General features: G+C 52.5%; 106 protein-coding genes and 2 tRNA genes (2 of these 108 cut by a window edge). 61 read left to right on the top strand and 47 right to left on the bottom strand.

Annotated features, from left to right (window positions below; translation table 11 throughout):
- The 12 genes from mutL to ACM615_RS14105 all read left to right on the top strand — a co-directional run.
- Positions 1-875, top strand: partial view of a DNA mismatch repair endonuclease MutL gene (mutL, locus tag ACM615_RS14160; RefSeq protein WP_129639341.1) — the 3' end only. Its footprint begins 1,027 nt before the window's first position; only the last 875 of its 1,902 coding nucleotides appear in the window; the start codon falls outside the window, past its left edge; its stop codon occupies positions 873-875.
- A complete protein-coding gene (gene miaA / locus ACM615_RS14155) occupies positions 868-1,809 on the top strand; it encodes a tRNA (adenosine(37)-N6)-dimethylallyltransferase MiaA (RefSeq protein ID WP_217173659.1) in 942 nt (313 codons plus the stop codon). Before mutL ends, miaA begins: the two co-directional genes overlap by 8 nt.
- A gap of 114 nt (positions 1,810-1,923) precedes the next feature.
- Complete coding sequence (hfq, locus tag ACM615_RS14150; RefSeq protein WP_013573763.1) at positions 1,924-2,232, top strand: RNA chaperone Hfq; 309 nt, start codon at positions 1,924-1,926, stop codon at positions 2,230-2,232.
- A 98-nt stretch (positions 2,233-2,330) separates the two neighbouring features.
- On the top strand, positions 2,331-3,635 hold the full coding sequence (gene hflX, locus ACM615_RS14145; protein ID WP_431012060.1) for a ribosome rescue GTPase HflX: 1,305 nt from the start codon (positions 2,331-2,333) through the stop codon (positions 3,633-3,635).
- 33 nt (positions 3,636-3,668) lie between these two features.
- A complete protein-coding gene (hflK, locus tag ACM615_RS14140) occupies positions 3,669-4,973 on the top strand; it encodes an FtsH protease activity modulator HflK (protein ID WP_113877087.1) in 1,305 nt (434 codons plus the stop codon).
- A gap of 2 nt (positions 4,974-4,975) precedes the next feature.
- Complete coding sequence (gene hflC / locus ACM615_RS14135; protein WP_112286828.1) at positions 4,976-5,977, top strand: protease modulator HflC; 1,002 nt, start codon at positions 4,976-4,978, stop codon at positions 5,975-5,977.
- 94 nt (positions 5,978-6,071) lie between these two features.
- On the top strand, positions 6,072-6,272 hold the full coding sequence (locus ACM615_RS14130) for a DUF2065 domain-containing protein (RefSeq protein WP_112286827.1): 201 nt from the start codon (positions 6,072-6,074) through the stop codon (positions 6,270-6,272).
- Positions 6,273-6,416: 144 nt separating this feature from the next.
- A complete protein-coding gene (locus tag ACM615_RS14125; RefSeq protein ID WP_113877088.1) occupies positions 6,417-7,715 on the top strand; it encodes an adenylosuccinate synthase in 1,299 nt (432 codons plus the stop codon).
- Positions 7,716-7,943: 228 nt separating this feature from the next.
- Positions 7,944-8,369, top strand: a complete 426-nt coding sequence (gene nsrR / locus ACM615_RS14120) for a nitric oxide-sensing transcriptional repressor NsrR (RefSeq protein ID WP_013573769.1) — start codon at positions 7,944-7,946, stop codon at positions 8,367-8,369.
- Between the two features lie 41 nt (positions 8,370-8,410).
- Complete coding sequence (gene rnr / locus ACM615_RS14115) at positions 8,411-10,909, top strand: ribonuclease R (protein ID WP_431012059.1); 2,499 nt, start codon at positions 8,411-8,413, stop codon at positions 10,907-10,909.
- Positions 10,910-11,123: 214 nt separating this feature from the next.
- On the top strand, positions 11,124-11,867 hold the full coding sequence (gene rlmB, locus ACM615_RS14110; protein WP_095923693.1) for a 23S rRNA (guanosine(2251)-2'-O)-methyltransferase RlmB: 744 nt from the start codon (positions 11,124-11,126) through the stop codon (positions 11,865-11,867).
- Between the two features lie 136 nt (positions 11,868-12,003).
- Positions 12,004-13,635, top strand: a complete 1,632-nt coding sequence (locus tag ACM615_RS14105) for an isovaleryl-CoA dehydrogenase (protein ID WP_132965702.1) — start codon at positions 12,004-12,006, stop codon at positions 13,633-13,635.
- Here the strand turns inward: ACM615_RS14105 and bsmA are convergent, their stop codons facing one another.
- Together bsmA and ACM615_RS14095 are read right to left on the bottom strand one after the other, a co-directional pair.
- Positions 13,636-13,947 (bottom strand): biofilm peroxide resistance protein BsmA, encoded by a 312-nt coding sequence (gene bsmA / locus ACM615_RS14100; protein ID WP_132965704.1) that lies wholly within the window; start codon positions 13,945-13,947, stop codon positions 13,636-13,638.
- A gap of 96 nt (positions 13,948-14,043) precedes the next feature.
- Entirely contained in the window at positions 14,044-15,993 is a 1,950-nt protein-coding gene (locus ACM615_RS14095; RefSeq protein ID WP_431012058.1) for a methyl-accepting chemotaxis protein, read from the bottom strand.
- Positions 15,994-16,272: 279 nt separating this feature from the next.
- On the opposite strand from ACM615_RS14095, the gene yjfP reads away from it, so the two are divergent.
- The 5 genes from yjfP to rplI all read left to right on the top strand — a co-directional run bounded on the left by yjfP (position 16,273) and on the right by rplI (position 18,612).
- Positions 16,273-17,022 carry an esterase gene (gene yjfP, locus ACM615_RS14090; RefSeq protein WP_431012057.1) on the top strand — a complete coding sequence of 250 codons (750 nt, stop codon included), beginning with the start codon at positions 16,273-16,275 and terminating at the stop codon, positions 17,020-17,022.
- Between the two features lie 150 nt (positions 17,023-17,172).
- Positions 17,173-17,565, top strand: coding sequence for a 30S ribosomal protein S6 (gene rpsF, locus ACM615_RS14085; RefSeq protein ID WP_013573776.1), 393 nt, complete (start codon positions 17,173-17,175; stop codon positions 17,563-17,565).
- Between the two features lie 5 nt (positions 17,566-17,570).
- Complete coding sequence (gene priB, locus ACM615_RS14080) at positions 17,571-17,888, top strand: primosomal replication protein N (protein WP_095923688.1); 318 nt, start codon at positions 17,571-17,573, stop codon at positions 17,886-17,888.
- Between the two features lie 4 nt (positions 17,889-17,892).
- Positions 17,893-18,120 carry a 30S ribosomal protein S18 gene (gene rpsR / locus ACM615_RS14075; protein WP_002210155.1) on the top strand — a complete coding sequence of 76 codons (228 nt, stop codon included), beginning with the start codon at positions 17,893-17,895 and terminating at the stop codon, positions 18,118-18,120.
- A gap of 39 nt (positions 18,121-18,159) precedes the next feature.
- Positions 18,160-18,612 carry a 50S ribosomal protein L9 gene (gene rplI, locus ACM615_RS14070; RefSeq protein WP_013573778.1) on the top strand — a complete coding sequence of 151 codons (453 nt, stop codon included), beginning with the start codon at positions 18,160-18,162 and terminating at the stop codon, positions 18,610-18,612.
- Positions 18,613-18,712: 100 nt separating this feature from the next.
- Here rplI and ACM615_RS14065 read toward each other — a convergent pair whose 3' ends face one another.
- A complete protein-coding gene (locus ACM615_RS14065) occupies positions 18,713-19,423 on the bottom strand; it encodes a LysM-like peptidoglycan-binding domain-containing protein (RefSeq protein WP_113877093.1) in 711 nt (236 codons plus the stop codon).
- 255 nt (positions 19,424-19,678) lie between these two features.
- On the opposite strand from ACM615_RS14065, the gene fklB reads away from it, so the two are divergent.
- Positions 19,679-20,299 carry an FKBP-type peptidyl-prolyl cis-trans isomerase gene (fklB, locus tag ACM615_RS14060; protein WP_037034256.1) on the top strand — a complete coding sequence of 207 codons (621 nt, stop codon included), beginning with the start codon at positions 19,679-19,681 and terminating at the stop codon, positions 20,297-20,299.
- A gap of 65 nt (positions 20,300-20,364) precedes the next feature.
- Here the strand turns inward: fklB and ACM615_RS14055 are convergent, their stop codons facing one another.
- Positions 20,365-22,314: a bifunctional 2',3'-cyclic-nucleotide 2'-phosphodiesterase/3'-nucleotidase gene (locus ACM615_RS14055; protein WP_113877094.1), complete on the bottom strand. Its 1,950-nt coding sequence runs from the start codon at positions 22,312-22,314 to the stop codon at positions 20,365-20,367.
- Between the two features lie 199 nt (positions 22,315-22,513).
- Between ACM615_RS14055 and cysQ the strand changes: the two genes are divergently transcribed.
- Positions 22,514-23,260, top strand: a complete 747-nt coding sequence (cysQ, locus tag ACM615_RS14050; RefSeq protein WP_132965712.1) for a 3'(2'),5'-bisphosphate nucleotidase CysQ — start codon at positions 22,514-22,516, stop codon at positions 23,258-23,260.
- Positions 23,261-23,296: 36 nt separating this feature from the next.
- On the opposite strand, the gene ACM615_RS14045 is transcribed toward cysQ, so the two are convergent.
- Positions 23,297-23,854 carry a YtfJ family protein gene (locus ACM615_RS14045; RefSeq protein WP_159282456.1) on the bottom strand — a complete coding sequence of 186 codons (558 nt, stop codon included), beginning with the start codon at positions 23,852-23,854 and terminating at the stop codon, positions 23,297-23,299.
- Positions 23,855-24,163: 309 nt separating this feature from the next.
- Here ACM615_RS14045 and ACM615_RS14040 point away from each other — a divergent pair, with 309 nt between their 5' ends.
- A complete protein-coding gene (locus tag ACM615_RS14040; protein ID WP_013573785.1) occupies positions 24,164-24,370 on the top strand; it encodes a DUF1107 domain-containing protein in 207 nt (68 codons plus the stop codon).
- A 161-nt stretch (positions 24,371-24,531) separates the two neighbouring features.
- Here the strand turns inward: ACM615_RS14040 and ACM615_RS14035 are convergent, their stop codons facing one another.
- Both ACM615_RS14035 and msrA read right to left on the bottom strand, forming a co-directional pair.
- Positions 24,532-25,884 (bottom strand): hemolysin family protein, encoded by a 1,353-nt coding sequence (locus ACM615_RS14035; protein ID WP_112286816.1) that lies wholly within the window; start codon positions 25,882-25,884, stop codon positions 24,532-24,534.
- A gap of 229 nt (positions 25,885-26,113) precedes the next feature.
- The gene (msrA, locus tag ACM615_RS14030) at positions 26,114-26,749 is read right to left on the bottom strand and encodes a peptide-methionine (S)-S-oxide reductase MsrA (RefSeq protein WP_153062839.1); all 636 of its coding nucleotides are present in this window, start codon (positions 26,747-26,749) and stop codon (positions 26,114-26,116) included.
- 328 nt (positions 26,750-27,077) lie between these two features.
- Here msrA and tamA point away from each other — a divergent pair, with 328 nt between their 5' ends.
- Genes tamA through ACM615_RS14015 form a run of 3 tightly spaced genes read left to right on the top strand, consistent with a single transcriptional unit; the run spans position 27,078 to position 32,954 of the window.
- Positions 27,078-28,757 carry an autotransporter assembly complex protein TamA gene (gene tamA, locus ACM615_RS14025; RefSeq protein WP_276320313.1) on the top strand — a complete coding sequence of 560 codons (1,680 nt, stop codon included), beginning with the start codon at positions 27,078-27,080 and terminating at the stop codon, positions 28,755-28,757.
- The gene (gene tamB, locus ACM615_RS14020) at positions 28,754-32,569 is read left to right on the top strand and encodes an autotransporter assembly complex protein TamB (protein ID WP_431012056.1); all 3,816 of its coding nucleotides are present in this window, start codon (positions 28,754-28,756) and stop codon (positions 32,567-32,569) included. The genes tamA and tamB overlap by 4 nt, the downstream gene beginning before the upstream one ends.
- 31 nt (positions 32,570-32,600) lie before the next feature.
- The gene (locus ACM615_RS14015; RefSeq protein WP_113877099.1) at positions 32,601-32,954 is read left to right on the top strand and encodes a gamma-glutamylcyclotransferase family protein; all 354 of its coding nucleotides are present in this window, start codon (positions 32,601-32,603) and stop codon (positions 32,952-32,954) included.
- 118 nt (positions 32,955-33,072) lie between these two features.
- On the opposite strand, the gene ppa is transcribed toward ACM615_RS14015, so the two are convergent.
- The gene (gene ppa, locus ACM615_RS14010) at positions 33,073-33,603 is read right to left on the bottom strand and encodes an inorganic diphosphatase (protein ID WP_013573791.1); all 531 of its coding nucleotides are present in this window, start codon (positions 33,601-33,603) and stop codon (positions 33,073-33,075) included.
- A 316-nt stretch (positions 33,604-33,919) separates the two neighbouring features.
- Here ppa and ACM615_RS14005 point away from each other — a divergent pair, with 316 nt between their 5' ends.
- Positions 33,920-35,491: a methyl-accepting chemotaxis protein gene (locus ACM615_RS14005; protein ID WP_112286812.1), complete on the top strand. Its 1,572-nt coding sequence runs from the start codon at positions 33,920-33,922 to the stop codon at positions 35,489-35,491.
- 124 nt (positions 35,492-35,615) lie between these two features.
- On the opposite strand, the gene fbp is transcribed toward ACM615_RS14005, so the two are convergent.
- Positions 35,616-36,620, bottom strand: coding sequence for a class 1 fructose-bisphosphatase (gene fbp, locus ACM615_RS14000; protein WP_112286811.1), 1,005 nt, complete (start codon positions 36,618-36,620; stop codon positions 35,616-35,618).
- 167 nt (positions 36,621-36,787) lie between these two features.
- Here fbp and mpl point away from each other — a divergent pair, with 167 nt between their 5' ends.
- Complete coding sequence (mpl, locus tag ACM615_RS13995; protein WP_431012055.1) at positions 36,788-38,173, top strand: UDP-N-acetylmuramate:L-alanyl-gamma-D-glutamyl-meso-diaminopimelate ligase; 1,386 nt, start codon at positions 36,788-36,790, stop codon at positions 38,171-38,173.
- 316 nt (positions 38,174-38,489) lie between these two features.
- Here mpl and yhcN (ACM615_RS13990) read toward each other — a convergent pair whose 3' ends face one another.
- From yhcN (ACM615_RS13990) to argR, 3 genes are all read right to left on the bottom strand, one after another.
- Positions 38,490-38,753, bottom strand: a complete 264-nt coding sequence (gene yhcN, locus ACM615_RS13990; protein WP_112286809.1) for a peroxide/acid stress response protein YhcN — start codon at positions 38,751-38,753, stop codon at positions 38,490-38,492.
- 200 nt (positions 38,754-38,953) lie between these two features.
- The gene (gene yhcN, locus ACM615_RS13985; RefSeq protein WP_112286808.1) at positions 38,954-39,217 is read right to left on the bottom strand and encodes a peroxide/acid stress response protein YhcN; all 264 of its coding nucleotides are present in this window, start codon (positions 39,215-39,217) and stop codon (positions 38,954-38,956) included.
- Positions 39,218-39,657: 440 nt separating this feature from the next.
- Positions 39,658-40,128 carry a transcriptional regulator ArgR gene (gene argR, locus ACM615_RS13980; RefSeq protein WP_112286807.1) on the bottom strand — a complete coding sequence of 157 codons (471 nt, stop codon included), beginning with the start codon at positions 40,126-40,128 and terminating at the stop codon, positions 39,658-39,660.
- A gap of 467 nt (positions 40,129-40,595) precedes the next feature.
- On the opposite strand from argR, the gene mdh reads away from it, so the two are divergent.
- Positions 40,596-41,534, top strand: coding sequence for a malate dehydrogenase (mdh, locus tag ACM615_RS13975; RefSeq protein ID WP_113877103.1), 939 nt, complete (start codon positions 40,596-40,598; stop codon positions 41,532-41,534).
- A gap of 87 nt (positions 41,535-41,621) precedes the next feature.
- Here mdh and ACM615_RS13970 read toward each other — a convergent pair whose 3' ends face one another.
- Entirely contained in the window at positions 41,622-41,894 is a 273-nt protein-coding gene (locus ACM615_RS13970; protein WP_113877104.1) for a helix-turn-helix domain-containing protein, read from the bottom strand.
- A 688-nt stretch (positions 41,895-42,582) separates the two neighbouring features.
- On the opposite strand from ACM615_RS13970, the gene ACM615_RS13965 reads away from it, so the two are divergent.
- Positions 42,583-42,942 (top strand): DNA-binding protein, encoded by a 360-nt coding sequence (locus ACM615_RS13965; protein WP_112286804.1) that lies wholly within the window; start codon positions 42,583-42,585, stop codon positions 42,940-42,942.
- 49 nt (positions 42,943-42,991) lie between these two features.
- On the opposite strand, the gene ispB is transcribed toward ACM615_RS13965, so the two are convergent.
- Complete coding sequence (gene ispB, locus ACM615_RS13960; RefSeq protein WP_112286803.1) at positions 42,992-43,963, bottom strand: octaprenyl diphosphate synthase; 972 nt, start codon at positions 43,961-43,963, stop codon at positions 42,992-42,994.
- A gap of 259 nt (positions 43,964-44,222) precedes the next feature.
- On the opposite strand from ispB, the gene rplU reads away from it, so the two are divergent.
- The 4 genes from rplU to cgtA all read left to right on the top strand — a co-directional run bounded on the left by rplU (position 44,223) and on the right by cgtA (position 47,058).
- Complete coding sequence (gene rplU, locus ACM615_RS13955; protein ID WP_013573804.1) at positions 44,223-44,534, top strand: 50S ribosomal protein L21; 312 nt, start codon at positions 44,223-44,225, stop codon at positions 44,532-44,534.
- Between the two features lie 18 nt (positions 44,535-44,552).
- A complete protein-coding gene (rpmA, locus tag ACM615_RS13950; protein ID WP_013573805.1) occupies positions 44,553-44,810 on the top strand; it encodes a 50S ribosomal protein L27 in 258 nt (85 codons plus the stop codon).
- 85 nt (positions 44,811-44,895) lie between these two features.
- Positions 44,896-45,852 carry a DMT family transporter gene (locus ACM615_RS13945; RefSeq protein ID WP_431012054.1) on the top strand — a complete coding sequence of 319 codons (957 nt, stop codon included), beginning with the start codon at positions 44,896-44,898 and terminating at the stop codon, positions 45,850-45,852.
- 33 nt (positions 45,853-45,885) lie between these two features.
- Positions 45,886-47,058 carry an Obg family GTPase CgtA gene (cgtA, locus tag ACM615_RS13940; RefSeq protein ID WP_129639330.1) on the top strand — a complete coding sequence of 391 codons (1,173 nt, stop codon included), beginning with the start codon at positions 45,886-45,888 and terminating at the stop codon, positions 47,056-47,058.
- Between the two features lie 85 nt (positions 47,059-47,143).
- On the opposite strand, the gene pmrB is transcribed toward cgtA, so the two are convergent.
- The 3 genes from pmrB to dacB are packed head-to-tail and all read right to left on the bottom strand — an operon-like array spanning position 47,144 to position 50,348.
- Positions 47,144-48,235 carry a two-component system sensor histidine kinase PmrB gene (gene pmrB / locus ACM615_RS13935; protein WP_113877106.1) on the bottom strand — a complete coding sequence of 364 codons (1,092 nt, stop codon included), beginning with the start codon at positions 48,233-48,235 and terminating at the stop codon, positions 47,144-47,146.
- Entirely contained in the window at positions 48,232-48,894 is a 663-nt protein-coding gene (gene pmrA, locus ACM615_RS13930; RefSeq protein WP_129639328.1) for a two-component system response regulator PmrA, read from the bottom strand. Before pmrA ends, pmrB begins: the two co-directional genes overlap by 4 nt.
- A gap of 20 nt (positions 48,895-48,914) precedes the next feature.
- The gene (gene dacB / locus ACM615_RS13925) at positions 48,915-50,348 is read right to left on the bottom strand and encodes a serine-type D-Ala-D-Ala carboxypeptidase (RefSeq protein WP_113877108.1); all 1,434 of its coding nucleotides are present in this window, start codon (positions 50,346-50,348) and stop codon (positions 48,915-48,917) included.
- Between the two features lie 281 nt (positions 50,349-50,629).
- Between dacB and greA the strand changes: the two genes are divergently transcribed.
- Positions 50,630-51,106 (top strand): transcription elongation factor GreA, encoded by a 477-nt coding sequence (greA, locus tag ACM615_RS13920; protein WP_112286797.1) that lies wholly within the window; start codon positions 50,630-50,632, stop codon positions 51,104-51,106.
- A 180-nt stretch (positions 51,107-51,286) separates the two neighbouring features.
- On the opposite strand, the gene yhbY is transcribed toward greA, so the two are convergent.
- Positions 51,287-51,583, bottom strand: coding sequence for a ribosome assembly RNA-binding protein YhbY (gene yhbY, locus ACM615_RS13915; protein ID WP_095923662.1), 297 nt, complete (start codon positions 51,581-51,583; stop codon positions 51,287-51,289).
- 182 nt (positions 51,584-51,765) lie between these two features.
- Between yhbY and rlmE the strand changes: the two genes are divergently transcribed.
- From rlmE to ACM615_RS13830, 17 genes are all read left to right on the top strand, one after another.
- Positions 51,766-52,395 carry a 23S rRNA (uridine(2552)-2'-O)-methyltransferase RlmE gene (gene rlmE, locus ACM615_RS13910; RefSeq protein ID WP_112286796.1) on the top strand — a complete coding sequence of 210 codons (630 nt, stop codon included), beginning with the start codon at positions 51,766-51,768 and terminating at the stop codon, positions 52,393-52,395.
- 56 nt (positions 52,396-52,451) lie between these two features.
- Positions 52,452-54,395: an ATP-dependent zinc metalloprotease FtsH gene (ftsH, locus tag ACM615_RS13905; protein WP_112286795.1), complete on the top strand. Its 1,944-nt coding sequence runs from the start codon at positions 52,452-52,454 to the stop codon at positions 54,393-54,395.
- A gap of 124 nt (positions 54,396-54,519) precedes the next feature.
- Entirely contained in the window at positions 54,520-55,359 is an 840-nt protein-coding gene (gene folP / locus ACM615_RS13900) for a dihydropteroate synthase (protein ID WP_159282452.1), read from the top strand.
- Between the two features lie 2 nt (positions 55,360-55,361).
- Positions 55,362-56,738 (top strand): phosphoglucosamine mutase, encoded by a 1,377-nt coding sequence (gene glmM, locus ACM615_RS13895; protein ID WP_431012053.1) that lies wholly within the window; start codon positions 55,362-55,364, stop codon positions 56,736-56,738.
- 64 nt (positions 56,739-56,802) lie between these two features.
- A complete protein-coding gene (gene secG, locus ACM615_RS13890) occupies positions 56,803-57,138 on the top strand; it encodes a preprotein translocase subunit SecG (RefSeq protein WP_113877110.1) in 336 nt (111 codons plus the stop codon).
- 86 nt (positions 57,139-57,224) lie between these two features.
- Positions 57,225-57,311 (top strand) — tRNA-Leu (locus ACM615_RS13885).
- Between the two features lie 59 nt (positions 57,312-57,370).
- A tRNA-Met gene (locus tag ACM615_RS13880) sits at positions 57,371-57,447 on the top strand.
- 229 nt (positions 57,448-57,676) lie between these two features.
- Positions 57,677-58,129, top strand: coding sequence for a ribosome maturation factor RimP (rimP, locus tag ACM615_RS13875; protein WP_147243271.1), 453 nt, complete (start codon positions 57,677-57,679; stop codon positions 58,127-58,129).
- Between the two features lie 23 nt (positions 58,130-58,152).
- Positions 58,153-59,661, top strand: coding sequence for a transcription termination factor NusA (nusA, locus tag ACM615_RS13870; RefSeq protein ID WP_112286790.1), 1,509 nt, complete (start codon positions 58,153-58,155; stop codon positions 59,659-59,661).
- Between the two features lie 24 nt (positions 59,662-59,685).
- Positions 59,686-62,379, top strand: a complete 2,694-nt coding sequence (gene infB / locus ACM615_RS13865) for a translation initiation factor IF-2 (RefSeq protein ID WP_112286789.1) — start codon at positions 59,686-59,688, stop codon at positions 62,377-62,379.
- Positions 62,380-62,458: 79 nt separating this feature from the next.
- A complete protein-coding gene (rbfA, locus tag ACM615_RS13860) occupies positions 62,459-62,872 on the top strand; it encodes a 30S ribosome-binding factor RbfA (RefSeq protein ID WP_101078324.1) in 414 nt (137 codons plus the stop codon).
- Positions 62,872-63,816: a tRNA pseudouridine(55) synthase TruB gene (truB, locus tag ACM615_RS13855; RefSeq protein WP_132965724.1), complete on the top strand. Its 945-nt coding sequence runs from the start codon at positions 62,872-62,874 to the stop codon at positions 63,814-63,816. Before rbfA ends, truB begins: the two co-directional genes overlap by 1 nt.
- Positions 63,817-63,938: 122 nt before the next feature.
- On the top strand, positions 63,939-64,208 hold the full coding sequence (gene rpsO, locus ACM615_RS13850; RefSeq protein ID WP_014333706.1) for a 30S ribosomal protein S15: 270 nt from the start codon (positions 63,939-63,941) through the stop codon (positions 64,206-64,208).
- A 273-nt stretch (positions 64,209-64,481) separates the two neighbouring features.
- Positions 64,482-66,605 (top strand): polyribonucleotide nucleotidyltransferase, encoded by a 2,124-nt coding sequence (pnp, locus tag ACM615_RS13845; protein ID WP_113877112.1) that lies wholly within the window; start codon positions 64,482-64,484, stop codon positions 66,603-66,605.
- Between the two features lie 129 nt (positions 66,606-66,734).
- Positions 66,735-67,619 (top strand): lipoprotein NlpI, encoded by an 885-nt coding sequence (nlpI, locus tag ACM615_RS13840; RefSeq protein WP_112286786.1) that lies wholly within the window; start codon positions 66,735-66,737, stop codon positions 67,617-67,619.
- Positions 67,620-67,734: 115 nt separating this feature from the next.
- Positions 67,735-67,815, top strand: coding sequence for a protein YrbN (gene yrbN, locus ACM615_RS13835; protein WP_096335046.1), 81 nt, complete (start codon positions 67,735-67,737; stop codon positions 67,813-67,815).
- Positions 67,805-69,727 carry a DEAD/DEAH family ATP-dependent RNA helicase gene (locus ACM615_RS13830; RefSeq protein WP_113877113.1) on the top strand — a complete coding sequence of 641 codons (1,923 nt, stop codon included), beginning with the start codon at positions 67,805-67,807 and terminating at the stop codon, positions 69,725-69,727. Before yrbN ends, ACM615_RS13830 begins: the two co-directional genes overlap by 11 nt.
- A 107-nt stretch (positions 69,728-69,834) precedes the next feature.
- Here ACM615_RS13830 and ACM615_RS13825 read toward each other — a convergent pair whose 3' ends face one another.
- Complete coding sequence (locus ACM615_RS13825) at positions 69,835-70,860, bottom strand: luciferase-like monooxygenase (RefSeq protein WP_431012052.1); 1,026 nt, start codon at positions 70,858-70,860, stop codon at positions 69,835-69,837.
- A gap of 328 nt (positions 70,861-71,188) precedes the next feature.
- On the opposite strand from ACM615_RS13825, the gene ACM615_RS13820 reads away from it, so the two are divergent.
- The 3 genes from ACM615_RS13820 (at position 71,189) to ACM615_RS13810 (ending at position 74,492) form a co-directional block, all read left to right on the top strand.
- Positions 71,189-72,163, top strand: a complete 975-nt coding sequence (locus ACM615_RS13820) for an HlyD family secretion protein (protein WP_112286783.1) — start codon at positions 71,189-71,191, stop codon at positions 72,161-72,163.
- A complete protein-coding gene (locus ACM615_RS13815; protein WP_181955577.1) occupies positions 72,148-73,332 on the top strand; it encodes an ABC transporter permease in 1,185 nt (394 codons plus the stop codon). Before ACM615_RS13820 ends, ACM615_RS13815 begins: the two co-directional genes overlap by 16 nt.
- Before the next feature lie 71 nt (positions 73,333-73,403).
- Positions 73,404-74,492 (top strand): ABC transporter permease, encoded by a 1,089-nt coding sequence (locus ACM615_RS13810; RefSeq protein WP_192878641.1) that lies wholly within the window; start codon positions 73,404-73,406, stop codon positions 74,490-74,492.
- A 55-nt stretch (positions 74,493-74,547) separates the two neighbouring features.
- Here ACM615_RS13810 and ACM615_RS13805 read toward each other — a convergent pair whose 3' ends face one another.
- Together ACM615_RS13805 and ubiU are read right to left on the bottom strand one after the other, a co-directional pair.
- Positions 74,548-75,426: a U32 family peptidase gene (locus ACM615_RS13805; RefSeq protein WP_431012051.1), complete on the bottom strand. Its 879-nt coding sequence runs from the start codon at positions 75,424-75,426 to the stop codon at positions 74,548-74,550.
- 14 nt (positions 75,427-75,440) lie between these two features.
- Positions 75,441-76,436, bottom strand: coding sequence for a ubiquinone anaerobic biosynthesis protein UbiU (gene ubiU / locus ACM615_RS13800; protein ID WP_112286781.1), 996 nt, complete (start codon positions 76,434-76,436; stop codon positions 75,441-75,443).
- Between the two features lie 314 nt (positions 76,437-76,750).
- On the opposite strand from ubiU, the gene ubiT reads away from it, so the two are divergent.
- Together ubiT and ACM615_RS13790 are read left to right on the top strand one after the other, a co-directional pair.
- Complete coding sequence (gene ubiT / locus ACM615_RS13795) at positions 76,751-77,272, top strand: ubiquinone anaerobic biosynthesis accessory factor UbiT (RefSeq protein ID WP_112286780.1); 522 nt, start codon at positions 76,751-76,753, stop codon at positions 77,270-77,272.
- Entirely contained in the window at positions 77,266-77,769 is a 504-nt protein-coding gene (locus ACM615_RS13790; RefSeq protein WP_113877118.1) for a GNAT family N-acetyltransferase, read from the top strand. Before ubiT ends, ACM615_RS13790 begins: the two co-directional genes overlap by 7 nt.
- 40 nt (positions 77,770-77,809) lie before the next feature.
- On the opposite strand, the gene ACM615_RS13785 is transcribed toward ACM615_RS13790, so the two are convergent.
- Complete coding sequence (locus ACM615_RS13785; RefSeq protein ID WP_113877119.1) at positions 77,810-78,112, bottom strand: GIY-YIG nuclease family protein; 303 nt, start codon at positions 78,110-78,112, stop codon at positions 77,810-77,812.
- Between the two features lie 133 nt (positions 78,113-78,245).
- Between ACM615_RS13785 and ACM615_RS13780 the strand changes: the two genes are divergently transcribed.
- Positions 78,246-78,683 (top strand): YhbP family protein, encoded by a 438-nt coding sequence (locus ACM615_RS13780; RefSeq protein ID WP_431012050.1) that lies wholly within the window; start codon positions 78,246-78,248, stop codon positions 78,681-78,683.
- Between the two features lie 36 nt (positions 78,684-78,719).
- Here the strand turns inward: ACM615_RS13780 and ACM615_RS13775 are convergent, their stop codons facing one another.
- Positions 78,720-79,238 carry a type 1 glutamine amidotransferase domain-containing protein gene (locus ACM615_RS13775; RefSeq protein ID WP_112286776.1) on the bottom strand — a complete coding sequence of 173 codons (519 nt, stop codon included), beginning with the start codon at positions 79,236-79,238 and terminating at the stop codon, positions 78,720-78,722.
- Positions 79,239-79,478: 240 nt separating this feature from the next.
- On the opposite strand from ACM615_RS13775, the gene ACM615_RS13770 reads away from it, so the two are divergent.
- Entirely contained in the window at positions 79,479-80,120 is a 642-nt protein-coding gene (locus ACM615_RS13770; RefSeq protein WP_129639322.1) for a hypothetical protein, read from the top strand.
- 98 nt (positions 80,121-80,218) lie between these two features.
- Here the strand turns inward: ACM615_RS13770 and ACM615_RS13765 are convergent, their stop codons facing one another.
- The 10 genes from ACM615_RS13765 to phnF are packed head-to-tail and all read right to left on the bottom strand — an operon-like array spanning position 80,219 to position 87,813.
- A complete protein-coding gene (locus ACM615_RS13765; RefSeq protein WP_431012049.1) occupies positions 80,219-80,857 on the bottom strand; it encodes an acetyltransferase in 639 nt (212 codons plus the stop codon).
- 8 nt (positions 80,858-80,865) lie between these two features.
- Positions 80,866-81,441, bottom strand: a complete 576-nt coding sequence (gene phnN / locus ACM615_RS13760) for a ribose 1,5-bisphosphokinase (protein WP_431012048.1) — start codon at positions 81,439-81,441, stop codon at positions 80,866-80,868.
- An 11-nt stretch (positions 81,442-81,452) separates the two neighbouring features.
- Positions 81,453-82,589 carry an alpha-D-ribose 1-methylphosphonate 5-triphosphate diphosphatase gene (gene phnM / locus ACM615_RS13755; RefSeq protein WP_431012047.1) on the bottom strand — a complete coding sequence of 379 codons (1,137 nt, stop codon included), beginning with the start codon at positions 82,587-82,589 and terminating at the stop codon, positions 81,453-81,455.
- Positions 82,586-83,293: a phosphonate C-P lyase system protein PhnL gene (phnL, locus tag ACM615_RS13750; protein ID WP_431012046.1), complete on the bottom strand. Its 708-nt coding sequence runs from the start codon at positions 83,291-83,293 to the stop codon at positions 82,586-82,588. The genes phnM and phnL overlap by 4 nt, the downstream gene beginning before the upstream one ends.
- 27 nt (positions 83,294-83,320) lie before the next feature.
- Positions 83,321-84,112, bottom strand: coding sequence for a phosphonate C-P lyase system protein PhnK (gene phnK, locus ACM615_RS13745; protein ID WP_113877123.1), 792 nt, complete (start codon positions 84,110-84,112; stop codon positions 83,321-83,323).
- Positions 84,112-84,987: an alpha-D-ribose 1-methylphosphonate 5-phosphate C-P-lyase PhnJ gene (locus ACM615_RS13740; RefSeq protein ID WP_112286771.1), complete on the bottom strand. Its 876-nt coding sequence runs from the start codon at positions 84,985-84,987 to the stop codon at positions 84,112-84,114. The genes phnK and ACM615_RS13740 overlap by 1 nt, the downstream gene beginning before the upstream one ends.
- Positions 84,977-86,059 carry a carbon-phosphorus lyase complex subunit PhnI gene (locus ACM615_RS13735; RefSeq protein ID WP_431012045.1) on the bottom strand — a complete coding sequence of 361 codons (1,083 nt, stop codon included), beginning with the start codon at positions 86,057-86,059 and terminating at the stop codon, positions 84,977-84,979. The genes ACM615_RS13740 and ACM615_RS13735 overlap by 11 nt, the downstream gene beginning before the upstream one ends.
- A complete protein-coding gene (phnH, locus tag ACM615_RS13730) occupies positions 86,059-86,640 on the bottom strand; it encodes a phosphonate C-P lyase system protein PhnH (RefSeq protein WP_113877126.1) in 582 nt (193 codons plus the stop codon). Before phnH ends, ACM615_RS13735 begins: the two co-directional genes overlap by 1 nt.
- A 3-nt stretch (positions 86,641-86,643) precedes the next feature.
- A complete protein-coding gene (gene phnG, locus ACM615_RS13725) occupies positions 86,644-87,087 on the bottom strand; it encodes a phosphonate C-P lyase system protein PhnG (RefSeq protein WP_120162383.1) in 444 nt (147 codons plus the stop codon).
- The gene (phnF, locus tag ACM615_RS13720; protein ID WP_120162382.1) at positions 87,088-87,813 is read right to left on the bottom strand and encodes a phosphonate metabolism transcriptional regulator PhnF; all 726 of its coding nucleotides are present in this window, start codon (positions 87,811-87,813) and stop codon (positions 87,088-87,090) included.
- 267 nt (positions 87,814-88,080) lie between these two features.
- Here phnF and ACM615_RS13715 point away from each other — a divergent pair, with 267 nt between their 5' ends.
- A complete protein-coding gene (locus ACM615_RS13715; RefSeq protein WP_129639315.1) occupies positions 88,081-88,242 on the top strand; it encodes a type II toxin-antitoxin system CcdA family antitoxin in 162 nt (53 codons plus the stop codon).
- Positions 88,242-88,556 carry a CcdB family protein gene (locus ACM615_RS13710; protein ID WP_112286766.1) on the top strand — a complete coding sequence of 105 codons (315 nt, stop codon included), beginning with the start codon at positions 88,242-88,244 and terminating at the stop codon, positions 88,554-88,556. Before ACM615_RS13715 ends, ACM615_RS13710 begins: the two co-directional genes overlap by 1 nt.
- 37 nt (positions 88,557-88,593) lie before the next feature.
- Here ACM615_RS13710 and nrdG read toward each other — a convergent pair whose 3' ends face one another.
- The 5 genes from nrdG to treR all read right to left on the bottom strand — a co-directional run bounded on the left by nrdG (position 88,594) and on the right by treR (position 95,732).
- Entirely contained in the window at positions 88,594-89,058 is a 465-nt protein-coding gene (gene nrdG, locus ACM615_RS13705) for an anaerobic ribonucleoside-triphosphate reductase-activating protein (RefSeq protein ID WP_431012044.1), read from the bottom strand.
- Positions 89,059-89,062: 4 nt separating this feature from the next.
- The gene (gene nrdD / locus ACM615_RS13700) at positions 89,063-91,201 is read right to left on the bottom strand and encodes an anaerobic ribonucleoside-triphosphate reductase (protein WP_113877136.1); all 2,139 of its coding nucleotides are present in this window, start codon (positions 91,199-91,201) and stop codon (positions 89,063-89,065) included.
- Positions 91,202-91,544: 343 nt separating this feature from the next.
- Complete coding sequence (treC, locus tag ACM615_RS13695) at positions 91,545-93,188, bottom strand: alpha,alpha-phosphotrehalase (RefSeq protein ID WP_431012043.1); 1,644 nt, start codon at positions 93,186-93,188, stop codon at positions 91,545-91,547.
- A gap of 22 nt (positions 93,189-93,210) precedes the next feature.
- Positions 93,211-94,629 carry a PTS trehalose transporter subunit IIBC gene (gene treB, locus ACM615_RS13690; protein WP_112286761.1) on the bottom strand — a complete coding sequence of 473 codons (1,419 nt, stop codon included), beginning with the start codon at positions 94,627-94,629 and terminating at the stop codon, positions 93,211-93,213.
- A gap of 152 nt (positions 94,630-94,781) precedes the next feature.
- Complete coding sequence (gene treR, locus ACM615_RS13685) at positions 94,782-95,732, bottom strand: trehalose operon repressor TreR (protein WP_431012042.1); 951 nt, start codon at positions 95,730-95,732, stop codon at positions 94,782-94,784.
- A gap of 351 nt (positions 95,733-96,083) precedes the next feature.
- Between treR and mgtA the strand changes: the two genes are divergently transcribed.
- Positions 96,084-98,786 carry a magnesium-translocating P-type ATPase gene (gene mgtA / locus ACM615_RS13680; protein ID WP_431012041.1) on the top strand — a complete coding sequence of 901 codons (2,703 nt, stop codon included), beginning with the start codon at positions 96,084-96,086 and terminating at the stop codon, positions 98,784-98,786.
- A 77-nt stretch (positions 98,787-98,863) separates the two neighbouring features.
- On the opposite strand, the gene ACM615_RS13675 is transcribed toward mgtA, so the two are convergent.
- The 4 genes from ACM615_RS13675 to ACM615_RS13660 all read right to left on the bottom strand — a co-directional run bounded on the left by ACM615_RS13675 (position 98,864) and on the right by ACM615_RS13660 (position 102,434).
- On the bottom strand, positions 98,864-99,835 hold the full coding sequence (locus ACM615_RS13675) for a TerC family protein (RefSeq protein WP_431012074.1): 972 nt from the start codon (positions 99,833-99,835) through the stop codon (positions 98,864-98,866).
- A 301-nt stretch (positions 99,836-100,136) separates the two neighbouring features.
- Entirely contained in the window at positions 100,137-100,883 is a 747-nt protein-coding gene (locus ACM615_RS13670; protein ID WP_112286756.1) for a glutamine amidotransferase, read from the bottom strand.
- Between the two features lie 26 nt (positions 100,884-100,909).
- Positions 100,910-101,896: a Gfo/Idh/MocA family protein gene (locus tag ACM615_RS13665; protein WP_112286755.1), complete on the bottom strand. Its 987-nt coding sequence runs from the start codon at positions 101,894-101,896 to the stop codon at positions 100,910-100,912.
- A gap of 31 nt (positions 101,897-101,927) precedes the next feature.
- Positions 101,928-102,434, bottom strand: coding sequence for a M48 metallopeptidase family protein (locus ACM615_RS13660; protein WP_112286754.1), 507 nt, complete (start codon positions 102,432-102,434; stop codon positions 101,928-101,930).
- A 172-nt stretch (positions 102,435-102,606) separates the two neighbouring features.
- Between ACM615_RS13660 and rlmG the strand changes: the two genes are divergently transcribed.
- Positions 102,607-103,758, top strand: a complete 1,152-nt coding sequence (rlmG, locus tag ACM615_RS13655; RefSeq protein WP_431012040.1) for a 23S rRNA (guanine(1835)-N(2))-methyltransferase RlmG — start codon at positions 102,607-102,609, stop codon at positions 103,756-103,758.
- A gap of 72 nt (positions 103,759-103,830) precedes the next feature.
- Here the strand turns inward: rlmG and ACM615_RS13650 are convergent, their stop codons facing one another.
- Complete coding sequence (locus ACM615_RS13650) at positions 103,831-105,867, bottom strand: FAD-dependent oxidoreductase (protein ID WP_431012039.1); 2,037 nt, start codon at positions 105,865-105,867, stop codon at positions 103,831-103,833.
- Positions 105,868-106,264: 397 nt separating this feature from the next.
- Here ACM615_RS13650 and ACM615_RS13645 point away from each other — a divergent pair, with 397 nt between their 5' ends.
- The gene (locus ACM615_RS13645) at positions 106,265-107,131 is read left to right on the top strand and encodes a crotonase/enoyl-CoA hydratase family protein (RefSeq protein WP_113877142.1); all 867 of its coding nucleotides are present in this window, start codon (positions 106,265-106,267) and stop codon (positions 107,129-107,131) included.
- A gap of 29 nt (positions 107,132-107,160) precedes the next feature.
- Here ACM615_RS13645 and pdeR read toward each other — a convergent pair whose 3' ends face one another.
- From pdeR to malT, 4 genes are all read right to left on the bottom strand, one after another.
- A complete protein-coding gene (gene pdeR / locus ACM615_RS13640; protein ID WP_113877143.1) occupies positions 107,161-109,179 on the bottom strand; it encodes a cyclic di-GMP phosphodiesterase in 2,019 nt (672 codons plus the stop codon).
- A gap of 282 nt (positions 109,180-109,461) precedes the next feature.
- Positions 109,462-111,759 (bottom strand): beta-glucosidase BglX, encoded by a 2,298-nt coding sequence (bglX, locus tag ACM615_RS13635; protein ID WP_431012038.1) that lies wholly within the window; start codon positions 111,757-111,759, stop codon positions 109,462-109,464.
- A 387-nt stretch (positions 111,760-112,146) separates the two neighbouring features.
- On the bottom strand, positions 112,147-112,431 hold the full coding sequence (locus ACM615_RS13630) for a YjcB family protein (protein ID WP_112286748.1): 285 nt from the start codon (positions 112,429-112,431) through the stop codon (positions 112,147-112,149).
- Between the two features lie 264 nt (positions 112,432-112,695).
- On the bottom strand, positions 112,696-115,343 hold the 3' portion of the coding sequence (gene malT / locus ACM615_RS13625) for an HTH-type transcriptional regulator MalT (RefSeq protein WP_113877145.1). It continues 79 nt past the right edge of the window; 2,648 of the gene's 2,727 nt are visible here — the last part of the coding sequence; its start codon lies off the right edge, out of view — the gene reads right to left on this strand; its stop codon occupies positions 112,696-112,698.

The raw sequence follows: 115,343 nt of genomic DNA, 5'->3' as shown, positions 1-115,343 counted from the left end.
AGGAAGATACACCGCGCTGGCAGCAGGAAAACCGTCAGGCCGCAGGCGGGAATCATTTCTCGCAACCGGCAGAACGTAAATCATCACCACCGCGTGAAAATGTGTTTCCTGAAACAGCACGTGCCAGTCAGCCACGGGAACCGGCTTTTCGCAGCAATGAACCGGCTTACAATCCTTCTGAAAGCAAGGCTTACGGCCGTTTATTGCAGCCTGCGCCGGAGTCATTCACCTTACAGGAACCGGTTCCTGTCGTGGCACAGCCCGCTAAATCTGCCGCTTCTGTGGCCCGTACACTGGCTGAACCGGCACTGGAATCACACAGTCAGAGTTTCGGACGTGTGCTGACGGTCTGTTCGGCGGAATATGCGTTACTTGAGCGCGGCAAACAACTGGTGCTGCTGTCGTTGCCGGTGGCCGATCGCTGGCTGAAATGGGCACAGCTGACACCGCCGGAAGAAGGGTTACGTCCGCAGCCGCTTTTGATTCCGCTTAAACTGAACGTCAGTAAAGAAGAGGCCGCTGTCATGGCGCGGCATCAGACGTTATTGCAGCATTTTGGTTTAGAAATGCTCAATGAGTCGCATCGTGTGACGGTTCGCGCGGTACCTTTACCATTACGCCAACAAAATTTACAAAAGTTGATACCTGATCTGTTAGGTTACCTTGCTGTTCAGCAGGAGGTGACTTCTGATGCGGTAGCCATGTGGTTTGCCCGCCACTGTGGCTGCGAGCACGAGGTCTGGACGATTTCACAAGCCATACAATTACTCACGGATGTTGAGCGTCTTTGCCCGCAGTTGGTGAAATCGCCTCCGTCCGGACTTCTGCAACCTCTTGATTTACAGCCCGCGCTGGCGGCTTTTAAGCATGACTGACTCTGAAAACAACGCGCTTCCCCCGGCAATCTTTATCATGGGGCCGACCGCATCCGGTAAAACGGCACTGGCGATGTCGCTGATGAACCATCTTCCCGTTGAGTTAGTCAGCGTGGACTCGGCTTTAATCTATCGTGGGATGGACATCGGCACAGCGAAACCGACGGCGGAAGAGCTGGCGCAGGCGCCGCACCGTCTGATCGACATTCTGGATCCGGCCGAGGCTTATTCCGCGGCAGACTTTCGTCGCGACGCATTACGCGAAATGGCTGAAATAACCTCACGCAATAAGATCCCGTTATTGGTAGGTGGGACTATGCTTTATTTCAAGGCATTGCTTGAAGGACTTTCCCCGTTACCACCGGCCGACCCTGAGGTTCGTGAACGTATCGAAAAGCAGGCGGCGGAGCAGGGTTGGGAAGCACTTCATGACCAATTGCGCGAGATAGACCCGGTGGCGGCTATGCGAATTCATCCGAATGATCCGCAGAGACTGTCCAGAGCACTGGAAGTTTTTTTTATTTCGGGTAAAACTTTAACGGAACTGACTAAAATTTCGGGTGAAACATTGCCCTATCGTGTTCATCAGTTTGCGATTGCCCCGACCCGTCGTGAATTATTACATACGCGGATCGAGGAACGTTTTAGTCAGATGTTGTCCAATGGTTTTGAAGACGAAGTCAGAACGCTGATAGCTCGGGGCGATTTGCATACCGATTTGCCTTCTATTCGCTGTGTAGGCTATCGCCAGATGTGGTCATATTTGTCTGGTGAATTCGATTACGATGAAATGGTTTATCGTGGTGTTTGCGCGACACGACAGCTGGCCAAACGTCAGATGACCTGGTTGCGAGGTTGGGAGGGTGTCGAATGGCTCGATTCTGAGAAGCCAGAAGAGGCCTTAAACCGTGTAATTCAGGTTGTTAGTGCATAGGTTGGGTGATTGTGTACAATTGATGAGTACTCAGCGCGCAAATTTTTTATGTGATTTATTTTCGAGCCGATAGGCTCAAAGTTACAAACAACAAACTAATAAGGAAAAGATAGAATGGCTAAGGGGCAATCTTTGCAAGATCCGTTCCTGAACGCATTGCGTCGTGAACGTGTTCCGGTTTCTATTTACTTGGTGAATGGTATTAAGCTGCAAGGCCAGATTGAGTCTTTTGACCAGTTTGTCATTCTGTTAAAAAATACGGTAAGCCAGATGGTGTATAAACACGCTATCTCCACCGTAGTGCCTTCCCGCCCGGTGTCACACCATAGCAATAATCCAGGTTCGGGCAGCACCAACAATTATCACCAAGGTAGTACTCCGTCTGCGCAACAGCCGCAGCAGGAAAACGATGACGCTGAATAAAGCGCAGCGTTGGTCAACCACGAAGGGGTTCATAAGTATTCCGATTATGCTTATGCACCCCCGGCTGGCGAATATTTCCCAAATGAGAGGTCGCAAGCTTGTTTGACCGTTATGAAGCCGGTGAGCAGGCCGTACTGGTTCATATCTATTTCTCGCAAGACAAAGACACGGAAGACCTGAGCGAATTTGAATCGCTGGTTTCTTCTGCAGGTGTAGAGGCGTTGCAAGTCGTCACCGGGAGCCGTAAGGCACCGCACCCAAAATACTTTGTCGGTGAAGGAAAGGCCCAAGAAATCGCAGATGCCGTCAAAGCAACGGGCGCCTCTGTCATCCTGTTTGATCACGCCTTGTCTCCCGGCCAGGAAAGAAACCTGGAAGCCTTATGCGAATGTCGCGTTGTCGACCGCACCGGATTGATATTAGATATTTTTGCCCAGCGGGCCCGAACACACGAAGGTAAGTTACAAGTAGAACTGGCGCAATTACGCCACATTGCTACCCGACTGGTTCGTGGCTGGACGCACCTTGAACGACAGGGCGGCGGTATTGGCGCACGTGGTCCGGGTGAAACCCAGCTCGAAACTGACCGCCGTTTACTGCGAGACAGAATCACTTTAATCCTCAGCCGTCTTGAAAAAGTGGCTAAGCAGCGTGAACAAGGTCGCCGTTCACGCGTTCGTGCGGATATTCCGACGGTGTCTTTGGTTGGATATACCAACGCCGGGAAATCCACACTTTTTAACCGTATTACTCAGGCCGATGTTTATGTGGCCAATCAGTTGTTTGCTACGCTTGATCCTACGCTGCGCCGTATTATGGTCGCAGATGTCGGGGAAACAGTTTTGGCGGACACCGTAGGGTTTATTCGTCACCTGCCCCATGATTTGGTTGCGGCCTTTAAAGCAACGTTGCAGGAAACCCGACAGGCATCTCTGTTATTACATGTTATTGATGCAGCGGACATCCGTGTTCAGGAAAATATTGACGCGGTGAATACGGTGCTGGCAGAGATCGAAGCAGATGAAATTCCTGCGCTGTTAGTGATGAACAAAATAGATATGTTGGATGATTTTGTCCCGCGTATCGACCGCAACGAGGAGAATTTGCCTGTCAGAGTCTGGCTTTCAGCCGTGACAGGTGAAGGCATTCCGTTGCTATTTCAGGCATTAACGGAGCGACTCTCCGGCGAAATCGCGCAGCATGAATTGTGCTTGCCGCCGGAAGCAGGCCGCCTTCGTAGCCGTTTTTACCAGCTTCAGGCAATTGAAAAAGAATGGATTGAAGAGGATGGCAGTATTGGTCTGATGGTGCGAATGCCCATCGTTGACTGGCGCCGCCTCTGCAAACAAGAGCAGGAACTGGAAAGCTTTGTCCGCAACCAGAGCCTGTCTGATTTGGCCTGAAGAACACCAATCATAGAATAATGGAGCTATAACATGGCGTGGAATCAGCCCGGTAATAACGGACAGGACCGCGACCCCTGGGGCAGCAGCAATAATAATAGCGGCAACTCTGGTGGAAATTCTGGTGGAAATAATGACAACAAAGGCGGCCGCAATCAGGGGCCACCTGATCTGGATGATATCTTCCGTAAACTCAGCAAAAAGCTGGGCGGTTTCGGTGGAAAAGGTTCAGGCAACAATAACAACAACAGCAATAACAACGGTGCGCCAACCGGTTCCGGTCATGGAATGAGTGGCACCCGGATTGCCGGCATCGCGGTCGCTGCGGTGGTGGTTATTTGGGCTGCGACAGGTTTCTATACCATTAAAGAAGCCGAACGTGGCGTTGTGACCCGTTTTGGTAAGTTCAGCCATCTGGTTGAGCCGGGCCTGAACTGGAAACCGACCTTCATCGACCAGGTACGCGCAGTGAACGTAGAATCGGTACGTGAACTTGCTGCGTCTGGCGTGATGCTGACCTCTGACGAAAACGTGGTACGCGTTGAAATGAACGTGCAGTACCGCGTGACGGATCCTGAAGCTTATCTGTTCAGCGTCGCCAATCCTGACGACAGCCTGAGCCAGGCAACGGACAGCGCATTACGTGGCGTTATCGGCAAATACACGATGGATAAAATCCTGACTGAAGGCCGTACCACGGTGCGTAGCGATACCCAACGTGTACTGGAAGAAACCATTCGTCCGTACAAAATGGGTATCACTATTCAGGACGTTAACTTCCAGACCGCGCGTCCGCCGGAAGAAGTGAAAGCTTCCTTCGATAACGCGATCGCTGCCCGTGAAAGAGAGCAACAGTCTATTCGTGAAGCAGAAGCTTATGCGAACCAGATCCAGCCTCTGGCAAATGGTGAAGCACAACGCTTACTGGAAGACGCAAAAGCCTATAAAGACCGTACTGTTCTGGAAGCACAGGGTGAAGTTGCCCGTTTCTCCAAACTGTTACCTGAATATAAAGCTGCGCCGGAAATTACCCGTGAGCGTCTTTATATCGAGACCATGGAAAAAGTCCTCAGTCACACCCGTAAAGTTCTGGTGAGTGACAAAGGGAATAACCTGATGGTATTACCGCTGGATCAGATGCTGCGTGGCGGCAATGCAGCAGCCAATGACACCAGCAAAAATGATGAATCAGGTTTGTTGCCTTCCGTTCCGGGTTTAACCAGCAGTAATGGCAAAAGCAGTGCCGGTACCAGCAGTTCCCGTTCGTCTGGCAGTGTCATGGACCAGCGCCGTGCAAACGCACAGCGTGACGATACACTTCGCGTAGGGAGAGAATAACAATGCGTAAGTCATTTTTACTTATCGTCGTTGTGGTGCTGGTGGCGCTTTATGCCTCACTGTTTGTCGTTCAGGAAGGTCAGCGCGGGATCGTGCTGCGTTTCGGTAAAGTCCTGCGTGACAGCGATAATAAACCGCTGGTCTATGCGCCGGGCCTGCATTTTAAAGTTCCCTTTGTGGAATCCATTAAAATGCTCGATGCGCGTATTCAGACCATGGACAACCAGGCTGACCGCTTCGTGACCAGCGAGAAGAAAGACTTAATCGTCGATTCTTACCTGAAATGGCGTATCAGTGATTTCAGCCGCTACTACCTGGCAACGGGCGGTGGTGATGTGTCTCAGGCAGAAATTCTGCTGAAACGTAAATTCAGTGACCGTCTGCGTTCTGAAATTGGTCGTCTTGATGTGAAAGACATCGTGACCGATTCCCGTGGCCGTTTGACGCTGGACGTGCGTGATGCGCTGAACACCGGTAGCGTAGGTGATGAACCTGAAGCGACCACTGAAGCTGATGATGCGATTGCCTCTGCGGCCAAACGTGTTGAACAGGAAACCAAAGGCAAACAGCCTGCGGTCAACCCGAACAGCATGGCAGCACTGGGTATTGAAGTGGTGGACGTACGTCTGAAACAAATCAACTTGCCGGAGGAAGTGTCCAGCGCGATTTACGATCGTATGCGCGCTGAGCGTAATGCGGTGGCATTGCGTCACATTTCTCAGGGTAAAGAAGAGGCGACTAAGATTCAGGCAGCGGCGGATTACGAAAGAACCCGTACTGTGGCTGAAGCAGAACGTACAGCCCGTATCACCCGCGGTGAAGGTGATGCCGAAGCGGCGAAACTGTTTGCTGATGCATTCAGCCAGGATCCTGACTTCTACGCATTCATCCGTAGCCTGCGTGCTTACGAGGCCAGCTTCAAGAGCGGTAACGACGTCATGGTGTTGAGCCCTGACAGCGATTTCTTCCGCTTCATGAAGTCTCCTGATCAAAAGAACAAATAATTGCTGATGCAATTTCCAAAAGGCCCTTGACGGGCCTTTTGTCTTTTCTGAAACCGATATAATTTTCCGCAAAGGAAGCACTGAGACACTCAACATGAATTCGACAATTTGGCTGGCGCTGGCGTTAGTTTTGGTTCTTGAAGGTTTGGGGCCGATGCTTTATCCAAAAACATGGAGAAAAATGATCCTCTCACTGGCGAATCTTCCGGACCATGTTTTACGGCGTTTTGGCGGGGGACTTGTGGTGGCAGGCTTCGTTATTTACTACATGTTGCGTAGTCGTCTGGGTGGCTGAGCTTTTGTTACAACCCAGGTGTCACGTCTTGCTGCGACGCGTAGCACGCAATTAAAATTTTTCCCGCAAACGTGTGCTAAAAGTGCTGGAAAGCACAGAATGAGATGTTAGAATCCTTTTTTAAGCAACCTGGTGATTCTTGAGATGGGTAAGAACGTCGTCGTACTCGGCACTCAATGGGGTGATGAAGGGAAAGGCAAGGTCGTAGACCTGCTTACTGAACGGGCTAAATATGTTGTGCGCTATCAGGGCGGTCACAACGCCGGTCACACTCTGGTTATCAACGGTGAAAAAACCGTTCTTCATTTAATTCCTTCTGGCATTCTGCGTGAAAACGTGACCAGCATCATCGGCAACGGTGTTGTTCTGGCGCCTGACGCGTTGATGAAAGAAATGGGCGAACTTGAAGCTCGTGGCATCCCTGTACGCGAACGTCTGTTACTGTCTGAAGCTTGCCCGCTGATCTTGCCTTACCATGTCGCGCTCGACATGGCGCGTGAAAAAGCGCGTGGCGATAAAGCGATCGGCACTACCGGTCGTGGTATCGGCCCGGCTTATGAAGATAAAGTTGCCCGTCGCGGTCTGCGCGTTGGCGATCTCTTCAACAAAGAAACTTTCGCTATCAAGCTGAAAGAAATCATCGATTACCATAACTTCCAGCTGGTTAACTACTACAAAGTAGAAGCCGTTGATTTCCAGAAAACGTTGGATGATGTCCTGGCTATCGCCGACATCCTGACGGCTATGGTTGTTGACGTGTCTGAGCTGCTGGATGGCGCGCGTAAGCGTGGCGACCTGATCATGTTTGAAGGCGCACAAGGTACGCTTCTGGACATCGACCACGGGACTTATCCGTACGTGACCTCTTCCAACACCACCGCTGGCGGCGTCGCTACTGGTTCAGGTATTGGTCCGCGTTACGTTGATTATGTTCTGGGCATCGTTAAAGCTTACTCCACCCGCGTGGGTGCAGGTCCGTTCCCGACTGAACTGTTCGACGAAACTGGCGAGTTCCTGCGTAAGCAAGGTAACGAGTTTGGCGCGACCACTGGCCGTAGCCGTCGTTGTGGCTGGCTGGACATCGTGGCCGTGCGTCGTTCTGTGCAGATCAACTCCCTGTCTGGTTTCTGTCTGACCAAACTGGACGTGCTGGACGGTCTGAAAGAAGTGAAGCTGTGTGTCGGTTACCGTATGCCTGATGGCCGCGAAATGACCACCACTCCGCTGGCTGCTGAAGGCTGGGAAGGTATCGAGCCAATTTACGAAATCATGCCAGGCTGGACCGAAACCACCTTCGGCGTGAAAGAAGTAGAAAACCTGCCACAGGCAGCGTTGAACTACATCAAGCGTATTGAAGAGCTGACAGAAGTGCCGGTTGATATTATCTCTACTGGCCCGGATCGTAGCGAAACCATGATCCTGCGCGACCCGTTTGACGCATAACAGCCTGAGCTGATTGCGTAAAAACGTCATAACCGGGCAAAACTGCCCGGTTTATTTTTTTGTGAATCCCTTCTCTTGTGTACTTTCCATAAACCATCCACTATCTAAATGATTAGCTGCAAAGTTCGCGGCTGGTTTATCATCAAAGTGTCATAATAAACAATCATCTTCACCCTGTTGGCATGGCTGACGTGGAAAGACCGGGTAAATAGCTACCCAGAGGTATGTGTGCAGTTAACGAGTTTTACTGATTATGGTTTGAGAGCGTTGATTTATATGGCTTCGTTGCCGGATGATCAGATGACCAATATTTCGCAGGTCACCGAGGTTTACGGTGTATCGCGCAACCACATGGTGAAAATCATTAATCAGTTGAGCCGTGCTGGCCTGGTGACTGCCGTTCGCGGAAAGAACGGAGGGATCAAACTGGGCAAGCCCGCAGAGACCATTCGCATTGGCGACGTGGTGCGCGAACTGGAACCTCTTTCGCTGGTCAATTGCGCCAGCGACTTTTGTCATATCACGCCTGCATGCCGGCTAAAACAAGTCCTGCACACTGCTGTAGAACATTTTCTTGATGAGCTGAATCAGTACACTTTGGCCGATATGGTCAAAGACAACTCAACGCTCTACAAATTATTGCTTGTTGAATGAAAGACTTTCAACAAACTGCTGATGACAACGGAGGAACCGCTATGTCACATGATCCATTCCTGGAACGAGAAGCAGAAAAATACGAATCACCTATTCCCAGCCGTGAATTCATTCTGGAACATCTCGCGAAACGTGAAACCCCAGCCAGCCGGGAAGAAATCGGTAACGAACTGAATCTGTCCGGAGAAGAAGCGCTGGAAGCCCTGCGCCGTCGTCTGCGCGCGATGGAACGTGATGGCCAGTTAGTCTTCACCCGCCGTCAGTGCTACGCGCTGCCGGAGCGTCTGGACTTGCTGAAAGGCACGGTTATCGGCCATCGCGATGGTTACGGATTCCTGCGCCTCGAAGGCGTGAAGAAAGACGATGTCTATCTTTCTGCCGAACAAATGAAAATGTGCATCCACGGCGACGTGGTTCTGGCACAGCCGGTCGGCACCGACCGTAAAGGCCGCCGTGAAGCGCGCATTGTGCGTGTTCTGGTGCCGAAAACCAGCCAGATTGTTGGCCGTTACTTTACTGATGCCGGTGCCGGTTTTGTGGTGCCTGACGACAGTCGTCTGAGCTTTGACATCCTGATCCCGGCCGACGCCATTAACGGTGCGCGCATGGGTTATATGGTTGTTGTTGAACTGACTCAGCGTCCGACCCGCCGGACCAAAGCGGTGGGTAAAATCGTTGAAGTCCTCGGCGATAAGATGGGTACCAGCATGGCGGTAGATATCGCGCTGCGCACCCATGAAATTCCGCACGTCTGGCCGCCACAGGTTCTGAAACAGGTCGAAGATCTGAGCGAACAGGTGCCGGAAGAAGCGAAAAAAGGCCGTGTCGATTTACGCAGCCTGCCGCTGGTTACCATTGACGGTGAAGACGCGCGTGACTTCGATGACGCCGTGTACTGCGAGAAAAAACGCGGCGGTGGCTGGCGCCTGTGGGTCGCCATCGCCGACGTGAGCTATTACGTCCGTCACGGCACCGCGCTGGACGACGAAGCACGCAGCCGCGCGACGTCCGTTTACTTCCCGTCGCAGGTTGTCCCGATGCTGCCGGAAGTGCTGTCCAATGGCCTGTGCTCCCTGAATCCGCAGGTAGACCGCCTGTGTATGGTCTGTGAGATGACTATCTCCGCGCAGGGCAAACTGACCAGCTCTAAATTCTACGAAGCGGTGATGAGCTCCCACGCGCGTCTGACGTACAACAAAGTCTGGCGCATCATCGAAGGCGATCCGGAACTGCGCGAGCAGTATTCGCCGCTGGTTAAGCATTTGCTTGAACTGCACACCATGTACAAAGTGCTGGATCAGGCGCGTGCAGAACGTGGCGGTATCGCATTCGAAACCGAAGAAGCGAAATTCATCTTCAATGCCGAGCGCCGTATCGAACGTGTCGAACCGACCGTGCGTAACGACGCCCACAAACTGATTGAAGAATGCATGATCCTGGCGAACATTGCTGCGGCGCGTTTTGTTGAAAAACATAATGAACCGGCGCTGTTCCGTGTGCATGACCGTCCAAGTGATGACCATATTTCTGCGCTAAAAAGCGTGCTGGGCGAACTGGGTCTGGTGATGGGCGGTGGCATGAAACCTGAGCCGAAAGATTACGCTCAGATCATGGATGAACTGGCCGATCGTCCTGACCGCGAAATGCTGCAAACCATGTTGCTGCGTTCGATGAAACAGGCGATTTACGATCCGGAAAACCGTGGCCACTTTGGTCTGGCGTTACAATCTTACGGACACTTCACTTCACCAATCCGTCGTTATCCGGATCTGGCGCTGCACCGTGCGATCAAGTACCTGCTGGCGAAAGAGCACGGCACGTTGAAAGATCGCTGGACGCCAACCGGCGGCTGGCACAGTGATTACGAAGACATGTTGCAGTTAGGCGAGCATTGTTCGATGGCAGAACGCCGTGCGGACGAAGCGACCCGTAACGTGGCGGACTGGCTGAAATGTGACTTTATGCAGGATCACGTGGGTGAAGTCTTCACCGGCATCATCGCCAGCGTGACCGGCTTCGGCTTCTTCGTGCGCCTCAACGATCTGTTCATCGACGGGCTGGTGCATGTGTCCTCGCTCGACAACGATTACTACCGCTACGATAACATCGGCCAGCGTCTGGTCGGCGAGTCTTCCGGTGCCGTTTACCGCCTCGGCGATACCGTCGAAATCCGTGTTGAAGCCGTGCATATGGACGAGCGTAAAATCGATTTCGCGCTGGTTTCCAGCACCCGTAAAGCGCGTGGTGAAGGTAAAACCGCCCGTGATCGCGCTAAAAAAGGCGGCGAGCGTTCTATGCGTTCCGCAGCACCGGCCAACGCCGGCCGTCGTCGCACCGGTAAGAAAAACGTGAACTTTGAGCCGGACAGCGCCTTCCGCAAAGATGACGTGAAACCCGCCAAGCCGAAGAAAGAGAAAGCGGTAAGCGCGGTCGGTAAAGACGGCAAGCCGAAGAAAGCTAAAAAGCCTTCTGATAAAACAGCAAAAATTGCTGCGGCAACCAGAGCCAAACGCGCGAAGAAAAAGTCAGCAGAAAGCTAAGCCAGACGGGCTGGTATTCTACCCGAAAGCATTCAGGTTGCAGGAAGGCGGCAAACGAAGGAATCCCGATGAGCTTACTCAGGTAAGTGATTCGGGTGACTGAGTGCCGCCAACGCATCTGCAGCATGAATGATGAAGGGTATGATAGAATCGCCCGCAATCCCTGTTAACTTGCGGACAGCTTGCTGTCCGCAAGTCTATTTTAAAGAGCATCATGAGCGAAATTATCTACGGTATCCATTCCGTTAAAGCCTTACTCGATAACGATCCGCAACGCTTTCTGGAAGTCTTCATCCTGAAAGGCCGCGATGATAAACGCCTGAAACCGCTGATCGACGAGCTGGAAGCCAGCGGTATTGTGATCCAGGTGGCGAGCCGCCAGTGGCTGGATGATAAATCCGAAGGCGCCGTGCATCAGGGCATCATTGCGCGCGTGCGTGAAGGTCGTCAGTATCAGGAAAACGACCTGCCTGCATTACTGGAAAGCCTCGATTGTCCGTTCCTGCTGGTTCTGGACGGCGTCACCGATCCGCATAACCTGGGCGCTTGTCTGCGTACTGCGGATGCAGCCGGTGTTCACGCGGTGATCGTCCCGCGCGACCGTTCTGCCAAACTGAATGCGACCGCCAAAAAAGTCGCCAGCGGCGCAGCTGAAAACGTGCCGTTGATCAACGTGACCAATCTGGCGCGTACTTTGCGCGTGTTGCAGGAACACAATGTCTGGATCGTCGGTACCGCCGGTGAAGCCGATCACGATCTGTTCCAGAGCAAAATGACCGGCCCGATGGCGTTGGTGATGGGCGCAGAGGGCGAAGGTATGCGCCGTCTGACCCGCGAACATTGCGACGAGCTGATCAGCATCCCGATGGCGGGCAGCGTGTCTTCCCTGAACGTTTCTGTCGCGACCGGCGTTTGCCTGTTCGAAGCGGTACGCCAGCGTGGTCTGAAGAAAAGCTGATTTCTGCTTTCTCAGCTGTTGATTAAACGGGAGCCTCAGGGCTCCCGTTTGCATTTCTGCCTTTGTGATCTGCCCGTCTGTTAATTCCCCGATTTTTACCATACTTAGGCCATATCCTTTTAACGGGGAGCAGGCGATGAACTGGGAAACACATCGGGTTTTTAATCAGCCCAAGCCACTGAGTAACAGTAACTTATTCCTTTCCGATACTCCGCTGCGCGAAGCGGTTTCCCGTCAGCAGGCGGGATGGGATGCTGATGTGCTGGCGTCGCTCGGGCAGCAGTTAGGCTCTGCGGAATCGCTGGAGCTGGGCAGGCTGGCGAATACCAATCCACCGGAGCTTTTACGTTATGACTCCTGCGGTGAGCGTCTGGACGACGTTCGTTTTCATCCCGCCTGGCATCTGCTGATGCAGGGGCTGATCGCCAACCGTGTGCATAATTTGCCGTGGCAGGAAGATGCGCGTATCGGTTCGGCAGTAGCCCGTGCAGCGCGATTTATTCTTCACGGTCAGGTTGAAGCGGGAACGTTATGCCCGGTGACCATGACATTCGGCGCGATCCCGTTGCTGCAAAAAACGCTGCCGCCGGAATTCAGAGGCTGGCTGAAACCGCTGTTATCCGATCGTTATGATCCGCATCTGCAATCCGGCGACCAGAAGAAAGGCGTGCTGATCGGCATGGGCATGACCGAGAAGCAGGGTGGCTCTGATGTCCTCAGCAACACCACGCGGGCGATGGCGCTCGAGGGGCGCGGCAGTGGAAAGCCTTATCATCTGCTCGGTCATAAATGGTTTTTCTCTGTGCCGCAAAGCGACGCGCATCTGGTACTGGCGCAGACTGATGGCGGACTTTCCTGTTTCTTTATGCCGAGAGTTTTGCCAGACGGAACACGCAATGCGATCCGCATTGAGCGGCTGAAAGACAAACTGGGTAACCGTTCGAACGCCAGCAGCGAAGTGGAGTTTCAGAATGCCACCGGCTGGCTGCTGGGCGAAGAGGGCGAGGGCATCCGCCATATCCTGAAAATGGGCGGTCATACGCGCTTTGACTGCGCGCTGGGCAGCCACGCCATGATGCGCCGGGCGTTGTCGGTAGCGCTTTACCACGCCTTCCAGCGGCAGGTTTTTGGTAAACCTCTTATTGAACAACCGCTGATGCGTCAGACGCTGAGCCGGATGGCGCTGTTGCTGGAAGGGCAGACGATGTTGCTGATGCGTCTGGCTGCGGCGTCTGGCGCGCACGATAATCCGGCAGAACAGCTGCTGTGCCGGTTGCTGACACCTGCCGCCAAATTTGAAGTGTGCCGTCAGGGAATGCCGTTTGTGGCTGAGGCTATGGAGGTGTTGGGCGGGATTGGATATTGCGAAGACAGCGAGTTGCCGCGTTTGTATCGTGAAATGCCGGTCAACAGCATCTGGGAAGGCTCGGGGAATGTGATGTGTCTGGATGTGCTGCGCACGTTCAAAAAACTGCCCGCCAGCGGAGAAATGCTGCAACAGGTCTTGTATCAGGCTCGCGGCCAAAACCGTATATTTGACCGCGCCTCCCGTCAGTTTTTACAACGTCTGCGTACAGCGGAAGAAGCGCACGGGCGCTGGCTGACCGGTCAGCTGTTCAACCTGATGACGGCAACACAGATGCTGGAATTTGCTTCGCCACCGGTGGCGGACGCCTGGTGCAGAATGGTGCTCGATCCGCGCGGCGAAACGCAGTTGCCGGAACGTTTGTGCCAGCTGTTGCTTAACCGCGCGATCGGCGCTGAATAATCAGCGGTAGAGTGTGGCCTGTGAATACCAGCGGCCGGGAATAATGGTTTCGCTGTTAAACATGATCACGTAGTAATGCGCACCCGCAGCATCGGCGCGGCGCTGAACTTCTGCTTCTGCATCCATCGGGCTGCCAATCACATCGACCGTGATGCTGCCAATTTTGGTGAGTGTGGACGTCTGCGCACGGGTTATTTCCTGCGCTTTGGCTGTCACGGCGGGCGGAGGAACCGGCGTGGTGTGCATCAGATTACTGCAACCGCTTAACGCAACGAGTAACAGTAACACAGCGGAGATTCGGAGGGATTTCATCGTGATATCCGGTAAAAGGGCGATACCCTGAAGTGTAGCCCTTTCACCGGTCTGCTGGCGAGTCCGCGCGGTGTTTATTGCCGCGCAATTCACGGCTTAACGTTCTGAAATTTTGAAGACGCTGACCAGTTTTGAGAGGTGTCGCCCTTGTTCGCTGAGCGCCGCGGCAGTCTGCTGTGAGTTTTCGACCAGAGTGGCGTTCTCCTGTGTAGCTTTGCCAATCTGCATAATGGCGATATTCACCTGCGAAATGCCGGAGGATTGTTCGTGCGACGCCACATCGATATCGCTCATCAGCACTTTCACCTGACGGATCCCCTGCAATATGTTGCTCATATTCGCCTGCGTTTTAGCAGCACTCTGATGCCCGTCTTCGACTTTGCTCAGGGAATCGGCGACCAGATTTTCAATCTCTTTAACCGCATTAGAACTGCGCTGCGCCAGTGCCCGGACTTCCGAGGCGACCACCGCAAAGCCACGACCATGTTCACCGGCTCTGGCGGCTTCTACGGCGGCGTTCAGCGCCAGAATATTGGTCTGGAAGGCGATGCCTTCGATAACTGTGGTGATATCCGCGATGCGCGTTGAGGCGTGCTTAATGGCCTCCATGCTTTCAACCGACTGATTCACCGCATCAGCGCCAACGGTGGCGGCTTTGTCGGTCTGCTGCACCAGCTGAGTCGCCTGCGTGGCGTTATCCGCCGTATTCTGCACAGTAGCGGTGATCTGCTCCATGCTGGCGGACGTTTCTTCCAGGCTGCTGGCCTGCGTGCCGATCTGCTGATTGATCTGCTCGCTGTCGTGCGCCAGTCCTTGCGTGTTGAGCATGATTTCAGACGAAACCTGCCGTACCTCGCCGACAATTTTTTCCAGCCCGTGACCAATACCGTCTATCGCATGCATCAGCGCACCAATTTCATCTACGCGCTGCGTTTGTGCCCGTGCGCGCAGGTCACCACTGGCATATTGCTGCGCGATACTCACGACGTCGCTGAGCGGGCGGCTGACCAGCTTGCGCGTCAGCCAGATGAACAGCGCGGCGAAACAGGCCAGCGCCAGCAGGCTGATCAGCAGGAAGTGATTACGCGTACTGTTCACCTGCTCCATCAGGCTGTCTTTATCCGTGCTGCCGACCACGACCCAGTGCCACGCGGGAACATTCGCGTAGACCATAAATTGCTGGTGATGAGTGGCCGTGTCTGTGTACTCGCGCTGGCCTTTCGGCTGCGCCATCACCTGTTGCAGTTCGCCTTCAGGCCACGCTGGCGTTTTTCCTTCATCAGTGGAATGCACCAGATATTTACCGAGATCTTTACCGGGTGCGCTGTTGAGCACAAAGAAATAGCCTTTCTCGCCAATGCGTTTGGAGAGGATTTTCTGACGCATGTCGGCATATTCCTGCGTGATATCCACACCCACGAACAAAATCCCAATGACGCTGCCCTGCGCATCGCGCACCGGCTGATATTTGGTGATGTATTTTTTGCCAAACAGCGTGGTCAGCCCGCTGAAAGATTGCCCTGCCATAATTTGCGCATAAGCGGGGCTGGTATTGTCGAGCAGGGTGCCGATAGCGCGGTTGCCGTCTTGTTTTTTCAGCGAAGTCGTCACGCGGATAAAGTCATCGCCACGGCGTGCAAATACGGTGGAAATTGCGCCGGTGCGGGCCAGAAAGTCATCGGGAATTTTGCTGTCGAGATTTAGCGGCAACCCGCCGGCTTTAATGACCGGTGCAGATTGTTCACCGACCATTACCGGACTGGTGGTATCCAGCTCGAAATCTGACGGCAGGAAATGGCTGAACAACCGCGTGTAGCTGTCCACTTCGGCATTCAGACTGGCGTTGTACATTTCAATCATGTCCACCACACCGGTGACCTGCTCTGAAATGGCGTTGACGGCAAGTGTATTCACCTGCCTTCCGGCTGAGTGAGTCAGTGACAAAGTGAAAATAATAAACAACGAGCCGACCAGCAAAGAGGCAATGCTGGCCAGTTTTGCGCCAATGCTCCAGCGGTGAAAGGCGCGTTTTGATGACGTTTTCATGGGATTTTTCCGTTAGCTTCTGATAGCGCACTAACGGCGAAAAACAGGAAAGGATTAATGATCAAATGTAACTGGTTATTTCAATAAAAATTGATCTGAATCAATGAAATGATAGTGAATATATGAATTTTAATTAAAGCCAGTGGTACTGAAAATCAGAATTGAGCATAACGGGTTATAAATTATACGAAAAAGGGAGTGGTCGCCGGTTTGCAGACCCGTAGAATGTCAGAACACAGTAACGCCATATATTTTTCTAAATGCGCAGGGGAATTCACGATGGTAGAGATGCACGAAGAAACTGTTGAGGGGATCCAGGTGATCCACGCAGTACCCGCCGGGCAGTATCAGCAACAGCTCCCGACGATTTTTTTCTATCACGGTTTTCTGTCATCCAAAGAAATTTATTCCTATTTCGGTTACACGCTGGCAAAAGCGGGTTTTCGCGTGATCTTGCCTGATGCATTAATGCACGGTGCCCGCGCAGAAAAAAATGAGGCCAGAACCGTGGCGAATTTCTGGGGCATTTTGCAAAATAACATCGATGAGCTGGCAATACTTAAAGAGGTGTTTGTCGGACGCGGTCTGGCAGACCCGCAGCGTTTAGGCGTCGGCGGTGTCTCGATGGGCGGAATGACCACCATGGCGGCGCTGGTGAAATTCCCGTGGGTGAAAGTGGCGGCGAACCTGATGGGCTCAGGTTATTTCACCCGTCTATCGCACCACCTTTTCCCTGCTTACAACGCCGGGGACATCGTATCGCGTGATGTGTTCGAACGCGAAGTCGCCCCTTTACTCAGTCTGGATATCGGCGGAAAAGCGGCGTTAATCGCCGATGTTCCGTTGTTTGTCTGGCATGGCGAAGAAGATGATGTCGTCCCCTTTGCTGAAAGCCAGCGGTTGCGGCAGGAACTGGCAGAAAGCGGCGCGGATGCCAATCTGACCTTTATTTCTGAAGCGGGCGCGAAGCATAAAGTCTCGGTTCATGCGCTGGCAGAAGCTACGACATTCTTCGCAGCGAAGCTGTAGAGAAATTAATCTGCCTTTCTCCTTGAGTTTCCCACAGGCTGTACATATAATTGCGCGTCATTTTTTCGACCGCACACAAACACGTTCCTTGCTTCCATGGGCCGCGGTTGACCCTGACAGGAGGCTGAATAATCCGTAAGGAGCAATTCGATGCGTCATTACGAAATCGTTTTTATGGTTCACCCTGACCAAAGCGAACAGGTTCCGGGCATGATCGAGCGTTACAGTGCAGTAATCACTAACGCTGCTGGTCAGATTCACCGTCTGGAAGACTGGGGCCGCCGTCAACTGGCTTACCCGATCAACAAACTGCACAAAGCTCACTACGTTCTGCTGAACGTTGAAGCTCCGCAGGAAGCGATCGATGAGCTGGAAACTAACTTCCGCTTCAACGACGCCGTTATCCGTAGCATGGTTATGCGTACTAAACACGCGGTAACTGAAGCATCTCCAATGGTTAAAGCTAAAGACGAGCGCCGTGATCGCCGCGAAGATTTTGCTGAAGCTAACGATGATGCTGAAGCTGGGGATTCTGAAGAGTAATTGCCGTGACGGCGAATCGTCTGGTGTTGTCCGGCACAGTGTGCAAGACCCCCATTCGTAAAGTCAGTCCTTCGGGCATTCCACACTGCCAGTTTGTGCTAGAACACAAATCCTCGCAGCAGGAAGCCGGATTTAACCGACAAGCATGGTGCAGAATGCCAGTGGTTGTCAGTGGACAAGCGTCACAAGCATTAACTCACAGTTTAACGGTCGGCACGCAACTCACTGTTACCGGATTCATTAGCTGCCATCAAGGGCGCAATGGACTGAATAAAGTGGTGTTACATGCCGAGCAGATTGATTTGATAGATACTGGAGACTAGCCTAATGGCACGTTATTTCCGTCGTCGCAAGTTCTGCCGTTTCACCGCGGAAGGCGTTGTAGAGATTGATTACAAAGACATCGCTACACTGAAAAACTACATTACCGAAAGCGGTAAAATTGTCCCGAGCCGTATTACCGGTACTCGTGCAAAATACCAGCGTCAGCTCGCTCGTTGCATCAAGCGCGCTCGCTACCTTTCATTGTTGCCATACACTGATCGTCATCAGTAATCGGCCACTGTCTATTAACGACTTTGAGAGGATAAAGTAATGCAAGTTATTCTGCTTGATAAAGTAGCAAACCTGGGCAGCCTGGGTGATCAAGTTAACGTTAAAGCGGGCTACGCTCGTAACTTCCTGGTACCACAGGGCAAAGCTGTTCCTGCTACCAAGAAAAACGTTGAGTTCTTCGAAGCGCGTCGTGCAGAACTGGAAGCCAAACTGGCTGACGTTCTGAACGCTGCTGAAGCTCGCGCAACTAAAATCAACGAACTGGGTTCAGTAACCATCGCGTCTAAATCAGGCGACGAAGGCAAACTGTTCGGCTCTATCGGTACTCGCGATATCGCTGATGCAGTAACTGCTGCTGGCGTTGAAGTTGCTAAAAGCGAAGTTCGTTTGCCGAATGGCGTTCTGCGTACCACTGGTGAACACGAAGTTGAGTTCCAGGTACACAGCGACGTATTCGCTAAACTGAACGTAGTTGTGGTTGCTGAAGCGTAATAGCGCTGAAGTAAACCTGTGAAACGCCGGCCATGTGCCGGCGTTTTGCTTTTCTGCGTTTGGGAAAGCGGAAAGGAAAGGTATCGCCTGAAAATCGGGATCAGTTACTGCGCTGGAAACTACCGTCCGGCTGGCGGGTAAATGTCACCGTAACGTTTTGATCGGTTGTCACCTGCAAAGCAGTGACCACGCCCTGTGCATCACGTTGAATTTTCACTTCCTGCCCGGTCTTCAGGGTACTCAGCGGTTTTTCTGCGCCTTCAACCCTTGCCATCGAAAACACATCATTGACCGCCATATTGTTATCGCGGAATAACTGCGCCAGCGTCTGACCGGATTGCACCTGATAACTGCGCCATGCGCCGCTGTTGTCATTACTTTGCGGCGAAACAGGATCCGGCTGTGCCATCTGCGTGGTGCGACCCTGATCGTTACGCAAATCGGCCTGCATCGGGATGCTGGTCGGTTGTTGCGGCTGCGCAGGGGCATAGGTATTTTCAGGCGTGTAAGGCCACAGCAGTGCCAGAAGGATCACCAGTACCGCAAGAATAATGCCGCGGCGATGCGCATAAGGCAGTGGCGACATCCACTGGAAATCGTCGCTCAGATGCCAGATTTTATTGAGCAGTGTTTTGCCCCGGCTGACCGCCGGCTTTTCAGTTTCAGCGGTGACGCCGTCCTGAATTTCGCTTTCACTTTCGCTCTTTGCTGACGTGTCTCGCAATGGCCTTTTCATAATGGCAATCCAGGATCTCAACATGGGTTGATAAATACGGATGGCTTTCCTTCTCCTGGGCGGGATTCTGCCCATGACGACCTCTCTTGTTAACTGTCGCAATTTCTACTGGCTGTTGCTGCCTAGTATAGCTGTTTAACTGCTTGATGCGGAAAGGGACAAAGCACAAATATCACCCAAACGATGTGCTAAATGGCGTCAAATGCGAAAAATTTCCCGAAAAGAGGAAGGAACTGCGCCTGCCGTCATGTTGCCTCACAGAGGATTTTACCCAAAAGCCTTGCGCTGCTATGCTGCGCCTTCGACATTTTTAAGAGCTAAGGAAATTTCATGACTACCCCTTCATTTGACAGCGTAGAAGCGCAGGCAAGTTACGGTATCGGCCTGCAGGTCGGTCAACAGTTGCAGGAATCAGGTTTGCAGGGCTTAGAGCCTGACGCACTGCTGGCAGGCTTACGCGACGCGCTGGAAGGGAATACGCCAGCCGTTCCTGTTGATGTGGTTCACCGCGCACTGCGTGAAGTCCACGAACGTGCTGATGCTGTCCGTCGTGAACGTCAGGAAGCTCTGGCTGTTCAGGGTCAGGAATTCCTGGCTGCAAATGCACAGCGCGAAGGCGTGAGCAGCACCGAGTCCGGTCTGCAATTCTCTGTTATCACTCAGGGCGAAGGCACCATCCCGGGCCGTCAGGACCGTGTACGCGTTCACTACACCGGTAAACTGATCGACGGCACCGTGTTCGACAGCTCCGTACAACGTGGCGAACCGGCTGAATTCCCGGTTAACGGCGTGATCGCAGGCTGGATCGAAGCACTGACCCTGATGCCAGTCGGTTCTAAATGGGAGTTGTACATCCCTCATAACCTGGCTTACGGCGAACGTGGTGCGGGTGCCTCCATCCCTCCATACAGCGCGCTTATCTTTGAAGTTGAGCTGCTGGAAATTCTGTAATTCTTTTCAGAATACAGAAACAAGAAAGGGCGCATATGCGCCCTTTTTTACGTCTGAATCTCAGATTATTTTTGTAAATCGACCTGATAAATTTCGAAACCGATGGCATCCGGACCTTTAGCCGTCATCGGATACTGGGCGTGGGTTTTGATGAAGTTTGCCGCTTTATCGCCAGGCGATGTTTCGAAACGAATGTCCAGAGGCTGGGATGCTTTAATCGGTGCCAGCTTCCAGTTGTTATCAGCGGTTGGCGTGACTGCGCCCGCTTTTTTCGTTTCGGCACTGATATAGGCCGCGACCACGGAACGGTTTTCATCCGGTGAAGCAAAGGCGATGTGCTTATCGCCGGTGCCCGCGAATTTTCCACCGTACGCGCGGTAGTTATTCGTGGCGACCAGGAAGGTCGCTTTAAGGTCAATCGGCTTACCGTTGTAGGTCAGGTTTTTGATGCGTTCCGCGTCTTTATTAATCAGCGTACATTCACCGTCGAATTTCGCAGGCTGGCTGACATCAATCTGATAATTCACGCCATCGATGACGTCGAAATTATAGGTACGGAAACCATCCCAGTTAATCAGTGACTGCGGTTTGGTGCTGTTGACGTCAATCTGATTAAACTGGCCGGCGGAGCATTCCAGCCAGTCTTTGACTTCCTGACCGGTGACTTTCATCACCACCAGCGTATTCGGATACAGATACAAATCGGCCGCATTACGGAAAGTCAGTTCGCCTTTTTCTACTTCCACAAAGCTGGCCGGATCGTTTTTACGACCGCCGACTTTAAACGGCGCTGCCGCAGAAAGCACAGGCAAATCGGCTAAATCCGGATCGCCCTGAATGAAATGCTCGGTATAGGCTTTTTGCGCGTTATTGACGATTTGCACCGTCGGATCATCCTGAACCAGCGCCAGATAGCTGTACATGTTGTCGTTAGATTTACCGATCGGCTTGCTGACAAACTCGCGAGTGGCGTCATGTGACGGCGCCAGAACTTTAACTAAGTCCTGATCTTCCACCGCCAGTGATTTCTTCTGCTCTTTGTCGTAAATCGGGCGCGCTTCGGCTTTGGCTGTCTCGACCTTCCAGTTACCACCGTCGTTACTGAGCACCATATCGACGACGCCCAGATGGTCGCCCCACATGCCCGGCATCACGGCAGGAACGCCATTCAGCGTACCTTGTTTTATGTCCGCGCCTTTGATACTGGCGAATTCCTCACTCGGGAAAACGGCGTGCGCATGGCCAAACATAATGGCGTCGATGCCTTTTACCTGGCTCAGATAATAGACCGAGTTTTCCGCCATGGTTTTGTACGGATCGCCCGACAGGCCGGAGTGCGGAATGGCGACAATAATATCGGCGCCTTGTTTGCGCATTTCCGGTATCCACTTTTTAGCCGTCTCGGTGATATCCGCGACGGTCACTTTGCCCTGCAAATTGGCTTTGTCCCAGACCATGATTTGCGGCGGCACAAAACCGATATAGCCGATGCGCAGATTATGGGTTTTACCGTCGCGGTCTTTGACTGCGTTATCGGTGATCAGGAACGGCGTGAACAGCGGTTTCCCGGTTTTATCATCAATCACGTTGGCGTTCACGTAAGGGAATTTCGCCCCGGCCAGTGCTTTTTTCAGGTAATCCAGGCCATAGTTAAATTCGTGATTGCCCAGGTTACCGACCGCGTAATTCAGCGTATTCATCGCCAGATACACCGGATGAACGTCGCCCTGTTTCAGGCCTTTCGCCGCCATGTAATCGCCCAGCGGGCTGCCCTGAATGATGTCACCGTTATCGACTAACACTGAGTTGGTGACTTCGTTACGCGCCGCGTGGATCAGGCTGGCGGTGCGAACCAGACCGAATTTATCGGTCGGTTTATCTTTGTAGTAGTCGAAGTCCATCATGTTGCTGTGAAGATCCGTGGTTTCCATGATGCGCAGATCCACCTGTGACGCCTGAACGGATGCCGCCGTCAGTGTCGCCAGCAGGGATAACGTCAGATGACGCTTATTCATTGCCTTGCCTCCAGAGAAAGGGATGATGCCCGGAAAAGAAAAACCGGATATGTATCTCAAAATTTGCTGAGAATGTAATCAGTTGTCATAAATAAATGTGAGATGTAACGGCTTTATGACGCGTTAACATGACGGGATGGCTATTCGCGGCAAAAAAAACTAGGCTTGAGGAATGAGAATCAAAGCACTGAGGTAAAAGATGTTAGAGCAAATTTGTCAGTTAGCGCGCGACGCAGGCGATGCGATCATGGCTGTATACGATGGCGAACAGCCGCTCGATGCGCGTCATAAACAGGATGACTCGCCGGTGACCGCCGCCGATATCGCAGCACACAATGTGATTAAAGCAGGTCTGAAAGTACTGGATCCACAAACGCCGATGCTGTCGGAAGAAGATCCGCAAAGCTGGAGCGAACGCCAAAACTGGACGCGCTACTGGCTGGTCGATCCGCTGGATGGCACCAAAGAATTCCTCAAGCGTAATGGTGAATTCACGGTAAATATCGCGCTGATTGAAGACGGTATTCCGGTGCTGGGTGTGGTGTACGTGCCGGTGACCAAAGTGATGTACAGCGCGGCAGAAGGCAAAGCCTGGAAGGAAGAGCAGGGCGCGCGTCAGCAGATTGAAGTGAAAGAAGCGCATCCGCCGCTGGTAGTGGTCAGCCGTTCGCATTTCAGCAATGACCCTGAATTGCAGGATTACCTCGCACAGCTTGGTGAGCATCAGACGGTAGCGATTGGTTCATCGCTGAAATTCTGTCTGGTCGCAGAAGGCGCGGCGCAACTTTATCCGCGCTTCGGGCCAACCAACATCTGGGATACCGGAGCAGGGCACGCGGTTGCGCTGGCCGCTGGCGCACAGGTGCATGACTGGAAAGGTCAGACGCTGACCTACACCCCGCGTGAATCCTTCCTCAATCCGGGCTTCCGCGTCTCTTTATTCTGATGTCATCCCCGGTTTTGCGACCGGGGATTTCGCGTTTTATTCTTTGACCAGCTTATCTACCAGCGTAATCACCTGCTGAACTTCCTGCGGTGACAACTGGCCATCTTTGGCGAATTTAATTACCCCGTTTTTATCCAGCACCACCACCGCTGAACTTTCCGGTTGCAGTTCCCAGGCCTTTTTTACCGTGCCGTTGCTGTCGACAATTATCTGCGACCACGGGAATTCACGTTTGCCGCTTTCAATGCTTTTACGCACAAACATGCCGGTGCCGATAATGGCGTCGTCGGTATTAATGATGGTGGTCGTCTGATAACGATCATGCGGCAAATTTGCGGCTCTGATGGCGGTGATCAGCGGTTCATTCAACGCCTTGGCGCTACTTCTGCCCGCCATGTGCTGCACGATACGCACTTTTCCCGGCAGCTTCGCGCTGTTCCATTTGTTGTAACTGAAGGTGTCATTAACGTCATTCAGTTCGCCTTTGTCGTCTACGCCAACCGGAGCCAGGCGCTGGCCGACGGTAAAATTGTGGGCGGAAGCGAAAAACGAAAATGTCACAAAAGTGATCACAAAAAGACTTCTTAAAAGCATAGATTCTCCGGGGCACAAATGAACGGTTCAGCCAATCATAGGATCGCTGAAGTGGTCTGTCCTGTTGAGATGTTAAAATTGTGTTGCTGGTTACAAAATTGCCACATAAAGCAGGGTTATACTGCTACAGAACGTCAAGACTTAAGACAATACTGAAAAGCAATGTAAAAGCAGTTAAATCCACTGGCAATACCTGACTGCCCTGCTATGTTATAAGTCTCTTCACTGCACTACACTTTTTGGTCCCGGTATCTGTCGCCTTGCGACGTGGCCGGTACATGCAGTGATTTAACGGAGTAAAAGAGAAAAATGAGAATCTTCCAGCGTTACAATCCGATGAAAGTCGCAAAGTACGTTAAGACACTGTTTCGTGGACGTTTGTATATCAAGGACGTCGGCGCATTTGAATTCGACCAAGGCAAAATCCTGTTGCCAAAGGTACGCGATAAGCGCCACTTTAGCGTGATGTCTGAAGTTAACCGGCAGGTTACGCATTTACAGGCAGAAATGGGTTAAACGCCCTGCGCGTTGTCGCTGCCACTTTGCAGCTTGCGCAAAAAAACGGCCCCGATGGGGCCGTTAGTGTTTTCAGAATCCGGGACTTTTTACTGAAGATCTGTTTACAAGATTTGTTTACAAGATCTGTGTACTGAAGAGCCGCTTACAGAGGAACCCGATTACTGAGCCTGAGCCTTCTGCTCATCTTTAATTTCTTGCGGCGTTTTCGGCAGCAACGGTGTTGCAGGCTGATCGACAATTCGCGTGACCAGTAGCTGATCAATCTTATAGCTGTCGATATCCACCACTTCAAATTTGTAGCCGGAGAATTTCACGAAGTCCGTACGTTTCGGGATTTTACGCAACATAAACATCATGAAGCCGCCGATGGTTTCGTAGTTGCCGGACTGCGGAAATTCTTCGATATGCAGCACGCGCATCACGTCTTCGATTGGCGTACCGCCTTCAATCAGCCATGAATGCTCGTCACGTGCCACAATCTGTTCTTCCATACCCTGACCGACCAGGTCGCCCATCAGCGTCGTCATCACGTCATTGAGCGTGATAATACCGACCACCAGCGCATACTCGTTCAGGATAACGGCAAAGTCTTCGCCCGCGGCTTTGAAGCTTTCCAGCGCTTCAGAAAGCGTCAGCGTATCCGGCACGATCAGCGCGTTGCGGATTTGCACGCCGCTGCTCAGCATTAAACTCTGATTGCCCAGCACGCGGTTCAGTAAGTCTTTGGAATCGACATACCCGACCACCTGGTCAATATGACCGTCACACACCAGGAATTTCGAATGCGGATGGGTGGCGATTTTCTCTTTGATGCTTTCTTCGCTTTCCCGCAGATCAAAATAAATCACACTTTCACGCGAGGTCATGGAAGAAGGGACGGTACGCGATTCGAGTTCGAATACGTTTTCAATCAGTTCATGTTCCTGCTTACGCAGTACGCCCGCCAGCGCGCCGGCTTCAAACACGGCGTAGATGTCGTCAGACGTAATGTCGTCATTACGTACCATCGGCAGTTTGAACAGGCGGAAAATCATGTTCGCCATACCGTTGAAGAACCACACCATCGGGCGGCAAATCATCAGGCAGAAACGCATCGGGTTGACTATACGAACGGCAACCGTCTCAGGTGAAATCATACCGATGCGCTTCGGTGTGAGGTCAGCAAACAGAATGAACAGACTGGTGACCAGAACGAAGGAACAGATAAAACTGACTTGATCCGCCATTTCAGGCGACATAAAGCGAATAAAGAACGTCTGGAACGCAGGGGAGAATGCAGCATCACCTACGATACCCCCGAGGATGGCGACGGCATTCAGGCCAATCTGCACCACGGTAAAGAACAGGCCAGGCGTTTCCTGTAATTTCATTACGCGGGAGGCATTGACGTTTCCTTCGTCTGCCAACTGTTTAAGCTTTATTTTGCGGGAAGCGGCCAGCGATATCTCAGACAGCGAGAAAAAGGCACTGATCGCGATAAGTAGAAGAATCAGTAAAATACTGTTTAACATAATCTATCCGTTTAACACCGGGCTGAACCGGCAGGGAAAGGCACTCATTATTTTTGTTGCTTAAATGAACATCATTTTATTAGAACGACTAAAAAGCTGTTCAGAAGAAAAAAGCGTAAGGATGAAAAACAAAGATAATTGCCAGAAAATAGTTTTAAAGGGCCACATTTGTGACCCGCATAGTATAGCAGCAGCACTGAGACTGCCGCCAGCGCTTAAAAATCCCGCATTATTGAGGTGGCAGACAGACGCCAATCCCGCCTAAACCGCAGTAACCTTCCGGGTTTTTAAACAGATATTGCTGATGTTCGTCTTCAGCATAATAGAACGGCAGGGCTTCGGTGATTTCCGTGGTGATGGTGCGCTTATCGTTCGCTTCGTCCATCGCCTGCTGGAAACTCGCCAGACTGGCCAGCGCCTGATCTTGCTGCTCTGCGCTCAGTACGTACAACCCTGAGCGATATTGCGTGCCGATATCCCCGCCCTGGCGCATGCCCTGAGCCGGATCGTGGTTTTCCCAAAAAATCTGCAACAGCTTCGCATAACTGATCACCGCCGGATCAAACACCACGCGCACCACTTCCGCATGACCGGTCTGGCCGGTACAGACTTCGCGGTAGGTCGGATTAGGGGTGAAACCGCCGCTGTAACCGGCTGCTGTGCTGTAAACCCCTTCCTGTTGCCAGAACAAACGCTCTACGCCCCAGAAGCAGCCCATCGCAAAAATCGCGACTTCCATGTTGTCAGGAACATGCGTCATTGAATGTTCATTTACTGCATGAATAGTTGCCACTGGCATCGGGGTTGTACGGCCAGGTAACGCGTCTGCCTGCGTGACAGGCTGCGTTTTATCGGAAAGTTGCACCACGGAAAACTCCAGTTGTTGCTTAAATGAACAAGGTTTGTAACAAAGCGGCCTTAAGAATAACCATGACCAACAGGCCAGTGTTAGTTGTATCTGATTGCGTCTTTGCACACAATACGGGGAACGTTGCTTCGTCGTTGAACATTTTCAGGGGATTAGCACTAAACTGCTTTCATCTGAGCTTCTGAAGATGAATCTGCCAAAGACGAGCAGATATTCTCCGGCGGGCATCTGATATTTTAACAGGACAGTAAAATTAGCAGGAGTGCGTGTGCCACGATATCGTGAACTGGGTTTGTTATTAGTACTGCTGGCCCCCTCACTTTCCATGGCAGCGAAGGTGCGTTTGCAGCTGGAAGGCCTGGATGGCGATTTGGAAAAGAACGTCCGCGTTCGTTTATCTTCGATTCAAAGCGATGAAGTCGGCGCTAATGGCCGGTTTCGCGCGCGCGTCAGTGCGGCGATCCAGCAGGGATTACGGCCGCTGGGCTATTATTCCCCGACGATCGATTTTGATTATCGCGAGACACCCCCGCCGGGGCGTCCGGTTCTGATTGCCAAAGTCACGCCGGGAACACCGGTGAAAATCGCCGGTACCAGCGTGGTGATTGAAGGGCAGGCGGATAAAGATAATGAATTCGAACAGCTTAAAAAGCGTGATGTGCCTGCGGTCGGGACGATTTTAAACCACGGGACTTACGACAATTTTAAAAGCTCGCTGACCGGGATTGCGCTGCGTAAAGGCTATTTTGATGCCAACATGCGCAAGAGCCAGCTGGGCGTGATTGAAGATGAACATAAAGCGTTCTGGGATATTCAGTTCGACAGCGGCGAGCGTTACCACTTCGGCGACGTCCATTATCAGGGATCACAGATCCGCGACGAGTATCTGCAAAATCTGGTGCCATTCCATAAGGGTGATTATTACACCACGGCGCAACTGGCTGAGCTTAACCGCCGCCTGTCCGCAACTGGCTGGTTTAACTCTGTGGTCGTGTCTCCAGATTTTACTGATGCCAAAGCCACAAAAACCTTGCCGCTCAACGCGGTGGTGTCGCCGCGTACCGAAAATACCATTGAAACCGGTGTCGGTTACTCCACGGATATTGGCCCGCGCGTAACGGCCAACTGGAAAAAGCCATGGGTGAACGATCGGGGTCAGAGTTTTGAAACCTCGACCACGCTGTCTGGTCCTGAGCAGTCTTTAGATCTCAGTTATAAAATTCCGCTGCTTAAATCGCCGCTGGAGCAATATTACCTGGTGCAGGGCGGCTTCAAACGCGAAGATCTCAACGATACCAACTCGGATTCTACTACGGTGAATGTGGCGCGTTATTGGGATCTCTCAAGCGGCTGGCAGCATGCAGTGAACCTGCGCTGGAGCCTCGACCACTTTACGCAGGGTAGCGTGACCAACACCACCATGCTGATTTATCCGGGTGTGAGCCTCAACCGTACGCGTCAGCGCGGCGGCCTGATGCCGACCTGGGGCGATTCCCAGCGCTATTCTCTCGATGTGTCTGATACCACGTGGGGATCTGACGTCGATTTCGCCGTGATTCAGGCGCAAAACGTTTGGATCCGCACACTGGCGGATAAACACCGCTTTGTGTTCCGCGGCAATCTCGGCTGGATTGAAACCAATGACTTCGAGCGCGTGCCGCCATCCCTGCGTTTCTTCGCCGGGGGTGACCGCAGTATTCGCGGCTACAAATACAAATCCATTTCCCCGCGTGATGATGAAGGCAAGCTGACCGGTGCGTCCTATCTGGGTACCGGTTCGGTGGAATACCAATACAACGTGACCGGAAAATGGTGGGGCGCGGTGTTTGTCGATTCCGGCGAAGCGGTTAACGACATCACACAAAACGATTTCAAAACCGGCGCGGGTGTGGGTGTGCGCTGGGCTTCACCGATAGGCCCGGTGAAATTAGATGTTGCCGCACCTGTCGGCGACAAAGATGAGCATGGATTGCAGTTTTACATCGGCTTGGGTCCGGAATTATGAGTTTATTTAAGAAAATCTGTCTGGGTTTCCTGATCTTCCTGGTGCTGTTAATCAGCCTGGTGGCTTTCCTTGTCGGGACGCAAACCGGTCTGCATCTGATGATCAACGGCGCGAACCGCTTTGTGCCAGGGCTGAACATCGCCAGCACGGAAGGCGGCTGGCGCGATCTGACGCTCAAAGGCGTACATTACGAAATGCCGGGCGTGGATGTGAAAGCCGGAGAGTTCCACCTTTCCCTCGATTTCTCGTGTCTCAAAAACAGTGCGCTGTGCGTCAATGCGTTGCGGGTAAAAGACGTCAACGTGGTGGTGAACACCAAAGAGATGACGCCAGCTGCGGCTCAACCGGAGCCGGAAACCAGCGAGCCACTGACCAATCTCAGCACACCGTATCCCATCACTCTCCGTCTGCTGACGCTGGATAATATTAATATCACGCTGGATGATCGGGCGATTTCGCTGGCGTCATTCCGCACCGGCGCGCACTGGGAAGGCCGTGCCATTCAGCTGATGCCAACACGTATCGGCGGATTACTGATTGCGTTGCCAAAAACGCCGGTCAATCCGCTGCCGGAAGTGGTGCAGGCCGCGCAGGACAAAGCCGTGGAGAAAGCGACGGGCAAACCGGCTGAGCCGCCGGTGGTGGTGCCGGAGAAACCGCTGGGTGAAACATTGCAGGAGATGTTTGCCAAACCGCTGCTGCCTGATTTACCCGATTTCCGTTTGCCGGTCGATCTGGATATTCAGCAAATCCTCGGTGAAAACTTGCGGCTGACCGGTGATACCGATGTGCTGATCACCCGTTTTGAACTGAAGGCCAGCACGCAGGATCAGCAGGTTAAGCTGGATAAACTGATGGTGCGCTCTGCTCAGGGTTCTGTCGATGGCACGGGGCAGGCGACGCTTAATCAAAACTGGCCGGTGGATCTGACGATTAACACCGCAGTGAATATCGACCCGCTGAAGGGTGAGAAGATCAAACTGAAAGTGGGTGGCGGATTACGCGACAAACTGGATGTCGGCCTGAATCTTTCCGGCCCGGTGCGTGCGCAGCTGGCGCTGGAAACGCAACTGGCAGAAGCCGGTCTGCCACTGGATCTGAAACTCACCAGCGACGCGCTGCAATGGCCGCTGACCGGCACACCTCAGTATCAGGTTAAAGGCTTCAAACTTAATTTCAGCGGTAAAGCGACCGATTATGCGCTTTCGCTGCGTTCAGATTTCAAAGGTGATCAGATCCCACCCGCCACACTGATACTTGATGGTAAAGGCAATGTGGAGCAGTTCAAACTGACGCTGCTGCGCCTTGCGGCGCTGGAAGGGAATACCGATCTGACCGGTGTGGTGGACTGGAGTAAAGCCATCAGCTGGAACAGTGAACTGAAGCTGACCGGCATCAATACCGCGAAACAGTATCCGGACTGGCCTGCGAAGTTGCAGGGCAAGATCACCACACGCGGCAGTCTGTATGGCGGCACGTGGCAGATGCAGGTGCCGGTGCTGGATCTGACCGGGAACGTCAAGCAAAACGCCGTCAAAGCACAAGGTAACGTGCGCGGAAACAGCTACGGGCAGTGGGATATTCCGCAACTGCACCTTGAACTGGGGCGCAATAATCTGGATGTGAAGGGCACGCTCGGCGACACCTGGAACCTCGACGCCAAAGTGGATGCGCCACATCTTGACGGCGCACTGCCGGGACTGGGCGGCGTGGTGAAAGGGATGTTGCAGCTGCGCGGTGATCTTAAAGCACCGAAGCTGCTGGCGGATCTGACCGCCACCGGCCTGAAGTGGCAGGCACTGACGGTGCGTCGCGTGGATATCAAAGGCGACGTCAGCTCAACCGATCAGATCCAGGGCAATCTTGCCGTTCGCGTTCAGCAACTTAAACAGGATGCGCTGGATATCACCGATATTAATCTCGATGCCAAAGGTAACGAGAAGCAGCATCAGCTGACGCTGAAAGTCGACGGTAAACCGGTGTCCGGTCGCCTGGCGTTAAGCGGCAGTTTTGACCGTGCAACCGAAGAGTGGAAAGGCAGTATCACCAATACGTTATTTGATACGCCGGTCGGGCAGTGGCGCCTCAACCGTTCTATTGCGCTGGATTACTTCAACAAAGAACAACGCATCACTGTCGGCCCTCATTGCTGGCAAAACCCGAATGCGGATTTGTGTGTGCCGAAAACCATTGATGCCGGTGCCAGCGGGCAGGCGAGCGTTGTGCTCAACCGCTTTGATCTGGCGATGGTCAAACCTTTCCTCACCGATGATACGCAGCTGAACGGTGTGTTCAGCGGTAAAGCGGATGTGAGCTGGAAAGCCGAGGGCGGTCTGCCACAGGCCAGCGTCTCACTGGTGGGTAAAGGCGTGAAGGTTCAGCAACTGGTGCAGGGCAGTCCGCTGCCTGTCGCCTTCGACACGCTGAACCTGAGCGCCGGGCTGAATAATGGCCGTGCGAATCTCGACTGGTTAATCAGGATAACCAATAACGGTCAGCTGGATGGCAGCATTCAGATTGCCGATCCGCAGGGTAAACGTAATCTTAGCGGCAATGTGAATATCGCCCGCATTTCCATGGCCTTACTGCAACCGGCGCTGATGGACGGCGAAAAAGCGTCGGGAATTCTGAATGCCAATCTGCGGCTCGGCGGGAATGCACAGAAACCGCTGGTGTTCGGCAAGCTGGCGCTGACCGGTGTCGATTTCGACGCGCAGTTTATGCCGTTTGATATCACTGACGCCAATATCGGCATTAATTTCAACGGCATGTCATCCATCATGGAAGGGGTGATTAAAACCGCGCAGGGCCAGCTGGAACTGAACGGTAACGCCGACTGGAGTGAGCTTAATGCCTGGCGGGCGCGTATTGCGGCACGGGGCAACAAAGTACGTGTTTCGGTGCCGCCGATGGTGCGTCTGGACGTTTCACCGGATTTAGTGTTTGATGCCACACCGCAGCTGTTCTCGCTTAACGGAACCGTTGATATTCCGTGGGCGCGCATTACGGTGCAGGAATTGCCGGAAAGCGCGGTCGGGGTTTCATCGGATGAAGTGATGCTTAACGATCAGCGTCAGCCGATTGCGCCAAAGTCAGCCTCTATTCCGATCAACAGCAACCTGATGGTGAACATTGGGAAAGATGTTCGCCTCGATGCATTCGGTCTGAAAGCGCGTCTTGAAGGCGCACTTAAAGTGGCGCAGGACAGTCGCGGTCTGGGGCTGAACGGACAAATTAATATTCCGTCCGGGCGCTTCCACGCTTACGGGCAAGACTTGATTGTGCGTAAAGGCCAGATGCTGTTCTCCGGACCGGCGGATCAACCGTTGCTGAATCTGGAGGCGATCCGTAACCCGGAAGCGACAGAGAACGACGTGGTGGCGGGGTTGAGGGTTACAGGTGAGGCTGATGCGCCTAAACTTGAAATATTCTCAGATCCAGCGATGTCGCAGCAGGAAGCCTTGTCCTACCTGCTTCGCGGGCAGGGATTAGACAATTCTGGCGGTGACAGTGGCGCAATGACCTCCGCTCTTATCGGGTTAGGGGTTGCGCAAAGTGGTAAACTTGTGGGTAAAATCGGCGAGGCATTCGGTGTCAGCAATCTGGCGCTGGATACTCAGGGCGTGGGAGACAGTTCTCAGGTCGTGGTCAGTGGTTATGTTTTACCAGGATTACAGGTGAAATATGGTGTTGGAATATTCGACTCATTGGCGACTCTGACTCTGCGCTACCGGTTGATGCCAAAGCTTTACCTGCAGGCTGTATCAGGCATCGATCAGGCATTGGATTTGCTCTATCAGTTTGAGTTTTAATTCATGTGACTTTTACTATACGAATATAAACATGCGAATAATTGTTTACGGTAGTCTGCGACGCAAGCAAGGCAACAGTCATTGGATGACGAATGCTCAATGGTTGGGTGACCATGAGCTGGAAGGGTATGCCCTGTATAATCTGGGCCACTATCCTGCTGTTATACCAGGGGAAGGCAAAGTCTATTGCGAAGTTTACCGCATTACCTCGTCAATACTGGCGGAGTTGGATGAGCTTAAAAGTAACACCAAGGATTACCGTCGTGAGCTGATCTCGACACCGTATGGCAGCGCCTGGATTTACCTCTACATTCGCTCACTGGATGGTGTGCCGAGAATAGCAGGTGGAGACTGGGTGAAGCGTAACGAAGTGGTCAGTGAATGATCTGAGCAAGGTCGTTTAAAAAATAATCGTTGTCTGACAACGTTTACTACATAAAAAAACACCGCCATCTGGCGGTGTTTTTTTCTTTTAAACGGCAGTTATTCAAACAGCTGAAAGCTTATTTGTTTTTAGCGCGTTCGAAAGAAGTCACGATTTCAGCTTTTGCTGCAGCAGCGTCAGCCCAACCGTCAACTTTTACCCATTTGCCTTTTTCCAGCGCTTTGTATTGCTCGAAGAAGTGGGTGATCTGGCCGCGCAGCAGTTCTGGCAGGTCGTTCACATCTTTGATGTGATCGTATTCTTTGCTCAGTTTGGTGTGCGGAACAGCAACCAGTTTCGCATCTTCACCAGCTTCGTCGGTCATTTTCAGCATACCGACAGGGCGGCAGCGGATCACAGAACCTGGTTGCAGCGGGTATGGCGTTGGAACCAGAACGTCAACCGGGTCGCCATCCAGAGACAGAGTGTGGTTGATGTAACCGTAGTTGCACGGATAGAACATCGCAGTTGACATGAAACGGTCTACAAACAGCGCGCCGGTATCTTTATCCACTTCGTACTTGATTGGATCTGCGTTTGCAGGGATTTCGATAACGACATAGATATCTTCTGGCAGTTCTTTGCCCGCCGGGACATTCAGTAAGCTCATTGTTGGTTTCCTTCGTTGAACCAGGAATAGAGTGCCGCACATTATAGCCAACTCTCCCGCGATTTCCCGCCCTTTTCGTCAGAACCTCTTAGCGCTTTTTCCGGCACGACCTGCTGCTGAAGGTCGTCAAAATCCTCAGCGGTGGCAGTAAAATTTACTCATCCGACGCTTTACCGTGTAACTGCCTGTTTTTACTTTTCTTATCAAGAAATTCAGTCCGTTGCCGATAACAATATTCAAACAAAAAATCAGGAATCACCTGATCCCTACCTCACCGGAAGTATCTCTTTTCACCTGAATGGCTGGATAACATCGTATGTTGAATAAGTTGAGCGTAAAAGCCGGTCTGATCGGTTTGCTGGTATTTATGACGTTGATTTTACTGCTGGTTAGCGTGCTGGGTGCCAATGCTATCAGGCAGAGTGCGACTTCCCTGCAAAAGATTAATCAGCTTCAGGGTGATGAACTTGGTTCACTGGCCGACAGCTACAGTTTCTCACTGCGCACGCGCGTCGCCAGCGGTGTGGCCGTACGCCAGCTGGAAATCGGCATGATGGATGATGCCAAAACGACTGCCGATCGCATTGCCGGTTATATCAAACAGGCTGATACCGATCTGGCAAAATTTGTCAGCATTCAGGATGAAACTCAGCAGGGCAGAGATTTATCCGACGCCGTGAAGAAAACCTACGACGCGTATAAAGCTAACGGTTTAGTCCCGATTCTGGCCGCGCTTCAGGCGCAAAGCGCAGACGGTTATTACGATGTGCTGGAAAATAAAATCACGCCTTACAGCAATGCTTACGACAAAGCGCTGGCAGATTTTCGTGCTTATGCGGTCGATAACACCAGCAAGCGCATCGAACAGGCTCGCGCCAATGCACGTATCCAGCTGACGGTGATCGTTGCGGCTTTCGTCATTGCGCTAACGATCGCGGTGCTGGCGTGGTTTGCCTTGCAGAAAATCATCATGCATCCGCTGAATTTCTCTATCGCTCAGCTGGAATTTATCGCCAAAGGCGACCTGACTCATGAGATTGATGATTCCCGCAATAATGAGATGGGGCGTTTGCTGAAAGCGATGAAACAAATGCAGGACTCTCTGGTTGAGTCGGTCGGTCGCGTGCGCGATGCCGGAAATCAGATTGATGTCGGTTCCCGCGAACTGGCTGCCGGTAACGTGCATCTGGCGCAGCGCACGGAAGAATCCGCTGCGTCGCTGGAGGAAACCGCAGCAAGTATGGAACAGCTGACATCTACCGTGCGTATGAATGCCGCGAATTCCGAACAGGCGAATCAGCTGGCGCAAAGCGTTTCGGTTATTGCCGGTAAGGGCAGCGAAGTCGTGCATCAGGTCATGGATAAAATGCAGGGCATTACCGACAGCTCGAAACGCATTGGCGACATTATTACTGTTATCGACGGCATCGCATTCCAGACCAATATTCTGGCGCTGAATGCCGCGGTCGAAGCGGCGCGTGCGGGTGAACAGGGGCGTGGTTTTGCCGTGGTAGCCGGTGAAGTGCGCAGCCTGGCGCAACGCAGTGCGCAATCTGCCAAAGAAATTAAAGAGCTGATTGTTGACTCTGAAAGTCGCGTTTCTGAGGGTTCGGATATGGTGAAATCAGCCGCCGATACGATGCTGGAAATTTCCAGCGAAGTGACCCGCGTGACCAGTCTGATGCGCGAAATATCTATCGCAACCACCGAGCAGACTCATGGCATCGAACAGGTGAACGTGGCGATTACCCAAATGGATCAGGTGGCGCAGCAGAATGCGGCACTGGTAGAGCAAGCGACAGCGGCCACGCGTTCTCTGGAAGAACAGGCGCAGTTGCTGGCTGAAAGCATGGCGGTATTTAAGCTGAACCGGGCAGGTCAGTTCTGATTTCTGGCCGTCGGGCTGAATAAAGAAAAGGTGGCTGAAAAGCCACCTTTTTACGTTCTGGAGTATTGCTAAGTTACAGAGGTATCACGTTCATTCTTTGATGATTTTATTGAGGCAAGTTTGATTATTCATCCGGGAACTGCGCGATAAAGCGTTCTGCATCTTCGACCATTGAACTGTTACCGACAAAGAACGGCGCACGTTCATGCAGTTTTTGCGGAACGATATCCAGAATACGATTTTTACCGTCACTGGCTTTACCACCGGCCTGCTCCGCAAGGAAAGCCATCGGGTTGCATTCATACAGCAAACGCAGTTTTCCGTTCGGATGACTGGCGGTGCTTGGGTAAATATAAATGCCGCCTTTCAGCAGGTTACGATGGAAGTCTGCGACCAGCGAGCCGATATAACGTGAAGTGTAAGGACGCTGCGTGGCTTCATCCTGCTCCTGGCAATACTTGATGTATTTTTTAACGCCAAGAGGGAACTTGATGTAATTACCTTCGTTGATCGAGTACATGTTGCCCTTTTTAGGGAAACAGACTTTTTCGTGAGAAAGGCAGAACACACCGAGAGAAGGATCGTAAGTAAAGGCATGAACGCCAGCACCAGTGGTGTACACCAGCATGGTTGAAGAACCATACACGACGTAACCTGCGGCAACCTGACGATTCCCCGGTTGCAGGAAATCAGCTTCAGTAACCGGCTGGCCCAGCGGGGTGGTACGACGGTAAATGGAGAAAATCGTGCCGACGGAGACGTTTACGTCGATATTGGAGGAGCCATCCAGCGGATCCATCAAAATGACGTATTTTGCATTTTCAGCGCGTTCGCCCTCGAAAATGACGATTTCATCTTCTTCTTCAGACGCGATACCGGCAATTTCACCGCGCGCCTTCATGGCTGCTTTTAGTTTTTCATTTGCGTACAGATCGAGTTTCATCTGCACTTCACCCTGCACATTCTCAGCACCACTGGTGCCCAGAATATCAACCAGACCCGCTTTGTTGATGTCGCGGTGAATGATTTTGGCGCCGAGTTTTATCGCTGAAAGCAACGCTGTCAGTTCACCGGTTGCATGTGGAAAATCCTGCTGCTTTTCAACAATAAATTCGCCTAACGTTTTCATGACACTTTCCCTGAATCGAGGATAGATAACGGTACGTTAATAAAAATTTCACAAGAGCGAAGGCAGTTTAGCCCAAATATATGGACGAATCATAGGCAAATCCATTTCTTCTGGAGGAATCTGAGCGGTAGAATAGCGGCTGACTTAAAGGCATCAATGGAAAATATATGCGCATTCATATTCTTGGGATTTGCGGCACGTTTATGGGCGGGCTGGCGATGCTGGCTCGTGCTCAGGGGCATCAGGTCACCGGTTCGGACGACAACGTTTATCCACCGATGAGTACGCTTCTGGAAAATCAGGGGATCAACCTGATCCAGGGCTACGATCCTGCACAGCTCGATCCGCACCCTGATCTGGTGATTATCGGCAACGCGATGACGCGCGGTAATCCTTGCGTCGAGGCCGTACTGGAGCAGGGGATCCCTTATGTTTCAGGGCCACAATGGTTGCATGACCACGTCCTTCCGGGACGCTGGGTTATTGCGGTGGCGGGTACGCACGGCAAAACGACGACGGCGGGAATGGTCACGTGGATCCTCGAGGCCTGCGGCTATGAGCCGGGTTATGTCATTGGCGGCGTGCCGGGCAATTTTGAGGTCTCTGCGCGTCTTGGCAACAGTCCGTTTATGGTGCTGGAAGCCGACGAATACGACTGCGCGTTCTTTGATAAACGATCCAAGTTCGTTCATTACAGCCCGCGTACACTGGTGCTCAATAACCTCGAGTTCGATCACGCTGATATCTTCGACGACCTTAAGGCCATTCAGAAACAGTTCCACCATCTGGTGCGTCTGGTGCCGGGCAAAGGCAAAATTATTTTGCCAGAGCACGACACACCACTGAAACAGGTCATGGCGATGGGATGCTGGAGTGAGCAGGAATTTGCCGGTGAAGCTGAAAATTGTGCATGGGATGCGAAAAAACTGACGCCAGACGCCAGCACTTTTGAAGTCTATCTGCACGGCGAAGTGGTCGGTCAGGTTAACTGGAATCTGGTCGGCGAACACAACATGCATAACGGACTGATGGCGATCGCCGCTGCCCGTCATGTTGGCGTTAAGCCGGAAGATGCCTGCAAAGCGCTGGGAGAATTTATCAATGCCCGCCGCCGTCTGGAGCTTCGCGGTGTGGAAAACGGTGTCAGCGTGTACGACGATTTCGCTCACCATCCGACAGCCATTTTGGCCACGCTTTCTGCGTTGCGCAGCAAAGTTGGCGGGACTGCGCGCATTCTTGCGGTTCTCGAACCTCGCTCTAATACCATGAAAATGGGGATGAGTAAGAATGAACTGGCACCGTCCCTGGGTCGTGCTGACGAAGTCTTCCTGTTACAACCGCAGCATATTCCATGGCAGGTGGCTGAAGTGGCTGAACATTGTATTCAGCCAGCGCACTGGAGCGCAGATGTCGATTCGCTGGTTGATATGGTGATCAAGGCTTCCCAGCCGGGCGACCATATTCTGGTGATGAGCAACGGCGGCTTCGGCGGCATTCACGGCAAACTGCTGGCGGCACTGGCAACCAAGGCGCAGGCTGTGCAAGAGCTGTAAAACGTAAATTGATGGAACCAGGCACAGCTCCGGCTGTGCTTTTTTTTGCCTTTTACCGACGGACAGGACTCTTTGAGGCAAAAATTTTGACAAAAAAAAAGCCCTCAAAAATTGAGGGCCAAAGGGTGTCGTCGGACAGGACGACGAGGGTATCGTTAGCCGGAGAGCAAGGCAGTGGCAGTGTCAGCTCTCCTTCCAGCCTCAACAGCGCAGTGTATTTTCGCTGTATTTCTTCGAACAGTGGCTGTTGAAACCCGGTAACGCTAATTCAAAATACTCAAACAGTGGCTTTGTATCAGGGACTTACTCAGGGATCTTACTGATAGATTTCTGCGGTTGCATGATAAGCGCCGTCGTTATGGGCTTCTATCACGCGGAAAGATTTAGCGCCTTTGCTGTCGGCTTTATCAGACAGTTGCTGGCGGATATCGGTCGGAACACCATCGACGCCGCTGACGCTGATTGTGCCCATAGGCTGTAAATTTTCTGCTTGCTGATTAGTCACCAGCTGCGCGGCGGATGCACCGAAAGAAACAGCAGATAACAGGCTTAGGGCGGCAATAGTAGTAATGATTTTCATGATAATTTCCTGAATTCACTGACGTTGTTAGATTATTTCGAGAGCAACGTCGATTGATGTCTGGATTCATCAGAACTGTGATATCGGGTTCAGGAGTGCGTAAAGCCTACGGGAACGCAGATGATGCAGTGACAAATCCGTCTAGATGCGCATTGCGCGGGCCCGATTCATTCAGGCCCCTTCGCTACGTTTACCCGAACTTATTGGTAAATTTCAGCGGTCGCGTGGTAGTTACCTTCTTCACGAACTTCGATAACACGGAATGCTTTAGCGCCTTTGGCATCGGCTTTGTCTGACAATGCCTGACGGATATCAGAAGGTGCGCCGGCAACACCGCTCACGCTGATCATGCCAGTTGATTGCAGATTTGACGCTTGTTCCTGTGTTACAGGTTGTGCTGCAAAAACGCCAAATGACAGGGCAGATAGAATGCTTAATGTTGCGATTGTAGTTTTAACTTTCATGATTTTGACCTCGTCGATTTTATTATGTTTTCAATATCCGGTGCTTCACACCACGGAAATGAGTATACATCTAATAACTGTAAATATTAATAGTTTGCTAATAGTTATTTTGGTGTCTATGTGCATCCTATGTGTATTTTTAATAACTAAAAAGAATAAAAAACGCGTGAAAAATAGACTTTTTGTGTTAATTTTTCGTAAAATCAATAAATTGGGTGAATGTGGCTATTTGTGCTTATTTTTGCAGTGAATCACATCGTTGAAATCTTTCTGTGACGTGGTTGTGGTGCTTGTTAAGGGATTTAACAGGAATGACTGCGGGATGCTCTTGAAAGGGAACAGTGATTTAGAAAGGAGGTAGTTAAGAGGAGGCCAGAAAGCGTGTTCTTCTGACCTCTGGCACAGAAAAGGTGCTGCAGCAGGTTCAAAATGAAGCGGATTTACAGTTCCTGCTCGAACAAACTGAGTATCGCGTCATGGAGTTGCTTAACGCTAAAGCCGCGGGCCGGTGTCGTGAAGATGGTATCATCGCCGGCAATCGTGCCGAGGATCCCTTCTGATTTACCCAGTGAGTCGAGCAAGCGGGCGATCAGTTGTGCCGCGCCCGGACTGGTGCGGATCACGACAACCGCGTCATTATGGTCTATATCCAATACCAGATTTTTCAGCGGGCTGGTGGTGGTTGGCACCCCAATCTCAGCAGGCAGGCAGTACACCATTTCCATCTTCGCATTACGGGTTCTGACAGCACCAAACTTGGTCAGCATCCGTGAGACTTTTGACTGATTGATATTTTCGAAACCGTCATCCTGAAGTGCGGCAACAATTTCGCCCTGAGAACTGAATTTCTCTTCCTTCAACAATGCTTTGAAGGCTTTGATTAAATCTTCCTGTTTAGCAGGATTACGCATTTTGCACCCTGGTCTCTGTATCATAGTTGTGTTGATTATGCAGATAATTGCATTTTTATGCAACTATGCGAAGAGATGCTGATCCCGAATTATGCATCCGGCAAGGAACACAGGCGTTATGGGGAAAAAGGAGAGGTAATGGATATGCCAAAAATGTGCATTTCTTTGAGACCACACCTTCAATCCCTCCTTTATCTGATGATCACGATTCAGCTCTCAACATTGGAGCGAATTTAACCATTTATTAACCTGGTGTGTTTTGTGCTGCTACTTTTAATAATGTCGCTTTCCGATAAAAAGTCATAAAAGACCGGAAAAGGTCGTTGCAAAGGGTTTTTTTTACTTTCTAAACGACCAACCTCAGTTTCTCTGCAGGTGAGCAATTGTTTTTAACAGCGTAAGTGATTAAGGTCACACTAAAATAATTCCACGACACTTATAAGTTAATGATAAAAAAGGAGTATAGGATGAAAGTTGCAGTTCTCGGTGCTGCGGGTGGTATCGGTCAAGCCCTCGCGCTTCTGCTCAAGACCCAGCTACCTTCCGGTTCCGAACTCTCATTATATGATATCGCTCCGGTTACTCCGGGTGTCGCTGTCGATCTCAGTCATATCCCCACAGCAGTTAAAATCAAAGGTTTTTGCGGTGAAGATGCGAAGCCAGCTCTGGTTGGCGCGGACATCGTCCTGATCTCTGCCGGTGTCGCCCGTAAACCCGGTATGGATCGGTCTGATTTGTTCAACGTGAACGCGGGCATTGTTCGCAATCTAATCCAGCAAGTGGCCAGTACATGCCCGAAAGCCTGCATCGGTATCATCACCAACCCTGTTAACACGACCGTTGCGATTGCGGCTGAAGTGTTGAAAAACGCCGGTGTATACGACAAAAACAAACTGTTTGGTGTGACAACGCTCGATGCTATTCGCTCTAACACTTTCGTTGCTGAACTCAAAGGTAAGCAGCCAGAAGACATTGAAGTGCCGGTCATTGGCGGGCACTCAGGGGTGACTATCCTTCCTTTATTATCTCAGCTTTCTGAAATCACGTTCAGTGACAGCGAAGTTGAAGCGCTGACGAAGCGTATTCAGAATGCCGGTACGGAAGTTGTAGAAGCTAAAGCGGGTGGTGGTTCTGCCACGCTTTCCATGGGACAGGCTGCTGCACGCTTCGGGCTTTCTCTGGTCCGGGCCTTACAAGGTGAAAGCAATGTGGTTGAATGTGCTTATGTTGAAGGGAAAGGCGAACATGCCCGTTTCTTCGCGCAGCCTGTTCTTCTGGGTAAAGAAGGGGTATCTGAGCTTATCAGCATCGGTGAGCTCAGCCATTTTGAACAACAATCCCTGGACTCAATGTTAGATATCCTGCGTAAAGATATCGAATTAGGCGAGCAGTTCATTAATAAGTAAGTCCTCATTGATTAAGGCGTCAACAAGCAGGCCATTGAGTCAAAGAGCCGCCAGAGAAATCTGGCGGTTTTTTCTGAATATTTGATTTTATACGCGCGTATCGGGAGTTGGCCGGCAACGACGTTCAATGATCTTTAATGTATTCGCATCAAAGTAACGGCTGGGCCAGATGAGCGACGGATGAATGCCTAGCGCACTGGCAATCAGCAATTCCCCCTTTGGCCACGGTCTTGATAACGCGTTTGAAAGCGTGGAAGAACTCAGCCCTGCAGAACGCGAAACCGCAGCCAGAGTTGTTCCTTTTTTACGAAGCGCTGCAATGATATCCGCCTGGTGCCAGTCTTTATTATTTGCCGTCATGATCTTTCCTTATGGGTTAAACAGATTATAAGAAGCTATAAGAGGCTATTGCCAAAAACATACATTCCTCGAGTGCTTGTTGTAATTTTATTTAGTCTCATCAATGTTTCCGAATAATAAGTTATTCTCTTATTTCGAAAATACATTCTTATTATCATTAAAACAAACAAGTAATTTAAATTTGCTTTTTGTGATTTGTCTCGATTTTTAGTGAATTTGTTGAATACATTTTATTAGGAAGCGTTATTGGAATGTTGTTATTTTTAGCAATTACATCGATATTAGTAATGTGTGAATAAATTTTTTAGGAAGAAGGTGATTGATGACGGAGGGTTAGTATCAGGCTATAAATAATTTTTTCTTTAACCTTATGTTATTCATGGGGTTTGTGATGGTGGTTTCGTTTCTGAAAGAGATTGCTTTCATAACTTTCTGAAAAAGTCCTTTTTATAGGGTTGCACAACTCTTGATGAATATAATTCATGGAAACTTTTTAAAGCAGCAGTAGACGCATTCTGAAAAATTGAATATCTTCTTTTCTTTAAATACCTGTATTCCTAAATGACACGTGTTAATACCATCTTTAAAAAAACGCTCACCAGCCAGGAAGGACATCATGATTAATTGCCTGTCATGAATGTATAACAACGACCTTTCTTATTCTTATATAAGAAATACAAGGAATGTTATGAAAAAAGAGTGGTTTGCTGCAAAGGAATTGACCGGAAAAGAAGGCCTTCCCACATCCACACAGGGTGTGCATGGAATGGCCCGCAGATTAGGCTGGGTAAAGCGTCGCAGGCGAGGTGTGCAGGGGCGGGCGGTGGAATATCACATCGACAGTTTACCGGGCAGTGCGGTGGCGAGTCTCGCCATGAACGAACACTCTGCGGAATATGTGTATACATCTCATCAGGACCCTCTGGCGATTTGGATAGAAAGTTATAAACAACTCAGGGAGCCGGAACGCGAAACGATGATTTCTTTTATCGTGCGGGAAGGTGTGGCGGAAATGCTTAACAGGTTGCGCAAACCGGGAGAGGCTTAATCGCACAAGACCGTCGTACCTGCCTGCTGGCGGGTACGACGGAGTATGTTCAGAAATCGCGTTTTACAGACATATGAGCCAGACCTTCGAGCGCGGCCCGATATTCAGACTCAGGAAGAACCTGCAGTGCCTGAATGGCTTTATCGGCTTCTTCTTCAGCACGCTGACGGGTATACGTCAGTGAGCCCCATTGATGCATCGCGGCAAGAACAGGTTCCAGTAAATGACGTCCGTTGCCTTCTTCGATAGCTTTTCGAATCATGGCCGATTGTTCCGCATTGCCGTGCTTCATGGCATGCAGAAGCGGCAACGTCGGTTTCCCTTCATCGAGATCATCACCGGTGTTTTTGCCCAGTGTTTCACCGTCAGCATCATAATCGAGCAAATCGTCAATCAGCTGGAATGCAGTACCGAGATAACGGCCGTAATCCTGCAACGCTTTAATCTGCTCATCATTCCCGCCAGCCAGCATGGCAGAGGATTGAGATGCCGCTTCAAACAGGCGCGCAGTTTTGCTGTAGATAACCTGCATATAGCTTTCTTCAGTGATGTCGGGATCATTGCAGTTGATCAATTGCTGAACTTCACCTTCTGCAATCACATTCACGGCTTTTGCCATCAGCGCAAGAACAGGGAGCGATTCCAGATCAGTCATCATTTGAAATGCCCGGGTGTAGATAAAATCACCGACAAGCACGCTGGCTGCGTTACCAAATGCGGCATTAGCCGTCGCTTTACCTCGACGCATATCAGACTCATCAACGACGTCGTCATGCAACAGCGTGGCTGTGTGGATAAACTCAATCAGAGCGGCGACTTTTACGTGTTTGTCGCCCTCATAGGATAGTGCTTTGGCTGCCAGTACTGCTATCATCGGGCGGATACGTTTGCCGCCGCCACTGATGATGTAATATCCCAGTTGATTGATGAGAGAAACCTCTGAATTCAACTGTTCAAGGATGGATGCGTTGACTGCAGCCATGTCGTCCTGGGTAAGATCAATAATCTGTTCTAGGTTCATTGTGTTTTTTCGGCTGTTGTTCTCTTCACCGCAATGAGATCTGGCTCACATTGGCACATGGCGCTAACTGTAAAGGGGATTGTACTTGAAAAACAGTGTAGATAAATGCTATCGAAAGAACTGCGCTTTTTTTCTTCTTTTGTAGGCATTGTGCTCTTGTCTTATGCTGATTTTTTGCGTAGAATTCGCGCCCTATTGTGAATATTTATAGCGCCCTCTGGACTATACAAAGTTGAGTGCGCGGAAAGCGGAGTTTTATATGTACGCGGTTTTCCAAAGTGGTGGTAAACAACACCGTGTCAGCGAAGGCCAGACTATTCGTCTGGAGAAGCTGGACGTTGCAACTGGCGAAGCTATCGAATTCGATCAGGTTCTGATGATTGCAAACGGTGAAGAAATCAACATCGGCCTGCCTTTAGTTGCTGGCGGTGTAATTAAAGCTGAAGTCGTTGCTCACGGTCGTGGCGAAAAGGTCAAAATCGTTAAGTTTCGTCGTCGTAAACACTATCGTAAGCAGCAGGGCCACCGTCAGTGGTTCACTGACGTTAAAATCACCGGCATCAGCGCTTAAGATTAGGAGAGCGGAACAATGGCACACAAAAAGGCTGGCGGCTCCACACGTAACGGTCGCGATTCAGAAGCTAAACGTCTGGGCGTAAAACGCTTTGGCGGCGAAGCAGTACTGGCAGGCAGCATCATCGTTCGTCAGCGCGGCACCAAATTCCACGCTGGTATCAACGTGGGTTGCGGCAAGGACCACACTCTGTTTGCTTTGGCTGACGGTAAAGTCAAGTTCGAAGTTAAAGGCCCGAAAAACCGTAAGTACATCAGCATCGAAGCTGAATAAGTTTTTCGCGTCTTAGTAAATAGATGTAAGCCCCGCAATTCGTTGCGGGGCTTTTTACATTCTGGTTAGCCCATTCTGGCGGGATATGGACACGAAATCGCAGGCTCCTGTTGGGATTATGTTGGCGCTGATCACTGCTATGAGTTGGGGATCTTTGCCCATCGCTCTGAAGCAGGTTTTAGTGGTGATGGATCCCTTCACAGTAGTCTGGTATCGGTTTTCGATGGCTGCCATTGTGTTGGGTTGTATTCTTGCTGCCAGACGCAGATTGCCGCCGATAGCGATTTTTAGCCGGCCACGCTGGCTGGTTTTAGTCCTGATTGCCACCTGCGGATTGCTGGGGAACTTTGTCCTTTTTAGTTCGTCCCTGCAATTTCTCAGCCCGACGGCCTCGCAGGTAATCGGTCAGCTTTCTCCTGTCGGTATGATGGTGGCCAGCGTGATCATCCTGAAAGAAAGGATGCGTGTTACGCAGGTCATTGGCGCCAGTATGTTAATCTTCGGGCTGATATTATTTTTTAATACCAGCCTGATTGAGATTTTTACCCGTCTGACGGATTACACCCTGGGTGTAATTTTTGGCGTCGGGGCAGCAATGGTTTGGGTGATATACGGCGTGGCGCAAAAGGTATTGCTGCGTCAACTGGCTTCACCGCAAATTCTGTTTTTGCTGTACACTTTATGTTCTATCGCATTGCTCCCGCTGGCCAGCCCGGCGGTGCTTTCACAGCTCAGCGGCTGGCAGTTTGCCTGTCTGTTGTTTTGCGGCGCGAATACCTTAGTAGGATATGGCGCCTTAGCGGAAGCGATGGCGAGATGGCAGGCAGCTCAGGTCAGTGCTCTTGTGACACTGACCCCGCTGTTTACCCTGCTATTTTCAGATTTATTGGCACTTGCCTGGCCTGACTTTTTTGCTGCACCAGTGCTTAATTTCATTGGTTATCTTGGGGCATTTGTGGTGGTGGCGGGTGCAATGTTTTCCGCAATTGGCCATCGTTGGTGGCCACGTCGGACAGAGCAAAACCTGGTAGCTAAACTTTAGCTGCCCGGCGAATGATTTACGGAGACGGTACAAATGAAGTTTGTTGATGAAGCCACGATTCTGGTTGTGGCCGGTGATGGCGGTAACGGGTGCGTCAGCTTCCGCCGCGAAAAATACATTCCACGTGGCGGCCCTGACGGCGGCGACGGTGGTGATGGCGGCGATGTTTACCTGGTTGCTGATGAGAACCTCAATACGCTGATCGATTTCCGCTTTGTGAAATCTTATCGTGCTGAGCGCGGTACTAACGGTCAGAGCAGCGACTGTACCGGTAAGCGCGGTAAAGATATCACCATTAAAGTGCCTGTCGGAACGCGCGTTCTCGACCAAAGCACGGGTGAAGTCCTGGCCGACATGACCAAAAATGGTCAGATTAATATGGTCGCGAAAGGCGGTTTCCACGGGCTGGGTAACACCCGCTTTAAATCTTCCGTGAACCGTTCACCGCGTCAGAAAACCATGGGCACTAAAGGTGAAGAGCGCGATATCGCACTCGAACTGATGCTTCTGGCTGATGTTGGTATGCTGGGTCTGCCAAATGCGGGTAAATCTACATTTATCCGTTCAGTGTCTGCGGCGAAACCTAAAGTTGCTGATTATCCGTTTACCACGCTGGTTCCGAGCCTGGGCGTTGTCCGTATGGATCATGAGCAGAGCTTTGTGGTTGCAGATATCCCGGGTCTGATTGAAGGGGCATCTGAAGGCGCAGGTCTGGGTATTCGCTTCCTGAAGCACCTCGAGCGTTGCCGTGTTCTTTTGCATCTGATCGACATCGCGCCGATTGATGAATCTGATCCGATCGAAAATGCGAAAGTCATCATCAATGAGTTGAAGCAATACAATGCCAAGCTGGCTGAAAAGCCGCGCTGGTTAGTATTCAACAAAGTTGACCTGATCGAAAAAGAAGAAGCGGAAGCACGTGCAAAAGTAATCGCCGATGCTTTGGGTTGGGAAGGTAATTACTATCTGATTTCCGCCGCAAACCGCGAAGGCGTGAATGCGTTGTGCTGGGACGTGATGAAATTCATCAATGAAAATCCTAAGCACATGGCAATCGAAGAAGCTGCGCCAGAGAAAGTTGAGTTCATGTGGGACGACTATCATCGTGAACAACTGGCTGAAGTGGAAGCTGAAGCTGACGACGACTGGGATGATGACTGGGATGAAGATGACGACGAAGGCGTAGAAATCATTTACGAACGTTAATTCCCGTGTATTAGCGACATATCTCTGAAAGAAAGGCTGCCATTGGCAGCCTTTCTTTTTAATCGCGTGTTAATAAGAGCGCGTATTAGCGGGCGTCTGGTGAAAGTGTCAGAGAACTTTGTAATGCGACATCCGGTAACCAGCATTGTGCGCTGAGGCCAGTGTTGCCAGTGCGGTTTAGCAATGTCAGCGTACCGGCATGCAGGTGCGCTATTCGCACCACAATATTTAATCCCAGACCGCTGCCGCCATACCGCTGATCGCTGCGTTTAAACGCCTGTGTCAGCTCGCTGGCTTTGGTCTCATCAATGCCCGGGCCCGCATCATCTATCTGTATCAGGAAGCCGTTATCTTTTGGCGCAATCGTAATTGTGATGTCGCTATTTTCCGGACTGTAACGGTAGGCGTTCTCGACCAGATTCCTTACCATCAACCGCAACAGCACGGCATCTCCCTGAATTTCAGCAAGCGGCGGTAAGTGTATTTTCAGCTTCTGTCCGCGCTCATCAAGCATTTCGCGTAACTCTTCTTCGAGTGGCATAATGACGTTACTGATCAGATCAACTTGCTGGTATTCGCCTTTGGCGAAATTTTGCCCGGCGCGGGCCAGCATGAGCAATTGCTCTATGGTGTGCATCAGCAGGTCGATACGACTTATCAACGTATCACTGCCTTCCACGCCATTTTTCTGCATGATTTCCAGGTGCAAGCGTACGCCAGCAAGAGGGGTGCGTAGCTCATGCGCCGCATCGGCAGTGAACAATCGTTCCTGCTGAATAGTGCTGGAGAGACGGGAAAATAGCTGGTTCAGCGCATTGGTGACGGCAACAACTTCCCTGATTTCGCTGTTAAGGGGCAGGGGCGAAAGGTTATCAGCAGAGCGGGTTTCAAGACGTTTCTGCAACTGATTGAGCGGGCGGATAATCCAGCTGATCGCCCAAAAGGACAGAACCAGTGTAATACTCATCATCAGCAGCGAAGGCGCAATGAGCGAAGCAATCGCTTCTGCGATTTCCCTCTCAACATGCGCGTTCCGTACTTTTGCAGAAAGCGTGTCATTAACCAGTAAATTAATCTGTTCCTGACTTTCATGCCAGAGCCAGAAAACACTGGTGAGCTGAGTGACGAATAAAATCAATGCCAGCATAACCAGCAGGCGGCGACGCATACTGGTCATTGCAGGATTTCCAGCCGGTAGCCAATGCCACGTACGGTGCGGATGACTTCTTTACCGAGCTTACGACGCAGATTATGAACATGGACTTCGAGCGTGTTGGAACCCAGATCATCCTGCCAGGTGTAGAGATCCTGCTGAAGTAATTCCCTGTTCACGGTTTGCCCCGCACGCATCATCAGGCGCGACAAAATCGCGAACTCTTTGGGAGTGACTTCCACCGGATTGCTGTCGAGATAAGCCTGTTGCGAGGACAAATTGATTTTCAGATTACCCACTGAAATTTGATTGTCGCTTTGTCCCTGATAACGGCGGATAAGCGCCCTCACGCGGGCCTGTAATTCGACCAGTGCAAAAGGTTTGATCAGGTAATCATCAGCGCCGGCATCAAGACCATCGACGCGGTCTTCTAACGCATCCCGGGCGGTAAGGATAAGAACGGGGAGAGCGATATTCTGGCGTCGCCACTCGCGCAGCAACGTTGCCCCGTCTTTGTCTGGCAAGCCTAAATCCAGGATCACCAGACTGTACTGGCTGGTTTGAATCAGGCTGTGCGCCTCGGCCGCCGTTGAAGCGCAATCGCAGGCATAATTTTCACTGGTAAGTGCCAGCATCAACCCCTGCCGTAAGAGTTCATCATCTTCAACGATCAGTAGTTTCATCTTCTGGCACTTCTCCGTGGTTAATTATTTTGGTAGATATCCTTGTAGAGACGGCTTTCAAAGCGCACCAGCGGAGCCCGTCGCGTGCGTTGATCTTCAGGCGGAACCGCATACCCTGAAAGGAACTGGACGAAGGCCATGCGCTGTCCGCTGGCTGTCGTAATAAAGCCTGCAAGGTTGTACACACCAGACAGTGAGCCGGTTTTCGCCGACACTTTGCCGTCAACGCCTGCTTCATGCAGACCGCCGCGATATTGCAAGGTTCCGTCATGACCCGCCAATGGCAGCATTGAGATAAAGTCTAACTCTTTATCATGCTGCGCGATGTATTGCAGTACCTGCATCATAGTGGCCGGTGACAACAAGTCATGGCGGGAAAGACCGGAACCATCAACCTGAATAGAGTTACCTAAATCTACGCCTGCTTTCTGACGCAAAATCTGACGGACAGCATCTGAACCGGCACGCCACGTTCCCGGCACGCCAAAACGCTGATGGCCAATTGTCCGAAATACCGTATCGGCGATCATGTTGTCTGATTTCTTGAGCATCTGATGCAACAGATCATGCAACGGCGCCGACTGGGTTTGTGCCAGAACGGTGCCCGCTGGTGTTGGTTGAGTCTGACGCTTCAGCGTGCCATCAATCTGAATATCAGCCTGCAACAGCTCATCTTTTAAAATCGCACCGGCATAGCTCGCGCCATCCTGAATAGCGAACGCCAGCGGCAAAGGCTCGCTGCGTTGGGTCAGACAGCCGGTGAGGGTGTAGCGGTTGAATTCACCAGGCACGACGTCCAGCTCACAATATTGTGCATCCGGAGACCCTTTCGCCAGAGTGCGCACTTCGCTGAACATATGCACAGGATAGTAAGATGCTACGCGGATAAACGCGTTTTCGTCAGGTTTCGGGGCACTGTACAGTGAGACTGAGAAACAGTTTCTGTCGACAATAGCGGCTGCCGGTGGTGCGCTAAAGCATTGGGTGATGTCGTTCCACGGCCATCCGGGCGCTTTATCATGGCTGGCAAAAACTGAAGTGTTGATCACCACATCGCCGGTAATTTCTTTGACGCCCTGTTTTTTCAACACAGCGACCATATTCCGAATATTCTGACGTTTTAATGTCGGATCGCCGGAAAAACGAGCGACTAAATCACCTTTTAATACGCCATCAGAAACCGAACCTGGTGTTTCAAGTGTGGTGGTGAAACGAAAATCAGGCCCAAGCTGCAGCAAAGCCGCCAGCGCGGTCAGAATCTTCATGGTACTGGCGGGTAGCGCCATTTGAGTACCGTGATAGTCTATAGCCGGCGCAGGCGCGCCAATTTTCTGTACCAGCACAGCCAGATTCGTGCCGTCAGGCAGATATTCTGTGTAATTTTCGATCTGAGCCGCATTTGTATTCAGTACAAACGCGCATGCTAATCCACTGACAATTCGTAAAAAACGCATTATTTTGAGTAAAGGCTCTGGGTAACGGCGGGATAATGTGGTGCCATACTACGATGCTACGAACCAAGGCGCAACGTGGCTGAAAGTAAACGATGATCCTCAAGGAACTCTACGTTAAAATACGAATCAAAATGCAAAATGAATCCTGGCCTGGTGGCAACTCCGGGTGAGGTTTTTTTTGTTTTTCGCCAGAGAGTCGGTCAGAAGCGCTGGCTTAATTTCTTACCTGATTCAATCAGGACGGTGTTTACCGAAAGGACCAAGTTAGAGGTAATAAATATATGAAACCGATTCCGATGACATTGCGTGGCGCAGAAAGATTACGTGAAGAACTGGACCATCTGAAAGGTGTCCGTCGCCCGAAAATCATTGCTGATATCGCGACCGCACGTGAACACGGCGATTTGAAAGAGAATGCTGAATACCATGCTGCGCGTGAGCAGCAGGGTTTTTGTGAAGGCCGTATCCAGGAAATCGAAGCCAAGCTGTCGAATGCTCAGGTTATCGATGTGACCAAAATGCCTGCTACTGGCCGCGTGATTTTTGGCGCCACAGTGACCGTGCTGAATCTGGATACTGAGGAAGAGCAAAAATACCGCATTGTCGGCGATGACGAAGCTGATTTTAAACAGAACCTTATTTCTGTTAACTCACCGATTGCACGTGGTTTAATCGGCAAAGAACAGGATGATGTCGTTGTCATCAAGACACCTGGCGGTGATGTTGAGTTTGAAGTATTGAAGGTCGAATACCTCTAAAATCTGCATTAAAAAGGGCGAAACGTGATGTTTCGCCCTGTAATTCTCACATTCATGCAGTGAATTGCTTCACAGTAAATTGAAAACTAAAGTAAAAAGGCCTGCTGAGACCTTCCCCTGAACGTGATTTCGTGGCACCTTTCCGAAAATCTACAGCGCTTTTCGTTAAACCTTAATGGATTAACGCGGTAAGATAATTTTGCGGTCTTCGGTGGAAGGGCGATAAAGTACCAGCATATTGCCGATGACTTGCACATTACACGCCTTGGTTTCACGCACAATCGCGTCTACGATCAAGGTCTTCGTCTCACGTTCTTCTGCCGCGACTTTTACCTTGATCAGTTCGTGATGCTGCAGTGCCTGTTCGATTTCGGCTAACACACCTTCTGTTAGGCCGTTGTTGCCCAGCATAACAACCGGTTTCAGTGGATGTGCCAGACCTTTCAGGTACTGTTTTTGTTTATTGTTAAGATTCATCGTCTTTTTTGCTTAAGTTGGGATTGAAAACGGGTCATTCTACCGCCATCTCATGTATATGACCAACCCGGACTGCTTCGGGAGGCCAATTATACTGACTTAGCCATAGACGCCATGATGCTAACGGCTTGTTCCAAAGGCTCTAACTCAGGGTGGTTGGAAAACTATATGGTTACTAAATAATGTCTAATAAAAAGCGTTCTGCAAGTTCCAGTCGCTGGTTGCAGGAACACTTTAGCGATAAATATGTGCTACAAGCACAGAAAAAAGGGCTGCGCTCCCGTGCCTGGTTTAAACTTGATGAAATACAGCAAAGCGATAAGCTGTTTAAACAAGGTATGACGGTGGTTGATTTAGGTGCAGCGCCTGGCGGTTGGTCACAGTATGTGGCTTCGCAGATCGGTAACAAAGGGCGAATTATTGCTCTTGATCTTTTACCTATGGATCCTATTGTTGGAGTCGACTTCCTTCAGGGGGATTTTCGTGATGAATTAGTTCTCAAAGCGCTGCTCGAACGCGTGGGAGAAAGCAAAGTTCAGGTGGTCATGTCTGACATGGCGCCTAATATGAGCGGTACTCCGGCAGTCGATATTCCAAAATCGATGTATCTGGTTGAATTAGCATTGGATATGTGTCGGGATGTATTAGCACCAGGCGGAAGTTTCCTGGTGAAGGTGTTTCAGGGAGATGGCTTTGATGAATACCTGCGGGAAATTCGCTCCCTGTTTACGAAGGTGAAGATTCGTAAGCCAGACGCTTCCCGAGCACGTTCGCGAGAAGTGTACATCGTAGCGACAGGGCGGAAACTGTAGTTCCCTAACGCTGTTTGTTAACACAGTTGTAATATGAGGTTAATCCCTTGAGTGACATGGCGAAGAACCTGATCCTCTGGTTAGTCATCGCAGTTGTATTGATGTCTGTATTTCAGAGTTTTGGTCCCAGCGAATCTAATGGCAGTAAGGTAGATTACACTACCTTTACAACCGAAGTGGCCCAAGACCAGGTCCGTGAAGTACGTATCAATGGACGTGCGATTGACGTTATCAAAAAAGACAGCAGCAAATACACAACCTATATTCCGGTTAATGATCCTAAATTACTGGATACGCTGCTGAGCAAAAACGTGAAAGTTGTTGGTGAACCGCCTGAACAGCAGAGTTTCCTGGCGACTATCTTCATTTCATGGTTCCCGATGCTGCTTCTGATTGGCGTCTGGATATTCTTTATGCGACAGATGCAGGGTGGCGGTGGCAAAGGCGCAATGTCCTTTGGTAAAAGCAAAGCCCGCATGCTGACGGAAGACCAAATCAAAACGACGTTTGCTGACGTTGCAGGTTGTGACGAAGCGAAGGAAGAGGTGAGCGAGCTGGTAGATTACCTGCGCGAGCCAAGCCGTTTCCAGAAACTGGGCGGTAAGATTCCTAAAGGCGTTCTGATGGTTGGTCCTCCGGGTACCGGTAAAACCTTGCTGGCGAAAGCCATTGCCGGCGAAGCCAAAGTGCCATTCTTTACGATTTCCGGTTCTGACTTCGTAGAAATGTTCGTGGGTGTCGGTGCATCTCGTGTGCGTGACATGTTCGAACAGGCGAAGAAAGCCGCTCCATGTATCATCTTTATCGATGAGATCGACGCCGTTGGCCGTCAGCGTGGTGCAGGTTTAGGTGGCGGTCACGATGAACGTGAACAGACACTGAACCAGATGTTGGTTGAAATGGATGGCTTCGAAGGTAACGAAGGTATCATCGTAATTGCAGCAACTAACCGTCCTGACGTTCTTGACCCGGCATTGCTGCGTCCGGGTCGTTTCGACCGTCAGGTTGTCGTAGGCTTGCCAGACGTACGTGGTCGTGAACAGATCCTGAAAGTTCACATGCGTCGCGTTCCGCTGGCAACTGATGTTGATGCGTCTGTGATTGCCCGTGGTACCCCTGGTTTCTCCGGTGCTGACCTGGCTAACCTGGTGAACGAAGCTGCACTGTTCTCTGCACGTGGTAACAAACGTGTGGTGTCGATGGTTGAGTTCGAAAAAGCCAAAGACAAAATCATGATGGGTGCTGAGCGTCGTTCCATGGTGATGACTGAATCGCAGAAAGAGTCCACTGCATATCATGAAGCAGGCCACGCCATCATTGGTCGTCTGGTTCCTGAACATGACCCGGTGCATAAAGTGACCATTATTCCTCGTGGCCGTGCATTAGGTGTGACCTTCTTCCTGCCTGAAGGTGATGCGATCAGTGCAAGCCGTCAGAAACTGGAAAGCCAGATTTCTACCTTGTACGGTGGTCGTCTTGCTGAAGAGATCATTTACGGCGTGGAAAAAGTGTCTACCGGTGCGTCGAACGACATCAAGGTTGCCACCTCTATTGCCCGTAATATGGTTACGCAGTGGGGCTTCTCAGAGAAATTAGGTCCGTTACTGTATGCGGAAGAAGAAGGCGAAGTCTTCCTCGGTCGTTCAGTTGCGAAAGCTAAACATATGTCTGATGAAACTGCCCGCATCATCGATCAGGAAGTGAAATCTCTGGTTGAACGTAACTACATTCGTGCGCGTACGTTGCTGATGGAAAACATGGATATCCTTCATTCAATGAAAGATGCCCTGATGAAATACGAAACCATCGATGCGCCGCAAATTGATGACCTGATGAACCGTACGGAAGTTCGCCCGCCTGCTGGCTGGGATGATGCTAACGGTAAAAACGGCAACAATAATTCTAACGACGGCGGTGCTCCAAAAGCGCCAACGCCAGTTGACGAACCTCGCACGCCAAATCCTGGCAACACGATGTTTGAGCAATTCAGCGGCAAATAAGTAGCTGGTTGGAAAATAACGCAGATAACACTCAACCCCGGGCTTGCCCGGGGTTTTTTATGCGTGCATTCTTTGTGTCGGAATTTGAAACTGCCTCAACGAATGACCAGAAGGGACATGATTTATGCACCTCACAGCCAGAGACTCGATACTGGATCTCACTTTTCCCCAGGTGATGGGGATCCTGAATGTTACCCCGGATTCCTTTTCTGATGGCGGACGACACAACACGCTTGATCTTGCGCTTCGCCACGCTCAGGTGATGGTCGATGCCGGCGCGACAATCCTTGATATCGGGGGAGAATCAACGCGTCCGGGCGCTGCTGAAGTCAGCGAAGAGGAAGAACTGGCCCGTGTGGTGCCGGTCGTAGAAGCCATCGCCCGACGTTTTGATGTCTGGATCTCGGTGGATACTTCGAAGGCTTCTGTTATCCGTGAAGCGTCAAATGCCGGTATGCATCTGATTAACGATATTCGCTCGCTTCAGGAGCCAGGGGCATTGCAGGCTGCGGCAGAAACGGGTTTGCCCGTTTGTCTGATGCACATGCAAGGTGACCCGAAAACAATGCAACATGCCCCGCATTACGACAACGTCGTTGCGCAGGTAGACCAGTATTTTGTCGAGCAAATTGCACGTTGTGTGAATGCCGGCATTCCGAAAAGCAAATTGTTGCTCGACCCGGGCTTCGGTTTCGGTAAAAATTTAGAGCATAACTACCAGTTACTCGCCAGACTGGCTGAGTTCCATCACTTCGGGTTACCACTTTTGGTGGGGATGTCGAGGAAATCTATGGTAGGGCAGCTACTGCATGTGTCACCGGAGAAACGCGTGACGGGCAGCGTTGCCTGCGCTGTGATTGCTGCCATACAGGGAGCCCAGATAGTTCGCGTACATGATGTTAAAGAAACCGTCGAAGCGATGCGTATCGTGGAAGCGACACTTTCTGCAAGGGATAAAAAATAATTATGAGCAACCGTAAATACTTTGGTACTGATGGCATACGTGGAAAAGTAGGCGACAGCCCGATCACCCCTGATTTCGTTCTCAAACTGGGCTGGGCTGCAGGCAAAGTATTAGCGCGTCATGGTTCGGGTAAAGTGATTATCGGCAAAGATACCCGTATTTCCGGCTATATGCTGGAATCTGCACTTGAAGCCGGTCTGGCTGCTGCGGGGCTGTCGGCTTCCTTTACCGGCCCGATGCCAACACCCGCGGTTGCGTATCTGACCCGTACATTCCGTGCTGAAGCCGGGATTGTGATTTCTGCATCGCATAACCCGTTCTACGATAACGGCATAAAATTCTTCACTATTGACGGCACAAAGCTGCCGGACGAAGTGGAAGAAGCCATCGAAGCAGAGCTGGAAAAACCTCTTACTTGCGTGGAATCCGCTGCGTTGGGTAAAGCCAGCCGTATTGTGGATGCTGCCGGTCGCTATATCGAATTCTGCAAAGGGACGTTTCCGAGCGAACTGAGCCTGAACGGACTGAAAATCGTTGTGGATTGTGCCAATGGCGCGACTTACCACATTGCGCCAAGCGTTCTGCGGGAACTGGGCGCTAAAGTGATTACCATCGGCTGCGACCCGGATGGGATGAACATTAACGAAGAGTGCGGTGCGACCGACGTCCGTCAGTTACAGCAACGCGTTCTGACAGAAAAAGCGCATGTCGGGCTGGCATTTGACGGCGACGGCGATCGTCTGATTATGGTCGACCATGAAGGCAATAAAGTCGATGGTGACCAGATCCTTTACATCATTGCTCGTGAAGGCTTGCGTCAGGGCCAGCTGAAAGGCGGCGCCGTCGGCACCCTGATGAGTAATATGGGCCTGGAACTGGCATTAAAACAGCTCGGTATTCCATTTACTCGCGCGAAAGTGGGCGACCGTTACGTGCTGGAAAAAATGCAGGAAAAAGGCTGGCGGATCGGTGCTGAAAACTCAGGCCACATTATCTTGCTGGACAAAACCACCACCGGTGACGGTATCGTGGCCGGTTTGCAAGTGCTTACCGCCATGGTTCGCAATCACATGAGCCTGCATGATTTGTGCAGCGGTATGAAATTGCTGCCACAAATCCTGATTAACGTCCGTTTTGCTGGTGAACATGATCCGCTGGAATCCGACGAAGTTAAGCAGGTCACTGCAGATGTTGAAAAACAGTTAGCGGGTCGTGGCCGGGTACTGTTACGTAAATCAGGTACCGAGCCTTTGCTGCGTGTGATGGTAGAAGGCGAAGACGCGGAACTGGTGGAAAAATTGGCTAACCGTATTGCCGATGCGGTAAANNCGGCAATACGGCTTTGGTTAGTATTCACACCCGCTTCAGTGGGTCCTTGAATGACCTGCTAAATGGTGAGAAGCAATTGGCATGCGGTGAACCCGCGAGGATACAGGTACTACTATGTACGACGCTCTTCTGGTGATTTTCCTTATCGTAGCAATCGGGCTTGTTGCTCTGGTTATGCTGCAACAAGGCAAAGGCGCTGATATGGGAGCCTCTTTCGGAGCAGGTGCTTCTGGCACATTGTTCGGTTCGAGTGGTTCCGGTAACTTCATGACCCGTATGACCGGCATTTTGGCAGCACTGTTCTTTATCATTAGTTTGATTCTCGGGAACATGAGCACCAATAAAAGCCAAAAAGGTAGTGAGTGGGAAAACCTGAGTCAGCCAGCGAAAACTGAGCAGACCACTGCGCCGGCAGCTCCAGCAGCGCCTAACAGTGACGTTCCTCACTAAGCAGTAACCTTCTTATCGCAAGAAGTGAAAAGTTTTAAACAGTGGCTTGTACTTGGACAGTATAAGCGATTGTGAAAAAAAAGAGTGCCGAGGTGGTGGAATTGGTAGACACGCTACCTTGAGGTGGTAGTGCCCGAATGGGCTTACGGGTTCAAGTCCCGTCCTCGGTACCAATCTTTGTGATAATTTGCTTTTTAGCGATTATCGGCGTAGTATTTGCCACGTTTTCGGACGCGGGGTGGAGCAGCCTGGTAGCTCGTCGGGCTCATAACCCGAAGGTCGTCGGTTCAAATCCGGCCCCCGCAACCACTTTCCCTAAGTGTTTATTTCAAATAGACTTTCAGTGTCTTCCTGTGATGTTCTGCAGTTCCAATTTGAAAGTTTCTATTTGAAATAACACTTCGCGAAAGTTGTACCGAAGCCGCTATGCGGCGAATAGGGTCCAGTTGCATAAAGCCCCGATTTATCGGGGTTTTTTGTTATTTGGCAACAGAATCACTGGGCTATTTAGCCCTTTTTTTATGTCTTGGGGGTGGGCTTGTCCACATTAGAACAAAAATTAACAGAGCTGATTACAGCACCAGTCGAGGCACTTGGCTTTGAGCTGGTGGGCATCGAGTTCGTTCGGGCTCGCCAATCGACGTTGCGCATCTATATTGATAGTGACGCCGGGATCAATGTTGATGATTGTGCTGATGTCAGCCACCAGGTGAGCGCTGTGCTGGACGTTGAAGATCCAGTCACCGTCGCCTACAACCTGGAAGTTTCCTCTCCAGGCCTTGATCGTCCTATGTTCACCGCTGAACATTATCAACGTTTCCTGGGTGACGAAGTCAGCATTGTTCTGCGTATGGCAGTGCAGAATCGTCGCAAATGGCAGGGCATTATTAAGGCTGTCGAAGGCGAAATGATCACGGTGACAGTGGAAGGGAAAGATGAAGTGTTCGCACTGAGCAACATCCAGAAAGCGAACCTGGTACCCCACTTTTAAAGAGTTTGGAAGAGGCAACTAGGATGAACAAAGAGATTCTGGCTGTTGTAGAAGCAGTTTCTAATGAAAAATCCCTCCCGCGCGAGAAGATTTTTGAAGCGCTGGAAATTGCATTATCAACGGCGACCAAGAAAAAATACGAGCAGGAAATCGAAGTCCGCGTCAGCATTGACCGCAAAACAGGTGACTTCGATACCTTCCGTCGTTGGGTGGCAGTCAACGAAGTGACTCAGCCGACCCGCGAAATCACCCTCGAAGCTGCACAATACGAAGATCCGTCCATCGACCTCGGCGGATATATTGAAGATCAAATCGAGTCGGTCACTTTTGACCGCATCACCACGCAAACTGCCAAGCAAGTTATCGTACAGAAAGTACGTGAAGCAGAGCGCGCGATGGTGGTTGATCAATTCCGTGAGCAGCAAGGTGAGATCGTCACCGGCGTGGTTAAGAAAGTTAACCGTGACAGCATCGCTCTGGATTTAGGCAGCAACGCTGAAGCCGTTATTCTGCGTGAAGACATGCTTCCGCGTGAAAACTTCCGCTCCGGCGACCGTATTCGTGGCGTTCTGTATGATGTGCGCCCTGAAGCACGCGGTGCCCAGCTGTTTGTCAGCCGTTCACGTAACGAGATGCTGATTGAGCTGTTCCGCATCGAAGTGCCGGAAATTGGCGAAGAGCTGATTGAGATTAAAGCGGCAGCCCGTGATCCTGGCTCCCGTGCGAAAATTGCAGTAAAAACCAACGACAAACGTATCGACCCGGTCGGTGCTTGTGTCGGCATGCGTGGTGCACGCGTTCAGGCTGTTTCCAGTGAACTGGGCGGTGAACGTATCGATATCATCCTTTGGGATGATAATCCTGCGCAATTCGTTATCAACGCAATGGCACCGGCAGATGTCGCTTCCATCGTGGTTGATGAAGATAAATGCACCATGGATATCGCCGTTGAAGCCAGCAATCTGGCACAGGCGATTGGCCGTAATGGCCAGAACGTGCGTTTGGCCTCCCAATTGTTGAAACAGCATCGTGGTGATGACAAGTGGGAACTGAACGTGATGACAGCAGACGACCTGCAAGCCAAACATCAGGCTGAGGCACACGCTGCGATTGATACCTTCACCAAATACCTGGCCATCGATGAAGATTTCGCCACGGTTCTGGTAGAAGAAGGTTTCTCAACGCTTGAAGAACTGGCTTATGTGCCAGTCAACGAGCTGCTTGAAATCGACGGCCTGGATGAAGACACCGTGGATGCGCTGCGCGAACGTGCAAAAGAAGCGCTGACCACACTGGCTTTAGCTCAGGAAGAAAGTCTCGGTGACAAAAAGCCTGCTGACGATCTGCTTAACCTGGCGGGTCTGGAACGTAGCATGGCATTTAAACTGGCTGCACAAGGGGTTTGTACGCTGGAAGATCTTGCCGAGCAGGGTGTCGACGATCTGGCTGATATTGAAGGTCTTAGTGACGAGCAGGCTGGTGAACTTATCATGGCCGCGCGCAATATCTGCTGGTTTGGCGACAACGCGTAATAAACTGTAGCAGGAAGGAACAGCATGACAGATGTAACTGTAAAAGCGCTGGCGGCAGAGATTCAGACTCCGGTAGATCGCCTGGTACAGCAATTTGCTGATGCAGGGATCTCAAAGTCCGAAACTGACTCTGTGACCCAGCAAGAAAAAGAGACTTTATTGGCGCACCTGAATGGCGGAAATGCCGGTGCGACAAACAAACTGACGTTACAACGCAAAACGCGTAGTACACTGAATATTCCGAGCACCGGCGGGAAGAGTAAATCGGTGCAAATCGAGGTCCGCAAGAAACGCACTTATGTTAAACGTGATATGACCGAGGCAGAAGTTGCCCAGGCCGAAGCGGAAGAGCAGGCGAAGCGTGACGCGGAAGAACAGGCACAGCGTGCAGCAGCGGAGCAAGCCCAGCGCGAAGCTCAGGAAAAAGCCAAACGCGCCGCCGAAGAGCAAGCTAAACGTGAGGCCGCTGATAAAGCTAAGCGTGATGCAGCGGAAAAAGATAAAGTGACCAACCAAAATACCGATGAAGTAACTAAACCAGCTCAGGCAGAGAAAGCACGCCGTGAAGCTGAAGCCGCAGAGCTGAAACGCAAAACGGAAGAAGAAGCCCAGCGTAAGATTGAAGAAAACGCCAAGCGTATCGCAGAAGAAGCCCGTAAAATGGCTGACTCTGGTGTCTGGACTGAAGCTACCGCACCAAGCGAATCAGAATCTGCTGACTACCATGTCACCACTTCTACCCATGCTCGTGCTGCTGAAGACGAAAATGACGCCAAAGTTGAAGGCGAACGTCGTAGCCGTACTCGCGGTGGCAAAGCGACCAAACAGAAAAAAGGCAACAAGCTGTCCGAATCTAAAGCGGATCGCGAAGAAGCCCGTGCTGTTGGCCGTAACGGTAAAGGTAAGCGTAAGCCAAGTACCTTACAGCAGAGCTTTAACAAGCCTGTTGTTGCCGTTAACCGTGATGTTGTAGTGGGTGAAACCATTACTGTTGCTGAGCTGGCAAACAAAATGGCAGTTAAAGGTTCTCAGGTCATCAAAACCATGATGAAACTGGGCGCCATGGCCACCATCAACCAGGTTATTGATCAGGAAACTGCTCAGCTGGTTGCGGAAGAAATGGGCCACAAAGTTATCCTGCGTCGTGAGAACGAGCTGGAAGAAGCGCTGATGAGCGATCGTGATACAGCTTCTTCTGCTGCCGCTGAGCCACGTGCTCCGGTTGTGACCATCATGGGCCACGTTGACCACGGTAAAACCTCATTGCTTGACTACATTCGTTCAACGAAAGTGGCAGCAGGCGAGGCCGGTGGTATTACCCAGCATATCGGTGCTTACCACGTAGAAACCGAAAACGGCATGATCACCTTCCTGGATACTCCGGGACACGCCGCGTTTACTTCAATGCGTGCTCGTGGTGCTCAGGCAACGGATATCGTTGTACTGGTTGTTTCTGCAGATGATGGCGTAATGCCACAAACCATCGAAGCCGTACAGCATGCGAAAGCTGCTGGCGTGCCAATCGTGGTTGCAGTGAACAAAATTGATAAGCCAGACTCTGATCCGGACCGCGTTCGTACCGAACTCTCTCAGTATGGCGTTATGCCAGAAGAGTGGGGCGGTGAATCTCAGTTCATCCATGTGTCTGCGAAAGTGGGTACCGGTATCGACGATTTGCTGCAAGCTATCTTGCTGCAAGCTGAAGTTCTGGAACTGAAAGCAGTTCGCACCGGCATGGCAAGCGGCGTTGTGATCGAGTCCTTCCTGGACAAAGGTCGTGGCCCGGTTGCAACCGTTCTGGTTCAGGAAGGTACTCTGAACAAAGGCGACATCATTCTTTGTGGCTTCGAATACGGCCGTGTCCGTGCGATGCGTGACGAAATGGGTCGTGACATTACGTCTGCGGGTCCTTCTATTCCTGTCGAAGTTCTGGGTCTGTCCAGCGTTCCGGCTGCGGGTGATGAAGTGACTGTTGTTCGTGACGAGAAGAAAGCGCGTGAAGTTGCTCTGTATCGTCAGGGTAAATTCCGCGAAGTGAAACTGGCTCGTCAGCAGAAATCTAAACTGGAAAACATGTTCGCGAACATGACTGAAGGCGAAGTTTCTGAACTGAACATCGTTCTGAAATCTGACGTTCAGGGCTCTTGCGAAGCGATTTCCGATGCATTGCAGAATCTGTCTACTGACGAAGTTAAAGTTAAAATCGTCGGTATGGGTGTCGGTGGTATCACCGAGACTGACGCAACACTGGCCGCTGCTTCCAACGCGATCATCCTGGGCTTCAACGTCCGTGCAGATGCTTCTGCCCGCCGTGTCGTAGAAAGCGAAAGCTTGGATCTGCGTTACTATTCCGTTATCTATAACCTGATTGACGAAGTTAAACAGGCGATGAGCGGTATGTTGGCGCCAGAATACAAACAGCAAATCATCGGCCTGGCTGAAGTTCGTGACGTGTTCAAGTCACCGAAATTCGGCGCTATTGCAGGTTGTATGGTGACTGAGGGTATGATCAAGCGTAACAACCCAATCCGTGTACTGCGTGAAAACGTAGTGATCTACGAAGGCGAACTGGAATCCCTGCGTCGCTTCAAAGATGACGTTGCTGAAGTTCGTAACGGCATGGAATGTGGTATCGGCGTTAAGAACTACAACGATGTGCGTACTGGCGATGTGATCGAAGTCTTCGAAATCATCGAGATCAAACGTACTATCGCTTAACGTTTGCGAAGTAGCTGATATCCAGATGGGGGGCCTTGCGCCCCCTTATTTGTCTGGAGCAAGTGAGGAGAAAAGCATCATGGCAAAAGAATTTAGCCGTACTCAGCGCGTCTCTCAGGAGATGCAAAAAGAAATCGCCATCATCTTACAGCGTGAAGTCAAAGACCCGCGCGTAGGCATGGCGACCGTTTCAGGCGTTGAAGTTTCACGTGACCTGGCCTATGCCAAAGTGTTCGTGACCTTCCTGGACGTGCTGACGACTGACAATCACGATCCTGATCGTGTGAAGAATGGCATCAAAGCTTTGCAGGACGCGTCTGGTTTCATCCGTACGCTGATCGGTAAAGCGATGCGTTTGCGTGTCGTACCAGAACTGACTTTCGCATACGACAACTCTTTGGTTGAAGGTATGCGTATGTCCAATCTGGTGACCAACGTCGTGAAGAACGATGCTGAACGCCGTTCAGCTGCAGGCGATGACGAGGAAGTATAATGAGTCGCCCACGTCGCCGCGGCCGTGATATACACGGTGTTCTGCTACTGGACAAATCTTTAGGCTTGTCTTCTAACGATGCCCTGCAAAAGGTTAAACGCCTTTATAACGCTAACCGGGCAGGACATACCGGCGCGCTCGATCCTTTAGCCACTGGCATGTTGCCACTGTGCTTAGGCGAAGCGACCAAGTTTTCCCGTTTCCTGCTCGATTCTGACAAACGTTATCGCGTGATTGCCCGTATGGGACAACGCACGGATACGTCAGATGCTGAAGGTGCCATCATTTCTGAACGTGAAATGGCCTTCACTCAGCAGCAACTGGACGACGCTCTCGACAGTTTTCGCGGGGAAACCCGGCAAATCCCTTCCATGTATTCTGCATTGAAATATGAAGGGAAAAAACTGTACGAGTACGCACGTCAGGGCATCGAAGTTCCGCGAGAATCCCGTAGCATTACCGTGTATGAGCTCAAGTTCATCCGCTGGGAAGGCTTCGAGGTTGAATTAGAAATCCACTGTTCAAAAGGCACTTATATCCGCACGATTGTGGATGATCTGGGCGAAAAATTGGGCTGTGGTGCGCACGTGACTTATTTGCGTCGTTTGCAGGTCGCAACCTATCCTTCAGAGCGTATGGTCACCATGGAAAAACTCCATGAACTGATCGCTCAGGCAGAAGAGCAGGGCATAGAGCCACGCTTACTGCTGGATCCTTTGTTGTTGCCTATGGACAGCGCGTGTGAAGACTTCCCGGAAGTGAACCTGCTTCCTGTCGTCGCCGGATATGTTAAACAGGGCCAACCTGTTCAGGCATCTGGCGCACCGGTCAGTGGCATGGTTCGCATCACTGAAGGCGAAGAACGTAAGTTTATCGGTGTGGGCGAAATTGATGATGACGGCCGCATTGCGCCGCGTCGTCTGGTCGTCGAATACACGGATTAAGCGCTTTCTGCTCACCTTGCGATCACATATAGCAAAGGGTAGAATAGCGCAGCTTATGCATTGGGTTGCTGAATTAGAGATCGGCACCCGTTTAATTATCTATAATATTTTGGAGTAAGATTATGTCTCTAAGCGTTGAAGCTAAAGCTCAAATCGTTTCCGACTTCGGTCGTGGCACTAACGACAGTGGTTCTACCGAAGTTCAGGTTGCTCTGCTGACTGCTCAAATTAACCATCTGCAAGGTCACTTTGCAGAGCACAAAAAAGATCACCACAGCCGTCGTGGTCTGCTGCGTATGGTTTCTCAGCGTCGTAAACTGCTGGACTACCTGAAGCGTAAAGATGTAGCACGTTACACCAGCCTGATCGAACGTCTGGGTCTGCGTCGCTAATCAAGCGAGTTTCAGTGTAAAGGGGCCAATAGGCCCCTTTATTCTAGGAAGCAACGCCAAATCAGGGTACTGTATGGCTGCTGTTTCTGTTGTTATTCTAAGTACATGAACTTCCGTTACAGATGTTTTCGCGCGGCTAATGAGAGACTTTATTACCACATTGCCAGGTATATAAGGATTGTCATTAGTCGCGAGAATGTAGTGAGAAGCTCGGATATTGATCGGCGTGAACTGCTGTCATAACAGCTGCGCGTCATACAAAAGGACATTACATTGCTTAATCCGACTATTCGTAAATTCCAATACGGCCAGCACACCGTTACGCTGGAAACCGGCATGATGGCTCGTCAGGCAACTGCCGCTGTTATGGTTAGCATGGACGACACTGCGGTATTCGTTACCGTTGTTGGCCAGAAAAAAGCTAAACCAGGTCAGAGCTTCTTCCCGCTGACTGTTAACTATCAGGAGCGTACTTACGCTGCTGGTCGTATTCCGGGTAGCTTCTTCCGTCGTGAAGGCCGTCCAAGCGAAGGCGAAACTCTGACTTCTCGTCTGATTGACCGTCCGATTCGTCCTCTATTCCCGGACTCCTTCCTGAATGAAGTTCAGGTTATCGCGACTGTGGTTTCATTGAACCCACAAGTTAACCCTGACATCGTTGCTATGATCGGTGCGTCTGCTGCCCTGAGCCTGTCTGGTATTCCATTCAACGGCCCAATCGGTGCTGCACGCGTTGGTTACATCAACGACCAGTACGTTCTGAACCCAACCGCAGATGAGCTGAAAACAAGCCGTCTGGACTTGGTTGTTGCCGGTACTCAGGGCGCGGTTCTGATGGTTGAATCTGAAGCTGAAGTGCTGAGCGAAGATCAGATGCTGGGCGCGGTCGTATTCGGCCACGAACAACAACAAATCGTTATCGATAACATCAACTCACTGGTTGCTGAAGCCGGTAAGCCAAAATGGGACTGGCAGCCTGAAGTGGTTAACGCTGAGCTGCACGCTCGCGTGGCTGCACTTTCTGAATCCCGTCTGGGTGATGCGTACCTGATCACCGAGAAACAAGAGCGTTACAACCAGATTAACGTCATCAAATCTGACGTTGTTCAGGCTCTGCAAGCTGAAGACGAAACTCTGGACGCTGGCGAAATCTCTGACATTCTGGGCAGCATCGAGAAGAACGTGGTTCGTAGCCGTGTTCTGCGTGGCGAGCCACGTATCGATGGCCGCGAAAAAGACATGATCCGTGGTCTGGATGTGCGTACTGGTGTTCTGCCACGTACTCACGGTTCAGCGCTGTTCACCCGTGGTGAAACTCAGGCACTGGTTACTGCAACACTGGGTACTGCCCGTGATGCACAGAACCTGGATGAGCTGATGGGCGAGAAGACTGACAGCTTCCTGTTCCACTACAACTTCCCTCCGTACTCTGTTGGTGAGACCGGTATGGTAGGTTCGCCAAAACGTCGTGAGATTGGTCATGGCCGTCTTGCTAAACGTGGCGTACTGGCGATGATGCCAAAACCAGAAGACTTCCCGTACACCGTACGTGTGGTATCTGAAATCACTGAATCTAACGGTTCATCTTCAATGGCTTCCGTTTGTGGCGCATCTCTGGCCCTGATGGATGCAGGCGTGCCGATTAAAGCCGCTGTTGCGGGTATCGCAATGGGTCTGGTTAAAGAAGGCGAAAGCTTTATCGTTCTGTCCGACATTCTGGGTGACGAAGATCACCTGGGCGACATGGACTTTAAAGTGGCCGGTAGCCGCGACGGTATCACCGCGCTGCAGATGGACATTAAAATCGAAGGTATCACCCGCGAAATCATGCAGGTGGCTCTGAACCAGGCTAAGGGTGCGCGTCTGCACATTCTGGGCGTGATGGAACAGGCTATCAGCACACCACGTGGCGATATCTCTCAGTTTGCTCCACGTATTCACACCATCAAGATCAGCCCGGACAAAATCAAGGACGTGATCGGTAAAGGTGGTTCTGTGATCCGTGCTCTGACTGAAGAAACCGGCACCACTATCGAAATCGAAGATGACGGTACTGTGAAAATCGCAGCTACCGATGGCGAGAAAGCTAAATATGCTATCCGTCGTATCGAAGAGATCACTGCTGAAATCGAAGTTGGCCGTATCTATCAGGGTAAAGTGACCCGTATCGTAGACTTTGGTGCGTTTGTTGCCATCGGCGGCGGTAAAGAAGGTCTGGTACACATCTCTCAAATCGCTGATAAGCGTGTAGAGAAAGTGACTGATTACCTGCAGATGGGCCAGGAAGTTCCGGTTAAAGTTCTCGAAGTTGACCGTCAGGGTCGTGTGCGTCTGAGCATCAAAGAAGCTACCGCACCTACTCAGGACGAAACAACTGAGCAACCTGCAGCAGAATAATCTGTAACAGAAGTTTTACAGCTCCTTTCCACATGGGGAGGAGCTGTTCGTCTCACGGACGCAGGACGCGTTTGTGTTAAGCAAGCGGATGACAGGATGTTCATCCAATGTTTGTCTCCGGGAGTAGAAATGAAGCCTTTCTTGCGCTGGTGTTATGTTGCGACAGCACTTATGTTGGCAGGATGCAGCAACCATGATTGGCGTAAAAACGAAGTTCTGGCGATTCCGTTGCAGCCGACGTTGCAGCAGGAAGTCATCCTGGCACGCATGGAACAAATACTTGCCAGCCGGTCATTAACCGATGATGAGAGAGCACAGCTATTATATGAGCGCGGTGTGCTGTATGATAGTCTCGGGCTAAGAGCACTGGCGCGAAATGATTTTTCACAAGCGCTGTCTATTCGTCCTGATATGCCAGAAGTTTTTAACTACCTGGGGATTTACCTAACGCAGGCAGGCAATTTCGATGCTGCCTATGAAGCGTTTGATTCTGTACTAGAGCTTGATCCAACTTACAACTACGCGCGTTTGAACCGAGGTATCGCCCTGTATTACGGTGGCCGATTCTCGTTAGCGCAGGATGATCTGCAGGCGTTTTATCGAGACGATCCAAATGATCCCTTCCGTTCGTTATGGCTTTATCTTGCGGAGCGAGAAATCAATCCGAAGAATGCCGAAGTAGCGCTCCAGGAGCGTTATGACAAAGCGGACAGAGGGCAATGGGGATGGAATATCGTCGAATTCTACCTGGGCAAAATCAGCGAATCTACGCTGATGGAACGCCTCAAGGCAGAAGCAACGGATAACACTTCGCTCGCTGAGCATCTCAGTGAAACTGACTTCTATTTAGGTAAGCATTACCTAAGTCTGGGGGACAAGAACAGCGCCGCGGCACTGTTCAAACTGACGGTAGCTAACAACGTCCATAACTTCGTTGAGCACCGCTATGCATTGTTGGAATTGGCGCTTTTGGGCCATGAGCAAGACGACCTATCAGAATCGGACCAGCAATAGCTGACGACACCAATCAGCCTTTTTAATCATGGTATTTACCATTTTTAAGCGCCTTAACGGGCGAGGGTTGCTTTGTTCGTTTTATAATCTAATTTGAGCCGGTTCACACTTTTCAATGAAAATGACTGAAAATTTTCTCGACGAGTTATGTAGACTGGCTGCCATTATTAATGAGGCACGTGTACATGACTACTGAGCTTGAAACCTCTTTTGCTGACCTGGGGCTGTCTGCTCCGATCATTTCTGCCCTGACTGATTTGGGCTATGAAAAACCTTCACCAATCCAGGCTGAGTGTATTCCTCACCTGTTAAATGGCCGCGACGTTCTGGGCATGGCTCAGACAGGTTCCGGTAAAACAGCTGCATTCTCCTTACCGCTGTTGCATAACATTGATGCTTCACTGAAAGCACCACAAATTCTTGTTCTGGCACCGACCCGCGAACTGGCGGTTCAGGTTGCTGAAGCAATGACTGATTTCTCTAAACACATGCATGGCGTGAATGTGGTTGCCCTTTACGGCGGCCAGCGCTATGACGTTCAGCTGCGCGCACTGCGTCAGGGACCACAAGTTGTTGTGGGTACCCCGGGCCGTCTGCTGGACCACCTGAAACGCGGTACCCTGAACCTCTCAAACCTGAGCGGCCTGGTGCTGGACGAAGCTGATGAAATGCTGCGTATGGGCTTCATCGAAGACGTCGAAACTATCATGGCGCAGATCCCGGCTGAACATCAGACCGCGTTGTTCTCTGCAACCATGCCAGAAGCTATCCGTCGTATTACCCGTCGCTTCATGAAAGAGCCTCAGGAAGTACGTATCCAGTCAAGCGTGACTACCCGTCCAGACATCAGCCAGAGCTACTGGTCTGTCTACGGTCTGCGTAAAAACGAAGCGCTGGTGCGTTTCCTTGAAGCAGAAGATTTTGATGCGGCGATTATCTTCGTTCGTACCAAAAACGCGACACTGGAAGTGGCTGAAGCGCTGGAACGTAGCGGCTACAGCAGCGCTGCACTGAACGGTGACATGAACCAGGCGCTGCGTGAGCAGACTCTGGAACGTCTGAAAGATGGCCGTCTGGACATTCTGATCGCAACCGACGTGGCAGCACGTGGTCTCGACGTAGAACGTATCAGCCTGGTGGTTAACTACGACATCCCGATGGACTCAGAATCTTACGTTCACCGTATCGGTCGTACCGGTCGTGCTGGCCGTGCGGGGCGCGCATTACTGTTCGTTGAGAACCGTGAGCGTCGTCTGCTGCGTAACATTGAACGCACCATGAAGCTGACCATTCCAGAAGTTGAAATCCCAACTGCAGAAGTTCTGGGCGAACGTCGTCTGGCTAAATTCGCAGCGAAAGTTCAGCAGCAACTGGAAAGCAGCGATTTGGATCAGTACCGTGGTCTGCTGGCTAAACTGCAACCTGCAGAAGAGTTGGACATCGAAACACTGGCTGCGGCACTGCTGAAAATGGCACAAGGCGAACGTCCTCTGATCGTTGCAGCGGATCCGGTCTTCAAAAGCCGTCCACCACGTCGTGAATTCGAAGATCGTGGCGACCGCGGTGATCGTGGCGATCGTCGTGACCGTCCGGCTCGCAGCAACGACCGTCCTGCACGTGATGGCGACAGCCCACGTCGTGAGCGTCGTGACGCTGGCGAAATGGAACTGTATCGCATCGAAGTGGGTCGTGATGATGGTGTTGAAGTTCGTCACATCGTTGGCGCTATCGCTAACGAAGGCGACATCAGCAGCCGTTACATCGGTAACATCAAGCTGTTCGGTACGCACTCAACTATCGAACTGCCTAAAGGTATGCCGGGCGAGATCCTGTCTCACTTCACCCGTACGCGTATCCTGAACAAACCGATGAACATGCAGCTGATCGGTGATGCGGTGCCACAGGCTCCACGTCGTGATCGCCCGGCCGGTGCTGGCGGTGAGCGTCGTGGTAACGGCGCTCCGCGTCCTTTCAACGGTGAACGTCGTGAAGGTGGCCGTGGTAACGGTGCTCCACGTTCTTTCAGCGGTGATCGTCGTGAAGGTTCTTCAGCAGCTGGTGACCGTCGTCCGCCAAGCCGCGCACCACGTCGTACTACTGACGCATAATCTGAATCCAGCTCGCTGATCTTCAGATGACTTAACGTCAGAAAATAAAAAACCAGCCTTCATCGGGCTGGTTTTTTTTCGTCTGCAATTTACTAAGAGGATCAGGGTCAGCTGATGCGCTGCTCTTTAACCAGATCGCCCTGCAACTGAGACACAATTTCGAACGAATGCAGACGAGCCTGGTGATCAAAAATCTGACCGTTGATCATCAGCTCATCGGCTTCGGTTTCACGCAGGATATTTTGCAGCCCCTGACGCACTGTTTCTTTATTACCGACCACCGACATGCGCAGCGCGTTATCCACGCCAAAGCGTTCCTGAGCTGACCACAGGCTTTCGATGTTATCGACCGGCGCAGGGAGTTTACCTGGCACCCCGCGGCGCAGATTAATGAACTGTTGCTGATTGGAGGTAAACATCCGGCGCGCTTCTTCATCGGTGTCTGCGGCAATCGCGTTGATGCACACCATCGCGTGTGGCTTCTCAAGCTGAGCAGAAGGCTGGAATTTGCTGCGATAAATCGCCAGTGCCTGATACAGCATGTCCGGTGCAAAATGTGAGGCGAAGGCAAATGGCAGGCCAAGAGCCGCCGCCAGTTGCGCGCTGTAAAGGCTGGAGCCGAGTAACCAGAGTGGCACATGCAAACCTTGTCCCGGCACGGCCTGTACGGCCTGCTGCGGCTGAACGTCACCGAAATACATCTGCAATTCCTGTACATCCTGCGGGAAGTTATCGATTTCACCGGAAAGATGACGGCGCAGTGCAATCATGGTGCGCTGGTCTGTTCCAGGCGCGCGGCCGAGTCCCAGATCTACACGATTTGGATACAGCGTGGCGAGCGTGCCGAACTGTTCAGCAATCACCAGCGGGGAGTGGTTTGGCAGCATCACACCGCCGGAACCCACACGGATCGTTTTCGTTCCGCCCGCGATATAACCCAGCAGCACGGAGGTCGCGGCACTGGCGATACCGGTCATGTTGTGATGTTCTGCCATCCAGTAACGCTGGTAGCCCCACTTCTCAGCGTGCTGTGCCAGTTCAAGGGAACACTGGAACGCGCGGGCCGGATCGGCTCCTTGCGGAACCGGCGCCAGATCGAGCACGGAAAGGGGAACGGTGTTTTTATCAGACATAATCACGGCTCACTCATCAAAGGAAAGTGCGGAGAAAGCATTCACTCCGCTCATAATTAGAACGAGTATTACCCAATAACTACTGATTGAATACGGCATTTGTGCCCTTAATTGCCGTTAAAACATCCTTAAAATCGATTTGAGTAACTTAAATTATAGTTTTTATGAATATGTTGTTTTGTGTTAAACAGTCTTTGTTCATCCCGCTATGATTTGACACAAGCGCATACGCGCCTTTAAGAATGGGCGTTGGCGGGAAAGGACAATCATGGAATGGAGAACCAAAAGCCGATGATAAACACAGGCAAACAAAAAGGATGAAGCACCGATGAGTAAACGAATATTATTGACCCTGTTGCTGGTTGCAGCTGCGGTTTCTCTGGCGGTGCTGTTTCGTGCGCACAATCAGGATTTACTGTTACAGGGAGAAGTCGATGCGCCGGAAGTGATTGTGGCGTCGAAATCGAAAGGCCGCGTGATTGAACGTCATGTAGAACGCGGTGACGATGTAAAAGCCGGGCAATTGCTGATAACTCTCGACAGCCCGGAAATGATGGCGCAATTGCGCGCTGCCGAAGCTGCCCGCGATCAGGCAAAAGCGCAGCTCGATCTCTCGGTTAACGGTACCCGTGAAGAAAGTATCCGCAACCTCAAAGCCACCCTGGCGCAGTCTCAGGCAGAATATGTGAACGCCCGCGATCTCTACAACCGCAATGTCAAAGTGGCGGCTAAAGGGTTTATTTCAGCTTCTGATTTAGAAGATTCCCGCCGCGCCCGCGACAGCGCATATGCACAAGTTCTGGTCGCTAAAGCCAATCTTGATGAAGGCGTAAACGGCGACCGCGTGGAACAGCGCGAAAGCTATGCCGCGCAGCTGCGTCAGGCGGAAGAAGACTTGCTTGAAGTAAAAGCGCAGACCGATGACTTACAGGTTAAAGCGCCGGTCGATGGTGAAGTGGGGCCGATCCCGGTAGAAGTCGGCGAACTGGAGAGTGCCAACAGTCCGTTGCTGACATTGGTCCGTCTGCCAGACGCCTATTTCGTCTTTAACCTGCGTGAAGATATTCTGGCTGGCGTGCGCAAAGGCGACAAAGTGCAGATGCGCGTTCCCGCGCTGAATAACCAGTTGATCGAAGCCGAAGTTCGCTATATCGCGCCGCTCGGAGACTATGCGACCAAACGCGCCACGCGCGCGACAGGTGACTTCGATTTAAAAACCTTTGAAGTGCGTCTTTACCCTGCGAAACCGGTGCCCGGACTGCGTCAGGGCATGAGTGCATTGTGGCAATGGAAAGCGAAGTGAAGCCGGTCAAAGCGCCACGCAGTGAAAGGGTAAAAGCCGCATGGCGCTGTTTCAGCCGCTCTTTTACCCGTGAAGTGAATCACGCCTTTCGCAAACCGGTGATCCACTGGCTGTGCTGGATTTTCCCTTTGCTTCTGTTTGGTCTTATCAGCAGCAACTTTTCCGAAGGCACATTGCTGGATTTACCGGTGTCTGTGGTCGATAACGATCACAGCTCATTATCCAAAACGCTTACCCGCAAACTGGACGCCGGTTCACACGCGCATGTGCAGGCGTTCGAAGGCGGTTTACCGGAAGCGGAATACCGTCTGCGTACCGCGCAGGATTATGCGCTGTTGTATATTCCCAATGATTTTGAAGCCGACGTACTGGCTGGAAAACAGCCGAGCGTGGTGCTGTATTACAACGCGTTGTTTTACGGTGCCGGTCTGTATTCCACGCAGGATTTCAGCGGGCTGATCACCGAACTGAATACCAGTTACCGTTCGATTATTGCGACTGAAATCGGCAAAACGCTGCCATCGCTGGCCAGCGTCGATTTATCCTACGGCAGCCTGTTTAACGCCAGCGGCAGTTACATTTATTACCAGCAATTCGCCGCAACGATTCACCTGCTGCAACTGTTTACCGTGACCTGCATGATCTACGTGATGGCACGCAGCCAGGCGTTGCTCAGTGCGCCATCATTTACGCTGGCGCTGCTCGGCAAACTTGCTCCGTATACGCTGTGTTTCACCACGTTACTGATGGTGGAAATCGCGATGCTGGTTGGATTCTTTGACGCCCGCGTCAGCGGCAATCCTTTGTATATGGTGGTGATTGGCTTCTTCTATGTGATCGCTGCGCAAAGCCTCGGGCTGTTACTTTTCACCTTCACCAAAACCACCATTACCGCTTACACCATGATGGGGATTTTCGTCAGTATCGCGCTGACTTTCTCCGGAATGGCGGTACCGGTGCTGTCGATGCCGCTGCCAGCGCGCATTATTTCCGGCATTGAGCCGCTCAGCTATGCACTGGCCGCGATGTTTGACGTTTTCCTGCGGGAAGTCTCGGTGCGCGGTATTCTGATGGTGTGCTGCATCCTGCTCATTTATCCGCTGCTGACAGGTCTGCTGGTGCGCAGACGCCTCTACATGCGGCTTAAACGACAGGAGGCAGGCCAGTGACCCGCCGTGAATGGTTTAAAACCTGGTGGACGACATTCCGTAAAGTGCTCACCGGTTTGCTCGACAAGCCAATGTGGATGATGTTGCTGCTGTCATTGTGCGTGATGAGCCTGGTCTATGCGAACCGCACGGTGTGGGATTTGCCGGTGGCGGTGGTCGATCAGGATCACAGCACCGCCAGCCGGATGCTGACCCGTCAGCTGGACGCCACTTCCAAAGTCGCGACGGTGGCTTACGACAGCCTGGCGCAGGCCGAACACGATCTGGCGCTGCGTAAGCTCTTCGCGGTGATCATCATGCCGGTCGATCTTGAGAAGAAGATCCTCGCAGGGCAGAACATTGTGATCCCGGTTTACGGCGATGCGACTAACCGGCTGGCGAACGGGCAGATCCAGCAGGATGTGCTGGCGGCGTATCAGGCAATTCTCACGCAATACAACACGGATTTGTTGCTGAGCAGCGGCTTCAGTGAGCGGCAGGCCAGCGTGGTGCTTTCGCCGATTGTCGGGCAGACGCTGGATGTGTTTAACCCCGGCATCAGCTTTGCGGCGATTATTTTCCCCGGCCTGCTGGTGATGTTATTGCAGCACTCATTATTGATCGCCAGCGTGCGCGTGAGCATTGTGCTCAACAGCGGACCTTCCGGAAAACCGGCGATACCGGCGTTTCTGGGCGGTATTTCGGCGCTGATCCCGGTCTGGCTGTTTCTGTCGATCGTCTTGTTTGTGCTGTGGCCATGGATCCTGGGTTACCGGCAAACGGCCAGCATTCCTGAAATTTTGCTGCTGACCTTCCCGTTCCTGCTGGCAGTTCTGGGGCTCGGGAAACTGGTGACGGAATGCCTGCGCAGCGTCGAACTGATTTACCTGACGCTGGCCTTTATTACCACACCGGTTTTTTATATTTCCGGCACTATCTGGCCGTTGCAGGCGATGCCTGCGTGGGTCAGGGGGGTATCGTCTATGCTGCCTTCAACCTGGGCGACCAAAGCCATTGCCGGCGTCAATCAGATGGGGCTGCCGTTTAAAGATGTGGGCGGCGATATTCTGATGCTGCTGATCTTGTGCCTGTTTTACACCTTTATCGGCATTGCCGTGGGGATGCTGCGTGATGGCGTCCGGCTCAGAGCGATGTTCCGGCCGAAGCACAGAAATTCGTGATAAAAAAAGGGAGATGACCGTCAGGTCTTCTCCCTTTTCACTGCAACAGGCGCTGTCAGGGGCGCAGTTCCAGCCCGGCGACGCGCTGCCAGTAGCCGTTACAGTCGGCGTTATCGGTGAGTGTCAGTGGCAGCAAACCGCTTTCATTGTTACGGAACGCTTCCAGCGTAGCGAGGGTATCTGTGGTTTCCGGTGACAGGCGCACGATATCAACTAATCCCTGCATCGACACCAGTTCATTGCCGAGGTTATAGCAGTAACCGCTCTGCGTCTGAATGCCGTTGAGCACGAACACCTGCTGATTTTCCTGCGACAGCATTTTGCGCCCCTGCGGATAACTGATGCAGCAGGTTTCGCATTCATCTTTCGCACGGTTTTCAGAACGAGCCGTGAAACAGCGCGCCGAATAGGCCAGCGGTAAATGTCCGTACGACAGCACTTCCACTTCAAACTTATCACGGATACCCAGGTCATCACACTGGTTCAGCAGATTAACCAGCCAGTCGCGGGAAAGCTCGACCGGCATACACCAGCGCATCATGCCCTGTTTTTGCAGGATTTTTAGCGTGACGGCGTTATAGCAGTTCAGCGCATGACCGACGACAAACGGCAGATTGCGTTCGGCTGCCATGTTCACCGCGCCGAAATCGTTAGCTTCCAGCAGAAACTCGCCGTTTTCTACATAGCGTTTCAGTTCATTCAGTTCAGACGGTGCCTGCAACAAGGCCAGCGTGGAAATCACCACCTGTTTACCGGATGCGGCCAGCTGACGCGCGACCTCCATCCAGTCATTCATTTTCATCTCACGGCGTTTGGTACAGACGTTTTCACCGAGATAAATGATATCTGCACTGCTGTCCGCTGCGGCCTGATAAAACGCTTCAACCTGCGTTTTCGGCCAGTAGTAAAGAATGGCCCCTAAAGAATATTTCATCATCGTCTCTTCGATTACTGCCACTTGCGGTGATAAGCACCTAGCGTGGTTTGTGTACCTTCAGACATGGAGCCCAGCGTTTTCATCCAGGCGTCATCGGTTTTGAAGTTTTGCGGATCCGCCATACAGCGGTCGATTGCCGCACGCCATACGCGGGCTACCTGACTGACATACGCCGGGCTGCGCTGACGTCCTTCAATTTTCACGGAGGCAATATTGGCGGCGAACAACTCCGGCAATAACTCCAGCGTATTCAGACTGGTTGGTTCTTCCAGCGCATGATATTTCGCGCCATCCACCAGATAACGCCCTTTGCACAGCGTCGGATAACCGGCGTTTTCACCTTCGTCATAACGGTCGATCAGCACATCGTTCAGACGCGATTCCATGCCCTGAGCCGTTTGTTGCCAGCGCACGAACCGCGCCGGTGAACAGGCACCCACGGTATTTGGCGATTCTCCGGTCAGATAGGAAGAAAGATAGCAGCGGCCTTCGGCCATGATGCACAAGCTGCCAAAGGCGAAGACTTCCAGCGGCACGACAGTGGTACGGGAAAGCTGACGCACCTGATGCATCGAAAGCACGCGCGGCAAAACAACGCGGGCGACATCAAAGTTACGTTTATAGAAGCGGATGGCTTCGTCGTTAGTGGCCGATGCCTGCACCGACACATGGCGCTCAACGTGAGGATATTTATTCGCGGCGTAATCGAGCATGGCGATATCGGCCAGGATCAGTGCATCTGCGCCGAGCTGTGCGGCCATATCCACTGCGCGTTCCCAGCGCTGATAGCCATCAGGATGCGCAAACGTATTGATGGCAATGTGCAGTTTACGGCGGTGACGGTGAACGTAATCCGCGGCTTCCTGCAATTTTTTATCCGTGAAATTCAGACCGGCGAAATGGCGTGCATTGGTGTCATCTTTCAGGCCGATATACACCGCGTCTGCGCCATTATCGATCGCCGCTTTCAATGCAGGTAAATTCCCTGCCGGGCAAAGTAGCTCCATTCTCGTTCCTTACTGCAACCGGCCAGCCAGAGCTGAGGTTGGTGGGTGATGAAAAGCCAGTTGCCGACGTCATTCATTCATCAGTCAGGGCTTTGATTGGCGAACTATTTTAGAGAAGCAATGGATGCAATATTTTGATTTGAGGCAGTTTCTGCGGCTTTGGAAGGCATACAGCGCCCGGGGAGGTTGTACGTGATGTTTTTCTGTTGCAGTATTTATTGATGTAGACCGCTGAACGTTCCCGGCGATGTGTCAAAATAGGCGGTATAACTGCCTTAAAACTTGCCGAAAAGTTACCGAAAGGAGTAGTGCCAGTGTTGCAAAAACTACGTGCACGTGTGGTCCGTCAGGGACCATCCCTGTTAAGTCTGCCTTTGAAATTCACGCCTTTTGCGTTGCAACGGCAGGTTTTGCAACAGGTACTGAGCTGGCAGCTTCGTCAGGCGCTGGCCGACGGAGAGCTGGATTTCCTTGAAGGCCGCTGGTTGAAAATTGAGGTCAGCGATCTCAGCCTGACCTGGCTGATGTCAGTGCAGGAGAGCAAACTGGTGATCGCTGAACGTGGCGAAGCCGATGTCAGCTTCAGCGGTAATGCAAACGATCTGATCCTGATCGCTGCCCGCAAAGAAGATCCGGACACGCTGTTCTTCCAGCGCCGTCTGCGTATTGAAGGTGATACCGAACTGGGCTTGTATGTGAAGAATCTGATGGATTCTATCGATCTCGATACTATGCCGCTGCTGCTGAAAAATGGCCTGCTGCGCCTGGCCGATTTTGTCGAAGCGGGTCTGCAAGAGGGCCGTGAGCCGCAAGCTCCGGTAGCTGAGCCATGTTAATTCGTACTGAAATTCCGGTAGATGCTGCGGGCATTGACCGTTTGTTACGCGCCTCATTCCCGACGGGTGCAGAAGCGGATCTGGTGCAGGAACTGCGCGAAGATGGTCTGCTGACGCTGGGCGTTGTAGCGACCGACGATGAAGGCGGCGTAGTCGGTTACGTTGCTTTCTGCCCGGTGGATATCCGGGGCGAAGACCGCAACTGGGTCGGGCTCGCGCCGCTGGCAGTCGACGAATCTCTGCGTGGTCAGGGACTGGGTGAAAAACTGGTTTATGAAGGGTTAGATTCCCTGAATGAGTTCAGCTATGCCGCGGTAGTGGTATTGGGTGATCCGGCGTATTACCAGCGCTTTGGATTTAAACCGGCTGCTGCTCATGACCTGCATTGCCGCTGGCCGGAAACGGAAACGGCTTTCCAGCTGTTCACCTTATCAGACGACGCACTGAAAGATGCCAGCGGAGAGGTGGTTTTCCCGTCGGCGTTCAATCGTTTCTGAATCTTTTCAGATACTATAAAGGCCGGATATCCGGCCTTTATTATTTTCCGCTTTCGGTTAATCCCAGATAGTTTTCCAGACATTCCGGTGCATTTCTCACCAGCAACTCTTTCTGCGCTTTGCTCAGTTTTTTGACTTTAATTTCCAGCTTCGATGCCAGTGAACGGTCGCCAGCCGGACAATGAAATGCCAGCGTCAGCTCGCCTTTTCCACGCAACGATTTCGCCCCTTTTCCGCACTGATGCTGGCCTAAACGCCGTGTCACGTCGGTCGTTATGCCGGTGTAAAGCATCCCGGTCGGGGTTCTCAGCATGTATAAAAACCAGTTGGATGGGGCGGACATAAGCTCTGCGTGTCAGGAAATTTTGTGTCAGTTTACCTGAAAGGCACACTATTTATCTGAAAGGCACAACAGAGTGAGGCAAAACATCAACATGGGGCGGTAAACTGACATAAACCAAAATAAGGCGCGTTTGATGAATAACCCTGATGACCTGAAACATATTCTGAAGTTTCTAAATAAACAGCATGTGCTGGCGCTGTGTGCCGTCGCCGACGGCGAGATGTGGAGCGCGAACTGTTTTTACGTCACGGATACAGAAAGCATGACGTTGTATTTCATGACCGAAATGAAAACTTTGCACGGTACGCTGATGGCGAAATCACCGCATATTGTTGGCACGATTGCTCCGCATCCGAAAACCATTGCCCTGATTAAAGGCATTCAGTATCGCGGCGAAGCCACCGTGCTTAGCGGTGAAGAAGAAGGGCATGCGCGACATCTTTATTGCAGGCATTTCCCGGTCGCCATCGCCATGAAAGCGCCGGTCTGGGGACTGAAACTGAATCACATCAAAATGACCGATAACGCGCTGGGATTTGGCAAGAAACTGCTGTGGGACAGGGCAGTTTGAAGGGAAATCGCCCCTTCCGCAGAAGGGGCGCAAGGCTTATGCCGCCAGAATTTTCAGTGATTCACGGTTAAAGGCGGGCAGATCGTCCGGCGTCCGGCTGGTGACCAGCGTGTTATCGTCAACCACGACTTCTTTATCGTAAAACTCTGCACCGGCGTTTTTAACGTCGACGACTACCGGTTTAACCGTTGTGAGTTTTCGGCCACGTATAACATCGGCGCTGATCAGTAGCTGCGGGCCGTGGCAGATGGCGAAAATGGGTTTGCCGCTTTTCGCAAAATCACGGGTGAAATCGACAAATCTGTCGTCACCGCGCAAGGTATCCGGCGAATGTCCGCCAGGTAGCAACAGCGCATCGAAGTCAGCCACGTTGACATCATCAATCGATTTATCAATGGTGACTTTCGCCTTGCCCTGTTTACCTTTGATCACGTTGCCCGCTTTGTTTTCGATGGTAATAACCTGATGACCAGCTTTTTTATAGGCCTCGGCGGGTGAAGTGAATTCTGAATCCTCAAATTCATCAGTGATGAGTACCGCTATCTTCTTGCTCATGGTTCCTCCTGCTGAGAATGTGTTTTTCGTCATACACTACTAAGCCTACAAGCCAGCGGCGGGCTGATCAAACTGGATTCTTCCGAGTCTGCGAAAGTAACAGGAACTGTCTTATAGCGTGATATTTACATTCAGGTAACACTTCAAATATCTGTTCATGCTTTCATGTTTCAGAACCCGTGTTTCAGAATCCATGTTTCAAAATCGCAGCGCGAAAGCCGTTTTTTAAAAGGAAGTGATATGGCAAAAGTTCTTCTGCTGGGCGGAAGTGGCCTGATCGGGCGTGAACTCTTACGTCTGTTGCAACTTGATCCTCGAGTCAGCCGCATCGTGGCACCCAGCCGTCGTCCGCTGCTGCCAGGGAATAAGCTGTTTAATCCGCTCGGCGACAATCTCACGTCACTGGTGGTCGCACTCGATGAGCCGATTGATTTACTGTTCTGCTGTCTGGGCACCACGCGAAAACAGGCGGGCAGTGCGCAGGCATTCCGGGCGGTGGATTACGATCTGGTGGTGGATTGCGCCAAAGCGGCACGCGAACTGGGCGCACGCCATTGTCTGGCTGTGAGTGCTAACGGCGCCGATGCCCGTTCGCGTTTTCTCTATAACCGCACCAAAGGCGAAATGGAGCTGGCGCTGATGCAGCAGGGATGGCCGTTGCTGACATTAGTCAGGCCTTCGTTATTAGTCGGAAAGCGCCATCCGCCGCGTCTTCTTGAGCAACTCAGTGCGCCGCTGTTTAAAATGCTGCCGGGGAAATGGAAAGCGATTGATTCTGATGTGGTGGCGAAAGCGTTGCAGGAGCAGGCATTTAATGCCGGATTAGGCGGCATCACCGTGCTGGAATCCGATGAGATCGCCGCCAGTATCGAAGATCTTTAATTCGCGTGATCCGCTGAGCCGGATCCTTGTGATATGGTATCAGGCAAAAAACGCGAATTTTCCTCATACTGCTTTCAACTCAATATCACGCCAGATCCCTACAGATATTTTTCTGCAAAAACGTGCAGATCCCTGAAGTCCGGCATCCTTTTTTTCAGCGTTTCATGATCCCAGTCCCACCAGCGACTGGCTTCGATCCGCCCGATCATCTTGTCATCAAAGCGCATGCCGATCTTTTTCGCTGCCACGCCCGCGACGATCGAATAGGGCTCAACATCTTTCGTCACCACCGCAGAAGTACCGATCACCGCGCCATTGCCGACTTTAACGCCGGGCATCAGCACCGCATTATGGCCGATCCACACATCGTTACCCACGGTGACATGATGCTCGCGCCGCCAGTCGAAAAATTCCTGATCGTCCTCACCGAGTCCGTAAACAGAACTGCGATAGGTGAAATGATGCTGGGCAACGCGCTGATAGGTCGGATGATTGCCGGGATTGATCCGCACGTAAGTGGCGATCGAAACAAATTTTCCGATCGTCGCGCAGAAGATCTGATTGTTGCCAGCGGTATACGAGTAATCGCCGATCTGAGTTTCTTCGATGATCGCGTTGTCCGCAATATGCACATACTGACCCAGCGTTGAACGGTTCAGCTCGACCTGCTGACCGATTTTTGGCCGCGAATAATCCTGCTCGTCAGCCAGCGAAAACGAATGAATGGTATCTGTCATAAAATCGCTCATGATGAAGTGACGGGATAAATAAACGCGCTGACCGGCAAGGCAACAATGGCCAGCAGATGCTGTAAAGTTTCGTGCAACGCGCCGTCATTATTCAGCCGGTGGCAGCCGGCGGGCAGGGCGTTTTCGTACTCTCTGGCACGTTGAAGACGACCGGCAATTTGCGCCGTATCTTCACGTCCGCGACGCGTCAGGCGTTCATTCAGTACGGTTTCAGAAACCTGTAAACAGACCGGTACCAGCCGCTGACCATAACGCTGGCGGGCTTTTTCCAGATGCGCGCGCGAGCCGTTGACCACTACGTGACAACCGAGCTGCATCCAGGTGTCTATCTCAATGCCCACGGCGTACCGGCACTGATGCGCATGCCAGTCCATGGCGAATAAACCGTGCTGGCGACGCTGAATAAATTCGGCTTCGCTCAGCGCAATATGGTTTTCCGAACCCGCATCCGCCGGGCGCGTAATGTAACGATGCGCGACGGCGACATCGGTGGGTAAATGCTGACGCAGCGCGTCCAGCAGACTGTCTTTACCAGAACCCGAAGCACCCATCAGATAGAGTAAACGACTCATCCTTTCTCCCCTCAGAACACCTGAATGCCCTGACGCCAGACGTTCTGCACAAAGTAGTGATCGCTATGTGCGCGTGCCAGCACCAGATCCGCGCGTTTGCCTTCGGCGATTTCTCCGCGATCTTTCAGACCCAGCGCGTTAGCCGGATTGCGGGTCACCAGTTTCACCGCCTGCGGCAGACTGAACGCATTGCTCTCATCGTTGGCAATCCGGAAAATCGCGTCGAGCAGGCTGGCGGGATAGTAATCGGAAGAGAGAATATCCAGCAGGCCGAGTGAAGCCAGATGGTGCGCCGCCACGTTGCCGGAATGCGAACCGCCGCGCACGATATTCGGTGCACCCATCAGCACCTGCAAACCGCTGTTGTGCGAGGCGCGTGCTGCCTCTTCGGTGGTCGGGAACTCTGCAATCACGCTGCCGAGCGCCCGTGATTCTTCAACGTGGGCGGCGGTGGCATCGTCATGGCTGGCCAGCGAAATATGGCGCTCGCGGCAGTGGGCAGCAATCGCTTCACGGTTTGGCTGCGCCCAGCGCCGGGAGAGGGCGATTTGCTCTTCCTGAAAATCGTCCATTTGCTCGTCGTTCATGTGGTATTTGCCCTGATAATACTCACGGTATTTCTGCGGCGTAGCGAACTGGCGCTGGCCCGGCGAATGGTCCATCAGCGAAACCAGTGACAGCACCGAGGTATCCATCAGCTTCTCAAACAGCGGCAACGTGGTTTCGTGCGGCAGTTCGCAGCGCAGATGCAGACGGTGCTCGGCGCGGTTCAGCCCGGCGTTCTGACTGTTGACGATGGCGTCGATCATCTTTTGCAGATTATCCAGACGATGTCCGCCGTCGCGTACGTCACCGACGGCGACGGCGTCCAGCACGGTAGTGATCCCGCTGGCAACCATCAGCGCATCGTGGCTGCTCATGGCAGAATGCGCTGGCCAGTCTACTTTTGGTCGCGGCGTGAAAAACTTATCCAGATTATCCGTGTGCAGTTCGATAAAGCCCGGCAGCAGCCAGCCGCCCTGAGCATCCAGCGCCTGCGGCAGCTGACTGCGGCTGTCAGCAAAGGCGCTGATCACGCCGTTTTGCATCTCAAGCGACCCTTCAACCACCTGATCGTCGAGCACCAGTTTGACGTTATTTATGATCATGCGGACATCTCCGGCGCCGTTTCCGGGCTCATTTCATACAAGCGATCGGCAACGCGTTCGCGCACATCTTCATCATGGAAAATCCCGACCACCGCCGCACCGCGCGCTTTGGCCTGCTCAATCAGCGTCACGACGGCGGCACGGTTGGTGGCGTCCAGCGAGGCGGTCGGTTCATCAAGCAACAGCACCGGATAATCGACCACAAAACCGCGGGCGATATTCACGCGCTGCTGTTCGCCGCCGGAAAACGTCGAGGGCGCGAGATGCCACAGACGTTCCGGCACATTCAGATGGCGCAGCAACGCACTGGCGCGGGCTTCGCTTTGTGCTTTATCCACACCCAGTTCCAGCAGCGGCTGCATCACCAGATTCAGTGCGCTGATGCGTGGAATGACGCGCAGGAACTGGCTGACCCAGCCGACCGTATGGCGGCGAACGGCCAGAATGTCCCGTGCTTCGGCGCTGACCATATCAATCTGCTGGGCCTGATGCTCGACCCAGATTTTGCCGCTGTCCGGCAGATAGTTGCCGTATAAAGAACGCAGAAGGGTGGATTTTCCGCTGCCGGAATGGCCGTGCAGCACCACGCATTCCCCGGCATTCACGGTCAGGCTGGCATTGCTGAAAACCGGCAATCTGGCGCTGTTCTGGTTATGCAGAACGAAAGTTTTACTGAGATTTTCGACCCTGAGCTTCGTCGTCATTTTGGTCACTCTTTCTCTGAAATTAGGTTAGGAAAGCACGGAAGAAACGAGCAGTTGCGTATACGGATGATGCGGATCGTCGAGCACGCGGTCGGTTAAGCCACTTTCCACTACCTGACCCTGTTTCATGACCAGCAGACGGTGCGCCAGCAGGCGGGCGACGCCCAAATCGTGGGTGACAATCACCACCGCCAGCTGCATTTCCACCACCAGCGTGCGCAGCAGATCCAGCAGACGTGCCTGAACCGAAACGTCGAGTCCGCCGGTCGGTTCATCCATAAACACCAGACGCGGATGCGTTACCAGATTGCGGGCTATTTGCAGACGTTGCTGCATCCCGCCGGAAAATGTAGTCGGCAGGTCATCGATACGGGAAACCGGAATTTCGACATCTTCCAGCCACTGACCGGCCTTCTTGCGTATATCGCCATAATGACGTTCTCCGACTGCCATCAGGCGCTCGCCGATGTTGCCGCCGGCAGAAACCTGACGGCGCAAACCGTCCATCGGATGCTGATGCACCACGCCCCAGTCGGTGCGCAACAGACGGCGGCGATCGCTTTCCGCCATGTCGTAAAGCGACTGCGCCGGAGTCTGGCCGTTGTTATAGATGACTTGCCCTGCCTGGGGCGCGAGACGGGCAGAAATCGACTGCAACAGCGTGGTTTTACCCGAGCCGGATTCGCCGACAATACCCAGCACTTCTCCCGGATACAGATTGAACGACACATCGCTAAAGCCTTTGCCCGGCGCATAAAGATGAGTCAGGTTATTCACCGACAGCAGCGGTTCGGCGGCAAGATTTAAAGGAGTGGTCATCAGCGGTTAACCTCGTTGGAAGCCTGTTGCTCAACCTGCTGAGCACAAAAATCGGTGTCGGAGCACACGAACATGCGGTTGCCCTGATCGTCGAGCACCACTTCATCGAGATAGCTGTGGTGCGATCCGCAAATCGCACACGGCTCATCCCATTGCTGAACGGTGAACGGATGATCGTCGAAATCCAGACTCTCAACTTTGGTGAATGGTGGCAGGGCATAAATGCGTTTTTCGCGTCCTGCACCGAACAACTGCAATGCGGGCATCATGTTCATTTTCGGGTTATCAAATTTCGGGATCGGCGACGGATCCATCACGTAGCGGTCATTCACTTTCACCGGGTACGCATAAGTGGTGGCGATATGGCCGAAGCGCGCGATGTCTTCATACAGCTTCACCTGCATCACGCCGTATTCTTCCAGCGCGTGCATTTTGCGGGTTTCGGTTTCTCGCGGTTCGATAAAGCGCAGCGGTTCAGGGATCGGCACCTGGAAAATCAGGATCTGATCTTCCTGCAACGGCGTTTCCGGAATGCGGTGACGGGTCTGGATCAGGCTGGCTTCCACAGTTTTTTCGGTGGTTTTCACCCCGGCGACACTCTGGAAGAACTTGCGGATCGACACGGCATTGGTGGTGTCATCCGCGCCCTGGTCGATCACTTTCAGCACATCTGTTGTGCCGATCACGCTGGCGGTCAGCTGGATCCCGCCGGTGCCCCAGCCGTATGGCATCGGCATTTCGCGACCGGCGAACGGCACCTGATAACCGGGGATCGCCACGGCTTTGAGGATCCCTCGGCGGATCATGCGTTTAGTCTGCTCGTCGAGATAACCGTGGTTGTAGCCGGTCATTGTTTGGGCGGCATTATTGTTCATTGGCTGAGTCCTGTTCTTTCGCAGCGCGCAGGCGTTTTAACAACTCCAGCTCCGCCTGGAAATCGACGTAATGCGGCAATTTAAGATGCGAGACAAAACCGGCAGCTTCGACGTTATCGGCGTGGGACAAGACAAATTCTTCGTCCTGCGCCGGGCTGCTAATTTGCTCGTTGTATTCACGGGTTTGCAGTGCGCGATCCACCAGCGACATCGACATCGCCTTGCGTTCGGCGCGACCAAACACCAGCCCGTAGCCACGGGTGAAGTGCGGCGGCTTGTCTTCAGGGGCAACAAAACCGTTCACCATTTCGCATTCAGTCAGCAGGATCTCGCCGATATCGATGGCAAAACCCAGCTCTTCCGGCACGATCTCGACGGTGAGCCAGCCGGTGCGGATTTCACCGGCAAACGGATGGGTACGGCCATAGCCGCGCTGGGTGGAATAACTCAGTGACAGCAGAAAACCTTCGTCGCCACGCACCAGCTGTTGCAGACGTGCCGCACGGGACGCCGGAAATACCGGTGGCGTTCGGGTGATGTCTTCCGGCTCGGTACCGTCGTCTTCTTCCTGTACCGCCAGCTGTTGTTGCGTCAGCAAATCAAACACATGGCCGCAATCTTCCGGCTGTGGTTCATCGGCTATCGGGGTGAACGGCGCTTCGCCTTCGGCCAGCAGCGCGAAATCCAGCAGGCGGTGGGTGTAATCGTAAGTCGGGCCGAGCACCTGTCCGCCAGGCAAGTCTTTATAAATAGCGGAGATACGGCGTTCGAGGCGCATCGCCTGGGTATTCAGCGGCTCGCTGGTCGCCAGACGCGGCAGCGTAGTGCGGTAAGCGCGCAGCAGGAAAATCGCTTCGACCAGATCGCCACCGGATTGCTTGATCGCCAGTGCGGCCAGCTCACGGTCGTAAATTCCGCCTTCGCTCATCACCCGGTCAACGGCTAAACCCAGTTGTTGTTCAATCTGTTCGCAGCCGAGTTCTTTCACATCGGTATTGCCGCGGCGCTCATGCGCCAGCAGCTGATGGGCGGCGGCAATCGCCTTCTCACCCCCTTTAACGGCGACGTACATCAGCACACCTCCACGCGCGTAGTGCGCGGTACGGCAATCAGTTCTTCGCCACAGGTGAACATAAAGTCCAGACCCAGCGGGAAACGGTGAGGGCGGTTAAGCAGATAATTACGAACAGAATCAGGCAACTGCGGGGAAATCATGCGGCTGCTCTCGATGCCCGGCCCGCGCAGACGCAGCGGCGTGCCGCCGGTCAGACTTTCCAGCTGCACAATTACGCTGGTCGCCAGCTCCGGCGACATCTCATCACCGCACGGGAAAGCCAGCAGCGTGGCGCTGTCGAGCGCCGGATCGGCAAGCGCAAAACTGACGGCAGAAGGGTCATCGGTGAGCACCGCACCGGTATGAAAACGCAGGTTTTTACGCAGAATTTCATCATTGAGCGAGGCGCTCAGCCACAGCGGCGTATCGTTATCGATAAGCGTCAGCAGCACGCAGGCGCTGGCGGAACCTAACGCCCCGAAGCCGGGCATGGCTGGCAACTGCACGCTGACGCCGGGTTCGCTTAACGCTTTGAGAATACGGCGAAAACTGTACTGCGCATCCGCAACCGGATGTTGAAAACTGGCAACAAGTGACATGAATTATTCTCCGCGAACCAGGGTAAAGAAATCGACGCGGCTGGAAGCCACTTCACGGGCGCGTTGCTGGCGGCGTTCCTGTTGCAGAGCAGCCAGCGGCGCTATCACACGTTTGTGCAGCAGTTCGTCCATGCCCTGCATTTGCAGCAAGGCGTCAATGACCGCGCACAATTCGGCGTGGGACTTATTGCGCCCGCTGACGTAGCTGTAGCCGTAGACACCGCCGTCTAACTGAATGACGGCGCGGGTGACGGTCATATCGCCCATCACAAAACGTTTGCCTGTGCCGCCCATGCGCCCCTGAAGCTGGGTCAGACCGGTTTCAGCAGCGCGGAGTCGTTCAAATTGCGGGGATAAATTCAGCGGTTGCCAGTGGGCGAGCAGCTCATCGGGACGGCTGTGAGCCAGCACCGACATCCAGCGCTGGCGGGTTTGCAGGTGATCCATTCAGTGCTCCATGGTCAGTTCGATCATGTCGGCACGCGTTAGGCTGACGGAATATTCCGCCACCGAATCGCTGCCTTCACAAATGTTCAGGGTGCGGACACACAGCAGCGGTGCCTGCGGGACGATTTCGAGTAATTTGCTCTCTTTTGCCAGCGCGCGGCGGGCATTAATGCGGGTGGTACGGCGGCTGAGTTTTTGCTTAATCTCTTCGCGGATAAAATCGTGCAGCGAGCCGTTATGGAAGTTTTGCAATGCAGGCCACCAGTCGAGATCGGGCAGATAGTGATCAATCACGCAGACCGGCACGCCGTTCACGCGGCGCAGGGTACGCAGATGAATAACGGTGTCGCCTTCCTGACGCGACAGCGCCGCCGCGACGTGATCGGTGGCCGGACGCAGCACCGCCAGCAGACGTTCGCTGGTCGGATGGCTGCCCTGATCCAGCAGGTTCTGACTGAAACGTGCCTGCGAATGCAGCGGATAATCGTAAGGACGCATCAGCACCAGCGTGCCAATACCCTGACGGCGTTGCAGCCAGCCGCGATCGACCAGCTCATCCACCGCACGGCGCAGCGTATGGCGGTTCACCTGAAAACGTTCGGCAAGCTGTTGTTCCGGCGGCAGATAATCGCCGCAGCGGTAACCGTTACGCAGTTCCTGTTCCAGTTCGGCAGCGATTTGCTGATACACCGTGGTGTGACTGGTCGGATGTCTAGATAAGTTCATCACAATGAATACCTCGCACGGGACAAACGGGCAGTGGCAGAGAAAAGTTGAAAGCGTTCTGAAAGGGTCATGATGCAAACCTCAGTGTGGCGTTGGCATCATCTTGGGCGTGCTAAATGACAATTGGGTGAAGGTCAGATTGCAGGAAAATGAAGAGTTGGAATGCGTCCCGCAGGAATGAAAGAGGGGGATTTACGGGATGAACAGTACAAATTACACTCTGGTTGTCGGATGTATTTTTAAACATTAATTACAAAAGGACTTTGTATGTCAGAAGCACGCAATCGTGAATTCAATGATTTACCTGTTACGTTAATACCCGAAACACCTGCGCAGAAATGGAGGCGTGAAAATCAAAAAGGAATTGAGGCGATAAATAAATACGTCGAAGAACATGGTTCGTTTTCTGATTATCAGCGTGCATTTTGATGGAGCAATACGCTGTTTATGAAAACAAAGGAGACGGAAAGGTAGCGTATCCTTTTTTGCTGAATATCCATCATTCGGCTGCGAGTGGGTTCGGTAATACGGTAATGATTCCGTTGGTGCCACTGCTCGAATTAATAGACTTTCCGCCAAAAAAACTTTGTCCTTTGCTTAAGATTGAGCAAGAGCAGTATGTGGCAATGACGCATATGCTGGGGGGCGTTAAGTCACGAGAAATTGGCGATCAGATCAGGCAGCTCGACGGGGAAATTTATGAAGTGAAAAATGCGTTTGATTTTTTACTGAATGGAATTTGAACCGGATGTGAGGGGAATAATTTCCCCTCTAAAAGCATTAACGCAAATAATGGATCACCTGATTACCGCTGCCGCGCCAGATAAGTGCAGGGTCTTTCAGTTCCTGCACAAATTTCCCGTCGACCAGCACGTTGATTAACGCCACGACTTCCCGCTGTTCAGCGCTCAGTTCCCCGAGCGTATAACCCGTCCACAACCACACATCTTTGCCCGGACACTCCGCCTGCACGCGTAACAATAGCTGGCGCACCGCAGAAAGATTTTGCGGATGCAGCGGATCGCCGCCGGACAGCGTTAAACCCTGACGCGGGATCACCGTGTTTTGCAGATCGGCGATAATGCGGTCTTCGTCTTCCTGCGTAAAAGGTTTGCCGGAGTCCAGCCGCCAGGTGCTTTTGTTATAGCACCCGCGGCATTCGTGGACGCAGCCGGAAACGAACAGCACGCAGCGTGTTCCCGGCCCGTTCACCACATCTATCGGGTAATACTGATGGAAGTTCAAAGTATTAACCCAGCTGACCGTTACCCAGATGTTTAATCCGGCGCTTCACTTCTTCCTGCTTACCGGCGTTAAACGGACGGGCATCCGGGCTGCCGAGATAACCACACACGCGGCGGGTGACTGACACGCGGGAAGGTTCGTGATTGCCGCATTTCGGACAGGTAAATCCTTTGCTGGTGCATTCGAATTCGCCGGTATAGCCGCAGTCGTAGCATTCATCGATTGGCGTGTTGGTGCCGTAATACGGCACGCGGGTATAACTGTAATCCCACACGTCTTCCAGCGCTTTCAGATTGTGTTGCAGGTTAGGGTATTCGCCATAGCAGATGAAACCGCCGTTGCTGAGTGGCGGATACGGCGCTTCGAAGTCGAGTTTTTCGTACGGATTTACCTTCTTCTCGACGTCCAGATGGAAGCTGTTGGTGTAGTAACCTTTATCAGTCACACCGGCCACCAGCCCGAATTCGGCTTTATCCAGACGACAGAAGCGGTCGCACAGGTTTTCGCTCGGCGTGCTGTACAGGCTGAAACCGTAGCCCGTTTCGTCTTTCCAGCTTTCGGTTGCCGCTTTCAGACGAGCCACAATCGCCTCGGCTTTTTCGCGTAACTGGCCGGCGTCGAACACGTGGGTCTGGTTGCCGAACAGCGCGTTAATGGTTTCATGCACGCCAATGTATCCGAGCGAAATCGAGGCACGGCCATTTTTGAAGATGCCGGAAATATCGTCGTCAGCTTTCAGGCGCACACCGCACGCACCTTCCATGTACAGGATTGGCGCCACGCGGGCTTTGATGCCTTCCAGACGTGCAATGCGGGTCATCAGCGCTTTCTTCGCCAGCAGCAAACGCTCGTCGAGCAGTGCCCAGAACGCCGCTTCGTCGCGGTTCGCTTCCAGCGCAATACGCGGCAGATTCAGGCTGATCACGCCGATATTATTGCGGCCCTCGTGGATCATCTCGCCATTTTCTTCATACACGCCCAGGAAACTGCGGCAGCCCATCGGCGTTTTGAACGAACCTGTGACTTTCACCACCTGATCATAATTGAGGATGTCCGGGTACATACGCTTGCTGGCGCATTCCAGTGCCAGTTGCTTGATGTCGTAGTTGGCGTCACCGGCTTTATGATTCAGGCCGTCACGGATGGCAAACACCAGTTTCGGGAATACAGCGGTTTTGCGATTTTTGCCCAGTCCGGCAATGCGGTTACGCAGAATTGATTGCTGGATCAGGCGCGATTCCCAGGATGTGCCGAGGCCAAAACCGAAGGTGACAAACGGCGTCTGGCCGTTGGCGGTGTGCAGCGTATTAACCTCATATTCCAGCGACTGGAAGGCGTCATAACACTCTTTTTCGGTACGGCTGTGAGCAAAGCCATCCGCATCTGCAATCTGCCACTCTTCGGCAGTCTGACGATGTTTATTGAAGCTGGCGGTGACGAACGGCGCCAGTACTTCGTCGATGCGGTTAATGGTCGTGCCGCCGTAAATATGGCTGGCGACCTGCGCGATAATCTGCGCGGTGACGGCCGTTGCGGTGGAAATAGACTTTGGCGTGTCAATTTCCGCATTACCCATTTTGAAACCGTGATTCAACATGCCTTTAAGGTCGATCAGCATGCAGTTAAACATCGGGAAGAACGGGGAATAATCGAGGTCATGATAATGGATTTCGCCACGCTCATGCGCCAGCACGACATCACGCGGTAAAATATGCTGCTTGGCGTAATGCTTGGCGACAATACCCGCCAGCAGGTCACGCTGGGTCGGGATCACTTTGCTGTCTTTGTTGGCATTCTCGTTGAGCAGCGCCATATTGCTTTGTTCAACCAGACCGCGGATTTCCTGATTCAGACGGCCACGCATTTCACGTTTCACATCGCGGTCATGGCGGTATTCGATATATGCGCGTGCCAGCTTTTTATGCGGACCTGCCATCAGCTGATTTTCGACCGCATCCTGAATATCGTGGATATCTACACGCGCCTGATCTTGCAGACTTTCCGCCACCACGCGGGCAACCTGAGCGCAATAATCCACGCTGTCGATACCGGCAGCAGCCGCCGCGCGTTGCACGGCTTGTTTAATCAGAACTTCATCGAAAGGGACCTGACAACCATCCCGCTTGATCACGATGGGCTGCATTGTTGTGGATTTTGCGGGTACGGTTTCCAGTCTGTCTGCCTTCACAATGACACTCCTATTGGGCGGATCCCGCGCCCCACAAGGCTTACAGGCCAGTTGTGTGGCTTTTGCGGAAAATCGCTATATATTGGGTTGGGTGTGTACTATACACACTACATGTAGCATTCACGCGAGTGATAATTCTCTTTTTATTGACCTGAAACAAAGAATTTTTTTGGCGGAAGAATTGATGACCAACTGTAAGTTCTGGCCTGAATTTTGCGTGTTGTTTTATAAGGAGATGCATAAAAAATAAACGGGCCAGACACGAGTGTGACTGACCCGGCAGAACAGAAATTTCAGATTATTCGGTGAGTTGCCAGAGGCATTCGTACGGACGAAGCATTCCGGAAACCGCAGGGGATGCGTAATTACTCAGCAGCGTGCTGCCGGGGAATTCCGGCAATGTGAAGGTCTGATCCTGTGCGCTCAGGTTTGCCATCACCCGCAGGGTTTTGCCGCCTGCCGTGCGGGTATAGCACCAGAGTTGCGGATGCTCTGGCAGCAAATCCTGATAATCGCCCCCGGTCAGTACCGGCAGTGTTTTTCGCAGTCGGATCAGTTGCTGATAGAGATAAAAGACCGAGTCTTTATCCGCCAGTGCCTGTTCGGTATTGATGTCCTGCGCGTTGTGGCTGACGGAAATCCACGGTGTGCCGGTGGTAAATCCGGCCTGTTCTCCGGCGTTCCATTGCATCGGCGTGCGCGAATTATCCCGTGATTTCTTCGCCAGAATGCGTAACAGCTCTTCGTTGCTGCGCCCGTCGGATTTCAGTTCGGCAAACATATTCAGACTTTCCACATCGCGATATTGTTCGAGATGTTTAAAGCCAGGATTGGTCATGCCGATTTCTTCGCCCTGATAGATATACGGCGTGCCCTGCAAACCGTGCAGCACCATCGCCAGCATTTTGGCAGACGTCGTGCGCAGTGTGCCTTCATCACCAAAGCGCGACACAATGCGCGGCTGATCGTGGTTACACCAGAACAGCGCGTTCCACGCATGCCCGTGCATTCCCTGCTGCCATTCGCGGAAAATCTGCTTGAGCTGGACGAAGTCCGGCGGCGCATCCGTCCATTTTTCGCCGTTCGGATAATCCACTTTCAGATGATGAAAGTTAAAGGTCATCGACAGTTCGCTGCCGTCGTTAGCGGCGTAGCGGCGGCAATGCTCAAGCTTCGTTGAAGACATCTCGCCGACCGTCATCAGCCCCAGCGGTTTGAACACATCGCGGCTGAATTCCTGCAGGAACTCGTGAATACGCGGGCCATCGGTATAAAAACGGCGGCCATCACCGGCATCATCAGAGGGAAAATCCTGCTGTTTTGATACCAGATTAATCACGTCCAGACGCAGTCCGTCGACGCCTTTATCCGCCCAGAACTGGCAGACTTTTTTCAGCGCCTCGCGCACCGGCGGGTATTCCCAGTTGAGATCCGCCTGCTCGGTGGCGAACAGATGCAGATAATACTGCCCGCTGGTTTCATGCCACTGCCAGGCGCCGCCACCGAATTTAGAACGCCAGTTATTCGGCGGGCCGCCTTCGGTCGCGCTGTCACGCCAGATATAAAACGGGCGGAACGGACTGCCCGGATCCTGCGACTGGCGGAACCATTCGTGGTGCGTCGAAGTATGGTTAAACACCATATCCATTACGATGCGGATCCCGCGCTGATGCGCCTCCGCGGTCAGCCGCTCGAAGTCTTCCAGCGTGCCGTAAGCCGGGTCAATCTCGCAGTAATCCGCCACGTCGTAGCCGTTATCAATCTGCGGCGACAGGTACATCGGTGTCAGCCACAGGGCATCGACGCCCAGTGTTTTCAGGTAATCCAGACGCTGCGTGATACCGTTGATATCACCGGTGCCGCTGCCCGTAGTGTCCTGAAAACTCTTTGGGTAAATCTGGTAAATCACGCCGTTTTTCCACCACGGCAATTCGCTGTTCATTCCATTTTCCTTCTTAAATTTCTTACACCACTGCCAGTTCGCCACGGCGGGCTTTGCGCTGATAAACCAGCACGGTCAGGATAATTGGCACCACAATCGCCACCAGCATGGCCAGTGCGTAGATGCTCCAGAACTGCGGTTTGATGGACAGAATGCCCGGTAATCCGCCGACGCCGATGCCGTTAGCCGTGACGTGGAACAGGCCGCAAATCAGGCCGGCAAACGCCGAGCCGATCATCGCGCACAGCATCGGGAAGCGGTATTTCAGGTTGATGCCGTACATCGCCGGTTCCGTTACGCCGAGGAAGGCTGAGATGGCGGCGGGCACGGAAATCTCGCGCTCGTTGTGTTTACGGCTGACGATAATCACGCCGACGACTGCGGCTGCCTGCGCGATGTTTGAGAGGGCGATCAGCGGCCAGACCGGCGTTCCGCCAGTGCTTTGCACCATCTGCATATCGATGGCGAGTGTGGTCTGATGCACGCCGGTAATGACCAGCGGCGCATAGAGGAAACCAAACAACGCGGCACCGATTGGCGCGAGGCTGCCGGTCATGATGAATTTCACTGCGAAAGCCACGCCATCGCCAATCATGCGGCCAAACGGCCCGATCAGCGTGTGCGCCAGGAACACGGCAATAATCAGTGAGCTGACCGGCACAATCACCAGATAAAGATAATTAGGGATAATGCGTTTCAGGCCATTTTCGATGACTGCCAGCGCCATACCCGCCAGAACGGAAGGAATGACCTGCGCCTGATAACCCACTTTTTCGATGGTGAACCAGCCGAAATTCCACACTTCAGGGATTTGCTGCCCGAGGTTGTAGGAGTTCATTAACTGCGGCGACACCAGCGTGATACCGAGCACGATACCGAGGATTTCGGTACCGCCCATTTTTCTGACCGTTGACCAGCAGACCGCCACCGGCAGGAACATAAACACGGCTTCGCCGAGCAGCCACAGGAAATCGTAAATTGACTGCCACAGCGGGTGCATCTGCGCCAGCGTCTGACCGTCGCTCATCGGGATTTCACCGATAACGTTACGGAAACCGAGAATCAAACCGCCGCTGATCAGTGCCGGTAACAGCGGGAAGAAAATTTCCGCGAAGTGAGAAATGCTGCGCTCAAACCAGCTCATATTCTGGCGGGCGGCGACTTTTGCCTGTTCTTTTCCGGCTGCACTTTTACCGGTGCTGGCGATCAGGACTTTATAGTAATCATCCACTTCCGGCCCGATAACGACCTGGAACTGACCGGCATTGGTAAAGCAGCCTTTGACCATCGGCAGGGCTTCGAGACCTTTCGGGTCGGCTTTAGATGGGTCATTGAGGACAAAACGAAGACGCGTAATGCAGTGAGTCACCATCGCGATATTGTCGCTGCCGCCAACGAGGGCGATCAGCTGATCAACATCCTGTTGCTTAACTTTGCTCATAGGGAATGACCTGTGATTTTGCGTAAGTGTGTAGGGTACGGTTCAAGCATAGCGAAGGTGATGGGAACTTGTCCGGGAACGTTCCCGGTTTTGCCGGAACGATCACAAAGTTTCTGCTTTTGGGAAAGGCTAAGGTCAGAAAATCGGGGGATTCAGAAAGCAAGCTTTCCGGGGATGATCAGTTGCTGCACGGCCGCAGAACCGCTGAGCTGTGCCAGCAGTTGTTTCGCCGCCGCTTCGCCACCCGCGCCATAACCGAGTTCTACGGAATACGATTCCGGGAACAGGAAATGCAGCAACGGGTTGTTACCGATACCGCATACCTGAATATCGCAGATTTGCTGCTGTTGCAGGTATTTCTGTGCGCCGATAGCGATGGTATCGGAGGCACAAATCACCGCCTGAATGTCGTTTTCCAGCAATTGCGGGATCAGGTCAAAACCGCTCTGATAGGTGAGTTCACCGAGCGCCATGTGCGGTGTCAGCCCCTGCGCCTGACACAACGCCTGATAAGCTTCACTGCGTCGCTGACCGGTGGTGGTGTCCCGTGGCGAAACGCCGATAAAACCGATGCGGCGGATATCCTGCGCCAGCAACTTGTTCATCAGCAGTTGTACCGCACCGGCATCGTCATAACACACCGAAGACAGCCCCGGCATATCGCGTGCCAGCATCACCAGTTTGTCCTGCCACGGCGTCAGCATTTGTGCCGATAAACCGGTAAAACCAAACAACACCACGCCGTCGATATTGCGCTGTTTCAGCACCTGCAAATGCTCTTTAACACGTTCGGCGCTGAACTGACTTTCCAGCACAATCGGATCGTAACCTTGCTGATAAAACAGTGGCAGCATGGCGCGGACGGCCTGATTTTCTGACGGAGAGTCGAGGCGGGAAACAATGATCGCCACGATTTTATCGCTGAACCCGCGCATTGCCCGCGCTGATTTCGACGGGCTGAAATGTTCCTGCTCAATCACCTGTAATACGCGTTCGCGGGTTTGCGGGCTGACATTGCCTTCGTTATTCAGAACGCGGGAAACCGTGGATTTACCGACGCCGCTCAGGCGCGCAATGTCATTTATGGTCAGGCGATTTTGCATAGTTATTTTGTATGGTTAAGTTAGATCAGGTTTAAGTTCGGTTGCAGTAAACAGGTTTATAATCCGCGGAAAATACGCCTGAGGCGTAGTTAACAGCTCTACCCTAACGGATTTTTATACCCGATGCGTATGAATTTCCAGACCGTTCCTTACCGGAGGTGAAAACCCATGGAACCCGACCCCAATTCTGTAGGTCCGTTGTGATCCGGTAAGCACCCGCTTTGCTGCTGCTTACCGTGACATTAAACGTTATCAGGTAAGCGGTGGTGCACGTCTGTTCGTTCGCCCCTGTTTTGTTATAACCCTTTTGCCCGTCTGCGGTCATTTTCCCGTGGGCGCAATAAGGTGCGAATGATGTTCAAAGATTTCACCTCCCGGCTGCTCAGCGCGCTCAGCCGCAACTTACCGCGCCGTTTAGTCCGTCGCGATCCGATGCTCGAAAACGTGCCAGGCCGCACTGCGCAGGCAGTTCCTGCGGCGATGGCCGCACATTGTCAGGCCTGTGCCCGCGCCACCGAAGACCAGCTTTACCTGCAATTTGCCAGCCATCCGGAAGGGCTGACCGCGCAGGAAGCCGACGCTATCCGTGAAGTTTCCGGCCTCAATCTGACCGGCGATCAGCAGCCTGCACCGTGGTGGCTCCACCTGTGGCACTGCTACCGCAATCCGTTCAACCTGCTGCTGACTGTGCTTGGGCTGGTGTCTTACGCCACCGATGATTTAACGGCGGCGCTGGTGATTGGCGCGATGGTGTTTATTTCCACCTTTATGCATTTCATTCAGGAAGCGCGCTCCAACAAAGCTGCCGATGCGCTAAAAGCCATGGTCAGCAACACCGCCACGGTGCTGCGCAGTGACACGCAAACCGGGCGCAGCGAAACGGTGGAAATCCCCATCAGCCAGCTGGTGCCGGGTGACCTGATCAAGCTTTCTGCGGGGGATATGATCCCGGCAGATTTACGTATTCTCTCCGCCAAAGACTTGTTTATCAGCCAGGCGGCGCTGACCGGTGAATCGCTGCCGGTGGAAAAACATGCCTGCGAGAAAAAACCGGTTGCGGCGGATCCGCTCGAACTGAACACGCTGTGCTTTATGGGCACCAACGTGGTCAGTGGTACGGCGATTGCGATGGTGATCGCCACCGGCGGCAAAACCTGGTTCGGTCAGCTGGCCGAACGCGTGGTGCAGGAAGATACCCAGCCGAATGCGTTCCAGGCCGGTATCAGCAAAGTCAGCTGGCTGCTGATCCGCTTTATGATGGTGATGACGCCGGTGGTGCTGGTGATCAACGGCTACACCAAAGGCGACTGGTGGGAAGCGGCGCTGTTTGCGCTCTCCGTGGCGGTCGGGCTGACGCCTGAAATGCTGCCGATGATTGTCACCTCGACGCTGGCGAAAGGCGCGGTGAAACTCTCCCGCCAGAAAGTGATCGTCAAACGTCTGGACGCTATCCAGAACTTTGGCGCGATGGACATCCTCTGCACCGATAAAACCGGCACACTGACGCAGGATAAAATTGTCCTTGAGCGCCACACTGACGTCCTCGGTGTGACCAGCGACGACGTGCTGCATCTGGCGTGGCTGAACAGCCATTACCAGACCGGCCTGAAAAACCTGCTTGACGTCGCGGTGCTGGAAGCGGGCGATGCCGGTCCGGTGCATAACTCGCTGAAAGTCGATGAGATTCCCTTTGATTTCGACCGCCGCCGCATGTCCGTGGTGGTCGCCGAAAACGATCAGAATCACCGCCTGATTTGCAAAGGCGCGCTGGAAGAAATGCTGTCGATTTGTACGCTGGTGCAGCTCAACGGTGAGATTGTGCCGCTGACCGATGTGTTGCTCGGGCGCATCCGCCGCATTACTGATGACCTGAATCAGCAGGGGCTGCGCGTGGTGGCGGTGGCACATAAAGTGATGCCATCACGCACGCAGGGGTACGGCGTGACCGATGAATCCAGCCTGATCCTGGCCGGGTATATCGCGTTCCTCGATCCGCCAAAAGAAAGCACCGCACCGGCGCTGGAAGCGTTGCAGCGCAAAGGCGTCACCGTGAAAATTCTCACCGGCGATAACCCGCTGGTGGCGCGTAAGGTCTGCAAAGATGTCGGATTACATGCAGAAACGGTACTGATCGGCAGCGATATCGATGCACTTGACGATGTGCAACTGCTGAACGTCGCCCGCGAAACCACGGTGTTTGCCAAACTGACGCCGATGCACAAAGAACGCATTGTGCGCGTGCTGCGCGGTGAAGGGCATGTGGTCGGCTTTATGGGCGACGGCATTAACGATGCACCGGCGCTGCGCGCGGCCGACATTGGTATTTCCGTGGATTCGGCGGTGGATATTGCCAAAGAAGCTGCTGATATCATTCTGCTTGAAAAAAGCCTGATGGTGCTGGAGCAGGGCGTGACAGAAGGGCGCAGAACCTTCGCCAACATGCTGAAATACATCAAGATGACCGCCAGTTCTAACTTCGGTAACGTGTTCAGCGTGCTGGTGGCCAGCGCCTTCCTGCCGTTCCTGCCGATGTTGCCGCTGCATCTGCTGATCCAGAATCTTATCTACGATGTGTCACAGGTAGCGATCCCGTTTGATAACGTTGATGAGGAGCAACTGGCAAAACCGCAGCGCTGGAATGCGGGTGACATTGGCCGTTTTATGGTGTTCTTCGGGCCAATCAGTTCCGTGTTCGACATTCTGACCTTCAGCCTGATGTGGTGGGTGTTCCAGGCCAATACGGTGGAGGCGCAGACGCTGTTCCAGTCCGGCTGGTTCATTGAAGGGCTGCTGTCGCAGACGCTGATTGTGCATATGATCCGCACCCGCAAAGTGCCGTTTATTCAGAGCCGCGCCTCCTGGCCGCTGTGCATCATGACGCTGATGGTGGTAGTCACCGGTATCGCGTTGATCTACTCGCCCGTTGCCGGATTCCTGCAATTGCAGGCGCTGCCGCTGAGCTATTTCCCGTGGCTGATCGCGATTCTGGCGGGCTACATGGTGCTGACGCAGTGCGTGAAAGGCTGGTTCGTGCGCCGTTACGGCTGGCAGTAATCTTTAAAATTCTATCCTGAATGCTAAAAAGCGCGACCGGTGAAGCGGCCGCGCTTTGCATTAATCAGTTTGAAATTTTACGACTGTGCGTTGTTCTTGCGATCGTTACGACGATTCACCCAGGTGTTAATCAGCAGGGTGATGATGAGAATCGACGCGATCACGCCCAGCGATATTCCCACCGGAATGTGGAACACGTCGAGCAGCAGCATTTTGATACCGATGAAAATCAGGATCACCGCCAGACCGTATTTCAGCATCGAGAAACGCTCTGCCACACCCGCCAGCAGGAAGTACATCGCACGCAGGCCGAGGATCGCAAACAGGTTAGACGTCAGCACGATGAACGGGTCGGTGGTCACCGCAAAGATAGCCGGGATACTGTCGACCGCGAAAATCACGTCGCTCAGCTCGACCATAATCAGCACCAGCAACAGCGGCGTGGCGAACAGAATACCGTTGCGGCGTACGAAGAATTTCTCGCCCTGTAAATCGTCGGTCATACGCATTTTACTGCGCAGCCAGCGGATCATCGGTTTCTCGCCCACTTCTCCGTCGTCATCTTTCGCCAGTGCCATCTTGATACCGGTGAACAGCAGGAACGCGCCGAACACGTACAAGATCCAGCTGAATTGCCCCACCAGCCAGCTACCCGCGAAAATCATACCGGTACGCAGAACGATGGCGCCAAGCACGCCGTAGACCAGCACGCGGCGTTGCAGGTTAGCCGGAATGGAGAAGTAGCTGAACAGAATCAGCCAGACGAAAACGTTATCGACCGCCAGCGCTTTTTCCAGCAGATAGCCGGTCAGGAACATGGTGGCTTTGGCGTCGGCGACTTCACGTCCAAACTCGCCGTTGAGATACCACCAGAAGCCGAAGTTGAACAGCAGCGACAGGCCAATCCACACCAGCGACCACATCGCGGCACTTTTCATACTCATGGTTTGCGCGCCTTTGCGACCCTGCAACAGCAGGTCGAACGCGAGCATAATTATCACTACCACGGCAAAAGAGCCCCATAAAATCGGGTTGCCTACGGAGTTCATCATTGCGGTATCCTCGGAAAAAAATCAAAAAAAAACGGCCAGCGTCGGAAGACGTTAGCCGCTCATTTTTTGAGCTGTGAGCAAACCTCGCCATCCGGCAAGGTCTCACTTACAAAGATAACTATTCATCTTGTGAATGCTTATCTTTGCCCCGGTAACCGGGTGGCTGAGACGGCGCTGCGTGAGCGCGGGTCCAGACACCGTAATGACGATTATCCGGCGAAGAAGTTACTCCCCTTTGCAGTTCGCAAATTAATGCAAAATGTGTCCGGTGTCAAACATTCAGAAACATTATAGAGCATTAACCCGCCAGTGCCTGACGTTTACCGAGTGCGCCGACAAAGGCCAGCAGCAGCCCCTGACTGAGCGGTGTTTCGCTAAGTTGCTGAGCCTGATGAGTAAAGTCCACCGAATCGTCTTCGGCCAGGGATCCCAGCCATGACAGATACGTTTTCATCACCGCCAGACTGAATTCCGGATGGAACTGGGTGCTGACAGCATTGGGGCCATAACGCAGGATCTGATGCGGGTCGTGCAGCGTTTTCGCCAGCACCGTCGCCGTCGCGGGCGGCGTGATAACGGTTTGCAGATGGATCAGATTCGCCGCGAACTGCGCCGGAAGCTGAGATACCAGCGGGTCAAGATGCCCGGCAGGCGTCAGCGTGACTTCATGGGTGCCCACTTCAATCCCTTGCGGGTGATAATCTACCTCGCCGCCCAGCGCATACGCCATCAGCTGATGACCGTAGCAGGCGCCGAACATCGGTAACTCCTGCAACATGCCCAGACGTACCCAGTCCGCCGCGTCTTCACTCCACGCCAGATGTTCTGTCACCATGCTGCGCGACCCGGTAATGATCGCCCCGCAATAGTTTTCCGGCGGCAGCGGGCGTTCACCCGCCTGCAAATCGACAATCACGACCTGCTGCGGGTCGATATCCCCCTGGCGGATAAACATCTGCGGGAAGTTATCGTGTGCGCGGCGGATAGGCTCCGGCGCGTGACCGGTCTGTAAAATCAACAGCGGTTTCTGACTGGGTGCAATCATCTGTTACTCCCGATACTTACGGAACATTAAGGCTGATTATCGGCCGGAAACACCACGCCGGTCTGACGACGGATTTCCGTCAGCACTTTGGCGGTGATGCGCGAGACTTCCAGCCCCGGGTGCGCGACAAACTGGCTGTCGACCAGAATCGCAAAAGTTTCTGCTTCATACAGCATGGTGTTGATGTGCTGCGGTTGTGTCAGATCCAGTTTCTGGCTGCCGCGTGGCGTCAGGCTGAGCGTCTGGCATTCAGACAGTTTTTCCATCTGCAGGGTGCCGTCTTCGCCCTGAATTTCGCTTGGCAGCAGGGAGTCGCTGATTTTGGAATGGTTGATCACCACTTCGAAGTTATCCGCATAAGACAAAATCACCGTGCCCTGACCGTCGACGCCGCTGTCCAGTAATGTCGCCGTGGCTGTTACTGATTCCGGTTCACCAAACAGCGAAATGGCGCTGGCCAGACAGTAATAGCCAATATCCATGATTGAGCCGTTGGAAAACGCCGGGTTAAAGGTATTCGGGTTTTCACCCGCCAGATAGCGCGGATAACGTGATGAATACTGGCAGTAATTCAGAATGGCTTTACGCAGTTTACCAATGCGGTTCAGCGCGCCTTTCATATGCAGGAAATTCGGCAGATAGGCGGTTTTAAACGCTTCGAACAGCACCACGTTGTTCTCTTTCGCGCAGGCAATCAGGCTTTCGGCTTCTTGCAGATTAGACGCCAGCGGTTTCTCGCAAATCACGTGCTTTTTATGGCTGAGGAACAACAGCGATTGTGGGGCGTGTAATGAATTCGGGCTGGCAATATAGACGGCATCAATCAGATCAGACGCGGCCATTGCTTCAAGGGAATCAAAATAATGTTCAACCGGATAATCCTCACCGAGCTTTTTAGCGCCTTCCAGCGTGCGGGAGTAAATCGCGGTTAACTTCATCTTACCGCTCTCGTGTGCGGCATCAATAAAACGCTGGGTGATCCAGTTGGTGCCGACGACTGCAAAGCGAATCATATGTGTTCCCTATAGATAAGTGGACAATGAATTATTGGTATAACTTGCCGAATATTTCCAGATGCGTCAGGTACATGCGCGTGTCGAATTCTAACTGATGATAGTCGGGCGTCATATGACAGCACAGGCTGTAGAAGGCTTTGTTGTGTTCTTTTTCTTTCAGGTGCGCGAGTTCGTGTACCACAATCATTTTCAGAAACGCTTCCGGCGCGCTTTTAAATACCGTTGCGACGCGGATTTCCGCTTTGGCTTTCAGCTTGCCGCCCTGAATGCGCGATATGGCGGTATGCAGCCCCAGCGCGTGCTTCATCACGTGGATTTTATTGTCATAAGCGACTTTGCTTAACGGCGATGAACTGCGCAAAAACTGGTTTTTCAGGTCCAGCGTATACTGATAGAGCGATTTGTCAGTGGTCAGCTCGTGCGGCTCGGGGTATCGCGTCAGCAACACTTTACCTAAACGTTCCTGTTCGATTAACTGGCGAACCTGAGCCTGAAGATTCTCGGGATAGCCTTGCAGATAGGTCAATTCAGGCATAACTGTTTGCTTTATCTCTTTATTGACGGGGAAAAGATGCCATACCGGTAAGCGGTGTTTTCGTCACGATCGCGCCAGTCCGGCAGATAAACCCCTTTTTAACTGAAAAAACGTTTTACTGATAGACCAAATTAAGGGATAAACAGCGCAAATTGAATATAGAGGAGGGCCAATGAGCCAATTCGAAACCGAAACAGGTGGTCAGTTATTGCAACTGCGTCTGGAACGTTATCCGCTGGAAGAAGCGGCAACGCAGTTGCAGGCATGGGAAGCGGCTGATGATTATCTGCTGCAAAACCTGAACACCGACGCGCTCAACGGCCGTCCGCTGCTGATTTTCAACGATGCTTTTGGCACGCTGGCCTGCGCCTTGCAGCCGCACAACCCGACCAGCATCAATGACTCTTTCATGAGTCAGCTGGCGATGCGCCATAACCTGCGTCTTAACGGATTTGACGAAGACAGCGTGGCGGCGCAAAGCAGCCTGGTGCCGTTGCCGATCAATCCGGGTCTGGTCATCATCAAAGTGCCAAAAACGCTGGCGCTGCTGGAACAACAACTGCTGGCGCTGCGTGAAGTGGTGACCCCGGACACGCAGATTATCGCCGGCGCGAAAGCCCGTGATATCCACACCTCTACGTTGCAGTTGTTCGAGAAAATCCTCGGGCCAACCAAAACCAGCCTGGCATGGAAAAAAGCCCGTCTGATCCATTGTGAAGCGACTCTGCCAGCGCAAACCGCTGAGCCGGTGATTTCCGAATGGGCGCTGGATGACAGCGAATTCCGTATTTCCAACCATGCGAACGTGTTCTCTCGCGGCGGTCTGGATATCGGCGCACGCTTCTTCATGCAGCATCTGCCGGAAGGTATCGAAGGGCGCATGGCGGATCTGGGTTGCGGTAACGGCGTGATCGGCATGACCGCGCTGGCGCTGAATCCGGATGCAGAAATGCTGTTCGTCGATGAATCTTATATGGCGGTAGAATCGAGCCGCATTAATGTCGAAAACAATTTGCCGCAAGATGTCAGCCGCTGTCATTTCGAAGTGAACAATATGCTGGCTGGTGTCGAGCGCGAAACCCTGCACGCCGTGTTGTGTAACCCGCCGTTCCACCAGGGCACCGTGGTCAGTGATGACACCGCGTGGCGCATGTTCTGCGACGCCAAACGTTGCCTGCAAACCGGCGGCGAACTGCGCATCGTCGGCAACCGCCATCTGGATTACTACCAGAAACTGCGCCGCCTGTTCGGCAACTGCACGACGATCGCTACCAATCAGAAGTTTGTGATCCTGCGTGCGGTGAAAACGGCGTCGCATCACTGATCACTGAATTGCTGACATGAAAAAGCCGCTTATCGCGGCTTTTTTTTCGTCTGCAGTTTTCTAATCCAATGTTTATATCTTCAGCGCCAGCCGCGTGCCCTGATCGATAGCCCGACGGGCATCAAGTTCGACGGCGACGTCTGCACCGCCGATCAGATGTACGGTTTTTCCGGCATCCTGCAACGGCTGATACAGGGCGCGCTGCGGTTCCTGTCCGGCGCAGATAATTACGTTATCCACTTCCAGACACAGCGGCTCGCCGTTCATGATCAGATGCAAACCCGCGTCGTCGATGCGTTCGTAGCTGACGCCGCTTTGCATCTTCACGCCACGGTGCAGCAGGCTGGCGCGGTGGATCCAGCCGGTGGTTTTCCCCAGTCCTGCGCCGACTTTGGTGGTTTTGCGTTGCAGCAGAACGATCTCCCGCGCCGCCGGTTCGGGCTGCGGTCCCTGCGGTGCCAGACCGCCGCGATGCCTCAGGCTCTGGTCGATCCCCCATTCGTGACTGAAGGCCTGAGTACTCAGGCTTGATGACACGCCTTTATGCACCAGATATTCGGCGGTATCAAAACCGATACCGCCCGCGCCAATAATGGCGACGCGCTGACCGACCGGTTTTTTATCTCGCAGCACGTCGAGATACGTCAGTACGCTCGGGTGATCAATGCCAGTAATATCCGGCAGGCGTGGTGAAATACCGCAGGCGAGGATCACTTCGTCATAACCCGTTAACTGGCTGGCGGTGACGGTTTCACCCAGACGCAGCGTGACGCCCAGTAATGTCAGCTGACGCGAGTAATAGCGCAGCGTCTGATAAAACTCTTCTTTGCCGGGGATCTGTTTGGCGACATTAAACTGCCCGCCGATTTCATTGTGTGCATCAAATAAGGTGACGTGATGTCCGCGGCTGGCGGCGGTGGTGGCAAATGCCAGTCCGGCTGGCCCGGAGCCGACCACGGCCAGGCGTTTGGTGATTTCCGCACGGGTTATGGGTAACTGCGTTTCACGGCAGGCGCGGGGATTCACCAGGCAGGACGTGACTTCTCCGGCGAATATCTGATCCAGACAGGCCTGATTACAGCCGATGCAGGTATTGATTTCATCAGCACGCCCTTGTGCGGCTTTTTCGACAAACGCCGGATCGGCGAGGAACGGGCGCGCCATCGACACCATATCCGCGCAACCTTCGGCGAGAATTTTCTCCGCCACGTCGGGATCGTTAATGCGGTTGGTGGTGATCAGCGGAATACCGACTTTGCCCATCAGTTTTTGCGTCACCCAGCTGAACGCCGCGCGGGGAACCATAGTGGCGATGGTCGGAATGCGCGCTTCGTGCCAGCCGATGCCGGTGTTAATAATGCTCGCGCCGGCCTGCTCGATGCGTTGCGCCAGAGTCTCGACTTCCTGCCAGTCCGAGCCTTCCTCAACCAGATCCAGCATGGATAAGCGATAAATAATGATGAACTCCCTGCCACAGGTTTCGCGCACGCGGCGCACGGCTTCTGTCGCAAACCGCATACGGTTATCGGCGGAACCGCCCCAGCTGTCCGTGCGCTGATTGGTGCGCGCGGTGAGGAACTGGTTTATCAGATAACCTTCGGAGCCCATGATTTCCACACCGTCATAGCCGGACGCCTTGGCGAGTTGCGCACAGCGGGCAAAATCCGCCAGCGTTGATTCGATTTCTTCTTCGCTCAGAGCGTGAGGTGTAAAGCGGTTGATCGGCGCCTGAAGTGCTGAAGGCGCGACGGGGTGGGGCTGATAACTGTAACGCCCTGCATGAAGAATTTGCAGCGCAATTTTTCCTCCGGCGGCATGAACGGCATCGGTCACCACGCGGTGATGCGTGATGTGCTCCTGTTCTGCGAGGATTGAACCACCCTGATACACCACGCCCTGCGCGTTGGGGGAAATGCCGCCTGTGACAATCAGCCCGACACCTGCGGCGGCGCGTTCGGCATAAAAGGCCGCCAGACGTTCAGGCCCGTCCTCCAGTTCTTCCAGTCCGGTGTGCATAGAACCCATCAGCACGCGATTTTTCAGTTGTGTAAAACCTAAATCCAGCGGCGCCAGCAGATGCGGATAAAACAGCGAAGCGCGTTCAGTCATGGAATTCTCTTAAGTGGTCGGAGGAGATGAATTCAATTTAGCGGGTGGCAGAGCAATTGGAAAGTCAGCGTGCAATGACTGTGATATGCGTCACTTTGGGGAAATCCCTGAGAGTTAATTAACTATTACGCATATTATTAATCGCCAAACATTAATTATGGCGGATTATTTTTGCGGAAGTCTGGTCGTCTGAAGTCGCGGATAAAAACATTATTTCTTTGTTTTTACACAATATTGATTGGTTGCAGGTTGTTTATTTTAAACATTTTTTTATTACGTTTATGCGCTTAGGATTATTTTTATAAAACAATCTCGAATCGATTCAGTTCAGGTTAGAGCTGGACTAGGCTGGAGCTGCTTCACCCTAAAAAATTCATTTCTAACCTGGATATATACTATGAATCTTATTGACCATACAGCCTGCCGCCCGTTTACCGAAGCCGGGCATTTGTCCCAGATTGCAGCCTATTATGAAGAAGGCCGTAATGTCATGTGGATGATGCTCAGGTCTTATCCACGTCCCTGTTTTAATCAGGAGCTTATTGAGGACATCATGACGCTCACCTATGCAGCAAAGGCGTCGGGGCTGCGTTTTGATTTTTGGGTCACCGGTTCTTTGGTGCCCAATATGTACAATGTGGGAGGTGACCTGAGTTTCTTTGTCGACTCTATCGTCAATAACAAGCGCGAGGCTTTGCGCGCCTACGCCAGAGCCTGTGTGGACTGTGTTCATGCTGCAGCGCGCGGGTTTGATGTGGGCGCGATCAGCTTGTCGATGATTGAAGGTACGGCGCTCGGCGGCGGATTCGAAGCGGCGCTGGCGCACCATTATGTGCTGGCGCAAAACACGGCCCGGATGGGGTTTCCGGAAATCGCCTTTAACCTCTTTCCGGGAATGGGCGGTTATTCGCTGGTCTCGCGTAAAGCGGGCATGAAGCTGGCGGAGGAACTGATTTCCACCGGTGAGTCTCATACGGCGGAATGGTTTGAAAGCCGCGGGCTGGTGGATGTGTTATTCCAGCCGGGTGAGGCGTTCAACGCCACGCGTACGTTTATGGATGTGCTGCGGCCAAAACTTAACGGGATCCGCGCCATGATCCGCGCACGCCAGCGCGTACTGCAACTTTCACGTTCCGAGCTGATGGATATTACGGAGGATTGGGTGGATGCCGCGTTTACGCTGGAGGAGAAAGACCTGAGTTATATGGAGCGTCTGGTCATGCTGCAAAACCGGCATACGGCATCACTGCGTAAAACCGGCTAGCAGCGGGCAGAAAGGGCCCGTTACTGGCGCTATTTCTGTTTTGCTTTAGGTTTAAAAATATTGGGTGAAGCAATCATTTTTTCTTCAAGCCAGTGCTCGAGTTCCGTTGCGGGCATTGGCCTGGCGTAAAGAAAGCCCTGTTTGCTGTCCACACCAATCTCGTCAATTAACTTCTCTTCTTCAGCCGTTTCCACCCCTTCCGCCACCACGGTCAGTTGCAGGGTTTTCGCCACCGCCACAATCGCCCGCACCAGCGCCTGGGAAACCGGATTGTCATTGATCCCACGGACAAAACTCTGGTCGAGCTTAATGCAGTCGAGCGGAATGCGTGCCAGCTGGGACAGGGAAGAATAACCGGTACCGAAATCATCCAGATGCACCTGCGCGCCGAGTTTATGCAGCTGGTTAATCATGGCGACAGCTGCGCCTTCGTCTTCCACCAGACAGCTTTCGGTCAGTTCAAAATCGAGCAGACACCCTTTCATGCCGGCTTTTTTCATGGCATCAGACAGCGTCGTGATAAACGAGCCATTATTCAGCTGGCGTCCGGAAAGATTCACGGCCACGCGCAGATTCAGCCCCTTTTTTTGCCATTCAGTCGCCTGACGGGTGGCGGTTTCGATCACCCATTTGCCGATGGGTGTAATCAGGCCAGATTCTTCGGCATAAGGGATAAAACTTTGCGGCTGGATAAGACCGCGTTCCGGCGAATTCCAGCGCAGCAGCGCTTCGACACTTTGCACGGTGCCATAAAGTGACACTTTCGGCTGATAGTGCAAAACCAGCTGGTCTTTTTCCGCCAGCGCTTTGCGTAAATGCGTATCCAGCCACATGTATTCTGAGGCTTTTTCATTCATGCCCGGCGAGAAAACGCAGTGCGCATTTTTGCCTTTTTCCTTCGCCACATACATGGCGGTATCGGCGTTTTGCAGCAGCGTATCGCCGTCAGTGCCGTGTTCCGGACAGATAGCAATGCCGCCGGAACAGCCGGTATAGACTTCAATGAGACCGATACGAAATGGCAGGCTCAGGCGGCGCAACACGCGCTGGCTCAGTGCCTCCAGTGCGCTCAGTTCTGCATGGATACTGAGGATGATGAATTCATCGCCGCCGAGGCGCGCGAGCTTATCGTTAGGCGAAAGACAATCCTGAATAGCGTCGGATACCGCCCGCAACAGGTGATCGCCAAACATATGACCGTAGGCGTCGTTCACCTTTTTGAAGTTATCCAGATCCAGATAAATCAGCCCGACTTTGTTTTCGCCGCGCTCGAGAAGGGCTCTGGCCAGAGATTCCTGTAACGCGTTGCGGTTGGCGAAACCGGTGACCAGATCGGTGTTGGCCAGCACGCGCAGACGCTCCTGCGCTTTGCGCTCGTCCGTAATGTCAGAACCCGAGCAGATCAGGTATTTTTGCTGTTTACCGCTGCCGCTGTGGACGAATTTATTGCGAAACAGAAACAGCCGCTGACCTTTAACCGTATTGATCCAGCGTTCGACTTCGTAGGATTGCTGATGCTGAAAAAAACCGTTGATGTTCTGGCGCGACGCCAGACCTTCTTCCATCGACATGAATAAATCGTAGGCGCTGCGGCCAATGACATCTTCTTCGCGCAGGCCGGTATATTCTTCGCTCAGCCGGTTAAAACGATGGATTTTGCCTTCCTGATCGATGATCACAATCACGGAGTTGGCTTCGGAAACCACCTGTTCAGCAAAAGTCAGACCGACTTCAAGATCGTGCGCGACGGATTCAGTGTCCTGATACGCTGATGCCGTGCCAGCCCAGGCTTTGCTGTCAATTTTCCGGCCGACAAGATAAAGGCGTACAGGGGAACCGAACAGGGTGATGTCCAGCGTGAAACTTGAGGTGATCCCGGTCAGTTGCCTGATTTTTCCCGCCTGCCATTGGGTCAGGGAGATAGCAACATTAACAACGCCTTTCTCTGCGGACAGCTCCAGTGCATTGCTGTCAGAACCCACTCGCCAGTATGGGCGGGGCGTACCAAAATGCAGGTACAGGATGGACGCATCTTGAGAATCGACCATGAATGTTTCTCCGAAAAGAACGCTATACGCCGCCAGTGTGGCGACATGGCGATAGTCAGCACAGACGGAGTTTACTCTGCTCAGCACACCCGCACCGCTCCGCAACTATCGGATACAGAGCCGGAAGGCGTAACACATTGAATTTAAGGTTAGCAACTGTCGGTTATATATCCAGTCACCGGACAGAAATTACTGCTCAGAACAGGCGGGTTCCGTTGCCGGGATCCCGCCTGAGAGAGAACGTGCTGACTGCATATCGGGCCTGGTTTCAGACCCGATATGTTATTTCAACAGGAAGCTGGTTTTCTTCACATCCTGAGAATCTAACCCGACGAATACGTTGAACTTACCGGGTTCAGAGGCCCATTTCAGCTTGTCATTGTAGAAACGTAAGTCTCTTTCATTGATAGCAAATGTCACGGTTTTCTCTTCACCCGGCTGCAGGGTGATCTTCTCAAAGTTCTTCAGCTCTTTAACCGGACGACTGATCGACGCGGTGACATCCTGCAGATACAGCTGGACGATCGTCGCGCCACTGACTTTGCCGGTGTTTTTCACCGTGACACTGGCTGTCAGCGGATGTTTCGCATCCATGGTTGTGGATGAAAGGTTCACGTCAGACACGCTGAAACGGGTGTAGCTCAGGCCATAACCGAACGGGAACAGCGGCCCGTTGGTGATATCGAAATAACGGGTCGTGTATTTATCCGGATGCTGTGGATTGAACGGACGACCGGTATTCAGCACGCTGTTATACAAAGGAATTTGCCCGACCGAACGCGGGAAAGTCATCGGCAGTTTGCCTGACGGGTTGTAATCGCCAAACAGAACGTCGGCAATCGCGTGACCGCCTTCGGTGCCGGCGAACCAGGTTTCCAGCATGGCATCAGAGATGTCATTTTCCCACGTCAGTGTCAGAGGACGACCATTCATCAGCACAATCACCAGCGGTTTACCGGTGGCTTTCAGCGCCTTGAGCAGGTCACGCTGGCTTTGCGGAATGCTGATATCTGAACGGCTGGAGGCTTCATGCGCCATACCCTGCGCTTCACCCACCACCGCCACCACGACATCTGATTTCTCAGCTGTTTTCACCGCTTCGTCAATCATGTCCTGTGGTTTACGCGGGTCGTTGATCACCTGCTTGTCGTAGGAATTAAGGAAATCGACCATCCCCTGATCGTCGGTGATGTTAGCACCGCGTGCATATAACAAAGTGCCTTTGTCTCCGAGGACATCTTTCATCCCCTGCAAGACAGTCACAGCCTGAGCGGCTTTACCGGCGGCAGACCAGCTGCCCATCACATCGCGTTTGCTGTCAGCCAGCGGGCCAATCACGGCAATGGTGCCTTTTTTCTGTAACGGCAGCGTCTCGTTGGTGTTTTTCAGCAACACGAGGGACGTACGTGCGACTTCGCGGGCTTCGGTGCGGTGCAGACGGCTTTCGGCATTGGTGTCCGCCGGGTCGCTCGACTGCGGGCCTAAATGACGGTATTCATCGACAAACAACCCCATGTCCCATTTCGCGGCCAGAACGTCACGTACGGCACGGTCAATATCCTGCTGACTCACCAGACCGTCGGCGAGCAATCCTTTCAGATACTTACCGTACATATTGTCGGCCATGTCCATATCGACACCGGCTTTCAGCGCCATCGCAGCCGCCTGACGATCATCTTCGGCCACGCCGTGTTTGACCAGACCGCCAATAGCGCCGTGGTCACTCACTGTCAGACCTTTGAACTGCCAGTCATCGCGCAGAATATCTTTCAGCAACCAGGTATTTGACGTCGCGGGAATGCCGTTAACACTGTTGAGGGCAACCATCACGCCACCGGCACCGGCATCTACCGCCGCTTTATACGGTGGCATGTAATCGTTAAACATGCGGGTCAGGCTCATGTCCACGGTGTTGTATTCGCGACCGCCTTCCACCGCGCCGTACAGCGCGTAGTGTTTGACGTTAGCCATCACGGCGTCGGGTGCGGAAGGGTCTTTACCCTGATAACCCGTCACCATTTCATGTGCCAGGCGGGACGTCAGGTAGGTGTCTTCGCCAAAACCTTCGGAGACACGGCCCCAGCGCGGATCACGGGTAATATCGACCATTGGCGAGAAGGTCATATTCAGACCATCTGCTGCGGTTTCCAGTGCGGAAATACGTGCGCTGGTGTTGACGGCCTGCATATCCCAGCTGGCGGCAAGGCCAAGGCTGATAGGGAAAATAGTGCGCTGACCATGCACCACGTCATAGGCATAAAACGGAGGGATCTTCAGGCGGCTTTCTTTGACCTGATCCTGCATGCGGCGAATATCAGGTTTAGTGACGGTATTAAACACGCCACCGACTTTACCGGCGCGGATGTCAGCCATAATGGCTTCTTTCTGATAGTCCGGCCCCACAGTGACCAGATTCAGCTGACCGATTTTTTCATCAATGGTCATTTTTTTCATCAGGTCCGCAATAAATGCATTGCGCTCTTTTACCTGATCCTGGGGAATGCCCGTCGTTTCAACGGCGAGCGAAGAAGCAGAACTTACCAGTAACACTAACGCGCCAAGCACGTGATGCGTATTCATCGGAATTCCTTCAGCCATAAGCAGGGGTGCCAAACCGGTGAAAATTCAGCAGCCTGAAGCAAACAAAGCAATGATCATTCTAAGAAAAGTATGGGTGAGAATCTAATACGACCCTTCAACTATTAGCAATGAATAGTTTATGCCCTGCGCACAATATCGTTTTACATTGCGGAGCAGAGTGCAATTTACAGGTAATCAGAAACTCACGTACAAAAAGACCTCAGATACGCCACGCATTTTTCTAAATTTAGGATTAAATGATATGCAGGTGAACAAATAATCAGCAAGCTGGTCTGAATGTTCATTATCAGGGCAATAAAAAAGGCAGAACATCATGTGCTGCCTTTCTTTCATCTGTTCTCAACGACACACGGTGAGCGAATCGGATTAATAGTAATAAGACATATCGGTCGGGGTTTTGCTCATCACATCAAAGAAAACGTCTTTCGTGTTTGCCCAGAACTGCGCGACGGCGGCGGCATCATAATTCATGCCCATCAGACTCATGACGAAGAAACAGGTCACGGTCAGGCCGAGACCGCTGCAAACAAAGGCCATGGTATTGCGGCTGGACTGGCGGCAAACAATATTAAGCTGGCTGGTGCAGAACATCAAAAAGGCGCTAAGCAATTCCCAGCGCATCATGACAATCCCGGCAGTTAAAGTACCCATCGATAAAATCCTTACTCACTACAGCCGTTTACACAAAGCCAAAATCAGCCGGATGGCTGTTACAACAGGTTGGCAGCGGGCTTTTCTGAAGAAATGGTGAATTACAATAGTGTGACGACGGTCACATTATATCACCGGATTTTATTTTTGAGCAAAATATGTTCGCTAATGAAAAATAGGCATAACACATCAACTTATTTTGATGATGTGTTATGAAAAGAGTGGGGTGCGATAACGGTAGGGCGCTGAGAGTTACCCGGTGAATCAGGCGCCGTACCCCATGACCTGTAACAGATGCTGCGCCTGCTGCACCGCTTCCTGACGGTGTGCGACGCCCAGTTTCTGGTACAAATTGCGGATATGCGTTTTGATGGTGGTGGAGGCGACATCGAGTTCACCGGCGATCTGATCGTTGCTGTAACCGGAGTAAATCAGCCCGAGAACCTGCCATTCGCGCTGGGTCAGCGGACTGGTGCGGATCAGTTCCGGCACCTGCGGATGGGTCAGCAGTTTGTTGACGAACCCTTCGTCGAAGTGCGCGAACTTATGACGATGGTGCTGGTTAATTTCACGCAGAATTTGCTGCGCACGGCGCTGTTCCAGTTCCGGCAGCAGATTGAGTTGCAGCAACTGTCGCAACTGCTGCGCCATCATTTCCCCTTCGATGACGAAATGACTGACAAAACCCGTACGGTTCGCCAGCCCCAGCGCTTCGATCAACACCCGCTGCGCATCATTTTTACGGCCGGTATGCCAGTAAAGCAGATTGCTGAGCAGCAGATTGCGGTTGAGATCGCTGGTCAGGCGCAACTGACGCGCATTCTGATTCAGCTCATCGAGCACCACCTCGGCTTCATCAAACTGTTCCAGCAAAATCTGCACGCGGGCGATATTACGCCACTGGCCTTGCTGGAAATGGTTGTCGGCCATGTCGGGTTTACGTGCCTGTTGCAACCACTGGCGGGCAGCGGCTTTGTCGCCGATCATCTGCCAGTAAATCACCCTTGGTTTATCGGTATTGGTCAGCCAGTCGATGTGATACTGACCGGTTTTGAGCAGGCTTTCGCAGCGTTGCAGATGGTGATGTGCGTTATCTAGCTGACCGCGGGCGAGGGAGCATTTCGCCAGCATTGCCAGACACTGCAACTGCTGCTGTGGCTGGAAGTTGGTCAGCACGTCGAGCCCCTGACGGGCGGCGTCTTCGGCATCATCGAGCCGCGACCATGACCACAGTAATTGCGAGCGCAGGCGCAGTAAAAATTCGTGCATCGGCAACTGTTCCAGATGCTGTTCACGCACCAGTTCAAAAGCGCGATCCTGCATCTCAAACGCAGCCTGCAAAAAGCCCTGCGCAATCAGGATTTCACTCTGTTGCAGCAATGCCCATAACGCATAGTGATAAGCTTCATAGCGGCGGGCAATCTGTTCGGTTTGCTGCATCAGCGGCAAGGCGCGGGTCAGATCGCCTTTGCAGTGCTGGATTTCGCCGGTGACCGAGGTCGCCACAATCCGGCTGTAATAGCTTTCATACGGCAGATATTTCAGGGCGTCTGCGGCAAGTTTTTCCGCCTCATCCTGACGGCCATCGTTAATCGCCACCTGCGCCCGCAGGGCATCAAATTCCGCCGCGAGTTCCTGTTCCATGACGATATTGCGCTGCTGCATTTCACTTTCGGCGCGCACCAGCAACGTTTCCACTTCGGCATAACGGTGCTGACTTTGTGCCAGCCACGCCTGCAACAGCACCAGTTTAGGATTCTGGATCAGGCGGTCGTACGGCAGCGCGGCCAGACATTCTTCCAGCAACGCGAGTTCGCTCTGATTGAACAGTGCCCAGGCGTGTTGCAGCAGAATATCGCGCAGCATATTGATGTCTTCCGCCCCCAGCGCATGATGAATAGCTTCGGCTGGAAAACCTTGCGCCAGCCAGCCTTCAGCAGCGGCACGGTGAATGGCCGGCAGTTCTGTCGACAGTTCCCACTGGCAGCGCTGGCGCAGGAAAGTGGCAAACAGCGGATGGAAGTTAAACCATTCGCCGGTGTCATCCATGCGGTGAATGAAAAGCCCCTGACGTTCCAGTTCCTCGAGGCGCTGCTGGCCGTTTTCGCTGCCGGTCAGGCGCACAATCAGCGCATCGTTCATTGACCGCAGCAGCGAGCAGCGCAGTAAAAAGTCTCGTGTCGGCGCATCCACGCGATCCAGCACTTCATCCACCAGATATTCTGAAAGATGGCTGGCATTCAGCCCGGCCAGTTTGCGGGCGGACTGCTGCGTAGACTGTTGCGACGACGTGGTGGACTGACGTGCGGATAACGCGATCAACTGGAGTGCCGTTGCCCAGCCAGCCACTTCGTCGCACAGGCGGCCACTGTCGGCCTGATCGATGGGGTCTTTCAAGCGGTTGTCGAAAAATTGCTGGGTTTCCGGGTGCGTAAAGGCCAGATGCGTGGCGTTAAGTTCCAGCAACTGATCGCGGACACGCATATTGGCGATACCCAGCGGTGGCAGGGTGCGCGAAAGGACCACCAGCGACAGATTTTCCGGCTGATGACGCAGGAAAAAACGCATCCCTTCATGGATGGCATCGTTAGAAATCAGGTGATAATCGTCGATAACCAGCAGCAGCGGACGGTGCCAGTCGGAAAGCTCAACAAACAGCTGAGCAAACAGCGCCGATAAACTGGCGTACTGGTGTTTCTGACTCAGCGCTTCACTTTTGACGCAATGACCGCCGCAAGCCTGTTGTACCGCCGCAATCAGATAGCTGGCAAAACGCTCCGGCTGATTGTCACTTTCATCCAGGGAATACCAGCCGAGATCGCTTTTGCCCGCCGCCCAATGTGCGACCAGCGTCGTTTTCCCATAGCCCGCCGGACTGGCGACCAGGGTCAGACGGTAATTTGGCGCAGTCG

This window comes from Rahnella sp. PAMC25617, assembly GCF_050606005.1.
Classification (GTDB): Bacteria; Pseudomonadota; Gammaproteobacteria; order Enterobacterales; family Enterobacteriaceae; genus Rahnella; species Rahnella variigena.
The sequence above is the reverse complement of the archived record's forward strand: the minus strand, read 5'-3'. Positions and strand labels throughout refer to the sequence as shown.

Bases quoted from the DNA above. Each gene is read 5' to 3' on its own strand.
- ubiU (WP_112286781.1), bottom strand. From the start codon at position 76,436: ATGGAGCTACTTTGCCCGGCAGGGAATTTACCTGCATTGAAAGCGGCG.
- ACM615_RS13650 (WP_431012039.1), bottom strand. From the start codon at position 105,867: ATGACTGAACGCGCTTCGCTGTTTTATCCGCATCTGCTGGCGCCGCTG.
- yrbN (WP_096335046.1), top strand. From the start codon at position 67,735: ATGAAAATGACTGAAAATTTTCTCGACGAGTTATGTAGACTGGCTGCC.
- miaA (WP_217173659.1), top strand. From the start codon at position 868: ATGACTGACTCTGAAAACAACGCGCTTCCCCCGGCAATCTTTATCATG.
- rplU (WP_013573804.1), top strand. From the start codon at position 44,223: ATGTACGCGGTTTTCCAAAGTGGTGGTAAACAACACCGTGTCAGCGAA.
- rbfA (WP_101078324.1), top strand. From the start codon at position 62,459: ATGGCAAAAGAATTTAGCCGTACTCAGCGCGTCTCTCAGGAGATGCAA.
- phnF (WP_120162382.1), bottom strand. From the start codon at position 87,813: ATGAACTTATCTAGACATCCGACCAGTCACACCACGGTGTATCAGCAA.
- ACM615_RS14065 (WP_113877093.1), bottom strand. From the start codon at position 19,423: ATGGGCAGAATCCCGCCCAGGAGAAGGAAAGCCATCCGTATTTATCAA.
- ACM615_RS13805 (WP_431012051.1), bottom strand. From the start codon at position 75,426: ATGAAATATTCTTTAGGGGCCATTCTTTACTACTGGCCGAAAACGCAG.
- nlpI (WP_112286786.1), top strand. From the start codon at position 66,735: ATGAAGCCTTTCTTGCGCTGGTGTTATGTTGCGACAGCACTTATGTTG.
- ACM615_RS13740 (WP_112286771.1), bottom strand. From the start codon at position 84,987: ATGAACAATAATGCCGCCCAAACAATGACCGGCTACAACCACGGTTAT.
- ACM615_RS14015 (WP_113877099.1), top strand. From the start codon at position 32,601: ATGCGAATAATTGTTTACGGTAGTCTGCGACGCAAGCAAGGCAACAGT.
- ACM615_RS14095 (WP_431012058.1), bottom strand. From the start codon at position 15,993: ATGAAAACGTCATCAAAACGCGCCTTTCACCGCTGGAGCATTGGCGCA.
- argR (WP_112286807.1), bottom strand. From the start codon at position 40,128: ATGCGTAATCCTGCTAAACAGGAAGATTTAATCAAAGCCTTCAAAGCA.
- ACM615_RS13735 (WP_431012045.1), bottom strand. From the start codon at position 86,059: ATGTACGTCGCCGTTAAAGGGGGTGAGAAGGCGATTGCCGCCGCCCAT.
- ACM615_RS13965 (WP_112286804.1), top strand. From the start codon at position 42,583: ATGAAAAAAGAGTGGTTTGCTGCAAAGGAATTGACCGGAAAAGAAGGC.
- phnH (WP_113877126.1), bottom strand. From the start codon at position 86,640: ATGTCACTTGTTGCCAGTTTTCAACATCCGGTTGCGGATGCGCAGTAC.
- treB (WP_112286761.1), bottom strand. From the start codon at position 94,629: ATGAGCAAAGTTAAGCAACAGGATGTTGATCAGCTGATCGCCCTCGTT.
- pdeR (WP_113877143.1), bottom strand. From the start codon at position 109,179: ATGGTCGATTCTCAAGATGCGTCCATCCTGTACCTGCATTTTGGTACG.
- ACM615_RS13820 (WP_112286783.1), top strand. From the start codon at position 71,189: ATGAGTAAACGAATATTATTGACCCTGTTGCTGGTTGCAGCTGCGGTT.
- ACM615_RS13810 (WP_192878641.1), top strand. From the start codon at position 73,404: ATGTGGATGATGTTGCTGCTGTCATTGTGCGTGATGAGCCTGGTCTAT.
- yjfP (WP_431012057.1), top strand. From the start codon at position 16,273: ATGGTAGAGATGCACGAAGAAACTGTTGAGGGGATCCAGGTGATCCAC.
- ispB (WP_112286803.1), bottom strand. From the start codon at position 43,963: ATGAACCTAGAACAGATTATTGATCTTACCCAGGACGACATGGCTGCA.
- pmrA (WP_129639328.1), bottom strand. From the start codon at position 48,894: ATGAAACTACTGATCGTTGAAGATGATGAACTCTTACGGCAGGGGTTG.
- rplI (WP_013573778.1), top strand. From the start codon at position 18,160: ATGCAAGTTATTCTGCTTGATAAAGTAGCAAACCTGGGCAGCCTGGGT.
- rpsO (WP_014333706.1), top strand. From the start codon at position 63,939: ATGTCTCTAAGCGTTGAAGCTAAAGCTCAAATCGTTTCCGACTTCGGT.
- phnG (WP_120162383.1), bottom strand. From the start codon at position 87,087: ATGGATCACCTGCAAACCCGCCAGCGCTGGATGTCGGTGCTGGCTCAC.
- rlmE (WP_112286796.1), top strand. From the start codon at position 51,766: ATGTCTAATAAAAAGCGTTCTGCAAGTTCCAGTCGCTGGTTGCAGGAA.
- ACM615_RS13765 (WP_431012049.1), bottom strand. From the start codon at position 80,857: ATGACAGATACCATTCATTCGTTTTCGCTGGCTGACGAGCAGGATTAT.
- mdh (WP_113877103.1), top strand. From the start codon at position 40,596: ATGAAAGTTGCAGTTCTCGGTGCTGCGGGTGGTATCGGTCAAGCCCTC.
- rnr (WP_431012059.1), top strand. From the start codon at position 8,411: ATGTCACATGATCCATTCCTGGAACGAGAAGCAGAAAAATACGAATCA.
- ACM615_RS14055 (WP_113877094.1), bottom strand. From the start codon at position 22,314: ATGAATAAGCGTCATCTGACGTTATCCCTGCTGGCGACACTGACGGCG.
- ACM615_RS14105 (WP_132965702.1), top strand. From the start codon at position 12,004: ATGAACTGGGAAACACATCGGGTTTTTAATCAGCCCAAGCCACTGAGT.
- pmrB (WP_113877106.1), bottom strand. From the start codon at position 48,235: ATGACCAGTATGCGTCGCCGCCTGCTGGTTATGCTGGCATTGATTTTA.
- ppa (WP_013573791.1), bottom strand. From the start codon at position 33,603: ATGAGCTTACTGAATGTCCCGGCGGGCAAAGAACTGCCAGAAGATATC.
- phnL (WP_431012046.1), bottom strand. From the start codon at position 83,293: ATGACGACGAAGCTCAGGGTCGAAAATCTCAGTAAAACTTTCGTTCTG.
- rpmA (WP_013573805.1), top strand. From the start codon at position 44,553: ATGGCACACAAAAAGGCTGGCGGCTCCACACGTAACGGTCGCGATTCA.
- cysQ (WP_132965712.1), top strand. From the start codon at position 22,514: ATGTTAGAGCAAATTTGTCAGTTAGCGCGCGACGCAGGCGATGCGATC.
- ACM615_RS14040 (WP_013573785.1), top strand. From the start codon at position 24,164: ATGAGAATCTTCCAGCGTTACAATCCGATGAAAGTCGCAAAGTACGTT.
- yhcN (WP_112286808.1), bottom strand. From the start codon at position 39,217: ATGAAAGTTAAAACTACAATCGCAACATTAAGCATTCTATCTGCCCTG.
- ACM615_RS14125 (WP_113877088.1), top strand. From the start codon at position 6,417: ATGGGTAAGAACGTCGTCGTACTCGGCACTCAATGGGGTGATGAAGGG.
- treC (WP_431012043.1), bottom strand. From the start codon at position 93,188: ATGAACAGCGAATTGCCGTGGTGGAAAAACGGCGTGATTTACCAGATT.
- nrdD (WP_113877136.1), bottom strand. From the start codon at position 91,201: ATGCAGCCCATCGTGATCAAGCGGGATGGTTGTCAGGTCCCTTTCGAT.
- infB (WP_112286789.1), top strand. From the start codon at position 59,686: ATGACAGATGTAACTGTAAAAGCGCTGGCGGCAGAGATTCAGACTCCG.
- ACM615_RS13775 (WP_112286776.1), bottom strand. From the start codon at position 79,238: ATGAGCAAGAAGATAGCGGTACTCATCACTGATGAATTTGAGGATTCA.
- ACM615_RS13710 (WP_112286766.1), top strand. From the start codon at position 88,242: ATGGAGCAATACGCTGTTTATGAAAACAAAGGAGACGGAAAGGTAGCG.
- mpl (WP_431012055.1), top strand. From the start codon at position 36,788: ATGCGCATTCATATTCTTGGGATTTGCGGCACGTTTATGGGCGGGCTG.
- phnM (WP_431012047.1), bottom strand. From the start codon at position 82,589: ATGATCATAAATAACGTCAAACTGGTGCTCGACGATCAGGTGGTTGAA.
- ACM615_RS13830 (WP_113877113.1), top strand. From the start codon at position 67,805: ATGACTACTGAGCTTGAAACCTCTTTTGCTGACCTGGGGCTGTCTGCT.
- ACM615_RS13630 (WP_112286748.1), bottom strand. From the start codon at position 112,431: ATGGGTACTTTAACTGCCGGGATTGTCATGATGCGCTGGGAATTGCTT.
- folP (WP_159282452.1), top strand. From the start codon at position 54,520: ATGCACCTCACAGCCAGAGACTCGATACTGGATCTCACTTTTCCCCAG.
- ACM615_RS13660 (WP_112286754.1), bottom strand. From the start codon at position 102,434: ATGCCTGAATTGACCTATCTGCAAGGCTATCCCGAGAATCTTCAGGCT.
- bglX (WP_431012038.1), bottom strand. From the start codon at position 111,759: ATGAATACGCATCACGTGCTTGGCGCGTTAGTGTTACTGGTAAGTTCT.
- ACM615_RS14130 (WP_112286827.1), top strand. From the start codon at position 6,072: ATGAATTCGACAATTTGGCTGGCGCTGGCGTTAGTTTTGGTTCTTGAA.
- ACM615_RS13675 (WP_431012074.1), bottom strand. From the start codon at position 99,835: ATGAACTCCGTAGGCAACCCGATTTTATGGGGCTCTTTTGCCGTGGTA.
- ACM615_RS13825 (WP_431012052.1), bottom strand. From the start codon at position 70,860: ATGTCTGATAAAAACACCGTTCCCCTTTCCGTGCTCGATCTGGCGCCG.
- hfq (WP_013573763.1), top strand. From the start codon at position 1,924: ATGGCTAAGGGGCAATCTTTGCAAGATCCGTTCCTGAACGCATTGCGT.
- fbp (WP_112286811.1), bottom strand. From the start codon at position 36,620: ATGAAAACGTTAGGCGAATTTATTGTTGAAAAGCAGCAGGATTTTCCA.
- ACM615_RS13665 (WP_112286755.1), bottom strand. From the start codon at position 101,896: ATGATTCGCTTTGCAGTCGTCGGCACCAACTGGATCACCCAGCGTTTT.
- dacB (WP_113877108.1), bottom strand. From the start codon at position 50,348: ATGCGTTTTTTACGAATTGTCAGTGGATTAGCATGCGCGTTTGTACTG.
- phnK (WP_113877123.1), bottom strand. From the start codon at position 84,112: ATGACCACTCCTTTAAATCTTGCCGCCGAACCGCTGCTGTCGGTGAAT.
- tamA (WP_276320313.1), top strand. From the start codon at position 27,078: ATGGCAGCGAAGGTGCGTTTGCAGCTGGAAGGCCTGGATGGCGATTTG.
- bsmA (WP_132965704.1), bottom strand. From the start codon at position 13,947: ATGAAATCCCTCCGAATCTCCGCTGTGTTACTGTTACTCGTTGCGTTA.
- mgtA (WP_431012041.1), top strand. From the start codon at position 96,084: ATGATGTTCAAAGATTTCACCTCCCGGCTGCTCAGCGCGCTCAGCCGC.
- rpsF (WP_013573776.1), top strand. From the start codon at position 17,173: ATGCGTCATTACGAAATCGTTTTTATGGTTCACCCTGACCAAAGCGAA.
- rlmG (WP_431012040.1), top strand. From the start codon at position 102,607: ATGAGCCAATTCGAAACCGAAACAGGTGGTCAGTTATTGCAACTGCGT.
- ACM615_RS13770 (WP_129639322.1), top strand. From the start codon at position 79,479: ATGGCAAAAGTTCTTCTGCTGGGCGGAAGTGGCCTGATCGGGCGTGAA.
- tamB (WP_431012056.1), top strand. From the start codon at position 28,754: ATGAGTTTATTTAAGAAAATCTGTCTGGGTTTCCTGATCTTCCTGGTG.
- phnN (WP_431012048.1), bottom strand. From the start codon at position 81,441: ATGAGTCGTTTACTCTATCTGATGGGTGCTTCGGGTTCTGGTAAAGAC.
- nusA (WP_112286790.1), top strand. From the start codon at position 58,153: ATGAACAAAGAGATTCTGGCTGTTGTAGAAGCAGTTTCTAATGAAAAA.
- rpsR (WP_002210155.1), top strand. From the start codon at position 17,893: ATGGCACGTTATTTCCGTCGTCGCAAGTTCTGCCGTTTCACCGCGGAA.
- ftsH (WP_112286795.1), top strand. From the start codon at position 52,452: ATGGCGAAGAACCTGATCCTCTGGTTAGTCATCGCAGTTGTATTGATG.
- truB (WP_132965724.1), top strand. From the start codon at position 62,872: ATGAGTCGCCCACGTCGCCGCGGCCGTGATATACACGGTGTTCTGCTA.
- treR (WP_431012042.1), bottom strand. From the start codon at position 95,732: ATGCAAAATCGCCTGACCATAAATGACATTGCGCGCCTGAGCGGCGTC.
- ACM615_RS13670 (WP_112286756.1), bottom strand. From the start codon at position 100,883: ATGATTGCACCCAGTCAGAAACCGCTGTTGATTTTACAGACCGGTCAC.
- hflC (WP_112286828.1), top strand. From the start codon at position 4,976: ATGCGTAAGTCATTTTTACTTATCGTCGTTGTGGTGCTGGTGGCGCTT.
- ACM615_RS14035 (WP_112286816.1), bottom strand. From the start codon at position 25,884: ATGTTAAACAGTATTTTACTGATTCTTCTACTTATCGCGATCAGTGCC.
- ACM615_RS14005 (WP_112286812.1), top strand. From the start codon at position 33,920: ATGTTGAATAAGTTGAGCGTAAAAGCCGGTCTGATCGGTTTGCTGGTA.
- ACM615_RS13785 (WP_113877119.1), bottom strand. From the start codon at position 78,112: ATGTCCGCCCCATCCAACTGGTTTTTATACATGCTGAGAACCCCGACC.
- ACM615_RS13815 (WP_181955577.1), top strand. From the start codon at position 72,148: ATGGAAAGCGAAGTGAAGCCGGTCAAAGCGCCACGCAGTGAAAGGGTA.
- yhbY (WP_095923662.1), bottom strand. From the start codon at position 51,583: ATGAATCTTAACAATAAACAAAAACAGTACCTGAAAGGTCTGGCACAT.
- ACM615_RS13780 (WP_431012050.1), top strand. From the start codon at position 78,246: ATGAATAACCCTGATGACCTGAAACATATTCTGAAGTTTCTAAATAAA.
- rlmB (WP_095923693.1), top strand. From the start codon at position 11,124: ATGAGCGAAATTATCTACGGTATCCATTCCGTTAAAGCCTTACTCGAT.
- cgtA (WP_129639330.1), top strand. From the start codon at position 45,886: ATGAAGTTTGTTGATGAAGCCACGATTCTGGTTGTGGCCGGTGATGGC.
- yhcN (WP_112286809.1), bottom strand. From the start codon at position 38,753: ATGAAAATCATTACTACTATTGCCGCCCTAAGCCTGTTATCTGCTGTT.
- fklB (WP_037034256.1), top strand. From the start codon at position 19,679: ATGACTACCCCTTCATTTGACAGCGTAGAAGCGCAGGCAAGTTACGGT.
- greA (WP_112286797.1), top strand. From the start codon at position 50,630: ATGAAACCGATTCCGATGACATTGCGTGGCGCAGAAAGATTACGTGAA.
- ACM615_RS13970 (WP_113877104.1), bottom strand. From the start codon at position 41,894: ATGACGGCAAATAATAAAGACTGGCACCAGGCGGATATCATTGCAGCG.
- ACM615_RS13645 (WP_113877142.1), top strand. From the start codon at position 106,265: ATGAATCTTATTGACCATACAGCCTGCCGCCCGTTTACCGAAGCCGGG.
- hflK (WP_113877087.1), top strand. From the start codon at position 3,669: ATGGCGTGGAATCAGCCCGGTAATAACGGACAGGACCGCGACCCCTGG.
- ACM615_RS13715 (WP_129639315.1), top strand. From the start codon at position 88,081: ATGTCAGAAGCACGCAATCGTGAATTCAATGATTTACCTGTTACGTTA.
- ACM615_RS13945 (WP_431012054.1), top strand. From the start codon at position 44,896: ATGGACACGAAATCGCAGGCTCCTGTTGGGATTATGTTGGCGCTGATC.
- ACM615_RS13790 (WP_113877118.1), top strand. From the start codon at position 77,266: ATGTTAATTCGTACTGAAATTCCGGTAGATGCTGCGGGCATTGACCGT.
- secG (WP_113877110.1), top strand. From the start codon at position 56,803: ATGTACGACGCTCTTCTGGTGATTTTCCTTATCGTAGCAATCGGGCTT.
- ACM615_RS14045 (WP_159282456.1), bottom strand. From the start codon at position 23,854: ATGCTTTTAAGAAGTCTTTTTGTGATCACTTTTGTGACATTTTCGTTT.